Origin of the sequence: Barnesiella propionica, assembly GCF_025567045.1 — a bacterium.
Taxonomy (GTDB): Bacteria; Bacteroidota; Bacteroidia; order Bacteroidales; family Barnesiellaceae; genus Barnesiella_B; species Barnesiella_B propionica.
Genome location: NZ_JAOQJK010000003.1, coordinates 57,672 through 173,014, shown reverse-complemented (window position 1 = coordinate 173,014; position 115,343 = coordinate 57,672). Strand labels below are relative to the sequence as shown.

Here is a 115,343-nt window from a genome sequence, read left to right as displayed (position 1 = left end):
ATCATTTGCAAAGTGCTATGGAAAATGGTTATAATCCTATATCTGCTCAATGTCAGGTGATTATAGCCGATGGCCTGAAAGGGACGGAGTACAGGGAGGTAGAAATAAACGGAGAATATTGTAAAGCGCCGAAAATAGGTTCTGCGATTGCCGATGCCGATATCGTAATCTCCATGAATCATTTTAAGGGGCATGAACAGGCCGGTTTCGGCGGAGCTCTCAAAAATCTCGGGATGGGATCGGCCAGTGTCGGAGGAAAACTGGAATTGCATTGCGCTTCACAACCTCAGGTGATAGATACTCATTGTAAAGGATGCAACGTCTGTGTGAAACATTGTGCCCATGACGCCATACATTTAAACGAAAACCGTATCGCTACGATTGACTATGAGAAATGTGTAGGTTGCGGCCAGTGCGTGGCTTTATGTCAGTATGACGCGGCAGTTATGGGAGATTCCGATACTTCGGAGCGTCTTAATTATAAAATTGCCGAGTATACCCAGGCAGTGTTGAAAGACAAGCCTAATTTCCATATCAGTTTCATTATGAATGTTTCTCCGGAGTGTGATTGCTGGAATCATAATGATGCCGCCATTATTCCTGATCTTGGAATTCTGGCTTCTTTTGACCCGGTGGCGTTGGATCAGGCATGTGCCGATCTGGTTATGCAGGCTCCGGTAACAGGTGTAAATAAGTTATCGGAAATGCGTCCTCATGAACATTTGGAAGGAGAGGATAAATTCCATCTTATTCATCCCGATACGAATTGGAAAGCCGGGCTGGAACATGCCGAACGTATAGGGCTGGGAACTATGAGATATGAATTGATTAAGGTTTGAACTTGTTTGGCCGGTTAAAATTTATTTTCGGCCGTTTTTATATATAAACAAAGGATAATGGATAGACGGGATTTTTTGAAAGCCGCCGCCATAACAGGGGCGGCGCTTACATTGAGACTTCATGACGGCATGGATGTAATGGCACAGAGTACGGCTAAGTCCGGAAGTGCCTGTGATCTGGTCGCAGTAATGGGTGGAGAACCGGAAATTATGTTTCGCCGGGCTATTACAGAGTTGGGCGGAATGAAGAGATTTATCAGACCGGGGTATAAAGTAGTGGTCAAACCGAATATCGGCTGGGATAAAACACCTGAGCTGGCCGGTAATACCAATCCTAAACTTGTACAGGAAATTATTAAACAATGTTTTGAGGCTGGAGCTAAAGAAGTCGTCGTTTTTGACCACACGTGTGACGATTGGCGCAAATGTTATGAGAACAGCGGTATTGAATCGGCAGCGAAAGCTGCCGGTGCTAAGGTAATGCCTGCTCATGAAGAGTCTTATTATAAAGAAGTTGCGTTGCCTCGCGGGAAAAAATTAAAAACGGCTAAAGTTCATAAGGCCATATTGGATTGTGATGCGTGGATCAATGTTCCGATATTGAAAAACCACGGAGGAGCCAATCTTACGATGTCAATGAAAAACCATATGGGTATCGTTTGGGACAGGGGTGTTTTTCATAAAAACGACCTGCAACAGTGTATAGCTGATATATGTACATTAAGAAAAAAGGCTGTACTGAATGTCGTGGATGCGTACCGGGTAATGAAGACGAATGGCCCCCGGGGAAAATCCGCCGCCGATGTAGTGATGCCCAAAGGGCTGTTCATTTCGCCGGATATTGTTGCGGTAGATACAGCAGCTGCTAAATTTTTCAATCAGATACGAACGATGCCGCTCGAATCTGTTTCACATCTGAAGAATGCACAGGAGTTGAAAATAGGGACGATGGATTTGGATAGCATACGTATTAAAAGGATAAAAATATAAATGTCTCAACGATAAAAATAGAATTAATTATGCTGAGGAAAATCCGCATAGGGATATCGCTTTTGTTTTTTGTTCTGATAACTTTCTATTTTATAGATTTTGCAGGCTTGCTGCCTGATGGTATGCATGTGTTGGCTCATATGCAGTTCGTTCCTGCTTTGTTATCATTGCAAATTGGAATATTGGTCTTTTTATTTCTTCTTACCTTCGTTTTGGGACGTGTATATTGTTCTTCAATATGTCCTATGGGAGTATTTCAGGATATTATGAGCCGCATAGGGAAAAAGAAGAAATATACATATCACCCGGCTAAGACTCTGTTGAGATGGTCAGTCCTTGCCGCCGTATTGGCAGCCGCTTTGCTGGGTTTCCCCCTGTTATTGACTTTACTGGATCCTTATAGTGCATACGGCCGTGTAGCCGTACAAGTTTTCAAGCCTGTATATATGGCTGGAAATAATATGCTGGCATGGATATGTATGCATTTTGACAATTATAATTTTTATTACGTCGATATGGTCGTCCGTACTCTGGCTGCTTTGCTGATAGGAATATTCACGTTCCTTCTCATCGGTTTTTTAGGCTGGAAATATGGTCGTATCTGGTGTAATACTGTATGCCCGGTAGGAACGGTACTCGGTTTTATATCCCGGTATTCTTTGTTTAAGATAGATATAAACAAGCCGGCCTGTAACGGGTGTGGAAAATGCGGACGTAACTGTAAGGCCTCCTGTATCGATACGAAAAATCATGTTATAGATCACAGCCGTTGTGTGATGTGTTTTGACTGTATAGAGAATTGCAGTCAGCATGCTATCCGATTTGCCGGAAAGGCTAAGAAAGGGATGAATATAAAAAAAGGGACGGAGCCGGTTGATAAGTCGAAACGTCGTTTTTTGGCAACGACTGCGGTTGCTGTGATGGCAACCCCTTTGTCGATTACGGAGAAAGCCGAAGCTGAGGTTAACAAGAATAAGCCTTATACGCTGAAGTATCCTATAGCTCCTCCGGGCGCGAAGAGCATACAACATTTATCCCGACATTGTACAGGTTGCCAGTTATGTGTAACCCGTTGTCCTTCGCATGTGTTGAAACCGGCATTTCTGGAATACGGGTTAGGCGGAATGATGCAACCTTTGATGAGTTTTGAAAAAGGATTTTGCAATTTCGATTGTACAGTGTGTTCCGATGTGTGTCCTAACGGTGCAATAAAGCCTCTTACCATTGAAGAAAAACACGAAACGCAAGTAGGACGTGTCGTATTTATAAAAGATAATTGTATCGTATATACCAATGCGACGAGTTGCGGAGCCTGTTCGGAACATTGTCCCACTCAGGCAGTTTCTATGATTCCTTATAAAGATGGCCTTACCATTCCGTCTGTAAATCCTGATATATGTGTAGGTTGCGGTGGTTGTGAATATGTGTGTCCGGTGCGTCCTTTCAGGGCTATTCATGTGGAAGGAAATGAAATTCAGAAGAAGGCGGAACCTTTCAAAGAAACAGAAGGTCAGAATGTGGAGATCGATGATTTCGGCTTTTGAATATTTCCTGTGCTTTCAGGTCCGTTAATAATATGTTTGCATGTACTATTTATGTAATGCATTCGTTTTTTATTAGATAGAATCATTTTGTTACCGGAGCATATCCGGCATAGATAGAATTCAATTAATGCTTTTGCTTATGAAAAAGGGAAAAGTCAAATGTATTTGGCTATGTTTGTTTTTTTTGATATGTTATTGCGGGGCTTATGGTAAAGAATCTGCAGATACAGTTTATTTCCCGGTTCGTGACGGAATCGACAGTTTGAATGTCGTTATACAAGGAGACAAAGCACAAGCCAAAAGATTTCTGAGTATCGAACGGGACAGTCTCGGACGCCGTTCACTGACAACGCCTCGGAAAGTATTTTGGGATAAGGTAACGGAAAACCGGTGGTATCAGATGTGTTATATTCCGGTTCCGCTCATTGCTGCGGGATTCGCCTTAAAGGGAGAGGGCGAACATTTTAGAAATCTGCGGAATGAATATATTCCTAAATTCCGTTACCATTATGACGATTATACGCAATATGCTCCGGCTGTGGTTATGGTGGGTCTAAAAGCTGCCGGCGTCCCCAGCCGCAGTTCATGGGGGCGCATGCTTACGTCCGATGCATTCTCTACGGCTATTATGGCTCTTGCTGTAAATTCCTTGAAATATACGATGAAGGTGGAGCGCCCGGACGGTTCTAACCGACATTCGTTCCCGTCGGGACATACCGCTACAGCCTTTATGACGGCAACTATGTTGCATAAAGAGTATGGAGGATTAAGTCCCTGGTATAGTATAGGCGCTTATTCGGTAGCAACGCTTACCGGAGTATCCCGGCAATTGAATAATAAGCATTGGTTATCGGATGTGCTGGTAGGTGCAGGTATAGGAATACTTTCTACAGAACTGGGGTATTATCTGGCCGATTTGATTTTTAAGGATAAAGGGCTTGAACGTCAGGATAAATACTATGATCCCAGCCTGGCGTGGCGTAATCCCTCGTTTCTGGGAATTTATATGGGATTTTGCTTGCAGCAGGTCAATACGAGGTTATCGGATGAATATGTACTATCTGTAAAAACGGGTAGTCGTGTGGGAGCGGAGGGAGCCTGGTTCTTGAATCCGTATCTGGGAGTAGGCAGTCGTTTAACCGTATCCAGTATGCCGGTTGCTTTAGTTGGTTTTGAAGATACATATATGGAGCCTGTGGATGTTTTTTCTTTCTATCCGGGGATATATTTGTCCGTACCGGCGACGACAAGATGGCTGGTAGGAACGAAGCTTTTGGGTGGATACAACCTCTTCCCCCATCGTCGTTTATTGGGGACTCAAATAACTATGGGACACCGGGGTAGTGCAGGTCTGGCTACGGGCTTATCGGTGACATATGTGGCTAAGCGGAATTTCGGCGCCCGTATTTTCTGCGATTACGATATGACGCGTATGCGGTACGATTTTAAAGAAAATGCATTGCCGGATGCTGCGGTGACCTTTGTTTCGGACAGAAATTATCATGTATTCACTCTCGGGGCATCGGCTAGTATTTTGTTCTGATAATATATTATAGATAATAAAAAGGCTGAATTGAAGAATTCTTCAATTTCAGCCTTTTCGCATGATTCGGTATATCTGTATTTAAAATGCTTTATGATAAAGTGTTTCTATGTCGGCTACCGATGTGGGACGAGGATTCCCTCCGGTACACACATCGTTGAATGCGGCTACCGCAAGTGACGGAATATCTTCTTCTTTCACTCCTATTTCTGATAGTTTTTGCGGGATATGTATGCTTAAGGAAAGTTTTTTCACTGCATTTACAGCGGCTTTTACTCCTTCCGCTTCCGTCATTCCTTCTGTATTAACACCCATTGCTTTAGCGATGTTGATGTATTTTGAGGCGGCCGGAGAATCAGCGTTGTATTCCATTACATAGGGTAGCAGAAGAGCGTTTGCCACTCCGTGCGGGGTGTCGTAAAATGCCCCCAGGGGATGAGCCATGGAGTGTACGATACCCAAACCTACGTTCGAGAATCCCATACCTGCGATATATTGAGCTTGCGACATAGCTTCGCGGGCTGTCTTATCTTTTCCGTTATCTACGGCTGCTTTCAGATTTTGTGCAATCATTTCTATGGCTTTCAATTCGAACATGTCGCTCATGGCCCAGGCTCCCGGCGTTATATATCCTTCTATGGCATGTGTAAGAGCATCCATACCTGTCGCCGCGGTAAGTCCTTTGGGCATGGAATACATTAATTCGGGATCGACAATGGCTACCGCAGGTATATCGTTGGGATCTACACATACCATTTTTTTACGGGCATCCTCATCTATAATCACGTAGTTTATCGTGACTTCGGCGGCTGTGCCGGCAGTGGTCGGTAATGCGAATGTCGGTACTGCTTTATGTTTTGTATCGGCAGTTCCTTCCAAAGATTTTACATCGGAGAATTCGGGGTTATTAGCAATGATTCCTATCGCTTTTGCCGTGTCGATGGAAGAGCCTCCTCCGAGAGCGACAATAAAGTCTGCTCCGGAAGCTTTGAAAGCCTTTACGCCATTTTGTACATTTGTGATAGTCGGGTTCGCTTTGATATCGTTATATAGTTCGTACGATATATTGTTCTCATTGAATACTTTGGTGATTTCATCAGCAACACCAAATTTTATGAGGTCTTTATCTGTCACGAAAAAAGCTTTCTTAAATCCCCGGCGGCAAGCTTCGAGAGCAATAACACTCCGGCTTCCGGCTCCGAAATAAGATGTTTCGTTTAAAATAATTCTGTTCATATAGTTACGGTTTTATTGCGGTGTTAAAATCATTTCGGTAAGTTGAAAGCAACGGTCATCTCTTTCATTTGTTCGTCGGTCATGCCGTCGGGTTCAAATCCCATGGACTTGGCCGTAAGGTATATCTGTGCCGATTTGGATAAAGTATCTATCATATCGAAAGCTTCCATAACATTTTCGCTTACCGAACATACGCCATGTTTTTCCCACATGACTACGTCATATTCTTTAAGCTGCTCCAAAGTAGCATCTGCCAATTCGATAGAGCTGGGTAACTTATACGGGACAATTCCCAATCCTTTGGGACAGAATGCCTTTGTTTCGGGTATCATGCTCCAGAGTAAATGTGAGAGTACGTCTTTTTTCAGAAAGGCCGGATTATGGGTCATGGCTACCAAATCTATCGGATGTGTATGAATGGCTGCCTTATAACCTGAACCGTTACTTATGAGATAATCGTGCATGGATAAATGTGCAGGTAATTCTGATGTGGGCTTGACAGCCTGATCTGCAATTATTTCATAACTTGCGCAATCGTCGCAAATGCGGATTACGGAACCGTTTTCCATAGGCCGTCTTGCCAAGTCCCGCATACGTTTGTTTGTTCCTTTACAGTAAAAATAGCATCCTTTCAGATTTGGTAAAGTTTTTCCTATAGGCGTTTTTTTGCTGATAGCAGGCATTTGTCTTATTTCATCATCTATCATTCCGGTGATGTTCACCGTAATATTTCCTCCGTTGCGTTCTGCCCAGCCTTTTTGCCACAGATATCCGGCAACTTCGGCTATTTCGTCTACTTGCTTCGCCAGAGCCGGTCTGTTTTCCAATATTGATTTCATTTGATTCATGTTTCTATATAAATTGTCCGTTAAGCTTGTGCCGTCGCTACCACGATGATAGATGAAACGAGTACTATTAATCCGAGTACAAGTACCAGAATCGTACGGTTATTCACACCTTTCCATTCTTTGAGGATAATTCCCCATACGTTCGAGAACGTTACGTTCAGGGACATGAGTATGCTCCAGGAGAATGCCAGCAAAACGGGGCTGTCGGTGAGAAAACTTTTTCCCATTTCCAGTCCGAAGAACTGAGAATACCAGAGAACTCCGGCTAATGCACAAAATAAAAGGTTGTTTATTAATTTGCTACCGCTGACCGAAAAATATTCGTGTCCCGATTTGTTCTTTATATTTTGTTGGATGCAATACACTGCATTTGTCAGGAATCCCCCTAAAGTGACCAGGAAAATAACCGGTAGTCCGGCATAAAGACTTTCGACTCCCGCCGAGATAGCAGCTTCTTTTATAGGACTTCCGGCATTCAGCCCTAAAGCGAAACAGGCACTCATAACACCGGCCAGAAGTGCGACTAGCAGTCCTTTTGTCAGAGCGAAGTCTTTTACGGCTGCTTTTTTCTCTTCTTCGGTCATGTTTTTAGAACGCAGGCTTCCTGCATATCCTATAGTTGCTATACCGGCCAAAGTGATGCATACGCCTATCAAGAGGGTAAGTCCTGTTCCGTGGAATAAATCCGTACCTCCGAATATCGCCGGAAAGAGAGTACCGAAGGCGGCACAGGTTCCCAGAGCGATGCTCTGTCCTAAAGCCACGCCTAAAAAGCGCATGCTTAATCCGAAAGTCAGTCCGCCGACACCCCATAAAACACCGTAAATGACGGATGGCAGCGCACCCCCCGAACTCCACAATTCTAATAATCCTCTGTCGTCAGGAATAGCAAGTAGTGCTCCCAGAAATGGGAACACTAACCATGCGAAAATTCCTTGTACAAGCCAGAAGCTTTCCCAGCTCCAATCCTTTATCCGTTTAATAGGAACATAAGAACTGGATTGTCCGAAGCTGCCTATGGCTATAATGAGTAAGCCTATGAACGTATTCATAACATTTTTCTTTTAACGTTTTGAAGTGACTTCTTTTTCGTATTTCTGTATCTCTGTAATAAACTCTTCTCCTACAGGTACATTGTTTTTCAGGCAGAAATAATCCCATACGGCATTCCAAGGAAGACCTTTGCTCTCTTCGAGCAATGCGAGCCTTTCGAAGAATTGCCCGTTTTTCTCATATTCGCGTAAGGCAGAAAGGGGTTCGAGAAGTGCTTGTAAAAAACATTTTTGTGTGGCTCTTGAACCTATGACATATGCGCCGATCCGATTTATCGATGCGTCGAAATAGTCCAGTCCGATATTTACTCTGTCGAGTGCATCACAACGGATAATTTCTTTTGCCAGATCCAGGGTATCGTCATTCATGATGGTGACGTGGTCGGAATCCCAGCGTATAGGACGGCTTACGTGCAGCATGATTTCCGGAGTGAATAACAGGACTGCCGATATTTTGTCGGCAATGCTTTCTGTCAGATGGAAATGTCCGGTATCCAGAGTCACTATCTTGTTATTCTTTGCACCGTATCCCAAATAAAAGTCGTATGAACCTACGGTATAGCTTTCGGCACCGATGCCGAACAGTTTAGCTTCGATACAATCTTTCATGTTCTTATATTCGGTGGCAAAAATCGTGTCGAGCGATTCTTTAAGTAACTGACGATAATAGAGGCGGTTTACGGTAATGTCTTTACTTCCGTCATGTACCCATAAATTCATAATACAAGGTGAGCCCTGGCGTTTGCCCATTTCTTCGGCGATAGCCCGGCAACGAATGGTGTGTTCGATCCAGAATCCGCGTATATCTTTATCGGGGTTGGCTAAAGTAAGGCTGCCGCTTTTCGGGTGAGAGAAAGAGGTCGAGTTGAAATCCAGTTTAAAACCGTTTTCAGCAGCCCATTGCATCCAGCTTTCGAAATGTGCCGGTTCTACTTCATTACGATCGACTTTTTTGTTACCGAAATCTCCGTATGAAGCATGCAGGTTGATACGGTGATTACCGGGAATGAACGAAGCGGCTTCGATCAGGTCGGCTCTTACTTCGTCTATATTTCTGGCTTTGCCAGGGTAATTTCCGGTAGTTTGTATTCCTCCTGATAATTGTGCATTGGGATCCTCAAATCCTGTGACATCGTCGGTTTGCCAGCAATGTAAAGACAAGGAAATTTTTTGTAACGCCTGTAATGCTTTTTCAACGTCTACTCCTACTGCAGCATATCTTTCGATAGCGATTTGATACGCTTTTTCTACTAAAGATTCTTTGTTCATTGTGTTTCGTTTTTGAGGTTAATGACAGATAATTGTTTTAAATTTTTCGTATGCTTGTTCCCACATTTGCGAATCTTGCGGTTCGTAAGAATGGGTATCAACAGACCGGGAGATAAGCTCTCTCATTTCGAGTAATGAATTGACCAGTCCGACGGCTTTTGCTTGTACCATGATGTTTCCTATAGCGGTGGCTTCGGCCGGTCCTGCGATAACAGGCAAACCTGTAGCATTGGCAGTGAACTGATTCAGTAATTTGTTTTGTGCACCTCCTCCGATAATATGTAACCGGTCGATAGGGAACGGGGCGACTGATTTTAGCTGTTCTATGACCATGCGGTATTTTAATGCAAGGCTATCTAGTATGCAGCGGACAAGCTGTGCATGTGTTTGCGGTATAGGTTGGTCGGTCCGGTCGCAATAATCAGTAATAGCTTTAGCCATAGAGTGCGGATTGGCGAAATCCGGAGCATCGGGGTCTATGAGAGACAAGAAAGGTACGGCGGAATCGGCCATTTGGGATATTTGGTCGAAATCGTACGTATGTCCTTCTTTTTTCCATTCTTTCCGGCATTGTTCCAGTATCCACATTCCGGTAATATTTTTAAGGAAGCGTGTCGTGCCGTCTATTCCTCCTTCATTGGTGAAGTTCAGTTTGAACGATTCCAGGCTGATGATGGGTTGCCGAGTCTCAATACCCATGAGAGACCATGTTCCCGAACTGAGATAGGCGAAATTTTCGTCCGGGGCGGGTACGGCTGCCACTGCCGATCCGGTGTCATGTCCTGCTACTGCGATTACAGGAATGGAATAATTTATGCCCGTTTCCTGCAATATATTTTCAGATAGAGTTCCTATCACGGTTCCAGGCATGACTATCTTCGGAAAGAGAGAGGAGTCTATTCCGCAAGGTTTGAGTAATTCATTATCTATGCTTTTGTCTTTGGCATTGAGAAATTGCGATGTAGACAGTATCGTATATTCACATACTTTGTTTCCTGTGAGCAAATATGATAAGGCGTCAGGAATAAACAGAATGCTCCGTGCTTCTTTCAAGGCACTGTTGTTTTCCTGGGATGCGGCGAATATTTGAAAAAGCGAATTGAAGTTGAGGAATTGTATCCCGGTTTTGTTATAGACGGTTTCTTTAGGGATATGCGAGAAGTATTTATTTTGTATATCGGAAGTATAAGGGTCTCTGTAGGAGCGGGGTAGTCCCAGTAAAGTACCGTCTTCGGCTACATATACGAAATCGACCCCCCATGTGTCTATTCCTATAGAATCGATGTGCTTGCACTTTTTCCCGGTTTCCCGGATGGCTTTTATTATCTCTTCATATAATGAATATATGTTCCAATAAAATCGTCCTGATATTTCGAGGATTTTATTTGGGAAACGCGAAATTTCCTGCATATGCAGATCGTTTCCCGAAAGCCGGGCTAATATGGCTCTTCCGCTTGTCGCACCGAGGTCTATCGCCAGAATATTTGTCTCTTTCATGTCTTTTAAGGTGTAGTATAATGAATGATGAATTTCTTTGATGGTACAAATATATGGCATGCCCAATAGAAATACTTTCTATAAATGACATTTGTGTTATGAAAAATGACACTATATATGATTGAATATAATAATATATGACGTATGAAATGAATTTGATATATTTTATCTTATTTTTCAGGTAAATAATGGATTGTGCAATAAAATATATTTCTATCTTCGCTATTGCTTAATTATTTTATATATATGAATTGACACTATGAAAAATATTCAAGAAAATTTATTGAAATATTTAACTGTTAATACGACAGACGAGAACTGGGGGATAACTTGTACCACGGTCGGATGCCAGAGTGTAGTTCCGGGTAGCGCTTATCCGGTATTGCATCACCCTTCTACTTATCTTTTTTCTGAAAATATGGGTCGTATTTTGCAGGAGTACCAGTTGGTGTATATTGTAGATGGAAGCGGGGAGTTTATCTCGGAGTCTTGCCGTAAAACGGATATTCAGCCGGGGACCATGATCATGTTATTTCCGGGCGAATGGCATAGCTATCATCCGCATAAGGAAACGGGATGGAAAGAATATTGGGTAGGATTCAGGGGTGTAAATATTGATAAGAGGGTTGCCGCCGGTTTTTTTACTCCCGAATCTCCGTTATTTAAAATAGGTATAAGCGAATCGGTAGTGAACGCGTATAAGGAAATAATACGTTATACCGAGGAGGAAAAGAGCGGTTATCAGCAGTTGGTGTCCGGTATCGCCCTTCATATTCTGGGACTTGTGTATTATAAAAATATCAATAATCAGTATGCCGGGAATCCGGTCGTGGATAAAATCAATGAAGCACGTATTCTTATGAGGGAGAATGTAGGTCAGCCTTTAACGGCCGAGGATATTGCTTCTCGTTTGGGAATGGGATATACTTGGTTCAGACGTATGTTTAAAGAATATGTAGGAATATCTCCTGCCCAGTACCAGATGCAGTTGAAACTTATACGGGCTAAGGAATTACTGGTCACTACTTCTCTTTCGGTGAGTGAGGTCGCTTATGAACTGGGATTTGACAGTGTAAGCCGTTTTTCTGCTTTTTTCCGTTTGAAAGAAGGAATAGCTCCGTCGGAATTTAAAAACCGGTTGAGCCTGGCCAGGCAGTGATTTTTTGTAAAAGCGAAGGGCCGGAATTTCCGGCCCTTCGCTTTTAAGTATATTTAATAATAAATATCTTATGCGTGAACTTCGTCAGATACGCTTAATTTTGCCCTGCCTTTTGCACGACGGCTTGCCAGTACCCGGCGACCGTTAGCTGTAGACATTCTTAAACGAAAACCGTGTTTGTTAATTCTTTTCTTGTTTGAGGGTTGAAATGTTCTTTTCATTGCCGTATATTTTATCGTTATTATTCATTTTTCGGACTGCAAAAATAGAGACTTTTTTTTAATAAACAAAGAGTTGCCCGATTTTTCGGTGAAACTTTTTACAGTAGGACCTATAAGAAAAGATAAAAGTTTATGGTAAAAGAATCTGCGGAAACAGAACTTTTGTAATAATATTCGTTTTTGCCGTTATTTTTGTTTTTCCGGTTTTTAAACTATGTCATTTTTTATTACCTTTGCCGAGCCTTATTGTTAAGAATATAAACATCTCATTTTGGTGGGATTCAAACATTTGCATTTAAATAATAATCAAATAATAAAAAATATTTTATGGCAACTACTGCAGATTTCAAAAATGGTATGTGTCTTGATATTGACGGTACCTACTATTTTATTGTAGAATTTCTTCATGTAAAACCAGGGAAAGGTCCGGCTTTCGTACGTACGAAACTGAAAAATGTCGTAACGGGACGAATTCTCGATAAGACATGGAATTCCGGTGTTAAGGTGGAAGAAGTACGTATAGAACGTCGTCCTTACCAGTATTTATATAAAGACGATATGGGCTATAATTTTATGAATACCGAGACTTATGATCAGATATCTATTCCGGGTGAAAGTATCGAGGGCGTTCAATTCTTGAAAGAAGGCGATATATGTGAAGCGCAGGTACATGCTGCTACCGAAACTATTCTTACTTGTGAAATGCCTGTGAACGTTGTTCTCGAGGTTACTTATACCGAACCGGGTATGAAAGGGGATACGGCTACCAATACATTGAAACCTGCCACCGTAGAAACCGGTGCGGAGGTTCGTGTTCCTTTATTTATTGAAACGGGTGATAAAGTAAAGATCGACACCCGTGACGGTTCGTATGTTGAACGTGTAAAATAAACTCAATATAAGTTTACAGTCATAACTTTTGTATTAAAGGGATGTTCCGGAAAAGAACATCCCTTTAATATTTTTATCAGAAGTGTAAATATATAAATAAAGTAATGTAGATGATTCTTGAGTATTATGGAAAATATATAAATCACAGGACATAAGTACAGACTGAATGTTTTAATGATGAAAAGCAAAATGTTTTTATTCATCTAAAATAATATATTATGGCTGTAGATAATCTTAAAGAAGGAAAACTAACTGTCGTGATTGAGGAACAAACATCTAAAGTTCCTTCCGGTGTATATTTGACTGTAGCAGTGGCTTCGATGCTGGCTTCATTAACGTTGAAATGTTTTGGAAAGAAGCATGCTGCCTTGTTTGTAGGACAATGGGCTGCACCGCTTTTAATTATGGGGGTATATAACAAAATAGTGAAAACCCAGGGACATGATTAAAATCGTCACGAGTTCCGCTATCAGGAAAGAAAGAGCTTTTTTCCTGATAGCGGATTTTTATATTTTGTTCATTGATTAAGTTCTATCGTTTGTTTTATATGTTATTCTTCAAAGAAGTTTTCTTGAAATATATATCTTTGTAACCAGAAAGGGAAATCTTTCCGTGTGCTTGCTACCACGTAAAAAACAAGAAACGTTTGTCTGGCCCTGGAATATACTCCCTGTATATTAATTTAAATAATTCGGAAAATGGAGAGAGAAGAATCAGCCCTGGTGTGCTTTTCAGGCGGTCAGGACTCTACAACATGCCTGTACTGGGCCTTGAGTAAATTCAAGTCGGTTCAGGCCGTTAGTTTTTTTTATGGACAGAAACACAACAGGGAGGTAGAAGTCGCCCGTACAATAGCCGGTAAAGCCGGCGTGCCATGGGAGGCCCTGGATATGTCCTTGTTGGGTCAACTGGCGCATTGCTCTTTAACAGATGATGCGATAAAGATGGATGAGGACAAGCCTGCGAATAGTTTTCCGAATACGTTTGTCCCGGGCCGTAATATGATATTTCTTTCTTTTGCTGCTGTTATTGCCTATAACCGGGGTATCAAACATTTAGTGACCGGAGTTTCCGAAGCCGATTTCAGCGGTTATCCCGATTGCAGGGATACTTTTATCCGCTCTCTTAATGTTTCTTTGAATCTTGCTATGGATACTCAATTTGTCATCCATACACCTCTTATGTGGAGAGATAAAGAACAAGTATGGCAGTTGTCGGATGAACTGGGCGTTTTTGATCTGATACGCAATGAAACGCTAACGTGTTATAACGGTATACCGGGAGACGGATGCGGTCATTGTCCGGCCTGTAAACTACGCCGCAAGGGTCTTGAATCGTATCTGGACCGCAGAAAATAGGCTGTTTTTTCGGATGTTAAAATAGTATATATCTATTCTTTTGTTTCTGTGAAAATCCGTTATCTTTGTGTCATAACACATGAAGAGAGAAACTATGCCTTATTTTTCGGTTATCGTTCCTGTATACAATCGTCCCGACGAGGTACAGGATTTCTTGGAAAGTTTGAGTGGACAGACTTCCAAAGACTTTGAAGTCGTATTGGTAGAAGACGGTTCTACCGTTTTATGTGACAAGGCTGTGGAAAAATATAAGTCACAGATGGAAATCCAGTATTATTATAAAGAAAACGAGGGACGAAGTATTGCCCGGAATTACGGTATAGAGCGGGCGAGGGGTGAATATTTTATTTTTTTCGACTCCGATTGTGTGATTCCTCCCGTTTATTTTGAGACCGTTAAAAACGAACTGGATAAGTCTTATGTCGATTGTTTCGGCGGTCCGGATGCGGCACACGAATCCTTCACCGATGTTCAAAAGGCGATTAATTATTCCATGACTTCTTTTCTTACGACCGGAGGAATCCGCGGTGGGAAAATGCAGTTGGAAAAATTTACTCCCCGTACGTTCAATATGGGCTTCTCCCGGAAAGTATATGAGAAGGTAGGAGGTTTCAGAGAGATGTTCAGTGAGGATATTGATATGAGTACCCGGATAAAGCGGGCGCAGTTTTCAATTCGTTTGATTCGTCCGGCCTATGTATATCATAAACGCAGAACGAACCTGAAACTCTTTTGCCGACAGATATATGTATTCGGAATGTCCCGGATATCTTTGTATTTGTTATATCCGGATTCATTAAAAATCGTACATCTGTTACCGTCCGTATTTGTTGTGGGGTCTTTGGTTATGATCATAGGTGCGTTTTTCTGTCCGTATGCTTTGTTGCCTTTGCTTCTGTATCTGTTTGCTATTTTTTTCGTGTCCTGGATACTGAACAAGAATATAAAAATTGCCGCTTTGTCTGTTGTAACCAGTGTGATACAGTTGGGCGGATATGGTTTGGGTTTTTTGAAAGCTCTTTTTCTAAAAGTGATATTAGGCCGTGGACGTAACGAAGCGGAAGAGATACAAATACGGAAAGGAAAATGACGGTTTATGGATATGGAAAACAATAATATTAAATTGAGTATCACCGATTTGCCGTTGGAGGATCGTCCTCGCGAAAAAATGATGCTGAGGGGAATAAGTGCTTTGAGCTCGGCGGAACTTTTGGCAATTCTTATAGGATCGGGCAATAAGGATGAAACGGCAGTCGAACTTTCACAACGTATTTTGAATTCTGCGGGGAATAATCTGAGTAATCTGGGAAAATATAATCTGGACGATTTTGTAAATAATTTTAAAGGGATAGGGCCGGCAAAGGCTATTACTATTATGGCTGCTCTCGAGCTGGGAAGGCGAAGGAAAGAAGACGGGGTGCCGGATCGTCCCCGTATTACATGCAGTGAAGATGCATATAAACTTGTGCGAGGAGGGCTGATAGATTTGCCATATGAAGTGTTTAAGGTGATACTGCTGAACAGGGCCAACCGGATTATTGATATATTACATATCAGCCAAGGTGGAACGGCATCGACCATTGTGGATGTGAAACTGGTAATGAAACCGGCTATACAACAGTTGGCTACGGGTATGATACTGTGTCATAATCATCCTTCTAATAATTCGCGTCCCAGTTCTTCGGACGACCTCCTGACTACTCGTATCAAAGAAGCTGCTTCTTTGCTGGAAATGACACTTACCGACCACATTATCGTATGTGAGGATGATTATTACAGTTATGCGGACGAAGGTCGTTTGTGACGGTTGTTATTAAAAATACCATATATGTGGTATTTATCCGGAACAAAAAGCCTGTTATTTTTGTCCTATTCTTAACAAAAAGTTCAATTTAAAAAAGTATGGCTATGTCTAAAATCGCAAAAAAACTGACTGATCTGGTAGGTAATACCCCTCTCCTTGAATTTTCTAAATTTAATGCGGAGAACGGACTTAAAGCCCGTATATTGGGAAAACTGGAATATTTTAATCCTGCAGGAAGTGTAAAAGACCGTATTGCCCTGGCGATGATAGAAGATGCCGAAGCTGAGGGAATTCTGAAGTCCGGTTCGACCATCATAGAGCCTACGAGTGGAAATACCGGTGTTGGCCTGGCTTTTGTATCGGCCAGTAAAGGGTATAAACTGATTCTTACTATGCCGGAGACCATGAGTGTGGAACGCCGTAATTTGTTAAAAGCATTAGGTGCCCAGTTGATATTGACTCCGGGAGCCGATGGAATGAAAGGGGCTATTGCTAAAGCGGAAGAGTTGAGGGATAAGACTCCTGGATCGGTTATTTTACAGCAATTTGAAAATCCGGCTAATCCGGCTGTACATGTACGTACGACAGCCGAAGAGATATGGAGGGATACGGAAGGAAGCGTCGATATTTTTGTGGCCGGAGTAGGTACGGGAGGTACGGTGAGCGGTGTAGGAAAGGGTTTGAAATCGCATAATTCCCAGGTGAAGATCGTAGCCGTAGAACCTGCGGACTCGCCCGTATTGTCAGGGGGAAAAGCCGGTGCACATAAGATACAGGGAATAGGTGCCGGGTTCATTCCCAAGACGTATGATCCGAGTGTGGTAGATGAGATCATACGGGTGGAGAATGACGATGCCATACGTACAAGCCGGGAGTTGGCTTCAAGTGAAGGTTTATTGGTGGGAATTTCTTCGGGAGCGGCAGTATATGCAGCGTTGCAACTGGCTAAATTACCTGAGAATGCCGGTAAGACGATTGTCGTGCTTTTGCCTGATACGGGAGAGCGCTATCTTTCGACTGTATTATATGCTTTTGAAGAATATCCTTTGTAAATATATTGAAATAAATATACAGAGGGAGCATCCTGAATCAGGATGCTTCTTTTATATGTAATATTCTGCGGAATCTATCAGACCGGCTTTTAGACCGTATTTACTTCCAGTTTGCGGAATATGTTTTTTTTGTGGGTAATGATTGTGTGTACGCTTGAAATTCTTTGTGTTGCTATTTCTTTTGTAGAATAACCCCGGGCAATTAATTTTAATATTTCGGTCTCGGTATGTGTGAGGTTCTGCCTATTGTTTTGTTTATCCGGGTTGTATGATTGTATGAGATTGGATATCTGTCGGCAGATGTACTGTTCCGAACGTACCGATTGTAACAGGGCTCTTTTAATTTCGTCTGCCTGTATCTCTTTCAGCAGGATGCTAAATGCTTTGTTGTGATAAATGTGCCGGATGAAAGTTTCGGTGAGTTCTGAGGTAATGAGTATCCAATCGGTTCTATGAAAACGTTCATGAATGATAATCATATCTTCTATTCCGGCCAGATCAAAAAGAACGTAGTCGAGGATAATAACAGCGTCGGGGTGAGCTAATAACAGCCGTGTCAATTCTTTTTTATTCTTGGCTTCCAGTATATTACTTGCCAGACCCGGCATGTCGTTTATGAAAGACAACATGCCGATTCTGGTGATATCCTGATTGTCGGCGAGAATGAAAGTTCTCATGACAGGTAGAGATTATCGGGCAAGGGCTTGTTTTATGTCGTTGTACAGGTCATGTGCCGATTCGAGACCTACTGACAGGCGGATTGTTTTCTGGCTGATATCCATGCTTTTTCTCTGTTCTTCGGTAAATGTCCCGAAAATAGTGCTGGCCGGATGTATGGCGAGAGTTTTATTGTCAAACAGATTGGTTGCCCTGCGTATTAATTTCAGTTTGTTCATGAAAGAAAAACAGGCATCCCGGGAAGTAAGGTCGAATGTAAACATGGCGCCCGGCTTGGATCCGAATTGTTCAGTACTTAATTTATAATAGGGATTATCTTTTAATCCTGTATAATTAACACGTTCTATTCCGTCCAGTGATTTTATCCTTTCGGCTAAATCAAGACAAGTAGATGCCTGCCGGTTGAACCGTACTTCCATCGTTTCCAGTCCGAGAGTTTGCATGTAGGCTGCCTGGGGAGTCATATATGCACCTAAGTTCCTGTGGATCTCTTTCCGCAGTTTTGCCGTGAAAGTTTTGTTTCCGTATTGCTTGGACATGCCGGAAAGTTTTTTCGATTTATTCCAGTCGAATGTGCCATAATCGAGGACGAGTCCTCCGAGTGAGGTAGCGCCTCCTGAAATGTATTTTGTACTGGAGACGATTTCGATGTCCACCCCAAAGTCTTTTGCCTTGAAAATATGGAAGGGGAGTATAGTGGTGTCGGCAATTAATGGGATTCCCTTTTTGTGACAGATAGATGCAAGTGCTTTCAGATCGGCTACTTCCATTTGGGGATTTGTTATCACTTCAAGAAATATAGCACAGGTATTCTCATCTATGGCATTTTCTGTTTCTTTCAAATTTGTGAGATCGCAGAAACGTGTTTCCACATTAAAGTCGCCCAGCGTACTTTTCATCATGGAGTAGGTATTCCCGAACAGATGCGGTGATGTTATGATATTACATCCCGAAGAGGCTATGGTCATGAGCATATTGCTGATAGCTGCCATTCCTGAATTAAAAGCTGTCACACTTAGTGCTCCTGTTATGGCTTGTATGCGGTCTTCGAAGTATTGAACGGTAGGATTGGTGATACGTGAATATGCATGGTCTGTTGTACGTCCGCAAAATGCTTCTTCCATTGCTTCGGCTGTATCGAACTCATAAGCGGCTGTATAATAAACCGGCATGGATAATGAATTATAAGCGTCCTTTTTTTCGAACGGTGTATGCAGTATCTTTGATTCGAAACCTATTTCTTCCATATTATTTAATTTTATTTTACCGGGCAATCGGTATTATTCGTAGCAAAATTACTAAGAATAGATTTATAAATAAAACAATTTGTTCTGTTTTTATACTATTTGCAAGCTGTTCGAATAAAATACTGTATATGAGGAATATGAATAAAAAAACAGACTGCCGGATAAGGCAGTCTGTTTTTTTATTGTATGATATGTTTTTTATTTTTTTGCCGGATTATATCGCTTGTTAAGCATATCTACGACTTCGTCCGTAATATTGTAAGACTCGTCTATATAAATAGTAGCGGCTTTATAGAGTATTGCCTGGTATTTCTTTGTTTTATTATATTCTTTGATGAAGGAATTGATCGAATCACTTACAGCCATCAGTGTTTTTTGTTGTTCCAACATCAGTTCTTGTTCTTTCTGTTGTCCCAGTTTTTGCAGATCGGCTTCTTTGCGTGCTATGCGCTGAGCTTCTTGTTCTGCTCTTTCCTGGGAAAGAAAAGCATTGTTCTGCAGTTTCCGCTGGAAATCTATTTTATCGTTTTGTAATTGGCGTGCTTTTTCATTGAAGTTGGCGTTTTCGTTCTCCATTCGTCTCATCAATGATTCTGATAGATCTTTGGCATAGTTATATTTTGCAAGAAGCGAATCGTTATCTATGTATGCTATAGGCAATCTTTCGGAAGTAACCGAAGGGCTGTCCGTGCCGGTAGCGGCTTTATCGGTACTTTTTGTCTCTGATTTGCATTGAACAAATAACAATGCAATAGCGACAGTTGCTACAGCAAAGATAACATGGGTAATAGTTTTCATAACTTAGTGATTTTATCTTACTTAATTTTTATTTGTCAGTTATTAAATCGCTCAGGTGTTTTTCATGTCTTTCTTTCCGGTCGGTAGATATTGCGCAGGTGATTCCTTTATCGGTAAGTTTTTTATTTGCACCTATGTGTATATTGGGAAATTTACCTCCCCGGACAAAAAAAACTTTTATACCTAAAAGTAGTATTGCAATAGCAACAAACCCTATGGTAAAAAACAATGTTTCCCACATTTTTGACTATATTTGTACTGCAAATATAGGAAAGGAAACTGTTATATTTACCGAAGTGTCTGATTATTTTGGAAAGAATGTGTTATAACCGGATATATTTAACATAATTTTTTTCGTTTATATATTGTTTAGCAGTTAATTAATTCAATATAAAAGTAGAATTATGGAAGTAAAAGATTTAAAACCGGAACTTATCTGGAAATATTTCGATGCTATTACAAAAGTACCGCGGCCTTCTAAAAAGGAAGAAAAAATAAGGGAATTCCTGCTTGGTTTTGCGAAGGAGCATAAACTGGATGCAAAAGTGGACAAAACAGGAAATGTCGTGATTACCAAGGATGCTACCGAAGGATATGAATGCGCTCCTACTGTTGTCATGCAGTCGCATATGGATATGGTGTGTGAAAAGAACGGCGGTGTAGAACATGATTTTGATAAAGATCCTATCGATACGTACATAGACGGTGAATGGGTTAAAGCGCGTGGAACCACTTTGGGGGCTGATAACGGAATAGGGATGGCCGCTGAACTGGCTGTTCTTGCATCGGATAATTTGAAACACGGAAAATTACAGGCGTTATTTACTGTAGATGAGGAAACGGGTCTTACCGGTGCATTCGGAATGGAAGAGGGTTTCTTTGACGGAGATTATCTTTTAAATCTTGACTCGGAAGACGAGGCGGAAATCTTTATCGGGTGTGCCGGGGGTATAGATACTACGTCTACATTCACTTATCAACGTGCGATGACTCCTGAGAACTATTTTTATCTTCGTATTGATGTAAGTAATCTTTTGGGTGGTCACTCCGGAGGAGATATACATTTGGGCCGGGGAAATGCGAATAAGATACTGGCTCGTTTTTTATGGCAATGTATGAAAAAATACGATATGGTGTTATGCAGTATCGACGGAGGAAATCTGCGGAATGCAATTCCCCGCGAGGCTACTGCGGTCATAGGAGTGCATCAGGCTGCTAAAGAAGATGTGAGAGCTGATCTGAACCACTATATTCCGGTAATAGAAGACGAACTCAGAGGGATAGAGCCGAGTGTTAAGATTACTATGGAATCGGTGGACGAACCGGAGTTTTGTATCGATCATGAAACGGCCTGGAACCTTGTTAATGCCTTATATGCCATACCTCACGGGGTTATTGCTATGAGTCGTGATATTCCAGGGTTGGTGGAAACCTCTACTAACCTGGCTTCGGTAAAAATGAAGAATGAGAATGAGATCGTTGTTGCAACGAGCCAACGTAGCTCTGTCGAGTCGGAGAAATATAATATTGCTCATCAGATAGAAAGTATATTCCTTTTGGCAAAATCCAAACCTACGCATGGCGACGGTTATCCCGGATGGAAACCTAATATGCATTCTAAAATTATGGAGACAGCGGTAGCAGCTTATGAAGAACTTTATAAGGTAACTCCGGCTATTAAAGCGATCCATGCCGGTCTGGAATGCGGTTTGTTCCTGCAAAAATATCCACATCTGGATATGATTTCTTTTGGCCCTACTTTGCAGGGGGTACATTCTCCTGATGAAAAGATGCATATTCCGGCAGTAGAAAAATTCTGGAATCATCTGGTACGTATATTGGAAAAGGTGGCCGAAGAAAAGAAATAATATTCTTTTCTGCATTATTAATAAGAAAGGTCTCTGAGAATACTTATTAATCTCAGGGACCTTTTTGTATCTGATTGGAAAATTAAAAGGATATTTGCCTATTTATTTTTTAATATAGAACCTATGTCCAGAAAACTTTTATATGCGTTTTCTTTTTCTTCTTTATTGTCGGAGTTTAATTCGGGATAGCTTATTCGCGTGTGGTATATGGTTTTCAGTTTTTCGATAAAGGTTTGTTTTATTATTTCCACGTCACGAAAACTCAGAGGAGTCTGTTTGAGCAGCCCTTCTGAGACTTGTCCGTCAATGATGCTGTTTACCAGTTTTGAAATAGATTCTTCGGTATATTCTTTCAAGCTGCGTGAAGCTGCTTCTACTGAATCGGCCATCATTACTATTCCTGTTTCTTTGGTGTTAGGATTGGGGCCCGGGTACATGAATTTTTCTTCGTCTACCGGTTTATCGGGATATTTATTGCAATATGAATTATAGAAATATTTGGCTTTACCTCTACCGTGGTGCATGAGAATGAAATCGCGGATAGGTAATGGTAGCATTTGTTTGTCGGCCATTTTAGCACCGTCTTTTACATGGGAAATAATGATTTGGGCACTTTGTTCAAACGGTAATGTACTGTGCGGGTTCACTCCGGACTGGTTCTCGGTGAAAAATGCCGGATTCTTTAATTTCCCTATGTCGTGATAAAGTGCTCCCGTACGTGCCAGTTGGGAACGGGCTCCGATTTTATTTGCCGCTTCTGCAGCCAGATTGGAAACCTGCAGGGTGTGCTGGAAAGTTCCGGGACATTCTTCGGACAATTGTCTTAACAGGGGATTATTTACATCGGATAATTCGACTAAGGTAACGGTAGATACGAATCCGAATATTTTTTCAAAAAAGAAGATGATGAGGTATGCGAATAATATGCAGATACAATTTATTCCCAGATAAAGGAACATATCCAGATTGAGTTTATTCAGGTCTCCTTCGGTTAACATGGTATATCCGGTGTATGTAATACAGTATGAAATATATACCAATATGGCCGTACGTACCAGTTGGGAGCGTTTTACCATGTCGCTCAGGCTGTCGATTGCCGTCATTCCGGCGATTATCTGAAGAAAGATAAATTCCAGAGCAAAGGGTGCGCAGAATGAACAGATAAGTACTGTGATAATGTGTACGTATAATGCAACACGGGAATCCAGAAAAGTAACCGTAACGATAGGGATTATGGCAAAAGGAACCAGATACAGTCCCAGCAAACGGAATTTTGCCAGGAAGAATGCTGCCAGTGATATGCCAACGATCAACATCATCAGGAAACCAAGTTTACGCAGGTCGTTGAATATTCCGGGACGGAACAATGCGAGGAAAAGATAGAAAAAAAGGAGGAGACAGGTAAATACAATGACTTGTCCTATAACTGTTTTTTCTTGTAAGTTATTGTTCGTGTTCTTTTTTAAGGTGACTGTTTCCAGTGATTTAAGGATCAGGTAAGTTTGCGGAGTTATAATTTCTCCCCGGTCAACGATACGTTCTCCCGCCTGTACGACGCCGGAAGAGAGCGAAACCCTTTGTAAAAGGTCCTCTTTGAACTTATTGGTGGTGATACTGTCATATTTCATGTTTTCCGCAAGATAATCATTGAGGTTGCATGATTGCAGTATGTGCCGGGTATATACATCGGGAAATTCTTCCAGTACGGTTTCGTACGCTTTCCGTGCCGAACGGAACGACTGTACGGGATATTCTTTCGCAATGTTTTTATCGATTATCCGTACCGATTTTATTTTATTGTTTTGTATCTGGTCATATACTTCGGAAGAAACAATACCGTCGTCGTATATTTTTTTTACCGATTGTATGATTTTTTCATATAGGTAATAGGGAACCGGCATTTCCTGATAAGATTTCAACGTTTTTTCCAGTGCGCTTATGTTGCTTTTGGCTATTTCTTTTTCTGCGGAAAAGAACGGTTCGAAGTTTCGTAACAAGCTATCTTTTTCGTAAGCTATGCGTTCATCGCTTTTATATATGGGAAAATCGAAAGATGCGGTAAGTAGTCCGTATTTCCAAGGTTTTCCTTCCTGAAAATTATACCTGAATTTTCCTTCCCGGGGGAAAAAATAGGTAAGCACCGATACGGCCGCAATAAAGAATAGAGCCTGTAATATCCATATATGTTTATGAGATTGGTTTTTAGCTTTCATATATTAATATTTACTGTCGAAATCTTTTTATGTAATACCAACAGAACGGTCTTGTTTTCAGTTTATCTCGTTTCCGGCTACACCGTCTCCGTTCCAGTCGATGAATAATGCCAGATTGGGTAATTCTATAGGTATTCCCAGTGTACTATAATAACGTTTGGTCCATGTAGTTAGTTGGTTCAGATTTAATTTCTGGCAATTGGCCTCATATGCGGTAATCATGTATTTTGCCAGTTTTCCTTTTTTTGCAAATTCGGTGCAGATTTTATTCAGATAATCCTGGAAAGAAGAGGGCGTCTGATTCACCAGAAGCGCTGCAGATATAACGAGTAAGGCTCCGGCTTCTTCATTACCGGCAGTTATGGAGAAAGTATTTGCATTTTTTTCGGCATATCGTTGTAATCCGAAGTGTGACAGGAGCTCAAACTGTGCCTGTTTGTAAGCGCTTTCATAGGACATTCCTGTCTGAATAAGATTCAGTATCCTGTCTTTTGTGATAGTTGTTATCACATTCAGATTAATATTACTTCCTTCAGACAATTCGGCCAGTGCGTATAATGTTATTTTACCTGCCGACGTGTCGTCTTTATCTCCGTCAGTGGGTTCGGTAGTTTTACCTGTTATTTCATTGTAATAATATCCCATTGCTGTGACGGAAACGAAAGGTTCTTTCAGTTTTACATTAAATTCGTAGGCTCCTCCTTTGTTGGTTACGGTTCTGATGACATCTCCCGTAGTGGCGAATTTACTGTTGGTCTCCAGGACAAATATCATGGAGTTGTCTACTAAAGTGCCTTTTTCTGCGCGTCCGCTTAAATGATAATTCTTTCCGTCATCTTTACAGGAGATAAACAGGAGGCAGAATAAAATACAATGTAAAACTTTTTTCATTATGCTTGGTTTTTAATTATTCTTTGGCCCGGCTTGCCGCTTTTACACCTTTTATTTTTTTTAGTTTTCGACAAAGTGTTTCAACGGATTTTGCATCATGTACCAAAATATTGAGAGAACCGTGGAAAACGCCTTCTTGCGCTTCTATGGCAAGATTTCTTATATTGATATTGAGTTCGTTGGAAATGGTACGTGTTATTTCGTTCAGTATTCCTATACGGTCTATTCCTTCAATGAGGATAGTTGCCGGGAAAGATTGTGTTATGCCGGACTCCCATTGCGTCGATACCAACCGGGGACCGAAACTACTTTTGAGTCTCATGGCGACGGGACATTCTCTTTTATGTACTATAACCGTTTCATTTTCATCGACATATCCTAATACGTCATCGCCGGGGATAGGATTGCAACAAGTTGCAATGGCGTAATTTTTTATACCGTTGTGATCTTTTAGTATATAATTTTGTTTCCTGTCTATGACGGGACGCTCTTCCGCATCCGGCTGTTTATTATTGTTTCCGCCGCCGAAAGATATTTTCAGATATTTCATGAAAATATTCTGATTTTTCTCTTTTAGGAATTTACGAATACTTTCTCCTAATTCCAGATCATTATTCCCTATTTTGAAGAACAATTCTTCCCGCTGTGCAAGTCCGAAATGATTTAATAATTTAGTGATAAGTTTGTTGTCATTTTCTATATTATTACTGGACAGGAATTCTTTGAATATTTTTTCTCCTTTGGAGATATTCAGTCGTCTGTCTTTTCGTAAAGCTGCTGTTAGCCTTGTTCTCGCTTTTGCCGTGGTGACGAGTGACAGCCATTCTTCTTTGGGCGTTTGGGACTTTGAAGTTAATATTTCTACCTGGTCTCCGCTTTGTAGTTTCTGGCTTAAAGGAACCAGTTTGTGGTTTACTTTTGCGGCAATGCAATGGAAACCGAGATCGGAGTGCAGGGTGAATGCCAGATCCAGTGCGGTAGCGTCCGTTGGGAGTGTAATAAGATCGCCTTTGGGGGTGAAAACGAAAATCTCGGTACTGAATAAATTCAGTTTGATTGTATCGAGAAAATCGATAGCATTCGGTTCGGGATGTTCAAGTATATCTTTGATCGTTTTTAACCATACGTCCAATTCCGATTCCTCGTCGGAGTCTCCTACTTTATATTTCCAGTGTGCTGCAAAACCGCGTTCTGCGATCTCGTCCATTTTTTCGCTCCGTATCTGTACTTCTATCCAGTTTCCGTCAGGTCCCATAACCGTGAGGTGAAGGGCTTTGTAGCCGTTTGCTTTAGGACGACTCACCCAATCGCGTGTTCGTTCGGGGTGGAGTTTGTAAATGTCTGTTATTATAGAATATATATTCCAGCATTCTTTTTTCTCGTCTGCTTCGTTATTGCATTGAAAAATGATGCGGACGGCATACAGGTCATACACTTCTTCGAATGGAATGTGTTTGGTCTGCATTTTGTTCCATATAGAGTATACGGATTTTACCCGGGCTTTCATCTCGAATTTAAAGCCTAACTCCTTCATCCTTTTTTCGATGGGCTTTGCGAAATTTTCATAGATAGCTTGCCGGTCTTTTTCTGTATATTGTATTTTTTGTTGTATCTGTTTATATGCTTCGGGATGCTCATACTTGAAGCTCAGGTCTTCCAATTCTGTTTTAATAGCGAAAAGTCCGAGCCGGTGGGCCAGGGGAGCATATATGTATAAAGTTTCGCCTGCGATCTTATATTGCTTGCTGGGTAACATGGACCCGAGTGTGCGCATATTGTGCAGACGATCTGCCATTTTAATAAGAATGACACGAATATCCTCGGACATGGTAAGCAATAATTTCCTGAAATTTTCAGCTTGGGCCGAAGCCTGATCTCCGAATATTCCTCCCGATATTTTGGTCAGTCCAGATACAATGGAAGCTATCTTTTTTCCAAAGAGATTTTCGATATCTTCTACCGTATATTCGGTATCTTCCACAACATCGTGAAGTAAGGCTGCGCATATGGATGTGGAGCCCAAACCTATTTCCTGGCTTACTATGCGAGCTACTGCTATGGGGTGAAGTATGTATGGTTCTCCGGAGCGCCTTCTTATACCGCGGTGGGCTTCGTTGGCAAATTTAAACGCACGCTCGATGATTTCGACCTTTTTGCGATGGTTCGAATTGAGATATCCGTTCAGTAACTCCTGAAATTTTTCTTCAATGAGTTGCTCATCTGCTATTTGTTTTGCATCGGAACTTTCCATATATGGTTTCTTATACTTGTCAAAAAGACAAACTTATGAAAAAAAATTAAATATAGTAGTGGGTAATGAAGTAAATAATACATGTATAATGTGTTTTTTCAAAATTCTGTCGAGGAGAGGCGATAAAAAAACAGAAGTACTTCATATCATGAAATACTTCTGCCTGTATAGTTTTATAATCTTTTTCAGATAGAGAGTTTGCGCAGGGTATTCAGTAATTCCCTGTCAATAGGTTTGTCGTTTTTAATAGCTTTATTGAAAGGCACATATTCTATTTCATCGTTACGAATACCTATCATGACATTTCTTTGGTCTTCCATGAGAGCATCTATTGCCGCGGATCCCATACGGCTGGCAAGGATACGGTCGTGTGCCGTAGGAGATCCTCCCCTTTGTATATGTCCCAGAATGGTTACGCGTACGTCATATTCTGGATATTCATTCTTCACACGTTCGGCGTAATGCATCGCACCTCCGGTCACAGGGCTTTCTGCCACGAGCACGATACTGCTGTTTTTTGATTTTCGGAAACCGCTTTTGATCAATTCTTCCAACTGGTCCACTTCGGTGGATATTTCCGGGATGATAGCCGCTTCGCAACCTGTCGCGATAGCTCCGTTCAATGCGAGGAACCCGGCATCACGGCCCATAACTTCGATGAAGAATAACCGTTCGTGAGATGTAGCCGTATCCCTTATTTTATCTACAGCGTCCATAATTGTATTTAGCGCCGTGTCGTAACCAATGGTAGTATCGGTTCCGTACAAGTCGTTATCGATTGTTCCCGGAAGCCCCACTATGGGATAGTTGAACTCTGTAGCGAATATACGTGCTCCCGTTAACGTTCCGTCTCCTCCTATCACGACCAGTGCGTCAATATGTTCTTTTTGGAGAGTATCGTAAGCCAACTGGCGTCCTTCAGGGGTTTCGAATTCTTTACAGCGGGCTGTTTTTAGTATTGTGCCTCCAAGTTGAATAATATTACTTACGTTTTGTGTTCTGAACTGTTCGATATCGCCTGTGATCAATCCTTTATAACCTTTGTAAATTGCTTTTACCTCAAAACCGTTATAAATCGCGGCACGGGTTACGGCCCGTATTGCCGCATTCATTCCGGGAGCATCTCCTCCCGATGTCAAAATTCCAATACATTTAATAGCTGACATAGGAATATTGTTTTAATTTAAATTCTATGAAACTTTCCACAAAAGTAGTAACTATTTTTTAAAGCAATATGACAAAAAAAATAATCGTGTTTAATAAAGCATAAAAAAAGGTGAAGCCTTTTATTCGTCCTGTCCCAGCATCTGTTTTACATAATCGGCTACTTCGGACATCAGCCAACGTGGAGTGGATGTGGCTCCGCAAATACCTATGCTTTCTTTTTTTTCAAGCCATTCGGGTAATATTTCGCTTACATCGGAAACCATGCGTGATTCAGGGTTTACCTGGCAACATTCTTCAAAAAGGACTTTTCCGTTGGAACTTTTTTTTCCACATACAAAAAGTATGAGGTCATGTTGCTGTGCGAAATTCCTAATGTTAGGAATGCGGTTGGCTACTTGCCTACAGATGGTATCGAACGATTCAAAATCATTTCCTCCTTTTTTTTCTGCTATTTGGTGCGCCATATTACTGAATCCTTCTACCGATTTGGTCGTTTGCGAATAAAGCCGTATCGACTTGCTGAAATCAATGCGTTTTATGTCTTCGGCGTGTTCTATAACGACCGCTGTTCCATGAGTTTGCCCCACAAGTCCATTTACTTCGGCATGTCCCAGTTTTCCATAAATAACAATTTGGGTCTTATCCGGTTCGTTGTTGTCGAACGATTGTTTTATTTTCCTCTGTAGTTGTAATACGACAGGACATGTGGCATCGATTATTTCGATGTCGTTTTTTTCGGCTATGCGGTATGTTTCGGGAGGTTCTCCATGGGCGCGGAGCAATACTTTTACGTGGTGAAGTTTCTTAAATTGTTCATGGTCGATGGTGATGAGTCCTTTTGCTTTTAAGCGTTCTACTTCGTTGCTGTTGTGCACGATATCGCCCAGACAATATAATTGTCCGGTCTTGTCCAGTTCTTCTTCTGCTTTTTTGATGGCATTGACTACCCCGAAGCAGAATCCGGAGTTTTTATCGATTTCAACTTTTACCATTCGGAATAATCAGGTTTTTATTTTCTGTATAGCTTCTGTGTATCGCTCGAGGAGCCATTTATTTTGTTGTTCGATAGTGATATCCGAGTTATCGAGCAGCAAGGCGTCATCTGCTTTTCTCAACGGACTTTCGGCACGGTTCTGGTCTATGTGGTCCCGGCTTTTTATATTATCCAGGACTTCGTCATAGGCGACGGGAATGCCTTTAGCTTTTAATTCATCTACCCGGCGTTGTGCCCGTGTCTCGGCCGAAGCGGTGACAAATATCTTCAGTTCGGCGTCAGGAAAAACAGTTGTACCTATATCCCGTCCGTCCATTACTATCCCTTTGGATTTGCCCATTTCCTGCTGCAGCTTTACCATAGCGGTGCGTACGAACGGTATAGCACTGACCGGACTGACCTTCGACGATACTTTCATTGAGCGTATTTCATCTTCTACGTTTTTCCCGTTCAGGTATGTATCTGCTTTTCCTGTCTGGGAATTAAGCCGGAAGCTGATATGAATGTCGTTCATTAAAGACCGTAAAGTTTCTGTATCAACAATATCGCCCGAGATAAGGTTGTGTTCCAGGCAATATAAAGTAACGGCACGGTACATCGCTCCGCTATCAATGTAAATATAACCTATTTGTCGCGCCAAATCTTTTGCCATAGTACTTTTTCCACATGAGGAAAAGCCGTCTATGGCTATAGTGATTTTTGAATTTTCGTTCATATATGGGGGTAATTTATTTTTTAAATTCAAATAAATTGGTGGAAAGGTTGAACATAAAGGTAGTTCCACTGACATGTTGTTGCCCTAAAGCCACTCCTATGCCGAACATTTTTACTCTAATGCCTGCACCTATGCTGAATCCGGAAAGTATGTTCCGTGCGTAGGTTTTCATATCAGTTCTTGTTTTGTAATTATAACCTACTGCCAGATATATGTTGTCGGTCGGTAAAACGTCTATGCCGAAAACCAGGTGCCGGAATAAATCTGATGCGAAATTTCCTTTTTCGGATATTTCTTCGGAGTCGCTGCTTTGGCTTCCGCTGTTTACTGAAAGGTAAGGCAATTTCCAGCGTGTGAGATGATGAGCGGTAACCGATACCCGAACTGGGGCGTGTTCAAGGGATTGTGTATATCCCAGTTGTATATCCCAAGGCATACGCTCGAATGTTTCGTTATATTTCTTTATTTGTCCTCCCAGATTTTTTATAACCAGAGATAATGACAGGTCCGATTCGGACCGGTAGTAGTTGATCCCCAGGTCTACGGCCAGAGCTAAAGATGTATATTGTTCATAAGAGGAATAGAGAAATTTCGTATTGATACCTCCTCTTAACCGGTTTGTAATATTGTGTGAATACATTCCGTTGAATACAATGTCTTTGGGACTGAATTCCCCCATTATCATGCCGGTTTCGTCGGTTTGTTTCATTTTTCCGTATCCGTAATACTGAATTCCGGCCGCCCACGCTCCGTTCTCTCCTGCTGCTTTGGCAAAAGATGCACCGGCCAGATTTATTCCGCCGACATAATGCATGTAATTGAGTCCCAGTTGCAGATTCAATTCGGGCCCCAGTAGCGCGGGATTCTGGTTTATCAAGCTGATGTCGTCTTCTATGATCGAAATGTTGTTGCCTCCTAAAGCATAAACATGTGATGATGATGTAATATTCAAAAAATCGAATGAAGACTTTCCTTCTTGCCCATATGCTGTTATTGATACCCAGGCTAGTACTAAAAGTAAAAGGCGATATTTTAGTCGGTTCATTATATTCTTAGTTATGCGTTCAAAGATACATTTTTTTTTATTTTCTCGAAAACTGCTTTGTCAAAAGATGTGCTTCATTAAAGCGATGTGCTGTCTTTCAAATATGCCGAAAGATATTTCTTTCAACTAATTAACGAAAAAAAAGCCTATGAAGTATATCAAAGAGCATACTTATCTTTGAAAAAAAATAAAAAGCTGCTAATCCTTACCAAATGTCGGGGTTGAAAAGTCTGGTTTTTGGGATTGTATTGTATATTTGACATGAAAGGTGCTTGGTTTAAATAATTGTTAATGAATAGTTTTACGGTAAATAAGTTATGTCAAGTATAAGAAAGGTTGTTTTGCTGATTATTTTTTTATCAGGTTTGAATGCTGCGTTATGTTATGGCATTACGGCCGGACATTGCGTTATAAAACAAAACCAGGGAAAAAATATATCGCAAAGCTTCGATTATAAGAGTTATAAAACATCGGATGTTACAGATTATATTTACGATGTTGTAGATGAAGATGCCCGCTTTCCCGGAGGGGTGGTTGCTTTATTACAGTATATAAATCGGTCGTTGCGTTATCCTGCTCAGGCGTATGAGGATGGGGTACAAGGGCGTGTTTTGTGTTCTTTCGTTATTGAGAAAGATGGACGTGTATCGGACGTGAGGGTGCTGAGGGGAGTGGAGCCTTCTCTGGATGATGAGGCTGTACGGGTAATTTCAGAAATGCCTCATTGGTCTCCCGGTATTTTACAAGGGCAGGTTGTCCGTAGCAGATATATCATGCCGATAGTTTTTCGTATATAATGTATTTATGTAAATTTTTATATATATAATCGTATTGTATCTGTTGTTTTTTATAAATTTGTATATTATAAAAAGGAAGTTGAATGAAAAAATCGGTGTTGCTTTTATGGATATTGTTTTTTTTACCAGTCTGGGGGCAGGAAAGTAATCCGGGATTCCGTTTTGAAAGAGTGGAAAAGGTTCCTGCAAAAACTTTGCATATATCCAATAAAGGGAATACCGAAGCTCCGGTTTCCGGTCAGGAAACGGAATCTGTAAGGACAAAGCCAAGACGGGGACATTGGATTCTTGGCGGCTCTTTCGGCATGAATTTCGGAGATTATACCACTCTGAATGTATCTCCCCAGGTGGGATATAGCTGGAACAATTTTTTTACTACCGGAGGTGGTGTGAATTACAGTTATTATAGTACCGATTATTATAAATTGCATTATATGGGATTGAATATTTTTGCCAGGGCCCGTGTACTGCAATATATAACGTTCCAAGTACAACCCGAGCTCCAGAGGCGCTGGGGAACCTTGGACGGACAAACTATGAAAAGCGAAATGGTTCCTAGTCTTTTGTTAGGTGCTGGCGGAACTATTCCTGCAGGAAATAACGGAGGAGTTTCTATTATGTTTTATTATGATGTGCTTCAAAGTAAATACACTCCTTATGGCAGTAAGATATTTTATTCGATAGGATATTCGTTCGGATTTTAATTGTGTATTTAATTCAGGTGTCGGTGATTTGATAAAATGAGTTATATTAACTAAATTTGGAACTTGAAACCGTGCGGAATATTTTCGGACGGATATAAAATAGTACCGCAATGAATACAAATACAATACAAAAATATACGGATATTGTAAATAAAGCCTTAAATGAAATTGAATATCCCGCAGAACCTGATGAATTGTATGCTCCTATAAGATATGAATTATCTTTGGGAGGAAAGAGAATACGCCCGGTTATGACTCTTATGGCCTGTGAGATGTTCGGGGTTGATTTTCGCCAGGCGCTGGCTCCGGCTTTAGGTGTAGAGATATTTCATAATTTTACATTATTGCATGACGATGTAATGGATCATGCCGATGTGAGAAGGGGGAAACCGACAGTCCATAAGGTCTGGAATGAAAATGCGGCTATTTTATCGGGTGATGCCATGCAAACGATGGCATTCCGTTATATTTCCAAAGCTCCGGCTTTTTATGTGTCCGAGGTTATTGCTCTTTTCGAGAAAACAGCTATGGAGATATATGAAGGCCAACAGCTCGATATGAATTTCGAATGTCGTGAAGATGTTACGGAAGGGGAGTACTTGAATATGATACGTCTGAAAACAGCTGTTCTGCTCGGTTGTGCATTAAAAATAGGAGCTGTCGTAGCCGGTGCGACGTCTTTCAATTCTGAAAAGTTATACCAGTTCGGCATCCATATAGGGCTCGCTTTTCAGTTACAGGACGATTACCTTGATGTATACGGAGATCCTGCTGTTTTCGGAAAGAACATAGGGGGTGATATCTTGAATAATAAAAAGACTTATATGCTTATACATGCTATGAATCTGGCACAAAATGAGGATCGTACCGAACTTGATAAGTGGCTTTCGGCTGTTGATTATAAACCCGAAGAGAAGATTTCGGCCGTAATTGCTTTGTATAACCGGTTGGGTATAAAAAGACTGTGTGAAGAAAAAATAAATGATTATTATAAACAGGCTATGGATTATCTTTATCAAATAGAAGCGGATGAAAAAGATATGAAGCCGATGATGTCGCTTGCTGCTCAGTTACTGAAAAGAAATCATTAATAATAAGATGCCGTACCGAAGACTCCCCAATACTGATAAAGCACGTATCGCGGCTTTGGAAAAAGCTGTGGAAATGGAATATAAGTATTCGAAATTCGAATTAGCGGCTTCTTATAAGACTTTGAATGAGGCACGGAGTTTCCTTAATAAATTCAAAACGGCATATAGCCGCTATCATTACAGTTATGGCGAACAGATAAAGTATGCAGGTAAATATCAGTCTCTGGTACGTACGGCCCGGCTTTATGTTTCTCATTTTATACAGGTGCTGAATATGGCTATAATCCGTAATGAAATCAAAAAAGAACACAGGGTTTATTATGGCCTTGATATAAATTGTACCACTGTGCCCGATCTACTGAATGAAGCTGATTTGTTATCGTGGGGAGAAAAGATTATCGCCGGAGAAAACCGACGGGTCAGTCAGGGCGGTTCCCCTATTTATACGCCTACTATAGCTAAAGTCGCAGTACATTACGATATATTCAAGGAGGCATATCATTGTCAGCAAGGTTTTCGCCAGAATGCCAGTCGTTCTTTGGCTTTGCTTTCGGCTATGCGCGAGGAAGGAGATGGCATAATCCTCGATATATGGAACCAGGTAGAAACTTATTTCTCTTCTTTGCCTACGGAAATCCGTATGGATAAATGCCGGGAATATGGCATTATATATTATTATCGTACAGGAGAAAAAAAAGCATAATTTTATGATAGATACTCATACTCATATATATCTGGAAGAATTTGATGAAGATCGTTCCGGAGTAGTGCAGCGTGCCCGGGAGGCGGGTGTGACACATCTCGTACTTCCAAATGTAGATATGGAGACTATAGGTTCCATGCATAGAACAAAGTCGCTTTTTCCGACGTTTTGTAGTATGGCGATGGGGCTGCATCCCACTTCGGTAAATGAAGATTACCGTAAAGTGCTTTCATTGATTCGTCAATGGTTCGACAGAGAAAAATATTGTGCAATAGGAGAGATAGGGATGGATCTCTATTGGGATAAAACATTCGTGCGTGAACAGAAACTCGTTTTTGCCGAGCAATGTGAATGGGCGGCAGAGATGGGATTGCCTGTAATTATTCATTGCAGGGATGCTTTTGTCCCGATTATGGAGGTCTTGCGTTCTTTGAAACAAATACCTGCAGGTGTATTCCACAGTTTTACGGGGACGGCCGACCAGGTAAAAATAGTAAGGGAAACGGGCGATTTTTATTTTGGTATTAATGGTATCGTCACGTTTAAAAAAGCGGATTTGGATGATATGGTACGTGAAGTGGGGTTGGATCGTATTGTATTGGAAACAGATGCGCCGTATCTGGCTCCCGTACCATTTCGGGGAAAACGGAACGAACCGTCCTATTTGCCTTTTATGGCTAAAAAGCTGGCGGAGATTTTTGATATCGATATGGCTGAAATAGGACGTAGAACAACGATTAATGCCAGCATGTTGTTCGGTTTATGAAAAAACTTTGCGTAAAGTCGTAATTTTTTTTCGATATACCGAAGAATTATATTATATTTGCACCCGTTTTAGATGATAACCCAATTTTGGAGTGATGCTCGAGTGGTTGAAGAGGCACGCCTGGAAAGCGTGTAAACCCCTAAAGGGTTTCGGGGGTTCGAATCCCCCTCCCTCCGCAAGAATAATCTTTGATTCTAAGCCCGTATAAACTTTTATGCGGGCTTTTTTATTTTCACTTCTGTATAACGGAAAAATAAATTATTAAATATATGGCATATAAGATTGCGTTTTTTGGAACAAAACCTTACGATGAAAAATCATTCAATAAGGTTAATGAGGATTATGGGTTTGAGATAAAGTATTTTAAGGGTCACTTGAATATGAATAATATTGTCTTGACTCAGGGAGCGGATGTCGTGTGCGTATTTGTAAACGATACGGTAGATGCGGATGTGATAAAGGCAATGGCGGAGAATGGAGTGAAATTGTTGGCTTTGAGATGTGCCGGATATAACAATGTTGATCTGGAAGCGGCTAAGGGCAGGCTAACGGTCGTGCGTGTTCCTGCGTATTCTCCGTATGCGGTTGCTGAGTATACGGTAGCTCTTATGCTTTCGTTGAATCGTAAGATTCCTCGTGCGAGCTGGAGAACCCGGGACGGAAACTTTTCGTTGCACGGGCTGATGGGGTTCGATATGCATGGTAAAACAGTGGGGGTGATAGGAACCGGGAAGATCGCTAAAATATTGATAGGCATTCTTCGTGGTTTCGGTATGAAAATACTGGCGTATGATTTATATCCGGATTATAAATTTGCAGAAGAAGCAGGTATGACTTATACTACTTTGGATGAATTATATCATCGGTCGGATATCATTACCCTTCATTGTCCGTTAACGGCAGAGACAAAATATATGATCAATGAGGATTCCATATCCAAAATGAAGGATGGTGTAATGATCGTAAATACCGGTCGGGGGCAACTTATTCACACTAATGCCCTGATAGAAGGGCTGAAAAATAAGAAAGTAGGTTATGCGGGCCTGGATGTATATGAAGAAGAGAACGAATATTTCTATGAAGATAAATCGGACAAGATAATCGATGACGATACTTTGGCCCGTTTGTTATCCTTTAATAATGTAATCGTTACTTCCCACCAGGCTTTTTTTACAAAAGAGGCGTTGCGGAATATCGCGAATACGACACTGCAGAATATAAAAGATTTTGAGGAGGGCAAACCTCTGGTGAATGAGGTAAAGTAATAAATACGGATGAAGGATGAAAAATGGGAATCTGAGGGTTCCCGTTTTTTGTATTGTAAAATTTATGTAATTGTTTAATTACTGATAAATATTTAGTTAATAAATGTCTTGTTTTAATATTTATATGGTAATGTTGTGCAGCATTGTAATAAGAGATGACATCTTTTAATTTATAGGAATTACTAAACAAATAGAGTATATTTGTAGTTGTTCGTTGAGAAGGTATTGTTATAATAAAATTAATGGATATGAAAAAGATAGTATTTGTAATAGTCGGACTTGTGCTCTTTTTTGCCGGTTCGTTTGCAATTACCCAAATGGCTTCCCCGGGTATGAAAAAAATGACGACGGATAATGATGTCCGTAATACTATCCTGGAAAAGCCGGAAACATCTTTGAAGGCGGCCGATGCCGAATTGAAAACTGCTTTAGAAGAAAAAGATGCTCCGGTTGTAATTGACGCTTTAATTCGACGTACGGTATCGCAGATGTTGATATCGCGCGATAGTTTTCCTTCCTTGCTGAGCAGTATAGATAAAGTAGCCAGATCCAGTAAAAATCCGGTGGAGCGTAGTGTCTTGTTTTCTATGCTGAGCGAATTATATTCTGAATATTATAATGCTAATAAATTTACCATTGGGAATCGTCCTGGCGTGGTAGGTGAGGTATCTGGTGATATGAATGAATGGAGTGGCAATATATTTGCCGATACTATTTTGTATTATAATTCGCTTTCCTTACAACCTGTTCATGATCTGCAAAGTACTCCGGTGGAAGATTATAAAATGATATTGAGGCCTGTTTATGAATCATCTGTATTTTATCCTACTATGTACGATTTTATTGCGATGAGAGCTGTCGATATATATGAAGATATTTCTTCACTGGTAATGAAATATGAAAAGCAACAATCTGTTGAGGAGAAGTTTTTATGGCTGCCGGCCGATGAATTTGTCAAACAGGAATTTCCATCGGGAGAGGAACAAACAGAAGGCCGTATATTGAGAATTTATCAGGAACTGCTTCGTTTTCATGGTAACGATAAATTATCGGCTTCGTATATTATGAGCGATTTAAATCGTTTGTCATATGTTTCTTCTCTATCGTATGAGCCGAAAAATTATGAGAAAGCTCTGGAACAATTACTGGAGGTGACCTCCGATTCTCCTTATTCTTGTGAAATTGTAGCGGCTCTTGTAAAACAATACCGATATAATGAGGGAGAAAAGGAAATCCGTTTGAAGAAAGCTTTGGACTTATGTAACCGATATATTCTCCGTTTTCCTCATTATGAGAGAATTGATTGTCTGAAAGAAGAGAGGAAACAATTGTTATCCAGTTATGTAAGAGTATCAATACCAAATACCGTATATCCGGGTAAAAGTGCTACTTTTAAAATTTCATATAAAAATGTACCGGATGCTATGTTGAGTATATATCGTTATCCGGAATCTTTCCCTCGTCTTAATTATTCTTTGAAAGCAAAAAAATTAGGGGGAGTGAAACCATTGTTTGTTCAAAAGGTGAGCTGGGATAATGAACATCCGTTAATTGCTCAGGACACAAGTGTTTATTTGCCTCCATTGAATCCTGGAATATACGCGTTAAAGGTGCAATGCGGAGATTCGGTACAAATACGTCCAATAGTTGTGTCGCGTTTGATGGCTGTTTTCAGGAATATCGACGGAATAGGTAATTTATATGTAACCGACTCGAAAACCGGGTGTCCTCTTTCGGGTGTTAAAGTTCAGCTATATTCAAAAGTCAGCAACTCAGAGGATAATGTACCTGTGACAACACTCAGAACCGATAAAAACGGAATGGTGGCTATTACCAATAACAAGTGTGTGGCTTATCAGCTCTCTTTAAAAGAAGATTTCTTATCACCTATACAGCATATTTATCTTTATAAAGAAAAATATATTGATTCAAAGAATGTAACGGTGTCCTTATTTACGGATCGTTCTGTCTATCGTCCCGGACAAACCGTATATTATTCGGCGATAGTCTGGTCTGCTTCGGAAAAAGTTCGGAAAGTTTTTCCGGAAAAAAAATATAAAGTCAATTTTTATAATGCTTCCGGTTTATTAATTTCTTCTTCGGAAAAAGAAACTGATGAATTCGGTTCATTTTCCGGTTCATTTTTCGTACCGAAGGATGTTATGAATGGAGTATTCAGTATTGAAGTCGAAAATAAAGCTTCGAAAGGTATTCGCGTTGCACAATATAAACGTCCTCAATTTCAAATATCGTTCGATCCTGTGAAAGAATTATATGCATTTGGGAGGAAAGTCACTTTAAAAGGAAATGTTAAAAGCTATTCCGGAGCTGCGATTGCCAATTCTAAATTAACTTATACGATTACCCGCAAACCAAACTGGTGGTATCGTTTTTATATATATGACAGAACTGATGACCAGGTTGCCAATGGCACTTTGAATACTTCGGAAGATGGTGGCTTTTCCATTTCATTTGTACCGGAAAAAGGCAAAGCCAGTATTGTGAGTACGAACGTGGCTTATAATTATGAAGTGAATGTTTCGGTGACTTCGGCTTCCGGAGAGACACAGGATGCGGTCTATACAATACCGGTTGGCGATACGCCTTTAATTGTGAATGTAGGGATAAATGGCAATATAGATAAAGATATACCTGTTTTTTTCGATGTCAAATTATTGAATCTTTCGGGACAACCTGTGTACAGGAATTGTAAGTATGTTTTATATACATTGTATGATAAACCGTTTAAGACGGGTGAGGATTCCGGAGAACCGCTTGATAGCTTAAAGGTTAAAATGCAGATTGCAGAAGGAGACTTCGATATGCAAAATAAACCTGAGGTAATGAATTGGGAAAATTTGCCATCCGGTCCTTATAAACTGGTGGTGATGACAAAGGATGATAACGGACGTATCGTAACAGGTGAATCCCGTTTTGTGCTATATAGTAAAAAGGATAAAAAGCCTGCATTATTTTCATATTTGTGGGTTCCAGAAACGAATATGTCTGTAAAGGAAGGAGAGGAAGCTCAGGTCATTTTTGGATCGTCTTGTAAAGATGCTTATCTTATTTATGAGATATATGACGGTATGAGACTGGTGACGCGAAGGCTTGTCAATCTTAGTGATAAGAATCAGAAACTATCTATTCCATATAAGAGAGAATATGGTCCTGAGCTTTCTGTTTATGTGATGATGGTAAAAAATGGAAAGCTTTATGACCGAATGATGCGAATAAAACGAGAGACACCAAGCGATAAATTAATAATAAGTACTACAACTTTCCGCGATAAATTAATGCCGGGTGCTGTTGAAAAATGGTCGTTCAGTGTAAAAGATGGTGAAGGAAATCCTGTTTCAGCACAATTTATGGCTGAGATGTATGATGCTTCATTGAATGCGATTTCTCCCCATAATTGGAGTTTTATTCCTGTTCCCGTATCGAAGCAATTGTGGTTCTATCCCCGATACCCTTATAATAACATAAGCTGGCTGAATCTTTTTTATAATAACGATACGGCTGTTTATTCGTGTACGGCAATTAGACCGGTATGGTTAAATATGTATGATATATCATTGTTTCAAAATTATTATGAGGCTTTATCGGGTAGAGTAGCGGGCTTTTCATCACAGACTGTAAGGAAACAAAATGTAATGGAAAGTGCCGACATTGCTGACTTTAAAGAAGTCGCGTCGGATAATTCAGAAACCATGCAAAAGGTTATGGAACCTTCTGTTTATCGTCAAAATATGAATGAAACGGCTTTTTTCTATCCTCAATTGCGTACCGATTCGACAGGTATCGTATCTTTTGAATTTACGGTGCCTGAATCTAATACCGAATGGGATTTTATGGCGTTGGCATTTACAAAGGACCTGCAGTATGGGAATTATAAAAATACCGCGGTCTCCAGTAAGCCGCTAATGGTAGCTCCTAATATGCCGAGATTTGTTCGGCAGGGAGATGAAGTGAGCATCGGTAATTATGTGCAGAATATATCGGAGAATGTGATGGAAGGAAAGGTAACCTTCGAGTTATTCGATCCTTATTCCGAAAAAATACTTTTGACGACTTCGGAATCGTTTATATTGAAAGCGAATGAATCGAAAAATGTAAATTTCAATTTTTCCGCACCTGAAAATGTCGAATTGCTCGGATATCGGGTAAAAGCGGTTACTCCTCTTTATTCCGACGGAGAACAGCAATTATTGCCCGTATTACCTTCCCGTATCCTAATAACGGAATCCCAGCCTTTCTATATAGATGGAGGTGATAAAAATACAGTAATTACGGTGCCGGGTATGGTAGGGAAAATGAAATCGGCATCTTTACAAAATTATCGTCTGACATTAGAATATTGCGATAATCCGGTGTGGTATGTCGTTCAGGCATTACCTGCTCTTACCCAGCCGGAAAGCGATAATGCAATATCTGTTATGGCTTCTTATTTTACCAATACGGTAGCAGAGGGTATCGTACGGGCTAATCCACGTATCGAGACGGCTATTAAATCATGGAAAGCCTCTCCTGATAAGGGTACGCTTACTTCTATGCTTGACAAAAATGAAGAGCTTAAAAATATTTTGCTGAGCGAAACACCGTGGGTTCTGGATGCTACGACTGCAACCGCCCGCATGCAGCAGTTATCCACACTTCTTGACCGCAATCGTATCCGTGCTTTACAGAGCTCGGCTATACGGAAGTTGCGGATATTACAATCGCATGAAGGTGGTTGGAGTTGGTTTAAAGGGATGAATTCCAGTGTTTTTATTACACTAAATGTACTGGACGGATTCTCACGTTTGTCACGAATGAATATGGCTGAATATGGAAACGAGGTGAAGCAGATGCAGATCCAGGCTCTCAATTACGTAGATAATAAAATGGTAGAACAACAAAAAGGCCGCCGGGAGAAATTACCTCTTACTTACGATCAAATTTGTTACCTTTATGTCAGGAGTCAGTACCGGGATATACCTTTGGCCGGGGATATATTAGATGTACATAAACAGATGATGGATCGTTTGGTCCATGATTGGAAGAACTATTCATTGACAGAAAAGGCTTATACGGCCATGGCATTATATAATTACGGATTTAAGAACGATGCTCTTCAAGTGGTGAGTTCCTTACGTGAATATGCGACTACTACGACTAAGATGGGTATGTTTTGGCAAAATAACCGGTCGTCTTATTTTTATAAGAATGGAGCGGTGCAAATGAATTGTGCGATATATGATGCCTTTAACTATATTTCGCCGGTGAAGGAAGAGCTGGATAATATGCGCCGATGGTTGTTAATGCAGAAACAAACCCAGGAATGGGGGACTGTGCCTGCAACAATGGACGCTATATATTTTCTGTTGAAGAGCGGGACAGATTGGTTACAGTCCGATAAGGAGGCAACTACTATCAAGTGGGGTGGAAAACCATTGGATATGGAGGAACCGGAGATTCTTACGGGCTATGAAAAATATGTAAAAACTACTTCTCAGATAACGCCTGCAGATGCTACGGTAGAAATAAAGACCAGCCATAGCCAACCTTCCTGGGGTGCTATATATTGGCAATATTTTGACAATATAAAGAACATTACTAAGAGCGCAGGTTCTGACTTGGCGGTAACGAAGCGGTTGTTCGTTAATCGTATTACCGAGACGGGCAGTATTTCGGTTCCTATAAATCAGACAGGATTACACGTGGGTGACAGGGTAATCGTTCAGTTAACGGTAGTTTGCTCCCGGGATATGGATTATGTTTGTCTGAAAGACCAGAGAGCTGCCTGTTTGGAACCCGTCGAACAGCTATCTGCTTATCAATATGATCAAAGGGTAGGTTATTATAAGGAGGTAAAAGATGCTTCGGTCAATTATTTCTTTGATTTTTTGCCTAAGGGAACTTATGTATTCAGCTATATGACCGATGTAGAGCGAGCGGGTGAATATGAAAATGGAATATCTTCAATACAATGCCTTTACGCTCCGCAAATAAAGGCTAATACCCAGGGAGGAGAAATTATAGTAAAGTAAGAGTTTAATATTTTCAGGATTGCCCGAATTTATTGTATATCAATAAATTCGGGCAATTTGTCGTATATAATCTCTGTTTGGAATAATTATAATTGATATAATATATATTATATCAAAATATTTCAATGTAAAGTTTAATTTCTTAAAAAATATATATATCTTTGTTCAGGATAATTTAGAAATCTGGGAATACATTAAAAAACATAGAATATATGATCGATCGAAAGGTAGTACATCTGCTGGTAGGAGCTATGTGTGCAGGTGCAGTTCTGTTTTTATCTCAATCCTGTGATAATAACTACGATAAGGAAATATCAAAGGAAGTGACGGTAGGTAAAGGTTTGTCCATTCCTATAGGAAAAACCGACTCTATTAAATTAAGTCGTCTTTTGGAAACCGACGACGTGTTAACAACAATAGGGGATCAATATGCCATTTCGAAAAAAGATAAGGTAGAAGCGAATGTTCCTGCCATAGATGGGGTAGCTATAGATTATGAAAATCCTGATATCGAACCTATCGAGTTTGAATTTAAGGGAAATAAAGATATAGCTGATGTGAGGTTGGATGAACAGAGTTCTGTTATAGATATGGCTACCGAATTAGGTGAACTTACAGTTGCTCCGCAGCAAATTGATCAACGTGACAATATTGATGTGGGCAGTTCTACTATTCCTTCCGGGGTATTACCCTTGTTTGTATCGGGACAGGCTGACGTAGAGTTCAGTTTTAGTATTCCAAGTCAGGTAAAAAAACTTCAACAGGTAAATTTTGGAAAAGATGCCAAAGGAGATTTGATAACGTTTTCTTTTGAAGCTAATAAATTAGCTGATCTGGAGAATTACAATGCTTCCATCAGTAGTTTTACGGCAACATTTCCTACAGGAACAGTGCTGACTACAGCCGGAGAAGGTTCGGTTTCCGGTACAGTTTTCAGCGCTAATAATATTACGATAGATAAAGATGGGCAATTAAAGGTTTCGGTATATTTGAAATCCTTGAAAGGAAATTTTGAGAATGGAAAATATAATGATAAGATTTTATATACGGCCCATTTGAGTATATCAAGTAATGGCGGTTCTATAAGCGGAGGAAACGGTCCGGCTTTTCATACCAGTGCAAACCTTGTTTTCAGAAATGCAGATGTAATTATAAATGAGATTCATAGTGATCTGGCAGAAGCGAATATCAATATAAATGTTAATGTAGAGGGAATACCCCAAGATATTAAAACGATTAATGATGTTATGTTTAAAGAGAGCTATCTTACATTAAAAATGGAAGATCCTCAATTGGCAGCCAATTATAATGTCGATAATTTGGTAATTACTTTCCCCGATCGCTATACGTTTAGTCCTACTTTGCCGGGTAATCAGCTCAAAATAACTTTATCAGAATTGATAAATGGGCACAAATTGAAACTGGCGAAAGTCGATTTATCCAGAGAAACGATTAATGACAACCGTGTTATAGTTTTGAGAGACCAGGTAACGACGAGTCCCTCAACTATAGTATTTCATGCCGATCAGGTTGTAAACTCTACAGTATTAGATGATATAAGAAATAAAAATATAAAATTTCTTGTTCCCGCTACTATGTTTGAAGTAAGTGATGTCGATGTGATTTTTGGCACATTATCTGCGGATATTGAGAATACTACTAAAGCAAATGTACACCAATCCGTACCTAATGACTTGGTTCGTATTGACCGTGTACATCTGAAAAGACCGGTATTGGCCTGGTTAAAACTGGATATTCCTAACTGGCCTGCAGGCCTGCAGGACGTATTTTTCAGAAAAATGAAAATCTCGTTCCCTAAAGTGCTGGAATTTGAAGCGGATAAGGATATAGACAAAAATAATGTATTGACCATCGATAATCAAAGTTTCTCGAAAAATCGTCCTTTTGAAAAAGTCCTGACTATAAAGTCGCTGGTAAATGTTCCTTTGAAGAAAGAAGGTAATGAACAGTTTGTCGATATCAATGAAGATATTGTCGTAAAAGGGGAGCTTTATTCCAATGATGTTCAGGCAAGCAGCGGCATGGGAACGATAAATTTCAGGCCCGTATTTGATATAACCGATAAACTGGAGATCGCTTCTATCGATGGTGGTGTCGATCCTGAGATAAATATAGACCCGCAAGATATTGATCTGGGATCTATCCCCGATTTTTTGAAGAAACCGAATACCAATCTTGACGTGCAAAATATAGTGCTGGATTTGAACGTGGATAATCCTGTCGAAGTTCCTATTGCTACTAATATTACTTTACAGTCGATTGATGAATCTGGTAATCCTATGCTGACCAAACCTATTTCAATTCCTATAATTATCCAGCCAGCGGATGCCAGCGGAAATGTCATTACGAAGATTTTGGTCACGAATAAGAAACACGATGTGGTTTCCGACGGATATCAGGAAGTGGTAGTCGACAATCTTACCGACTTGCTTAATCGTGTACCTACATCCATTAAACTGGTCGCAGAGAATACGCATGCTGTACAAAAAGACGAAGCATCCCAAAATTATGTACATAAGATAGCTCTTGAGAAAGAGTACAAGATGAGTATCGATTATGATATCCGTGTACCGTTTGAATTCGGTGATAAGCTTCATATCGAATATACCGATTCTATATCCGATCTTCAGAGTGACCTGGAAGATATTATAGACGGCATACGTTCTCTTGAAGTTATAGGAGAAGCCGATAATAGTGTTCCTTTGAATCTTGAGTTGAATATTGTTCCTTGCGATACGGATGGCAAAGAACTGGAAGGAGTTCTGGTAAACGGCCCGTTCCATGTTGCAGCCGGAAATATGGATGGTTCCATTAAAACTTCTAATTTGGATATAAGGATTAAGGAAAGCAAGGAAGGTGCATTATCCAAATTGGATAAACTTATGTTGGTGATAAAGGGTAATTCGGGACATACCGAAGGTGCCGTAGCGCTGAAACCGGAGCAATTTGTTCAGGTAAGAATGAAAGCTCGTGTACCTGAAGGAGTTACGGTTACGATAGAATGAGACAAGAAAAACAAGAAGTAAAATAAAGATAGATACTAATATTATATGAAAAAAATAGCAAAGATCGGATGTATATCCGTATGCATGATTTGCGGAGCTTTAGCCGGTATGGCCCAGACACTGCATTCTTCTTATTTCCTTGAAAATATGCCTTATCGACATCAGCTTAATCCGGCGTTTATGAGTCCGTCGGGATATGTGGGATTTCCTGTATTAGGTAATTTTAATATTATGTTGAATTCGAATGTCGGTTTCGGAACGTTCTTATACCCTCGTGGAAATGAACTGGCTACATTCCTGCATAGTTCTGTAGGTACAAAGGAGTTTTTAGGAAAACTGAATACGAATAACAGTATAGAAGCTGCTTTTGATGTGGCTCTTATCAGTTTTGGTTTTAATGCCTGGGGCGGTTCGAATACATTTAGTATAAGTGCTAAAGGGTATTCTGCGACGAATGTTCCTTACGATTTGCTGGCTTTTTTGAAGCAAGGACAGGAGAATAATCCTAATCAGATATACAGTATAAAAAATTTACGGGAACAGATTTCAGCTTACGGCGAGATCGCATTAGGGCATGCCCGTCCTATTAATGACCGCCTGAATGTAGGAGCAAAAGTAAAAATCCTTTTGGGGCTTGGTTACGCCGATATGAATATAGACCGTATGGATATACGCATGTCGCAGGATCGCTGGATGATAACCAACCGGGGGTATTTCAATACATCGAAAGGTCTCAGATTCAATTATACCGAAAATAATGAGATAGATTTTGATAATGAACCGTTCGACGAATATAAAATAGGACTGGACGGTGCAGGGTTCGGTTTAGACTTGGGTGCTACTTATCGTTTACTGGATAATCTTACTTTATCGGCTTCGTTGCTGGATATAGGTTTTATTTCCTGGAGTAATGCTACCGAGATGAATGCTACCCCGGAACCTTTCGTCTTTGATGGTTTCCAGCATATAGGTGCCGAAGATAAAGACAATGGCGATAATGCATTTGATGATGAGAAAGATAGATTGGAAGATGATTTGAAAGCGTTATATAAATTCCGCAAAAAAGGAGAAGGAAGTCAGACTAAATCATTGAGGACTACTATGAACATAGCAGCCGAATACGGATTATTGAATAATAAAATATCTTTCGGTCTTTTGTCTTCTACCCGTTTTGGTGCGCCTAGCGTCTGGACCGAGGTTATGGCTTCAGCCAATTTCCGTCCGTCTAAATGGTTTCACGCGGCAGTGAACGGTTCGTTATCCAATAAGGGGCATTCTTTCGGCGTTTTGCTTAATTTGTGTCCTAAAGGATTCAATTTCTTTATAGGAAGCGATTATATTGTAACGAAATATGCTCCTTCCCGTTATTATTTTATTCCTATCAACCAGGCAAAATTTAATGTAAACTTTGGTATAAATTTTACATTCGGGCATAAATACCGTGATTGAATATCGGTATTATTTCTACAGAGATCCCCTGCAACAATTGTTTTCGGTTGCAGGGGATTTTTGTACATCCGTATTTTATATTCTGAATCATTAGTGCGCACTTTAAATTAAATATTGTTCTTTAAGATCTTTGATAATCGTATAGCTCTGTATCTTTTTTGAGTGTGATGGCTTGAATTGAAAAGTTGTTTTAGCTTTGTCCAAAAATTAAAACAATAATCAAGGAAAAGATATCTTCGCTTAACTTACAAATTTTCTTCCCTGTCGTATCTTTGATCGCTTGGTAGAGGCGTATCCGGAGAATAAGAAAATCAAAATGCTTGTTGGAATTGCAGTACATGATCTTGGGACAACTAACAGCCGGTGACAGTATACGTGATCTTAGGCTCAGTCTTGAAGTATACAAGAACAATTTCTATAACTTGGGACTTAGCTCAACAGTCACTCGTACCAATCTGGGGGAAGTAAACCGGAATAGAGATTATCGTATTTATGAAGGACTTGCCTATAACTTTATTGCGAAAGTTCGTATTAGCTACTATAAAAATTATTTAGATGTGAAAGCAGACGCTAATGTTTATGCCTTTGATTTTTCCACCATAGACTTTTGTCTGAATGTTTTTTTGTGGGAGGAATTTAGAAAACACAAAGAAGGTATTGAACTTCATACACTGTATGAGTAAAGGCTTTCATACCGGAATCGTATTGATAATCCATGTTAAAGTACATGACGTAAACATACTGGATGAGTTGAGCTATGAAAAAGGGAAGCTTCTATATCATGTATAAAGGATACGTTGACTTCTCTCGTTTGCATAAGCTTCATAGCAGCTTCGTTGCATGTGCAAAAATAAGATGAGATTCCGTAGAATGTATTCCCAATCAAGTCGATAAAACAACCGAGTGAAATGTGACCAGATTGGAATACTGGAAACGTATAAATCACTCAGGGCATATCCGGACAAGTTCCGGCGGATTGAAAGTTTTGTCCGGGTTGAATTGATACTTTCTATATATAAAAAAGTAAGCTGCCTATCAACCGCTTTCTCCAAGTTGATAGTTGTTTTCTTTGGGAAGAAGCGGTATGCCTGCAATTCCACTTAATAAGTTTACGACAAAGTTATAGGAAGCTCTGTGCCTTGAAGACTCAATTTGTGCAATATTCATTAGTTCATTATTAATGGTTTCAATGATAGCTCTTTTTATCAATAATACTCTGTCTGAAATACCCATTAATGCTTCTTTTATTTTACTTTTAAGCTTTGTGATTAATTGAATTCCATCGATGTATTAATGCTTCATACATCTGTAACCCGAAACATGGAACGTAATGTGTATTGTCACGACCTCTGTGGATATCTTTGGAGTACGATAATAACGACGTTTATTTGACGGACTAACTGTAGATAATGAGTATCCTTGTTTCAAGAAGTCAAAAAATTCAAAGAAATCATCTGCCAAACAATAAATTTCAGTAATTTTGTTATCGGTAAAAGGATTGTAAATGTTATAATTGGACACTACACTATAAATTTACTACTTTTATTGCTATTTATCAATGAACCGGATGTGTGAATTTTTTAAACTAATATTAAAATAGTAAGCTTGTAAGAGGAAAAATATATCTTTGCTTGACGATGTAAATAGCGATTTACTTCAATGTGAAATAGCAATTGGAAGCGTTGTGTTTTATTCTTGTTTCTGAAAACCTGAGAAATTTTGAGAACATACAAGAATGGCGCAGTGGTTTCTCACGTATATGCGTGGGGTCTACTGTCTGTTTTGTATGTTCGGGTTTTCTCAGGACCTTCGGAAACAAAATAGCATGTAGTTCCACGCTTTAATCGAAGTGCGATTTGTATCAATCTGATATGTAGTCATTATATATCTTCTCTTATAGATTTGATACCATATAGTTCCCATAAAAGATATAATATTCAAAAATAATCGTTCCTAATTTAGGGTAAAAATAGAGTTTATCATCCCCCTAAAGAGTAGATGTCATAAACTTGAGTGGCTAAAATTGATGTTTTAGTCACTTTTTTGTACTTTTTCCGCAATATATAACCTGTTAAATCAAATATATTCCTAAACAATTGCTATCTTTGTAGTCATATTGGATAGATATACGAATATGGAACGTAAATTACTGAACCGAATCAAAGTCGTTCTCGCAGAGAAAAATAAAAGCAATAAATGGCTCTCGGAACAATTGGATAAAGATCCTGCCATAATCTCCAAATGGGTTACCAATACAACACAGCCCAATGTTGAGACGCTAATTCAAATATCCAAAGTTTTGGGTGTAACTGTGGATGACTTATTGAGGACGGAATAATAGACTTTATGGGAGCAGCCAAATTATATAAATATCTTGATTTTACTGGTGGATTGATGATGCTACATTATAGTAATCTTCAATTTACCAATGCTACGCAGTTGAACGATCCATTTGATTGCCATCCATCGTTAATTGATTTCTCCAATGTTCCGAAAGAAGCGTGTGGAGGATGGACTCCGGAAATAATCGAAGAATTGAGAAGAGATCCATTTCGTAGAACCAGAGAAGAGGTGTGGATATATAGCCTTTCCAAAATATATGATTCAATCTTGATGTGGAGCTATTATAGCAAGCATAAAGGTATCTGCATCGGTTTGGATATGGAGAAAGTTAGAAAATATCTTTCTCGCATGTATGGCGGAATCATGATTGGTTGTTCTGAGGTGGAGGTGCAATACAAGGATATTGTAGAGAAGCCTGATTATTTCAAGGATGCAAAAGATTTTTTCCATTATCAGTTATCCACAAAGGCAAAGGCTTGGGAGCATGAACAAGAGGTCAGGTTATTTATTTTAGACCCTAGTCCCACATATATGGCATTATTACCGGGCCAGAATGATGATAAAGGTCCGATTGATTGGAAGGAAGTACGAGCTTTTTCTAAAATCGGAGGAGAATGTTTTGAGTCTGTCTATTTGGGAATCAATATGAGTACAGATGAGAAATCAAAAATAATAAGCGGTGCACGAAAGTTAAATCCTAACATTAAGATTTATCAAATGGGAATTGATGCAAATGCTTTTAAGTTGAATACTGAATTGATTAAATAGTAAAATGGCTAAGAAACAGAATAAACCGGTAAAGGAAGAGACCCTTGAAACGATACTTTTCAACTGTCGTAACAGTCTGCGTGGGCGTGCAGCCATGACAGATAAACGCGACTTGCTGTTGACCCTTGTATTCCTGAAATTCATAGGAGAACGGTTCAAACAGCAAAAGGAGAAAATCAGGCATGAAATAGTAGAAGTGCAGGGCATTAATGATACGGATTTCATTGAACTGCAACTTTCGCGCCCCAACCAATATATGCAGGACGGCGTGTTTTTCCTGACAGATGAAACATTTTGGGATAAGTTGATTCTTACCTCGCCAACTGGTATGGCTATCGCTTTCGATACGGCTATAAAGGCTTTGGACGACAACGAACCTAAATTGAAAAATGCTCTTCCGCAGCAGATTTTCACGAAAACAGCCCTTGAACCGGGAGTTTTGAAAAGCGTAGTGGATGAAATAAACAAGATAGATCCCCAAAAATTTAATGACCACGACCTCATAGGACGTGTATATGAGTATTTCTTACAGGCTTTTTCCATCAACGCAGACAAAGAGGAAGGAGAATTTTATACGCCACATTCTATCGTAGAGCTTATCGCCTCTCTTATTGAACCTTTTGATGGGACGGTCTATGACCCTTGCTGTGGTTCCGGAGGTATGTTTGTTCAGGCTGCAAAGTTCATAGAGGCTCACGGCGGAAACACGAAAGCTGTTAATGTGTATGGTCAGGAATCAGAACCGGCAACCTATCGCCTTGCAAAGATGAATCTGGCTATCCGAGGCATCTCTTACCATTTGGGTGATAGAGCCGTCTCCACTTTCTCCGATGACCAGCATAAGGAACTCAAGTTTGATTACATCATGGCTAATCCGCCGTTCAATTTAAAAAAATATGCCGAATACGGAGGTTTTGAGACTGATCCTCGTTGGAAAGGTTATGGAGTTCCTCCTACCAGCAATGCCAACTATGCGTGGATTCTGCATATCCTTAATAAGTTAAATGTCGGTCGTGGAGTAGCAGGATTCCTGCTTGCCAATGGCGCTTTGGATGATAGCGATACACAGGAAATACGTAAACAGCTAATTGAAAGCGACAAAGTAGAAGCCATTATCGTTTTGCCGCGAAACATGTTCTATTCTACCGATATATCCGTCACCCTTTGGATTTTGAACAATAACAAGAAAGGCGGTCCATGGCATGGCAGACAAATTCGCAACCGTACAGGTGAAATTCTTTTCATTGACTTGCGGACATGGAACAATAACATATACGAAAAGAAATACGTTCGCTTGTCGGAAACAGAAATAGACAGAGTGCGTCAAATATACCTCGATTGGCAAACCGAGAATTTTGCAGAGTATGCAGAGCCGGAATTATACTATGCTGCACATCGTAACGAAATTCAAGAAAAGGGATATTCTCTCGTGCCATCCAGATACATTGAATTTATAGACCGTGATACGGAAATAGACTATAAGTCTGCCCTTTCCGAAATGAGTTGTAAATTTGATGAATTGAAGAAAAGATGGGATGCAAACGAGACGGAACTTATAAACGCTTTCAAAGTTTTAGGTTATGGAAAAGAATAAGCTGCAACATGGTATGACAACTGATAAACTGGTTTCTGATATTCGGAGTATCATCGAGCAAGGCCGTCAACAGGCATATGCGGCAGCTAATCGGATTGCTGTACTTACCTATTGGCACATTGGGCGGCGAATAGTGGAAGAAGAACAGTATGGAGAAGTTCGTGCGCAGTATGGCACCCGGTTGATTAAAACATTGGCAGAACAGCTGATGCCTAAATACGGCAATACGTTCAGCAAGCGAAATCTGGATTACTTTCGCCAATTTTACCTGTGTTTTAATGATTTGGAGATTGTGAACACGCGTGTTCACAATCTGACATGGTCGCACTTCCGCTCGATTATACAGGTTGCAGACTCTAAGGCCAGAGAGTGGTATGTAAAAGAGGCATCGAAACAGATGTGGAGTGTAAGGACACTCAATCGAAACATCGGTACACAATACTATGGCCGCCGTATGGCTTGTGTAAGGGAAGGGCTGGCATTGCCATCCCCCGATATTGAAGCCAATGATCCATTGGAGTATATAAAGAGTCCGGTGGTTGCCGAGTTTTTAGGCTTCCGCAAGGAGAGCAAATATGACGAGAGCGAGTTGGAGCAAGCCTTAATAGATCATCTGCAACAATTTATCATGGAATTGGGGCGCGGTTTCGCTTTTGTCGACAGGCAGAAACATATATCAACAGACACAGGCGATTTTTACATTGACCTCGTGTTCTATAACATCAAGCTCAAACGTTATGTGCTGTTTGAATTGAAAACACATCCTCTGACGCACGCAGATGTGGGGCAATTGGATATGTATGTACGAATGTATGACGACCTTGTAAAAGATGAGAATGATGACCCGACAATAGGTATACTGCTCTGTACCGAGACCGACAAGGTAATGGCAAAATACTCTGTCCTTAACGGTGGCGAGCAACTTTTTGCAGCCAAATATATGGCCTATATGCCAACGGAAGAAGAGTTGAGCAGGGAGATAGAACAGCAAAAACGTTTCTTCTTGGAACAACACGGAATGGAGGAGTGATATGGGAGCGAGTAATGTAAAATGGGTTCGGCTGGGAGATTATATCGAACAGTGTGATGAGAGAAATACATCTCTGAAATATGGCACTTCAGATGTTATGGGAATGACTATAACAAAGGAGGTTATTTCAACTAAAGCTAATCTAGATGGAAATGATTTGTCAAAATTCAAAATAGTTGCTCCTGATGAGTTTATCTTTAATCCAAGGACTCATGGAAAACGAATAGGATTAGGGTTGAATAACACCAATAAAGCGTTTCTGATAAGTTGGAATAATATAGCGTTTAAGATTGTTCGAAAAGAAAAATTGTTACCAATTTATCTATATCTTTATTTTAATAGAGATGAATGGGATAGATATGCCTGCTTTAATTCATGGGGGTCTTCTACAGAAGTCTTTACATGGATTGAATTGTGTAGAATGATGATACCTCTACCGTCTCCTGACGAACAACAGAAAGTGGTGAATGTATGGAAAGCATTTAGAGAGATCAAAGAACAAAACGAGGCTAAGGCGGCTCCGCTTATGCAAGTCTGCCAAAGCTATATTCAAAAGGCGAAAAAGAATAATGCAGATAAATATCGCATTGGTAATGCCATAAAAGTTGTAGATGCGACAAACAAAGAAGGCTATCCCTATGATGTTTTGGGATTGAATAACAATAAAGTATTTATGCCGACAATCGCCTCAATGGATACTATAAATACAAACAAATATAAGGTTATAAAAAAAGGGGAGTTTGCATTTAGTGGTATGCAGACTGGTAGGGATAAATGTATTCGTATAGCATTATATGATAAAGATTTTCCTGCTCTAATATCGCCTGCATATACAACTTTTACTCTCGATGAAAATGAACCAATTCTTCCAGAGTATTTTATGATGATATTCAAAAATCCGGAAATGGATAGATTAGGCTGGTTTTACAGCGATTCAAGTGTAAGAGCAAATTTAGATTGGAATAGGTTTATTGACATTGAAATACCGAAACTTTCTATTGAACTGCAACGTGCAATCGTCAATATCTATAACTGCGCAAATGAATCGAAGCAGATAGCAGAGGAAGCAGACAGGTCTTCTCGTGAGGTGTGCCCAGCATTGCTTCAATATGTCATACATTCTTAAATAGCAGCGATTATGGCAAACAAAGGGAAATATTATGAAAGTCAATTCGAGGAAGCAACTATCGAGATTTTCCGCGAAGCACATTGGCAATATACATTTGGTGATGACATTCACAGGAAATATACCGACCCGCTTATCGAAGAGGATTTAAGGAATTTTCTCGCCGTTCAATACAAAGACAAGAATTTAACCACCTCAGAGGTAGACAGTATCGTTGCTAACCTGCGCAATACTGGCGGACAGAATGCCTATTACGCTCTCCGGAATGCCTTTTTGCTCTATCGTGACGGTTATGACTTTGCATATAGCGACGGTCGGGATAATCCGTTTCGTCTGGAATATATCGACTTCGAACATCCAGACCATAATATTTTCCGTTGTGTCAATCAGTTTGTTATGGAACAAGGTCGTGAGAACCGTCGCCCTGACATTATGCTTTTTGTAAACGGCATACCCGTCTGCATTATCGAATTGAAAAATCCGACCAAGCAGGATGCCACCATACGCGATGCCCATACACAGATTTGCACACGCTATATGCGGGATATTCCGGCATTGCTGAAATATTGCGCATTGGCAGTCATCAGTGATGGTGCAAAAAACGCTTTGGGTACGACATACACGCCATTTGAATTTTTCTACGAATGGAAAAAGATTGAAAATGAGGACAAAGCCGGAAAGGGACTTGACACACTTCGTACACTTATTCGCGGAGCACTTTCTCCAGAACGCATAATGGAGATATTACAGGATTATGTCTATTTTCCCGATCCTACAAAAGAAGACGACACGACTGAAATCGTATGCCGTTATCCGCAGTTCTTTGCTACACGCAAACTGCGGGACCATATCCTGAATCATTTGCGTTCTGTTGGAGGTGATGGTAAAGGCGGTACATATTTCGGAGCCACAGGGTGTGGAAAAACATATACCATGCTGTTCCTTGCCCGCCAATTGGCTTTGCGATGCAGAAAGCAACTGGGTAGCCCTACTATTCTCATCATAGTAGACAGGGAGGATTTGGAGACACAGACCGGGAAACTATTCTGCCGTTCGAAACAATATCTTGAAGACGAAGCTGTAAAAGTCTTTGAAACAAGAAAGGAACTTGCAGAAGAGATGAGTATGCGCAAGACTGGCGGGGTCTATATTACCACGATTCAGAAATTCGCAGAGACTACAGGATTGCTGACAGAACGTTCCAATGTCATTTGCCTAAGTGATGAAGCGCATCGCTCCCAAAACAATATAGGTTCTAAACTATCCATCCAAACCGAAGGAGAAGCCGACAAGATAGGAGCGAAAATCACATACGGCTTTGCCAAATATCTGCGGGATGCATTGCCGAACGCTACATATGTAGGTTTTACAGGAACACCCATTGACGAAACTGTACATGTATTTGGGAAGGTTGTAGATCAATATACGATGAAGGAGTCGGAGGATGACGGCATCACTGTCCCAATCAAATATGATCCTCGATTAGCTCGTGTATTCCTCAATAAAGAACAGGCAGAGAAAGTAGAAGAGTATTATCGCCTATGTGCAGACGAAGGGGCAACGCCGGAGGATATTGCCAAGAGCAAGGCCGCCATGTCAAGTATGGAGGTGATTATCGGTGATGAAGATGTCCTGCATCGTGTTGCCAAAGACATTATCGAAGATTATAAGCGTCGGACTGAGGCAACAGATCGTCTGCAAAAGGCTATGATAACTTGTGCCGACCGCAAAATAGCATTTAGGTTGTATAAAATCATGCGAGAGATGCAGACTGACTGGTTTGAGAAGAAAAAAGCATTGAATGAACTTATATTGACTGCAGACGAAAAGGAAAAACTCAGCGACATCGCTTTTGTCAATATGGTCATGACCAGAGATAAGGATGATGAAAAGGAACTTTACAATCTTCTTGGAGACAAGGAATATCGTAAATTCCTTGATACTGAGTTCAAATCGGAAAAATCAAATTTTCATATCTCCATCAATGTGGATATGTGGATTACTGGATTCGATGTGCCTTGCCTGACGATGCTCTACAACTACAAACCGTTATCGAAACATACGCTCATTCAGACCATTTCTCGTGTAAACCGTAAATTCGGCACAAAAGAGTATGGCTTTATCATCGACTACATCGGCATTCGCGAAGAGATGAAAAAAGCCATGAAAAAATATGGCGGTGAAGTCGGACCTCGGGAAGATTTGGAGGTTGCACATGAAGTGTTGCAGAACGAACTGCAACTTTTGCAAGAGCGATTGTTAGGATTGGTATTTGACCGTTTTTTCGAGAACAATGACCTTGCCCGACTTCAGTTTATTCAGGAAGCGGCGGAATATATCCTTGCCAACAGTGTTGAACGGAAAGGAGAGGTTTCCTTCCTCAAACTTTTCAAAGAACATGTCAAACGCCTGCGCTCTGCTTATAATATCTGTAACCCAGCCGGCATTCTGACAGATGAAGAAGTAACATGGAGCCAATGCTTCATGGGTATCAGCTCATACGTGAACAAAATGACCACCACAGAGCATGATACGGAAAGCATGAACAGGCACGTGGAACAGATGGTTCAGGAGGCAATTCTTGCAAGCGGTGTGGAACGAGTAATGAATGAAGGTGTTGAAGAAAATATTTTCAGCGACTCATTTGCTAAAGAGGTCGATGAAATAAAAATGCCGTTCACCAAGTTCCAGATTCTTTGTAAACTTGTCTCGAAAGCTATCAGAGCATACAGCAGGACAAACAAGATACAGGCCGAACACTTCCAGAAAATGCTTGAAGATACGATAGATGCCTATAATACACGCGATAAGTTGACATTTACCAACGAAGTGACACAGAATGTGGTGAATGATGTATGTGACATTGTTTCATACAAAATCAATGGACTGTCGAACAAGTTAATTAACATTCTGAAAGAGCTAAAAGCAGACAGCGAGAAATTCAAGGTTTTGGGTATCACTTTCGAAGAGAAAGCATTTTTTGATGTCCTTGTAGAAGTTCGTGACAAGCATAACTTTGAGTATGCGGATGATCGCTGTATAGAATTGGCTAAGAAAATCAAAACCCTGATAGATGATACAGCCATCTATGCCGATTGGCTAAACAATGACAATCTCAAAAGTAAACTCGCCAGTCAACTTACCTATCTTCTCTATAAAGAGGGTTATCCTCCTCAATGGGACGAAGAAGTGTTCCAGAAAGTATTGGAGCAGGTAGAGAATTATAAGAAACATGAATAAAAGAACATTTAAAGTATTTATATTCCTAAATGAAACTAGCATATGAGTTTACGTATCTTACATTTCTCTGACTTGCATCTAGTAAAAGATAATCCAACTATGGATACCTTATTGATGTATCTCAACTAAAGTATGGCTGAAATACAGAAGGAAGGTAATATAGATCTCGTTATTTTTACCGGAGATCTAATTGATAAAGGTGGAGCTAGCTTTGGTGATATTAATACAGCTTTAAAAAAGTTTGAAGAAGTAGTAATTTCTCCTATTCTTGAGAATCTTAAACTTCCCAAAGAACGATTTATTTTCATTCCGGGCAATCATGATACAGAAAATGGAATCGATAAACAATACATGAAAAGGGGATTTCTTGAAATTAATCCTCACGATGATTATGAAAAAATTATTAATATAAAAAATTCTCTTAAAGACCAAAATATTGTAAAAGCAAGAACAAAGGCTTTTAAGAATTTTGAAGATTCATATTATACTGACAATCTGAAGGGAAATTATCAATATGGAGATTTTGAATCCAACTTTAAATTTGAAATTAAAGGATACAAGATAGGCATTACAAGTCTTAATTCTGTTTGGCTTTGTGGTCTTGATGATGACAAAGAATTGTTTCTTGGAGCTGATCAGATTACAAATTCACAATTGTTCCTTTCTAAGTGTGATATAAAGATTGTTGCGTCGCACATCGGATATGACCTATTGACCGAAGCAGAGAGTAAGTACACGAAAAATTCTATAATCCATTGTTATGATTTAAATTTATCTGGCCATACTCACTCTTTAGATGATGGTTTTACTGCATCTCCGTCAGGAGATTTTTGTATGAATATCGCATCTGCAGGAACTTTATATAACAATATTCATAAAGTAGATGAAGAGTATAAAAACTCGTTTCAAGTAATTGATTTAATTTCTAATTCAGAATTTTACATTAGAAAGTACTATCAAAAACAAGGTATGGAGTTTCTTTTAGATAAGAACTTCGGAAATGATGGCATCTGGTATTTTAAGTACAATAGTCAAGAAGCTATAGATAGAGCGAAAGCGAATGAATTAAAAGAACAACTCGAACAACAACAGAAATTTCTTGAAAATATATTCCCTTTTTATCCTATAGATAAGGCTATTGAAAAAGACAAAGAAACTTTTACGAGTGGAGAGTTTATGCCATCTCAAAGGAATGAGAAGTGTATTGAGCTCCTTAGAAATCCAGAAATCAAAAATCTTAGATTATTATCTATTTCAGGTATTGGTAAAACAAGAATTGTCGGTGAGGCCTTTAGGACAATGTCAAATGTGTTCTATAGTAGAACCCCAGAAAACATTGATACTGGTATAATCTACATATTGACCAATTTTGAAGAAGGAGTGATTATAATAGACGACTGTCCCATTGATAAATATTACTATGTTGCTAGACTTATTAGTGAATTTCAAAAACCATTTAGACTAATCACTATCTATAATGTCCTTACTAAAAATGAAGAAAGGGAAACTAATGTGTTCTTCCTTGACGCAGCCGACAATAAAGAAGTAGTAGATACCATAATAGAAAGAGAGAGAATTATTGATATAGATGTAAAAATAGAATTAGAGAATACAGTGATGGCATTTCTTTAATGGCCATTGAACTGATAAAGGCCTATAAGCATATAGGAAAAGTCCAATTGCTCCCAGAGAAACAGTTATGGCTAGATTATTTGTTAAGTCCCAATGGGCAATTAGAGGAGTCAAAACGTGCTGTTCTTAATGCGATTGCCTTATTTAATCCATTAGGAATTGTGGAGAACAAAAAAGATGAATATGATTTTGTGATTAGTCATCCTGAAATTAATCATATTCACCTTGAAAAATCATCAGTAGAAGATTGTTTTTCTTGTACTATTCACGAATTTAATCAACGTCGTCTATTAGACATGAGGGCAAATTGTGTAAATGTGCGTTCACGACCTCTTGCAGAGTGGTTGGCAGAAGAATGGCTCCAAAAGATACCTCCAGAATCATGGAGAAAAATAATAGCAGAACTTGAATCCGCTGGTCAATTGGGTGAACGACTTGCCAATCAAATGAAGAACAGGTTTATATCACTTACTTCCAGTGAAGCTAAACAGCTTTTTGATGAACTGAATAGAATCCCTTTTCATGATGAGAAAATAGTACTTACTAAAACAGGCTCACAACTTATTTTCTCTATGTCTACTGTGAGTCATGTAGCTGTCGCTCATAATCTTTTTTCTTTGTTAGAGAATAAAACTACTGGTTATTTAAAAGAAAAAATAAATGGAGATATTCGTAGGTATATTGTATGGGCATTAGAGGAGGCATGTGTTGTTTAGGATGCTTTCGAGGAAGCGGGCAAGCTTTTAGGAATGCTATCAATTGCAGAAAATGAACAAATATCAAATAATGCAAGCGGTGTATTCTTAGAAAAATTTCATGTGGTACTTTCCGGAACACAAGCTGATTTGGGCAAAAAAAGAACTGTTATGCAATTTTTATTTGATAAAGGACCAGAGTATTACCCCTTATTAGTGAAAGCTATCGGTAGTGCTTTTAGTACTCGTTCTAATTATCATATGTTTACGCAGACAGAAAGGAAACATAACATAAAATCAGACGCATCGGTTAGCATATCAGAACTTAGGCAGTATTGGAGTTTCTGCAAAGACCTGCTTATAAAAGTAAGTGATGATGCGGTTTCGTTAAGAACCATATACAAACTAATACCAGACTATGTCTATGATTTTGCAAATAGCGGGTGTGAAAATATACTGTTCGAATTAATTAATCATTTTGCTCCCAAATACAATAATGATTGGGATGAAATGAGACGCTCCTTAAATTGGATAAAGAAGCATAATCCTATAATATATGAAAGGAATAAACAACATATTAATTTGCTAATTGATGAAGTGTTTGTGCCTAAAATATTTATTAAAAGAGTTTTAGCAGCAATGGAAAATATAGACCGAAGAGAATTTGGAAGTAATCAAATTTTTGAAGTTTATAAATCTGAGATGCGTCCATATGGAGAAGAATTTATCAATAATAAAATATACAATAGCAAAGAATTTGAAGAAATTGCAGACCATGAACATTTTCAAAGCATTTGGATGATTTTTACAGCCGTGGAAGTCATGGATCAAACTAGTTGTAGAGATGAAGTATATGAAGCATTCATGCAACATATAATATCAAAAAATAAAGATTATAGAAGCTGTTTTATTGAGAGCTACATGAGCCATGACCCAAATAAATCCTATTTAAACTCAATTGCGGAAAAACTTCTACATAATGGTTATTATGCTATGGCTTGTTGCATGTTAGGTATGGTGGAAGATGAGAATTACAGTCAGTTGAATAAGATTTTTGCAATGATACATGACGGAAAATTCCCATCAACCTACATAAATGATTATCTGCGATTTGTTCCATGTTATAATATTGATAATATATTCAAGGTTAGTGATTTGCTATTCAATAATGCTGATGTTGACAAAACAGAAGTAGCTTATCCGCACCTATTCCAGCATTTGTGGTCTATGAACCAGGAACAGATATCTTATCTTCCAACGATTGAAAAACGCCTCTTGGAATTTGATTTTGAGGGTGATAAATTTTATTTGGCTAAAGAAGTGGTGGATAAGATGGATAATATCTTAAAGACATTTGATAGACCTGATTTTGCAAGACAAGTAAACAGTTTGGTTATTAATTACTTAAAAATATATAAGCCTAATAATCCATTTAAAGATATATATTTTACCCTACTTCCTAAATATCAACATGCTATTATTGATGATATAATTAAGGCATTAGCATCTCCATTAGAACAAAACTTGTTTTACTTTAATATAAGATATGAAATAGGTTCTGGTTTTGGATATGGAGCAGGTCCTTTATTCCAATGCGATAATCACAAACTTAAAGAAGCATGTAGAATCTATCCTAATACATTACCGGAGCGTTTTGCTGAGATGTGTCCTGTATGCAATTTTAAGGAAAGTGGGAGCCAAATGGAGCTTAGTGATTTCTTTGTCTGGCTAGCAGATAATTATGGTGATAACGAAAGAGTACTACAATCTTTTAGCTCCAATTTCGGCACATATAGTTATATAGGTATTGGAAGTATGAAAGGGTATTATATGAATAGGCAAAATATGTTTAAGCCTCTTTTTTCGCACATGAATCCTACAGTTGCAGCATGGGCTAAAAATATGTATAAAATGGAAGAACAAGAGGTTTATTATCATCAACTGTTAGATGACTACAGAGATATGACTAAAGGGTAATTTATATTGTTTTTTTGATGGGTCAGAGGACTTTTGTAATAGTGGGTCAATAGACTTTATATTTTCCAGTAAGGTAATAATCGTTATAAAGAAAAAGGCTGAAACTGTTCTTATCTTTTTTAATGTGTTCATCTCTTTTGTGTTATTAGTTGGTAAAGTTTTGTTTCTACAGCCATGTAACCCGTCTGTCGCGAGAGTTGGTCACCTACCAGTTTGAAGAAGCCGGAATGATGATTGCTGGGGTTTTCTTCACTATGAGTTTTATTTTTTGTCTTTTTTGAATGTAAAGGTAAAGATAAGAGTATAGATGATAATTAAACGAATTACGGAAAATTGTATACAAATTACAGATTTTTGATGGCTTTTTCCCAGCAGATATAAATTACCGATTATGGTTGGAGTATATTTGAGGCGAAAAGATTTTGATTATCTTTGTCCGACAAATAAATATTAAACCGAAATAGCCTATATGGATGCCCGCGTATTAAGCGATAAAGTGCCGCCTTTGTTAAAGGAGGATAATAACTTTGACATCATCCGGTATTATCTGTCTTTGGCTGTGGTATTGGCTCATTTCTCGGAACTTAGCCAGACTCCCAAAATAAACTTCACTTCCAGTTATACGGCGGTAGGGGGCTTTTTTATACTGAGTGGTTTCCTCGTTTTTTATAGTTTTTTGCGTCAGCCGGATCTTAAAGCGTATATAGCAAGACGGGTGAAGCGTATTTTTCCTCCTTATATGTTTATTGTGGTGTTATGTGCGTTTGCGGGTGTCTTTGTCAGCGACTATAGCTTTAAGGAATATTTTACCTCTTCCCAGCTATATAAATATCTGGCGGCTAATTGCTGTTTCCTTAATTTCCTGGCACCCGACTTACCCGGAGTGTTTACAGGGAATCATGTTAAGGTAGTAAATGGTTCTTTGTGGACGATGAAAGTAGAACTCATGCTGTATGCCAGCGTTCCTCTCGTATACTGGTTTTTTAAAAGGTATAACAAACTGGCTGTTCTTATAGGCATTTATGTTTTATCCTTGGTTTACCGTATCGTATTGGGTTACATGTATAATAACAGTCATAACGAGATCTATATGATATTTCAGCGTCAGGTATTCGGGCAGTTTTTGTTTTTTTACTCCGGAGTGTTTGTGCTGTTCTATTTCGATTATTTTCAGCAGTATATACGTTACATATTTCCGGCTGCTCTTTTATTGGTAATTACGGGAGGATATAATCCGGTTTATACATATATACAACCCGCTTGCCTGGCTTGTGTGATTTTGGGTTTTGCTTATAATTGCCGTTGGTTCGTGTGGATGAGAAAATATGATAATATCGCTTATGATATTTATCTTTTCCACTTTCCCATCATTCAGCTCGTAGTTTCTCTGGGGCTTGTTCGGTACAATTACTGGCTGGCTCTCGCAGTTATTTTAATTCTTACCATCGGGCTTTCTTTGTTTTCCTGGAACCGGATAGAAAAACCTGTTCTGAAATCCCGCCATCACTAAGTTTTATTTCAGCAGCATATCGTGCAGTATAATGCCGGCCATAGTCCAGGTAAGAATTCCCAGAAGCCCATAAAGAAGTCTGGAAGCATTTCGTTTTAAAGTTCCGGTAAGCATACGGCAATTTTTACTATTGAAAAACCAGTCCCAGTTTGCTATAGATGCGGCAATAGCCATTCCCCCCGCAAATAAAAATATGCCTACTACAATATAAATACCTGTCTGTTCCACTCTCTTTTTATTGTCAGTTTCGGGGGTTCAGTGTTATTCTCCGTTTTCCGTCTTCTTCCTCTTCGATAATGACATTTATACAATCATAGGGAAGTATTTCATCTATTTTTTCGGGCCATTCTATAAAACAGAGAGCTCCGCTGTAAAAATAATCTTCGCTTCCCATATCGTAAGCCTCTTCAATTTTGTTGATACGGTAACAGTCGAAATGGTATATGAGTTCTCCCGTACCGGAACGGTATTCGTTGATGATAGAAAATGTAGGGCTGTTAATAACATCTTCTACTCCTAATTCTTCACAGATAGCTTTAATGAATGTCGTTTTACCGGCCCCCATTTTACCGTAAAATGCGAAAACTGTAGCATCGCCCATTTGGGAAATGAATTCCCGTGCTGCTTCGTGTATGGTGTCTAAACTGTCGATGTAAATAGTTGTCATGTGCGTTAATGTTTATTTTTTTGTTAGCGTAACAAGGGGGATCATCATTTCTTCCATGGAAATTCCTCCATGCTGGAATGTATCTTTGTAATAGCTTACGTAATAGTTGTAATTATTGGGATAGGCGAAGAAATCTCTGTTTGTTGCAAAAATGTAGGTAGAGCTTATATTAGGAGAAGGCAATCCATAACGTTCGGGATTTTTTATCTCGTATACTTGTTTGGGATTATAGCTCAGGTTTTTTCCCACTTTGTATCTCAGGTTCGTATTGGTATTTTTATCGCCTATTACTTTTATCGGATTGTCTACGTGTATAGTTCCGTGGTCGGTCGTCAGGATAATCTTGAAATCTTTTTCTGCGATTTTCTTAAACAGATCGAGAGCAGAAGAGTGTTTGAACCAGGATTCCGTAAGGGAACGGTAAGCAGCTCCGGTAGATGCCAGTTCACGTATCATTTTAGATTCTGTGCGGGCATGGGAAAGCATGTCTATAAAATTGAGCACGCATATGTTGAGTTGGTTGTTTTCTATTTGTGCGAAATTCTGTATGATCTTTTCCCCGAAAGAAGATTCGTTTATTTTGTTATACGAAAAGCTATATTTTTTCCGGAAGCGGTCGAGCTGCGTTTGTATCAACGGAGCCTCATTCAGGTTCTTTCCCTCTTCCTCGTCTTCGTCTACCCAGAGATCGGGAAACATAGAGGCTATTTTATCGGGCATCAGGCCCGAAAAAATAGAGTTGCGGGCATATTGTGTAGCTGTAGGTAATATGCTGAAATACAATTCTTCTTCAAATGTAAAATAATCGCTGAGGAGAGGTTTTATCATGCGCCACTGATCCAGCCGGAAATTATCGATAAGGATAAAGAAAACTTTTTCTCCATTATCGAGTAACGGAAATACTTTTGTTTTGAAAAGTTCGGGGCTCATCAGCGGATGGTTATCGCTGGTTAACCATTTTTCGTAATTCTTTTTAATGAATTTGACAAATGCCGAGTTCGCTTCTATCTTTTGCATTTTCAACAATTCGTCCATGCTACTGTCGGTTTGCGAAAGTTCCAGCTCCCAGAATATAAGTTTTTTATAAACTTCATACCAGTCTTCCCAAGAATAAGAGTCGTTGATCTGGGAACTTATTTGATTAAATTCCTGCTGGTAATTGGCGTTAGCGTTCTCTGTGATAATTTCTTTTTGGTATAGATTTTTTTTTATGGACAGGAGTATCTGGTTGGGATTTACCGGTTTAATAAGATAGTCCGCTATTTTATTTCCGATGGCTTGGTTCATGATATTTTCTTCTTCGCTTTTCGTGATCATGATTACGGGGACATCGGGAGAGCTTATTTTTATGCGGGATAACGTTTCCAAGCCGCTTAATCCAGGCATGTTTTCGTCCAGAATAATAAGATCGTAATGTTCGTTTTCTGCTTTTTCAAGAGCATCCCGCCCGTTAGAGACGGTTACGACTTCATATCCTTTTTGTTTGAGAAACAAAATGTGCGGTTTTAGTAAGTCTATTTCATCATCGGCCCAGAGTATAAGTTCTTTTTTCATAAGCTATTGGTTATTTTCCAAAAACATAAAATAATCCTCGAAGCTACGTCCCTGCAACAGCAATTTAAAATTATCCGTGCTTATCATGACCGGTCTTACTTCTTCGGGTAAGGTAAATTGTTTGTTCTCTTCCAGGATACGGCGGTATTGTTTCAACTCCTCAAGATTGTTGAACCCTTTTACTACCAGCATACTTATCGCATTGAAATTCATAATTTCCAGGTCGAAATCTTTGACCATGAAATTTGTAAAATTATGCCGAGCGACATTAAAGAGCAACTGGTTGGCCGATACACTGTCGGTAGCAAATACGAGAACAAAGAGATGAGGCGAATTGTTGTCGATTACGAACGGGGCGGCAGTTGTATCGTTTGCCAGTGCCGTACTGTCTCCCAGTTGTATCTTCCATATCATTCCTCTCAGATTACCGTTTCCTTCTGCGATTTTTCGTCCTTGCGCGAGACCTTTGAGCATATCTGTCGCCAGCGGTGATACATCGGCATTGGGATATTTTTCCAGTAGTGTTTTAAGCCCGGCCTTAAAATCATCATATCTTTTTTCACTGATGTAGGAAAGCGAGTTTAGAAATATGAATTTGGGCATAAGTTTGGATAACGGGTATTTCCGGTTCATGTAATCGTAGTTGGCATGTACCCGGCTGTTATTATTCTCCAGATAATTTTTATAGGTATCTTCATATATGGAATCCTGTACCATATCCATTCTGCGCAGATTGTCCAGATAGCGCGGATCGGCCATAGCCACGGCATAGTCGCTTTTTGGGAAAAGTTCCCGTATTTTTGCACGATATACTTCTGCCATAGGTTTGTTGTTCATGCGCATGTACATGAGATACATATTGTAATACATATCCAGTTTATACGGATTTTCTGGATATCTTTTATCCAGCGTATTGAATGATTCTATGGATGCTTCGAAGTCTTCCAGTTTATTGTTCAGGATAAGTCCCATATTGTATAATCCCTCGGCTATGATTTCATTGGCCGTCTTTATTTCGTCGGGGGTGAAGGGAATTTGTTTCAGGTAAAATTCTCTTTTTTTGGGGTCATTAGCTGCGGCCATTGCAGCCGAATCCAGAGGTGCTTCTTCCGGTTTGTTCCCGGTATCGTCGTTATTTTCTTGTTCGTCACCATATTTCTCTTCGTCGGTTTTTTCCGCAAAATCGCTCATGGAGAATCCCGACTTGTTACGTCTTCTCCAGTCATCTTCCAGTTTGCGGCTTCCCCATTTACGCTGGAAATCGGTTTTACCGGAAGATACCAGGGCCGGATTGTAAAAATACCAGGAGTTGTCTCCCGACATATTAATGTTAGTCGCAGTAGGTTGTTTTGCTCCTCCTGTCATTGCCGGCAAATTATTTCCTTGGTTGGCGGCCAGATATTCCTGCCGTTTTTGTTCTTCAGCTTCTTCTTTCTCTTTTTTGATAAGGTCGGCTATAATTTTGTCGATAACGGCAAGACGTTTGTCTTCACTCATGGAAGAAAGCGTAAGCAGGCTGTCCTGCAACTCTACATTCTGGGCATATACGACCAGTTCGTCCAATACCTCCGAGCGTCGTTTTAATAGGTCATAATCGGGATAAGTCTCTTTTAAGGAAGGGATAGCTTCCGCATAACAAGGTTGTGCCTTGACATAATCTCTTTTCGCAAAATATATATTCCCCAATGTAACCTGGCTTATTGCTTTTTCTATACCGTTACGGGTGCTTTTTTGGGCAGCGAGTATATAATTAGGAATAGCATTGGCGGTATCTTTCCGGGAAATATATAGGTTACCGATAGCATAATAGATCTGATCCAGATAGTCTTTATTCCGGTCTTTCCCTACCATGCGCTTCAGGGACTTTACCTCTTTGGCGATATTTTGTCCCGTATAGACTTCCGATTGTTTTATACGTGCGTTAAATTCGGTTCTGTAAGGCGGGCTCATTTTTTTAACTTTATTATAAGTCTGATAAGCCATGGCTTTATCGTCACTCTTTTCGTATAACTGTGCCAGAAGGAATGTCATTCTTATCTTCTGCCTTTTGCTGGGAGCATGTTTGATGGCTGTTTTCAGATAGGGAATGGCCTGTTTGTAATTACCCTTGCGGATCAGGTAATCTGCATTGACAGTAGAAAACCAGTCGCTTTGAGAAGGCGGTAAACCGTCGTTATTCAATTTGGTCAGTATATCTTCCGCTTCATATAACCATCCTTCCGCGATATAACAACGGGCTTGCCATATACGAGCTTCTGCTACCAGCTCCGGTTTCCATGTAAAATGCCGGCTGATATACAGGAACGTAGCAGCAGCACTTAAAAAATCCCCTTTATTGAATTGGGCTTTTCCCATGAGTAACCATGCATTATGGATAAATGGATTATATTCGTCACGCTTTATGTATTCCCTGTATTCAGGGTCGTTCATTTTCCCTTGGTTACGCTTTGGCTTTTTCTTTATGGAATGTAGCTGTATGGCTTTCTGACATTTTTCTATAGTACGGTCGAAACTGCCTGTGGGTTGTGGGGATTTGGGGTCGGCATAAGCTTGAGCAGGATGCATGTACAGTAAAGAAGTAAAATCATCTTCATAACTTTCTTCCATACTTTTTAATTGTTCCTTATAGTTTTCTATTCCGTTGAAATAAACGTTATAACGGGTCGTGAAAGCATGATAAAACCGTGTGGCTTTCGTATTCTTTTTTGTAGAACAGGAAAAAGAGCATAGCAAGCACACCGAAAACAAAATAATATGTAGGATTTTTCTTCTCAATATTGTTCGGATAATCTAATAGATAAACTTAAAAAACGCACTTTTATTGCCTTTTCTTGCCGCAACGAAGATAAAGTTTTTTTCCGTAAACCGTGCTATTCTTCATTTATAATCCTCAGGGCTTTTCGTGTCATCCGGTAATGTGTATAAGAGACGACGGTTTTTGCAACTGCGTATATGGCGGCTAAAGTGAATACGATTGTGGCACCGGCCGGAACATCGAGAAAAAAAGAGAGAATAAGCCCTCCCAGTCCGCACAATATACTGATGAATACCGACCAAAATATCATTTGTCTGAATTTGTTGCAAAAGAGTTCTGCGATCATTTGAGGCATAGTGAGAAGGGACAACAGGAGCATAATACCTACGAGCCTTATAGTAAGAACTATGCACACCGATATAAAGAGGGTCATGCAGTAATTGATAAGTTTGACGGGCATTCTGCGGGTATATGCAAAATCTGGATCGAAAGCAGTGTACAGAATATGCTTATAGAAAAAGGCAAAGAACAGTAGTAGCAATAGTGCAAAACCGGAAAATAAAGCGATATCGCCCCGTGTAATGGTAAGGATATTTCCGAACAGAAAATCGGTCAGTCCCGGTGTGTACCCCGGAGTAAGAAATATAAAAATGATACCTATAGCCATTCCCATTGCCCAGAATACGGCTATGGCGGAATCTTCCCGTACGGTTTTTCTTTTAGATAGCCATTCTACCCCTACGGCAGACAGGATCGCAAAAAATAAGGCAGCCAGGGTAGGACTTATTCCAAGGTAATATCCTACTCCTAATCCTCCGAACGACGCATGCGTTATACCTCCGGTAATGAAAACCATACGCCGGGTAACGATGTAGGTTCCTATAATAGCACCGGCAATACTGATAATGATTATGCCGAGTAATGCGTTTTGGAAAAATGTATATTGTAATATATCCATGATCTTTTACCTTTAAATGTTTCGTCTTTCCCCTACAATGAGCAACGCTTCGTCTCTCAACTCCTCTGGAAGTTCTATTTCGCGTAGTTGCAGGCTCCTTAGCCATCCGGCAACTTCCTCACTTTTCAGTGTGTAAAGTATCTCTCTGAAAAAAGTTATCTGGTCTTCGGTATAACCGTTTGCCGGTATGCTTTTCCATTCGTCTAATTCTTCGTCGTCATAATATTCTATTTGTTTGCTGACAGCCGATAATAAACTGTCGCGCTCACAAATTTCGTGTAGCCCGCAACATTCATCTGTTTTTGGGGGGAGTGCTTCTGTCTCCCGGGTATTTACCTGTCTGTCTCTGTTCCGTCGTTCGGTTAGAAATAATATAAGACCCAGAAATACAAGAGCCGCAATCAGATATATCATATTATTTTTCGGATTTTATGGTGAATCCGGCTTTTGACAGGTCTTTCCAGAAATGCGGATACGATTTTTCTACGACTTCGGGATTTTCTATGCCGAGTTCCGGAAAAAAATAGGCTGCCGGGGCGAAAGCCATAGCCATACGATGATCTTCGTATGTTCTTATTTTAGGGTTTGTTTCCGGGGTTATACGTTCTCCGTTCCATTCCAGTACCGAGTCATTCTCATCTTCGATAATATATCCTAGTTTTTTTAATTCATTTTGCAGAGCCGATATCCTGTCGGTTTCTTTAATACGGAGACTTTGCAGTCCGGTAAACCGAAACGGGATATTCATCATGGCACATGTTACGACAAGTGTTTGTGCCAGATCTGGCTGATCGGTCAGGTCATATTCTATTTTGTTTTTTTTCGCAACCGTTTTTGTCAGTATAACTCCGTTTTTACTGAAAGATGTCCTGACCCCCAGCGGTTCGAAATATTCCGAAATCCTGGAGTCTCCCTGCAAACTGTCTTTGGTTAATCCCGGTAAAACAATATGTGTAGCAGGAATGAATGTTGCGACCTCATACCAATATGAAGCTGCCGACCAGTCCGCCTCTACTGTGAAAGGTAAGGGTTCATAATTACCGGCCGGTACAGAAATACGATTCTCTTTCCATTGAGATACCGCACCGAATAATTTCATCAGTTGCAAAGTCATATTGATATAAGGGCGTGAAATGATCTCTCCCGTTAAAGTGAGTTCTATTCCGTTTTGTGTAAAAGGGGCTATCATGAGTAACGCTGATATATATTGGGAGCTTATGCTCCCTTTCAGGGACAATTTTCCGCCTGTTAATTTTTGTCCGGAAATATTGAGGGGAGGATAGCCTTCTTTTTCGGTGTAGGCGATGTGTGCGCCCAGATAGCGTAGAGCATCGACTAATACACTTATCGGACGGTTTTTCATACGTTCCGAACCGGTGAGCACATAGTTGCCCGGTGTTAATGAATAATATGCCGTTAGAAAACGCATAGCCGTTCCTGCTGCATTAATATCTATTGTGCGGTCACCTTTCCCGTTAAAGGCCCGGAGCATTACCCGGGTATCGTTGCAGTCTGAAATGTTTTCTATCGGATAGTTGCTATTGCATAATCCGTTGAGAACCAGTATTCGGTTACTGATACTTTTGGATGCCGGTAGTTTAATAGTGGTGTCACAGGTTGCCGGTGCAATAATCCTATAGCTCATAATCTGTTTATTTATAGATGCTCCGGCAAAAATAGCTAAAAAAAATATGAAATGCTGCATGTAAAGCAACGCTTATCCTGCAAATGAGTTAAATATGTTTATCTGTAGGTAAGGCAGGGAGGTGATATATGAAACAATGTTTAATAGGAACGAGCAAATAATAAAAAACCATTCCGGTTTACCGGAATGGTTTTTTATTATTATTCATTTTTTTATTTACAATCGCAGGCACATCTGGGCTTGATTTGTTTGAAAAAATCATTTCCTTTATCGTCCACCAGAATGAATGCCGGAAAATCTTCTACTTCTATTTTCCAGATAGCTTCCATTCCGAGTTCCGGATATTCGAGACATTCTACTTTTTTGATATTGTTCTGTGCCAGAATAGCGGCAGGACCGCCTATACTTCCCAAATAAAAACCTCCGTGATTTTTACAGGCGTCGGTTACTTGCTGGCTGCGGTTTCCTTTGGCTATCATAATCATAGAACCTCCGTTAGCCTGGAATTGGTCTACATAAGAGTCCATACGGCCGGCTGTTGTCGGTCCGAAAGAACCGGAGGCCATTCCTGTAGGAGTTTTAGCCGGTCCGGCATAATAAATAGGATGGTCTTTGAGATATTGAGGCATTTCTTCGCCGGCATCCAGACGTTCTTTGATTTTCGCATGGGCGATGTCACGGCCTACAATGATAGTACCGTTAAGCGATAAACGTGTCGATACGGGATATTTGCTTAATTCTGCCAATATTTCGTTCATCGGACGGTTGAGGTCGATTTTAACTACGTTGCCTTCTCCGGCCTGGCGCAATTCTTCGGGGATCAGTTCTCCCGGTTTATCATCCAGCTTTTCGATCCATAGTCCGTCTTTGTTGATTTTTGCTTTGATGTTGCGATCTGCCGAGCAGGACACTCCTAATCCTACGGGACAGGATGCTCCGTGACGGGGCAGACGGATGATACGTATATCGTGTGCGAAATATTTTCCGCCGAATTGAGCACCTATGCCGGAATCCTGAGCAGCTTTAAGCACTTCTTTTTCCAGTTCGATATCCCGGAATGCTTGTCCCCATTCGTTTCCTTCGGTAGGGAGATTGTCATAATATTTGGCTGAAGCTAATTTAACCGTTTTCAGGTTCATTTCAGCAGAAGTACCCCCTATAACAAAAGCGATGTGATAGGGAGGACATGCGGCTGTACCTAAAGTTTTCATTTTTTCAACCATGAATTTTACCAGAGACCCCGGATTAATAAGGGCTTTTGTTTCTTGGTAGAGATATGTTTTGTTGGCCGAACCGCCTCCTTTTGCCATGAAAAGGAATTTATATTCCATACCGTCAACTGCATAAAGGTCGATTTGTGCAGGAAGGTTGCAACCAGTATTGACTTCTTTATACATGTCGAGAGGTGCGTTTTGCGAGTATCGTAAGTTCTCTTCGGTGTATGTTTTATATACTCCCAATGAAATTGCTTCTTCGTCTCCGCCACCGGTCCAGACCTGCTGACCTTTCTTCCCCATAACAATAGAAGTACCGGTATCCTGACAGAAAGGTAACACGCCTTTGCTGGCAACTTCGGCATTGCGAAGCATGGTAAGGGCTACGTATTTGTCATTGTCGCTGGCTTCCGGGTCATGAAGAATCTTAGCTACCATTTCATTGTGTTCACGACGCAGGAGGAACGATACGTCGCGTGTTGCTGCGTTAGTTAAGCGGGTAAGAGCTTCCGGTTCAACGACCAGTATTTCTTTTCCGTTAAAATTCGATACCGATACGTGGTCTTTGGAAAGAAGATAGTATTCGGTCGTGTCTTTTCCCATCGGGAAAGGAGTCTGATACTTGAAAGGTTTTGTAGCCATATCGTTTTTTTTATAGTAAATATTAGTCTTAAAATAGTGACTACAAAAGTAATTAACTTTTCTGAAAAACGGAAAGTGACCGTCTTAAATAAAAAACAAGAAATGGACACTTTTTGTAAAATGCCAAACTATATTTTGTTTGCGGTGCGCCTGTACTGAGAAGATAAAGTACTTAAAGAAGAAGTGATTATTAATTTATCACACGAAAAAGGGCTATAACTGATCTTTCTTTGCCCTGCAAACCGGTTACAATGTCGTATCCGGTAAAAAATAAAAAGTATGTATAAAGAAAAAGAAAGCCGACGGAAACGGATTTCATCCCGCGAGGCTTTGACCGAAAAAATGGTCCGGAAATATCCGGACCGGACTTTTGAGACTGATGATGACTTTTTCGATGCGCTGCAAGAGTATGATTCTCATTTGTGTGAGCGGTATCAGAAACTTTCGGATGACCAGCAGAAACTCTGTTCTCTGTTTATGTCCAATCCTAAGATGGGGGCGTTTATTGCAGATGTCGTAAGTGGTGAAGATGCATTAGTGTCTTGTGTCCGGTATTTTGGTAAAGATTTGCTTGAAAGTGCGGGTGATGAGAGCCGGCTGGACAAGTTGAGGGAAGCGAATGAAGAATATTTGTCCCGTATTAACCGGTTCTCCCATATTGAAAAACAGATGAGGGATAATCTTAAGAATAGTCAGGGGGCTATTTCCAGATTTAAGGAATCGAAAGGTATGAGCGATAATGAATTTACTGATTTTATCGAACGTATATATCATCTTTGCGATCATGTCTTTATGGGTGATTTGAATGTAGATGTGCTGGACTTGCTTTATAAAGGGGTAAATTACGATTCTGATTTATCTTGTGCCGAAAAAGCGGCTGTCATACGGGGACGTAACGAACGTATCCAACTTGAGAAGAAGCATAGTCTGGGAGATACTTTGCCGAACTTACATAGTGCCCCTGCCGTATCGGATAGTGAGGATGATAATCTGACCCCGGCTTTCGGGCGTCGCCGACGTCGGAGTATCTGGGATATGTAATTCGGAAATAACAATTTTATTCACATATGACATCAGCAACAATTATCGAAATTCTTATTCTACATTTTTTTTAATACGATTATGAAATTATTATTGAATTATTTGAAATCACAGGATTTTTTATTCTTTGTACTAGCAGTGATAGGAACCGTAATAGGTTTAGGGGACAGCCATAGCTGTTTGGCGGCTGCCACTATTTCCGGGATATCGGGAGGAAAACTGGTAACGGGAGAACCGCTCACGACAGATATTACACGTAGGGAAAGCCCTGATTTACTGAAAAGCGAGATTGATAAACGAATTGTCAAAATACGTCCCATGTCGACTCCGGTAGATCAACTCTCCCGCTGGAAAGGCGCGCGAAAGTCCGGCTCTATGATTATCGATTATTATTCGGTAGATGTGAAACCGACTAAAACAACATTGGCTGCCGCTTATAGTGAACCCTCTTCTTCTGCTGTTTCTTCCAACCATCAGAAAGCAAAGTTGAATACGGCCAATAATGATATTTTTGAGGTGACAGAGACAATCCTCGTTCAAAATGTCAAAGGATATGAACCTGACGGTACTACGTTATCAAAGGCCGATCTGGTGTTGTACATTAGTAGCAAGGAAGAAAGCGGAGAGTTGAACGTATATGCTATCAACGGGAAAAAGATAGGTTCTGTGGAGAATTGTGTGCCCTCTATCCCTGCCGGTTCGACTTTTATCCGTATGGGGCGTGCCGCAACAGAACTTGACGTGCAAACGGCGCAGTTCGAATCCTTACCCGTAAAAGAGCAAAATCATTGTCAGATATTCAAGATGCAGATAGAGCAATCCACTTTTCAGAAAATTGCCAGCAAAGAGGTTGAATGGGAATTCTCCGATGAAGAGGAGGCTGCAATATACGATATGCGTCTGGGGATGGAAAAGACTTTTATGTTCGGAGTAAAGCGTTCTATTTACGATAGCCGTAAAAAAGAAACCGTTATGCTTACGGGGGGGATCTGGTGGCAGGCCGGGAAACAATATGAATTTGATCCTAATGCCGAGTTGACACAAAACGATCTGATAGATATCATGCAAAAGGCTTTTACAGGGAACGGAGGCAATAAACGTAAAGTCCTTATCGGTGGGTCTGCGTTCATCGGGCGAATTAATAAATTGGATGTGACAAAAGTCATTACAGCTAAAGACGATACTGTAAAGTGGGGCATCGATTTTTCAGAAATCAAATCGAAATTCGGTAAATTGTATGTTCTGTATTCCGAAGTGTTCGATGATTGCGGTATGAGTGACTACGGATTTATTTTCGATCCCGAATTTATACAAAAATGGTCGCATGTACCTTTCGGAACACAGGCTTTGGATCTGAAAAAAGCCGGCATCCGTAATACCGATGCACTGGTACTTACCGAAGCCAGTTGCCTTACGTTACGTTATCCGGCGGCTCATATGAGAATAGTACCGAAATTATAATATTATAGGAAAATTTGCTTGCCGGAATACCGGCAGGCTTTTTTATCCATTTAAAATAGAAGTGATATGATGAAAATATATTATACCAATTTGGGAAACCTCACGACTTTTGTTCAGGTAAAAGGAAAGAAAAGATATGTGGATTTTATTTCATCGGATAATAAGACCGGATATTTTTCTACCGATAACGAGCCCTTGCAACAAGCCCTGGAGCAAGATCCGGCTTTCGGGGGGCGGTATAAATTACATAAGGAAATCGGTGAAGCTGCAGAACCTAAAACTGTTTTGACTCCGGTTGAACATATTTTGAACTGGCAGCAGGCACGGGAATGGTTATCCGGCGAACCTTATAATATTCCATTGAAAAAGATGCCGAACTCAACCTCTATACGCAAAGAAGCGGAGGGTTTGGGATTATGTTTTCCGAAAATCAAACAATGATAAATATATGTGTATTATTGATACTCATGCACATAGCTTATATAAAATAGGTTATGTGGGTTTCTATCCTAATGTGGAAGCCGTGTGGGCGGCTTATCCCGAAGGCGGCTTTCCCGGACAATTTTTTATCAATGGAGAAACTCAATCGGTTTGGATGTGGAATATTTCGTGTAAAAACTGGTGTGATACGAATCATCCGTTCCAGGCTCCAGTGTCCGGTATAATAGGAGATCCGGCTACCTTTAAGCCCGATGTAAAGATAGATGTTCCGGCCTATTATTTGTATATATCAGGAGGTTCCGGTGTGTATGACTTTCCTTATTTTGTACCTGCGAATCCGGCTTTGCATGTAGAAACGAAAGGGCCGGCTATTATTCTGTTGTGGTGGAATGGACAAATGTGGCAAAGTTATGTCACGGAGTTGCGGCTTAATCCGTACATATCCCAGACCCATTGGATGTATAAGTTCGCATCTGTGGGAACTCACATAACAATTCCTATTATTGATACTTTATCTGTAAATCCGGGAAAGAACTGGCACGATGTCCCCCCTGCTTTGCCTTCGGGAGGGATTTTATGGATGACTTGTGCGATGTTTAACGGTAACGGTACATTTCATGATCCCGATACCGGTTGGTCTAAACCGGTAAAACTGACAGGACTTCCCGGGGAGCAGGGAGAGCCGGGCAAAATCACCCGTTTAATAGGGGAATGGGATCCTTTTAAAAAGTATGTATATTCTTCGAAATATGCCGATCTTGTAAGGTTTCACGGTTTTTATTATAAACTCCTGGATGTTCCCGGCGGAGCAGTGGTGGGAGTGGAGCCCAACGGAAATAATAATGCATGGGAATATGTGGATAACGTAAGTATATATGCCGAAAAAGTATATATGAAATCTCACAATGACGAGTTGTTCCCCGGAGACTTGTACTATGACGTTGATTTTACGGTTAAAATATATCCCTGGTCCGAAGAATAATGAGCCGGATAAGTTTAAGAGATCTGGTTTCCCAAGTAAAAATTAATATGGAGGAACTTACTCCACAATGGGAGGCTGTGTTTGAGCGGACCGACGGAGTCGATATCGAAGCATATATCAGGAATAAAATACCTGATGCTTTATCACGGATATTGCTAAATGTTTCATGTGATTTACTGACTCCCGTGGATATTGGTTATGGCTTAGTACCGGTAAAGAATCAGGATGGTAGCGGACAAGTTGTATTACCCGATGACGTGTTGCGGATAACCAGTTTCAAGATGAAAGGCTGGAATCGTCCGGTCACTCGTTTTATCGACCAGTTTCATCCGAGCTGTGAGTTACAGTATAATTTGTATACCCGGGGAGGAAGTTCTAAACCGGTGTGCGTGCTTGGAAAAAATGATAAAGGCCATGTGGTAATCGATTATTACTCTTTATCACCATCGGTTCCGGAGCATGAGATAGAATATATCCGTGGTGTTCTTGTTCCGGATAAATCCGCCGATAGTTTTGATATAAATCCTTTATTGGTGTCTCCGGTATGCTATTTGTGTGCGGCATTGGTCTATGAAATACTTGCACGTCCCGATATGGCGGCTATAATGATGCAGAGAAGTGTATATTAAAATCTTTCAGAGCCCGTGGTAACTGTTTTCCGGTTACTGCGGGTTTTTATCAGGAGGGATAATTCCCATTTTTTTCATCAGGAAGCATGCATTCATGTTTTGTGCTACCCCCGGTTGTATCCGGTATGAAAATGATAGTTCGTCTCCATGAATGGAGGCTTCGAAGCGGAAGTTTCTAACAGATGCCGGAAATTCTTCGGCCAGTTTGCCCAGGGCCAGATCGTGAGTTGCTATGATACCGGTCGCACCCAGTCCGGTCAGTTGACGTATCAGTGCCAGCGAACCGATTTGCTTGTCGGTAGAATTTGTCCCTTTTAATATTTCATCCAGAATAATGAACATTTTTTTCCCCGATTTGAGACTTCCTACTACTTGTTGTAATCTTTTCAGTTCGGCAAAGAAATATGACTCGTTATCACTAAGCGAATCGGTCGTTCTTAATCCTGTAAAAAGAGAGTGGGGCGTTATGTTCATTTCAGCAGCACATACGGGTGCTCCGATACAAGCCAGCAGATAATTAATTCCCACCGTTCTTAAATAAGTGCTTTTTCCTGCCATATTGGCTCCGGTAATGATGAGAAAAGACGAATGTCCTAACGGATAAAGATCATTTTTTACACATCTTTCGACCGGAATTAACGGATGCCCCATTTCCCGGGCTTCCATTACAACACTATGATCTTTGCAAATCTGAGGAATGATATAGGCGGGGTGGTTATATTTGAATGTCGCAAGAGAACAGAGCGCATCGAAGTCGGAAATGGCTGAAAACCATGCAGGAAGTTTTTCCGAATTTTCACGTAGCCATTTGTCTAATGCATTCAATTGCCTCATATCCCAAAGTAAGAACCCGTTAAGAACTACGTATCCAACGATGTTAAATCTCTGGTCCAGATTATTTAGAAGTTTGTTCAGTTTTCTGATGCGCACAGAAACAGGTTTTTCATTACATATTATTTTTTCTCGTATTTCATTTAATAGCCGGCTTTCGGGATGGCTGTTCTCAAGCATGTAGATAAGTTCCGTATAGACACTTAATGATTTTAATGCCTTATCTAATTTCGCTTGAACCGAAGAAACTTTTTTTGCGTTTAAAAAGGAAATGAATATCAATGTAAGGAATAAAAATAGAATAAAATTTCCGGTAATGTATCCGAGAACCCAGAAGATAAGGAGTATGCCATAAATATATGGCAGAGATGAAATGAATATACTTATGATCCGGTTGGTGGAAAAAGAAGGAATATCTGCCAGATTGTTTATGGTTTCGGGATCAGATTCTGTTTCCTGCGAAGTCATCCCATGAGCTAGGAAGTCATTTCTTGTTTCATTCATTTCCGATAGCTCCGTTATGGCTTCCTGACGGTCTTTTATTTCTTGTGAAGTGTTGAGAGGATTACATAACCAGGAAGCCAATCGGAGTCTTCCCATTTTGGACGCGCTTCGGTCTATATAGGCGAATAATGATTTTTCCCCGAATACATCCAAATCGTAAGTAAAAGGATGTGACGGGTCAATAAATTCATTGCCCGGATAAGTTCCCGAAAAATCATATTGTTGTAATTGTGATTCTTTTATATAAATACGTATTTTGGCTTCCAGAAAGTCTTTTAGTAGAAAAAGTCGGTTATGATACCGGATAAGGAGCATAAAAGGTATAAGACCTGCTATTAGGGTAGTGATATACCAGGCAATGCCGTTTCCCCATAAAAGATAGATGCCTGATAGGATAGCAAGTATATTGACCAGACGGAGTGTTCCTGTAAATTGTATTTTATGTTTTACCTTCTTTAGTTGCTGCCGGGTTAGATCCAGTTGCCGGATATAATAAGTTTCGGGAGATATGTTCATTTTTATATTTTGGGTTTTGATCGCCCGGCAAATGTAAGAAGAATTTCCGGTAATATGATGTGTACCGTGTTTCAAAACGACTGTGTATAAAAGTGGAGAAAATAAATATGTTGAGAAAAAAATATTATTTTTGCAATAATAAATCTGTAAACGAATATTGATTATGAAACGATTGGTTATAATGAGCATGATGTTGCTGATATCTGTATCTGTTCTTTGTGCTAAAACACCGGCTAAAATAAAATTTACCGAAAAAAAATATGATTTCGGTTTTATTGCTGAAAACAAAGGGCCCGTAACTCATCTGTTCGAGTTTACTAATATAGGAGAGTCTCCTTTGGTAATAGTGGATGCAAGGGCCTCCTGCGGCTGTACTAAACCTGAATTTCCTCAGGAACCTATTGCTCCCGGGAAAAAAGGAGCTATTAAAGTGATTTTTAATCCCGAAGGACGTCCCGGAGAATTTAAGAAAGGGATAACGGTGGTTAGTAATGCAAAACCTAGTAAAAATAATTTGGTTATTATTGGTGTCGTGAAACCTGAACAGAAATAGCGGAGTGTACTGTGTCTGTGATATTTAAAATAAAGATATGAAAAGAATAGCTCTATTATGTTTGTTGTTTTCGGTTGCCATGCTATCTATATTTGCCCAGCCGAAGATCAGTTTCGAATCAGTTGTACATGATTTCGGTACTTTTGATGAAGACGGCGGAAATGTTTCTGCAGAGTTCAGGTTTTCCAATACCGGAAATAAGCCGTTGGAAATTACATCGGTCAGAGCTACATGTGGTTGTACAGTACCGGAATACTCCAGGGAACCTATTGCTCCGGGAGAAAATGGAGTTATAAAGGTGACGTATAACCCTAAAGGACGTCCCGGAAAATTCGATAAATCGATTTTTGTTTACAGTAATAACGAACCGTCGCGAATGACCCTGAAGATAACAGGTAATGTTACACGGTCGGCTCATTCTACTTATGATTATGCTTATAATATAGGTGCTTTGTACCTTAAAAGCCTGCAGGTTCCTTTTTTCGATTTAATGAAAGGTGAAACAAAGGCTGGAAAAATACAGGTGATGAATAGTGGCAAAGAATCGGTCACACCGGTAATAAGAGATTTACCTAAGCACATTACTGCTGTTTTTGTTCCGGAAGTATTGCATCCCCTTGAGGAAGGAATATTGGTTGTTACTTACGATGCGGGATCGGTGAAAGACTGGGGATTCCGGAGAGATGAATTCCGGATTGATATGGCCGATGACACGTTAAAGTCGGCATTAAGCAAAATAACCGTAACAGCGAATATAAAAGAAGATCTTTCCCAATGGAAAGAAAATATGGATAATGCTCCTCTGATGAAACTATCGGAACGGACGGTTGATTTCGGTTTCGTTAAAGGTTCCGGAAAGGTAGAGAAAGAAGTGGAGATAACCAATGAAGGACATTCTCCGCTTATTATCCGTAAAATAGGGAACGAAACTCCGGTACTGAAAATAAAATTAGGAAAGAAAAAAATTAAACCGGGAAAATCTACCCGTTTGAAGATAGAAGTTGATCCGTCCAAGTCCCGTTCAAATCTTATTAATTACCGGTTAATTGTGATTACCAACGATCCTCATAATAGTTCTCAGGTAATACGGGTATTAGGACGTTTAGAATAATATACTTGATTATGGAACATATAGAAAATGACGATAATTATGCCGGCTTATCGGTAAATAAAGGTATATCCCAGCCTCCCACAGTTAATCCTTATTTGCAGAAAATGAGGAAAGCCCGGCGTAGGCTGTATACGGCAGGAGAATATGTAGAAGGTATATTGAAGGGGGATATGTCCATATTAAGCCAGGCTGTCACTTTGGTAGAGAGTAATCTTTATGAGCATCAGGTTTTGGCGCAGGAGGTAATAGAAAAGTGTTTACCTTATACTTGTGAATCGGTGCGTATAGGCATTACCGGGGTTCCCGGGGCAGGGAAGAGTACATCTATCGATGTATTCGGACTGCATGTTTTGAAAAAAGGAGGAAAACTGGCTGTACTGGCAATCGATCCGAGTAGCGAACGATCCAAAGGCAGTATACTGGGTGATAAGACGCGCATGGAAAAATTATCGGTGCATCCGGGAGCTTTTATTCGCCCTTCCCCTTCTGCCGGCTCGTTGGGAGGTGTTGCCCGTAAAACGCGTGAAACCATTGTCTTATGTGAGGCTGCCGGATTTGATAATATATTTGTGGAAACCGTAGGTGTAGGGCAATCGGAGACAGCGGTACATTCTATGGTCGATTTCTTTTTATTAATCCAGTTGGCCGGAACGGGTGATGAACTGCAGGGTATAAAACGAGGGATTATGGAGATGGCAGACGGAATAGTGATTAATAAGGCCGATGGTAATAATATAGAAAAAGCCCGCCTGGCCCAGGCACAATTCCGGAATGCATTGCATCTTTTCCCGCCTACACCTTCCGGATGGCAACCTCAGGTACTTACTTATTCGGGATATTATGAAATAGGTATTAAAGAGGTATGGGATATGATAGATGAATATATCCTGTTTGTAAAAAAGAACGGCTATTTTGATCATAAAAGACAGGAACAATCGAAATACTGGATGTTCGAGTCTATTAATGAGCAGTTGAAGGATCATTTCTATCGTAATCCGCAGATCGAAATTATGCTAAGGGAAAAGGAACGGAAAGTATTGTCTAATGAACAAAGTTCTTTTATGGCAGCTAAAGATGTTCTGGATTACTACTTTAATATAAAATGAAAAATTCGGAAATATGTTGAGAGACCCTGTTCTTGAAATAGGGTCTCTTTTTTTGTTTCGATGTTATTTGTTTTTGAATTGTTTAACACGGGTAAATTATATAATAAATGCCTGTATATATAAAAAATAAGTTTATTTTGTTTTTATTATTGTTGCAGATAATAAAATAAATTATCTTTGCCGGGATTTATGAAAGTTAAAAAAGTATGAATAAAAGGTCTAAGATATTATTATTCTTATCCTTTATGCTGTTAGGAATGAGTTCGTTACATGCTCAAAGAGTGGCACTCAAAACAAATGCAGTATATTGGGCTGCACTTTCTCCCAATTTAGGGGTGGAAGCTCGTTTGTCCCGACGATTTACATTGAATGCCGATATAGCGGGCAATCCGTTTTCTATAGGGACGATCTCTCCTAAGTTTATACAATTTCAGCCGGAACTCCGTTATTGGTTCAATCGTCCTATGGTGCGTCATTTTATGGGTGTTACCGCATTGATCTCAAATTATGATATGCGTATAAAATCTCACTATTATCAGGGCGATGCATATGCGGCTGGGGTCACTTATGGATATGCGTGGGTACTGGGCCGGCATTGGAACATGGAGGCCACTATCGGTGCGGGTATAATGCGGTATAGGAATTATAAATATGGGATTCATGACGGGAAACCATTGCAATTCAATAATGTGAAGACAACTCTGGCTCCTGTGAAACTGGGATTGTCTTTTTCTTATATTTTTAAATAAATACATCAATAAGCATGGTGCGCTTTTTTTCTGCTGGAATTTATAAAGTTATTATATTGTTTTTCCTAAGTACATTTTTTTTAGAAGGATATGCTCAGGATTTTATTCGGGTAAGGGGTTTTGTTACCGATATTAACGGTAATCCGTTGAACCGTGTAAGTATATATGATAAAGAGACGAATAAGACAGTAGGTACGTCGGATGAAGAGGGTAAATACGTTGCAACCATTTCCAGAAACGGTACATTGCTTTTTACTTATTTGGGTTATGAAGAACGTGAGGTAAAAGTTTTGGGACGTCTTAAGATAGATGTAAAACTGGAACAATCCAGCGTGAATTTGAACGAAGTTGTCGTGGCCGCCAAAAAGATCGTGGATAAGATAATTCCTGAACCTACCGATATAGAGGTTATCGGAAATTATTTTCATGTCAGGACCCGTGTTAAGATTCCGAAAGAGATGTTCGATTCGGATACCCGGCTTATCATACAGCCCGATATTTATAACGTAACGCGTAAAGAACTTCGTTATATGGCTCCTTTGGTCTTTGACGGGAAAGAATATAATATTACGCAGCAGCGGTTGTATGATTATGATATTACGATGGATCCTCTGCATGAATATATAACCGTAAAAAGCAGTAGCGGGCAGAAAGACGATCTAATTCCCTATAATGACTCTCTCTATGTCGAGAATCCGAAAGATGATTTCCGGTGTGATATGATAATGGCATTGGAAAATTATAATCGTATATTGTACCGCGATACATTTGTTATTGCACGGGGAATTGTAAATCCGTTACGTTTTCTGGAATATAAGTTCGGGGAAAATTATATAACCGATCCGGCTTATTTCCCGAAAGCAGAAATGCAGTTGAGAGACAGTAAAGGAGAGGTTAAGCTGACGTTCGAGATAGGAAAAACTTCCATTGATTATAAAAATGAGATGAATCGTTCCGAAATAGAGCGGCTGAATCAAGAGTTAAAATTGGTGGAGTCTAACCCCGATGCGTCTCTACAAACTTTTTCCATTACCGGTGCGTCTTCTCCCGATGGTTCTTATGAACGGAATCTTCAGTTAGCTAAGGGACGTATGAATGTTGCTACGGACGCTATCTTGGGACAGTTACAGGCTAATACGCGTTCTGTTTTGTCTATACAGTCCGAGGCCCGCGTGGAGACATGGGAAACTGTGGTGATGCAACTTCGTTCCGATTCATTGCAGAGCGAGGCTCAGGCGATCCAGGACATCGTAGATAAAAATCCGAAAAATATTACCCGGCAGTCCCTTTTAATTGCCCGTCTTCCATTCTTTAAAAAAATACTTGCTGCGGAATATTTGCCTCGTCTGAGAAAGGTTGAGTATGAATATACCTATTCTATATTCCGTTATCTTACCGATGAGGAAATAGAAACATTATATAAAACCGATTACAAGCAATTGACCCGGAATGAATTTTGGAGATTGTACAGCAAGGAAAATGATTTGATAAAGAAAGAAAAAATATGCCGTCAGGCACTGGAGGTTTATCCGCGTTTTATGGTGGCTGCGAATGACCTGGCTGCTACTTGCATTTCTTTAGGAAGGCCTGATTCGGAAATACTGAAAGATTATATGGGCGGAAATGTGCCGGATGCGGTGAGATGTAATCAAATGATCGCTTTATTGCATGAAGGGAAATATGAGAAAGCCGATTCTATAGCAGGTTTATTACCGGTTAATGAAATGACTGAAAAAATCGTTGCTGTGTCCCGGGCTTTGAATGGAAAATATGAGGAAGCCTATCCTGTCGTTGCGTCTATGAGTTCTTTGAACGAAGTACTGATGTTGCTGGCGTTGAAGATGAACGATGAAGCCTGGGATAAAGCAGAGAAATTGGGCGAATCGGCTAAAGAAGAATATATAAAGGCAATTGCGGCTAACCGTGTAGACAAGGTAATGCCGGCGTTAAGCCATTTGCGTAAAGCGATAGAATTAGATCCATCATTATTGGATATCGCTAAGATCGACGGGGATGTACTTGATTTGTTGCAGGAATAAATGTGCGTGAAAATGATGCGAAAAGAAAGAAATATATACAACCTTCCGCTTAGAGATATATTGTTTGCGGTGTTGACCGGATTGTTTATGATCCCGGCATGGGGGCAGAAGCCGGAAAGAGAAACAAATGCTCTGGATTATGTATTGCAAAAGCCTGCCATGAACGAGAAGTTTAAGAAAAAGAGATTCGGTGATCATCTTTTCATTGCACCGGAAGCCGGTGTCACCTTTATGAGAGGGAATTCTCCGTTCTGGTATCATTCTTATGGCGGACGCGTAGGTCTGACAGTCGGTGACTGGCTGACTCCTGTGCACGGATTGCGCCTCGGATTGAATGCCGGAGTACATAACGGTCCCGGTAACCTGAATCCGTATTTTGGCGGAGTCTCGCTGGATTATATGTTGAACTTTAGCGCATTGGGACTGAAGTATGAGCACAACCGCATATTCGAACTAGTGGGTACTGCCGGATTGGAATATATGTATGGTTATAAGTTTGCCCAGGGAAAACATGTGGGAGGAATAAGATTCGGGCTTCAGGGGAAAATAAATATTTCTCCGATGGCTGTGTTTTATATAGAACCTCGTTACGGATTTTACAGCGACGGTCTTGATTTCCGGACATCTTCATGGAAATATGATACGCAATTCTCTCTGATGGCAGGTTTAGGCTATCGTATCGTTCCTGCCTCCTATCGAAGAACGGAGCCTTTTATATATCACCTTTTCTTTTCGATAGCCGGAGGCGGAGCAGCCTTGCTAAGACCATCTTCAAAGCTTTTTTCGGATAAAGGGGCTGTAGCATCCTTTTCAATAGGAACATGGTTTACCCCTGCTTCTGGATTAAGATTTACCGCTAAAGGAACCTATTTATCTAAACCGAATGCACCGAAAACTAAGGATATAGGAGTAGAGGCCGATTATATGTTGAATATGCATGCATTGTTCGGAGGTTATCGACCGTCCCGCCGTTTTGAGATTTATCTTATGGCCGGAGTGAATTATGATTATGTGAAAGCCTGGAAAGAAAAAAATAAAACATGGGGATTCGGTATCGGAGGACAGGCCGTCTTACATCTCAACGATAATGTAGACCTTTTTGTAGAACCTCGCGTTACTGCTTATAAAGACAAGACTTGGGGAGATATTAATCTTGGGCATATGGATGCAGTGGGAACGCTCATGGCCGGGGTAACTTATAATTATGCGCCTTCTAAACGCTATAAGAACGGAGTATTTTCAAATAACGGATTTTCTGACCACATGTTTATGGGTGCAGGGGTAGGGGGAATGATACTTGTCAATGCATCGCAAATTAGGCATCCGAAAGGAAATATCATACCTTCGGTATATGCATATGTAGGGAAATGGTTCTCTTCCACTTCCGGTCTCCGCCTTTCGGTTGAAGCCGGAGGTTTTAAAGACGGCAGACCTGCCATACATAAAATAGGCATCCTGGGAGCTGACTATATGTGGAATATAACTTCTTGCCTGAATGGGTATAATCCATCCCGTGTTTTTGAACTTATTGGTGGAATAGGTGCCAATGTGGCTTTAACGACCGGGAATACCCGCAATATATTTCCCGGTGCTAATATAAGTTTACAGGGATTATGGCATGTGAGCGACTTTGTAGGATTATTTATAGAACCTCAGTTGCATATATATGGCAATAGTTTTGCAAATGGCACTATACCTGTTATTCATACTGACGGACTGTTAAGTGCCCGTGCCGGAATCAATCTCCGGTTCAACGGATATAATAAACAATATAGCCGTGAATTGTTTGATAAGGCCGATACCAAATCTTTTGTATCTATAGCCGGAGGCTTTAATACGACGGTAATAGGAGCGCGTTCTTCCGCTAATCACGGTTTGACCGGGCAGGTCGCATTGGGCCGGTGGTACACTCCAATTTCTGCATGGCGGTTGGGAGCTAATTCCGTAGTACGCCGGGATGGTTCTAAAGAATATCTGTATGCAGGTTTGTCCTTAGATTATATGATGAATCTCAGTAATCTTGCGCTGCAGTATAGCCCGCACCGCGTATTCGATGTAATCGCATTTGCCGGTGCCGGTCTCGGGCTGAATTATATGAAAGGAGATGAATGTTTTGTTCCCTCATTGGACTTTGGTATTCAAGGACGTTTCAATGTCTCTTCACATGTAGATATTTTTGTGGAACCTAAAATATTATTGCAGGGTAAGAACCGGACGAGCCCTACACGTAAATTGAATCCGGAGGCAATGTTATCCGTAGGCTTGAACTATAAGATAGGCGAAGCTTCGTCCCGAATGAACGGAACAAGTGCCAATTTAGGATTTACGCCTAATTCGTCCGTTTCAGTTTCTATAGGTCCGGGGGCATTTAGCGAAACAACTTTCCGTTCATCGAATTTCTCGAAAAATCTGGCAACCAGTATAGCTGTCGCCTACGGCTACCGTTTTACCAAAATTTCAGGGGTGCGTTTCTCTGTTGATTACAGTTTATTGCCCATTACTGAGAATAATCTCGGACTTATATCGTTGAATGCCGATTATATGTTCAGCCTCGCTACTTTATTATCCGGTTATGATTCTAAACGCCCCTTTGATATATGGGGTATGGCAGGTCCGTCATTAGGATTTGTTTTCGGAGGCGATATAAAGTCCGGAACGGGTTTGGGCGCTTCATTGGGTTTACAGGCCGCGTGGAGTGTTTCCGAGAATGTGGATATTTTCCTCGAACCTTCCATGCAATTATGGGATGGGGCTATCTATTCCTGTTCTGCAAGAAGTTATGCTATTAACGGAAATCTGAGATTAGGTGCATCATACAAATTTTAATGAGTTTCCGATAATACTCTTTTACCTGAAATATATATTTAAGGTTGTTCCCCGATTCCGGAACAACCTTTTTTATTCACACGCGGTGGTCTTGCCGTAATCCTGGTTTTTTCCCGTGCGATATTTATTCGGAAACATTGAATGTTTTTTGTGTGAACTATCTATATAAAGAAGCCATTCGTTTATATTACGAATGGCTTAAATTATAAAGAGAATATTTACAATCTGAAGTGAATTATTTTCTTTTTCCGGAATGTCCTTTTCTTGTTTGGTTCTTATCTCTGTATTTCAACATTTCCTGTGGGAATTTTAATTCTGCCTGTCGGTATTTGAATAACTTTTCTTTCGATAAGAACTGTTTGAATTTCAAGTAATATTCTTTTTCTATGGCTGCTTCCTGAACAGGAATATCTACCAAGGCATCCGCGGCTTTTTCGTATTCGGCGTCGGTCACTTTCTCATTTGACTTGAGTATGCTGCGTGTCAGTTGCCTGTTTTCCTTATGTAGTTTATGCTTTTTTGTCTCTTTCTCATTGTATAAGGGAAAGAAACGAGCAGCTTCTTCATCGGAAAGCCCTATTTCTTTTATAAGGAAATTACGTTTTATCGATCTGAATTCTTCGAGCCATGCTTTTCGCTTTTCCTGTTCTTTCTTTTTATCCGTATTCTGGGCAAAAAGCATAAAAGATGAAACAGAAAGAATAAATATGAGAGTAAGAGATAATATACGTTTCATTGTCTTGTATTTTATTGTAGATTAGAATCGGAATACATCATTTCCATGATAGTATATTCATCGATGTTTCCGTAATATATATAATCATCCAGTAGTTGTTCATCCTGTACCGAAGCGATTTTGCTCATGGCGGGATAGTTCCCTTCTGTTTTATTGTTGCCGTTTCCGGTAAATATCTTCATCATCAGGACGACCCCCATAAACATGGCAGCCATGTAGACGAGTGGCCGTATTCGTTCCCAAAGCGTAGACTGATGTAAATCGGGTATTTCTCTTTCCGGTAATTGTGTACGCATGCGTTCACTGAAATTCTTGAAATAATTTTCCGGCGTCGTGAATCCGCTTTTCCGGTCAATCTGGTTCAATATGTTATTCTTCTTTTCCATATATTTTATACTTTAGACTATAGTGAGATAAGAAGGTTTAATCCTGGTCGGATAAAAAATCTTCGATTTTTTTCGACGCAATGTGATAAGATGCTTTCAACGCCCCAACTGAAGTTCCTAATATCTCTGAAATATCTTCATATTTCATTTCATCGAAGTAACGCATATTAAATACCAGCCGTTGCTTTTCGGGTAGTTTCAGTATTGCTTTCTGAAGAAGTTTTTGCATTTTGTCTCCGTCGAACCATTCTTCCGACTCCAGTGCTTCTAAAAGATAACTGTCCGCGTCGTCTATGGATATGTGTCTGGTTTGCCGTTGCTTTGTCAGGAATGTAAGGCTTTCGTTTACCGCTATACGATAAAGCCAGGTAGATAATTTAGCATCTCCCCGGAAATATTCGATGCTTCCCCATGCTTTCATGAACGTATTTTGTAAAAGGTCGTCGGTATCTTCGTGGGAAATTACCATTTTACGTATCAGCCAATAAAGAGGTTCACTATAATGTGCCACCACCTGAGTAAAAGCATCACGACATGTAGCAGGTTTCTGTAGCCGCTCGATAACAGTCTCTTCGTTGTAGGTTTGCATATCTTGTTTTCATTCGGACAACCGTAAAAATTACGGTATGAATCCTGTAGCAGGACTCGTTTTTGTTTGTAAATTTACACAGTATTGCCGGTTTCGCAATAACATGTTATACACTTTTTTTGTTATTATAAAAATTATAAGATATTTAAGTCTAAGATATTAAAAAAATATAAGATGGATCATACAACTATATTAGTCGCATTCGGGCTTACTATGCTCGCGGGTTTGTCAACCGGAATCGGGAGTTTACTCGCTTTTTTCAGTAAACATACCAATACCCGTTTTCTGTCGGGAGCGTTGGGCCTTTCGGCAGGTGTAATGATATATATATCTTTTATGGAATTGATACCGGAATCTTTGGCGTTACTGGGTGAATCGCTTCCCGAACGTACCGCTACTCTGTATATGCTGGGCTCTTTTTTTGCCGGAATAGGTTTGATCGCTATAATAGATTTTCTTATTCCCGAAGATGAAAATCCTCATGAGGTTCATAATGTGGAAGATGTTGATAATAAGGGCGGACTTAAACGTACGGGAGCATTACTGGCTTTTGCTATTGCCATACATAATTTTCCGGAAGGGCTGGCTACTTTCGCTTCGGCTTTAGAGAATATGGATATAGCCATTCCTATTGTAGTGGCTATTGCTATACATAATATACCGGAAGGGATAGCGGTTTCCGTTCCCATTTATCATGCGACGGGTAACCGGAAAAAAGCTTTTTGGTATTCTTTGTTGTCCGGGATGAGCGAACCTTTAGGTGCACTGGTCGGTTTTTTATTCCTTTTTCCTTTCTGGACTCCGGTTATCAATGCATTGCTCTTGTCTTTTGTCTCCGGTATAATGGTATTTATTTCCTTTGATGAATTATTACCGGGTGCAGAGAAATACGGACATCATCATTGGGGTATCGGCGGAGTAGTCCTGGGGATGGCTTTGATGGCCGTTAGTCTTTTGATGTTTATGTAAAAGCGGAGTCAAAATCACTATATGTTGTGATTGTGTATGCTGTTCAGGTTGATTTATTTTGTATGACAATAATTGGGATAATTATCGTTATTCCTCCAAAGTTAGTTTTTTATGAGAAAAATACTACTCTCTTTATTCTTTCTCGGGTGGTTGTTACCGGTAAATGCTTTGCCTGTAAGTAAAAACAGTGATACTTTTCTGGAGACCGACAGTGCGGGATATCGTTCTTATAGGCTGGATGAAGTTACGGTTATCAGCAATCCGAAAGCTTATGCCAAACTTTTCGAGTTTCCGGGTTCTATCACTTATTTAAGTGAGCGCAACATAGAGGAATTGAATCTTCGTTCTGTCAAAGATATTTCGACGGTAGCTCCTAATTTGTTTATTCCCGATTACGGTTCGAAACTTATTTCGTCAGCTTATATCCGGGGCATCGGTTCCCGTATCAACTCCCCGGCCGTAGGACTGAACGTGAATAATATACCTTATCTCGATAAGAGCGCTTTTGATTTCGATTTTCTGGAAATAGACCGGATAGAAATATTGAGAGGGCCCCAGGGCACTCTTTACGGTCGTAATACGATGGCTGGGCTTATTAATATATATACGAAGTCCCCTTTTGATTATCAGGGTACGAAAATTATGCTTGGCGGAGGTAATTATTCGGCTATGGGGATATCTGCATTTACAAGCCGGAAAATAAACGGGAAAATGGCTTTCTCTCTTGGTGCCCGGTATCGCAGCAATGATGGTTATTTTACTAATAAATATAATGATAAATCTTCTGGTGATACGAAAGTGGGAGGAGCCCAATTCCAATTCCAGTGGCGGGCGAATAAGCGGTGTAAATTGGCGGTTAATTTTGACTTTGAATCCAGCGATCAGAAAGGATATCCTTATAATTTTTACGATAAAGAGACGGGAAAATGGGGGGATATAAATTATAATGACGAATCTTCTTACCGCAGAGATGTGATAACGGGGGGAGTATTGGCTCAATACATACACGACCGGTTTATGTTCAGCTCTACGACAAGTTATCAATTCCTGGACGATGACCTGCATTTTGACCAGGATTTTACTCCTTTGTCGATATTTACCCTGAGACAAAAACAACGTGCACACACCGTTACGCAGGAGTTGGTTATCAAGGCTACTCCTGAAAAACGCTGGCAGTGGTTGGCCGGAGTATTCGGCTCGTATCAAGGTCAAAAAACAGACGGCCCGGTGGATTTCAGGAATGACGGGATACGCCTGCTGATTGCCGATCAGACGAATAAGCAACTGGCTACCCTAAAGGATAAATTCCCCGCAATGCCTGTGATGAAAGTAGATGTGAATAATAGCGACTTGTATATCGACGGGATATATAGGACTCCTTCTTACGGTTTTGCCGCATTCGGACAGTTTACTGCAAACGATCTTTTTACTAAAGGGCTGTCTGTCACAGCAGGATTACGCCTGGACTATGAACATTTGGAAATTACTCACCATACTTATGCTACCGAAGATTTATCGGGCCATATTACCGGAACGAAGAATATTATGGGGAACGATATAGAATTGTTCAGAATACCGTTTGTTCTTCCTCTGGGGCTCGAAGGTGCAGAGTCGATGAACACAGTAGAACTTTTACCTAAATTCGAGATAAAATACACATTCGCTAAAAGCGCTTTTATTTATGCATCTGCCGCGCGGGGATATCGTTCCGGCGGGTATAATTTTCAGATGTTTTCTAATCTCATACAGGCTCAGATACGTACCGATATGATGAAAACTCTGATGGATAATATGCCCGGTATGGGAGGGAATATGCCGTCGATGGGAGGAAGTTCAGAGCCTTTGTCGGTAAATGACGTTATTTCTTATAAACCTGAGCATAGCTGGAATTATGAAATAGGAGGGAGAGCCCGGATGCTGGATAATAAGCTTACGGCAGATGCCGCATTGTTCTATATCGATTGCAGAGACCAGCAAATATCGGCTGTAAGCGGATATGGACGCGTCACACGTAATTCGGGACGTACAGCCAGTTACGGCCTGGAAGCTTCTTTGCAGGCTACTCCCGTAAAGAGCGTATTACTTACGGCCGGATATGGATATACTCACGCTACGTTTAAAAAATACCATGACGGCGCATCCGATTATACGGGTAATTACGTTCCGTTCGCTCCTATGCATACGTTATCTGTTACAGGAGCTTATACACTCAATATTAATCGGAATACCAGCCTTACTTTCGATGCGCAATATTTAGGACGAGGGAAAATATACTGGACTGAGAGAAATGATGTGTCGCAAGGATTTTACGGATTGTTAAATGCCGGAATTACCTTGGCTAACCGTAATGCGGAGATAAGACTCTGGTCTAAGAATTTGCTTGATACACGTTACCAGAGTTTCTATTTTGAGACCATGAATGCCGAGAATCTGGCTGTCGATAATAGTTTTATGCAGCGGGGACGTCCCTTGACATTCGGAATGGATGTAACCGTAAAATTCTGACGGCTGATTGTACATAAGTATTTGTGTATTTTGCACATATTAAAGTACTGCTTTTTATGGTCATTCTTTGGAACTTGTCCGATGGAATGACCGTTTTCTGTTTTTATATCGGATAGGTTGTTTAGATAATATTGTTTGTACTTTTTAAAGAAACATAATTATAACCTGTTCTCCGTATATAAACATTCAGAGGTGCTTTTCTGTTATTTCACAAAAGCCTGCTTGTACTGCTCTTCCGGTAGGTAAGTATTAATTCAAATAAGGAAAGTATGAAATGTAAAATGTTATGGGTAGCGATAATTGCGCTGCTTTTTCCCTTTGCGGGAATGTCTCAGAAAAGTTTTGATTGGGGACCGAAGGTAGGTATTAATTTCTCGACCATTACATCTACCGGAGCCTCTTCCTGGCGTACTGGAGTTAATGCCGGTTTTTTTGCACGGCAACGTTATAATTCATTTATTGGTGCGCAGGCCGAATTGATGTATTCCACTATGGGTGCTAATTATGACGGGGGCCACGATCGTTTGGGATATATTACCATACCTGTGGTTGCTAATGTTTTCTTGATCGATAAATTGGCGTTACAAGTGGGCCCTCAATTCGGGTTCAAGGTGTATGATAAAATTACTTATCCGGCCAATATCTCTATGACAGGAACGAAATCTTTTAATACTTTTGACCTGGAATTTCTGGTAGGCCTCGGCTATGAGTTTAATTTCGGGCTTATTGCCGATTTCAGGTATGGCATAGGGCTGACTAATGCTGTTAAAAGTTCCCATAACGGAGGAAAGAACAATAAAAATGAAATGTTCCAGCTTTCAGTCGGGTGGAAGTTCTAAGATTACCGTATTACGCGGCGGAGACGGGATATTTTACAATAATATCCCGTTTTCGTTTATATTGGAAAGTTTAATTTTTCCAGTAATTCGTAGTAGTGCAGGTCTATTGTTTTAGCGATTTGTTTCAGAACCGTTGGTTTTGTATATCCGGCTTTTTCCAATACGCGCATAGAAGCTGTGTTGAATTCGAATACATTTGTAAAAAGCCGGGTAATGGGGTTGTATCAAAAATATATTACGGGAAGAACTTCACGGCATCACTTACAATACCTTTGTTCCTGTAATCTTTACCTATTTAGTATCCTATTCCGCCGACAGCTTTGTCGTCAATAGTAAGACCCCGTTCCTCTGCCTGTTCTTTTTCGCTGTAAGGATGTGGAAAGTATCCCTCACATGTTTAGTAATGTCATCGGCTTGTCGTGCAAGCGATCTATAATCGCCAGACTGCCTTTTCGTATGGAACAGCCGTTGCGCATAATTTGCATAAGAATGTAATTGTGGTCAAAACAGACTGTTATGCCATCTCGAGTCCGAATGTATCCGCGAGGTCTTTGAGGGATGAATTTTTTTCCGCCATATGCTGGAACAGTTCTTTAGGACCGAATATTTTTTGGCTTTCGCCTTTTTCGTTGATCTTCGTTTGCATCGTGATCTGATTGTTACGTAGTTCCTGTTTCAGGAATTCCATCAATTCTGTTCCCCGGTTATTCAGGAGTTCTACCTGCATCTTGTTTTCTACGGCTACTTCAAATCTGGTTTGATCCAGCATATAGGGAAGCGAGCTTCGCATGGTATTTACCAGAGCCACTTCTGTAGAAATAGTCTCGGTAAAATGTAACCAGGACGTTTGTAGCTGTTCTTGTGTGAACGGAGTGTTCAGTATGACCTGTGGAGCCTGAGTTTGTTGTTCTTCTTCTTGTGCCTGTCCGCCTAATTTTATGGATATGCGTGGAGGAGTAGGTGCTTTATGTACCGGATTCTCTATTTTCTGGTTTATCTGGAGATTCGGAGCGTGTGGCGATTCTTTGGATGGGGACGGAGAAGCAATGCCCGATAAAACTGTATTAGGTTCAGGCGATACAGGCTTTGCTTGTGCTATCGTCGTCTGGGGAGGAGTAACGGCCGGCTGAATATTCGTTACCGGAGTAAGTTTTTGCAGAGGAGGATTTTTAGGGGATGGCGATTCCTCCGTTGCCGTAATCGTAATCTGGCAGATTTGTATCAGCATCAATTCTACGAGGAATTGTTTGTTACTGCTTATCCGGTAATCCAGATCGCACCGGTTACTTAATTCCATGGCTTTATACAGGAATTGCTGGCTGCAACGTGCGGCTTGTTCTCCGTAACGTTGGGCTACAGATGGTCCTACTTCGAGCAGAGGCAACGTTACGGGATCTTTACTTACCAGTAGGTCTCTGAAATGGTTACTTAATCCGCTTACGAAATATTGCGCTTCGAATCCGTTATCCCGTATTTTCTTGAAAACCATAAGAGCTTGCGATACATCGTTATTGAGAAATGAATCCACCAGCTTGAAATAATATTCGTAATCCAATACGTTGAGATTTTCGATAACGGCTTTATAAGTAATATTTCCTCCGGTAAAACTGACTACCTGGTCAAATATGGACAAAGCGTCACGCATTCCTCCGTCGGCTTTGTTGGCTATTATGTTCAATGCTTCCGTCTCGGTACTGATACCTTCCTGTGATGCAACATATTGTAAGTGTTCGGTAATGTCGGCAGTCGTTATACGCTGAAAGTCATATATCTGGCAGCGGGACAGTATCGTCGGTAGTAATTTATGCTTTTCGGTAGTTGCCAGTACAAAGATAGCGTGGTGAGGCGGTTCTTCCAATGTTTTCAGGAAAGCGTTGAAAGCGGCGGCCGAGAGCATGTGTACTTCATCAATAATGAATACTTTATATTTCCCGATCTGGGGTGGAATACGCACTTGGTCGATAAGAGTCCTGATATCCTCGACCGAGTTGTTGGATGCCGCATCAAGTTCCATAATGTTGTAAGAACGTTGCTCGTTAAAAGCTTTACACGATTCGCATTCGTTACAAGCTTCTCCGGTTTCTGTCGGATGCAGGCAGTTAATTGTTTTCGCGAAAATACGGGCACAAGATGTTTTCCCTACACCGCGAGGTCCGCAAAAGAGATAGGCGTGAGCTAGTTTATGCGAATCTATCGCATTTTTAAGGGTTTGGGTAAGTGCTTTTTGTCCTACTACCGATTTGAAAGTAGAAGGACGGTATTTCCGTGCCGATACAATATAATTATCCATTTTATTTTTTTCTCCTGTCGTTTTGCCGGGCAAATATAATCTTTTCACCGTATCTCTTAAAATCCGGATGATATAAATTTTTGTTATAGCTCCGTCATGTGTTCGTTCGCGCGGAGGCGTGTTATTTCCCCAGTTCGTCTTTACCGAAACATAGCGGTAATAAGTCTTTGATAGATTCTGTAATATAAATTTTGTCCTCACCGTATAACAAAATGCGTATAGGATGGTCGTAACGGTTTTCCGTTTCCAGTATCACCTGACGGCACGCACCACAGGGAGCTGTGGGTGTTCCGGTGAATTTTCCTCCGGTTTGTGCAGCGATGGCTAACAGTTGCACAGCCGATTCCGGATATTGTGAATTGGCGAAGAACAGGGTCACTCTTTCGGCACAGAGTCCCGAAGGATAAGCGGCATTTTCCTGGTTGCTTCCTTGTACGATCTCTCCGTTATCGAGCAGAGCCGCCGCCCCTACTTGGAACATCGAATAAGGTGCATAAGAATGGGTAGTCGCTTCTTTTGCCATATCTATAAGTTTTTTTTCAATCCGATTCAGTTCTTCGTATTTACAAACTGTTATCTTTGCAGTGATATTTAAATTTTCCATAGTCATATAATATGATGGGTATGACTACAAATATAGGAATAATTTTGAATTCCTTTTGTGAGATAGTTCCTTTTTAGAAAATTAAAATACTTGTTATTTATGAGCCGTTTTAAAATTTTCACCACATTGTTCCTGATTGTCTTACTGAGTGGTTCCTCCTTGTACGCACAACAAAAGAATAAATTATATCTTAATTATATTGAACAGTATAAGGATATTGCTGTCCGCCATCAAAAGGAACACGGCATTCCGGCAAGTATCACATTGGCCCAGGGATTATTGGAGTCGGGTGCTGGACGCAGTACTTTGGCTCTTAAATCCAACAATCATTTCGGGATCAAATGCCATAGCGGATGGAAAGGAGGCCGCACCTATCATGATGATGATGCGAAAGGCGAGTGCTTCAGAGCCTATAGAGATCCGAAAGATTCTTATGAAGATCATGCCCGGTTTCTGAAGAAAAAAAGATATGCTCCGCTATTCGAATTAAAGATTACCGATTACAGGGGATGGGCAAAGGGGCTTAAAGAGTGCGGTTATGCCACCGATAAAGCATATGCCAGTAAACTGATACAAACGATAGAATTATACGAGCTCTACGAATATGACCGCCCGCGGAAGAATAAACGTGAAAAAGAATCCTCCAAAAAGGAATTGCCTGTAGGTTATAAGCCCCATCAGGTTTATCGTTCCTGGGGGTTGCTGTATGTGGAAGCCAGGGAAGGAGATGAGATGGAAATGATAGCCAAAGAACTGGGCTTTAATGTGAAGAAATTGTATAAGTTTAATGAAATTCCAAAAGGTTTTCCCGTTTCGGCCGGAGATATAATTTACCTGGAAAAAAAGAACAAGAAAGCAGAAAAAGGATATGATACTTATACGGTACGTTGCGGGGACTCTATGCACAGTATATCACAGAAATTCGGAATGCAGATGAAGTCCTTATATAAATTAAATAAGAAAGACGGAGACTATGTTCCGTCTGAAGGTGATATACTGAAGTTGAGATAAAAGATCTCTCCTCCGTTTGAAATGATCATATATAGTTTTTTCTGTTCAGAAGTTCTCTATTTCCAGTACGGCAGGACAATGGTCGCTGTGGCAAACCTCCGGCAAGATTGCAGCGTCTCGTAGCAGCGGTTCTGTCTCCCGGGTTGCCATGCAATAGTCTATACGCCATCCTTTATTGTTGGATCTTGCATTGAAACGATAACTCCACCAGGTGTACCGTGATGTCGCTTCCGGATAGAAATATCTGAACGTATCTATATAACCGTCCTTCAGAAAACGGCTCATCCACTCCCTCTCTTCAGGAAGAAAGCCGCTGTTTGTGGCATTCCGTACAGGATCGTGAATGTCGATAGCTTCGTGGCATATGTTATAATCTCCGCAAAGGATCAGATACTTACGGGTCTTTTTCAGCTCTTTTACGTACGTCTGGAAATCTTCGAGCCATTGCATTTTGAAAGCTTGACGTTCGTCTCCGCTTGTTCCCGAAGGATGATAAATGCTGGCAACGGAAAGTTTTCCGAAATCGGCACGTAAGAAACGTCCCTCATTATCATATTCCGGTATTCCCATTCCATATTCTACATGGTCGGGTTTTTGCAGAGTAAATATGGCTACACCGCTATACCCTTTTTTCTGTGCGGAAAAAAAGTAACAATGATATCCCAGCTCTTCCAGCTCTCCGACCGGAACTTGTTCCGGTTGCGCTTTAGTTTCCTGCAGGCAAAGTATGTCGGGCTTTTCTTCCCTTATCCATTCAATAAGACCTTTGCCTAATGCGGCCCGTATGCCGTTTACGTTGTATGTGATGATTTTCATCTTTCTTCTTCCGGTATAGTGATTTCTCCTATCAGCGAGCAGTTCATGTTGTCTTTAACTTCTTGGGTCGAAAGTTTATGGCCGAACAGGAACATGAGCTTCGTTACGGCTGCTTCCGTAGTGCTGTCATATCCGCTTACCACTCCGGCTTCTAATAGCTTATTTCCTGTTCCGTATCGTTTCATCTGCACGCCTCCCCCCCTGCACTGAGTTACATTCACTATGACAATCCCTTTATTTACAGCTTCCTTCATGAGTCCAAGAAACCATTCTTTAGTCGGGGCGTTACCGGAACCGAATGTTTCCAGTACGACACCTTTAAGTCCCGGAATATTAAGAATAGAACGTACTGTCAGTTCCGATATGCCCGGGAACAGCTTCAGGATAACTACATTCGAATCCATGAGATAATGAGGCCGTAAAGGTTTATGAGAGGCATGACGGTATATGACATTATCGTAATATCTTATATGTACGCCGGCATGTGCTAAAGAAGGGTAATTGGTCGAACGGAATGCGCTAAAATTCTCCGCGCTTATTTTTGTCGTCCGGTTTCCTCTCATCAGGTGGTTCTCGAAAAAGATGCAGACTTCGGGGACCAGCGGTTGTCCGTTTTCTTTGGCGGCTGCTATTTCGATAGCCGTGATAAGATTCTCTTTTCCGTCCGTTCTTAACATGCCGATAGGTAGTTGTGAACCGGTGAGAATAACCGGTTTGCCCAGGTTTTCCAGCATGAAACTGAGTGCGGATGCAGTGTAAGCCATTGTGTCGGTACCGTGAAGTACGACAAAACCGTCGAACAAATTATAGTTATCTGCAATGATGTGTACAATCTTTATCCAGGAATCCGGCTCTACTTCCGAAGAATCTATGGGAGGTTCGAATTGGATCGTAGATATGGAGAAACCGAGTTGCCGTAATTCGGGTACGTTATCGAGCAGGTGGTGGAAGTTGAAAGGCTCCAGAATACCTGTTGTCTTATTTTCCGCCATACCTATAGTACCGCCTGTATATATGATGAGAACCGAAGTTAGATTGTTTTTCATTTTAAAATATTGGATTTTATGACAAATGTAATCAAAAAAGTGGTTTTTTAAATCTTTTGTCGATGAAAAAATGTTTGTTTAAAGAGTTACTGAGGATAGTTTAGTAGCAAAAAGTTCGTAGGAGATTATAAATGGAGTGAATATGACAATTATAAGAAAACTTTTTTTACGTTTGTAGTCCAAAAGCCTAATGGGATATGAATCGGGAAAAAATCAAAGGACATGCGGCCATGCTGGTCGCTTCAGTTATTTTCGGTCTCAACATACCTGTCAGTAAAAGTATTATGATAAACGGCTGGATAAGCAGCACGGGACTTACTTATTTACGTATGTTTGTCGCTACTATCGTTTTCTGGTTGATATCCCTGTTCTTTCCCCGGGAACCTGTCACGCGCCGGGATATGTTTATTCTTTTTTTCGGAGGAATTTTAGGGATTCTGTTGAATCAGGGCAGCTTTATCATCGGGCTCGGATATACGTCGCCTATAGATGCAGGACTTATCGTGACCGTATCGCCCGTACTGGTGATGTTGCTTTCGGCCATGGTGCTGAAAGAACCTGTTACATTAAAAAAAACGGGCGGAGTATTTTTGGGAGGTGCCGGTGCCATAATTATAATACTCTCGGGTGCGTCGGGTGTCCATAGTGCAGGTAGCAATCCGTTGCTGGGTAATCTGTTGTGTCTTTCCGGAGCTTTGTTTTATTCTGTTTATCTCATCATCACCAAACCTATAATGCAGCGATATACTCCTATTACGCTTATGAAATGGATGTTTTTGTATTCGGCTCTTTTGTCCATGCCTTTCGGGCTTCCCGAAATTCTTGGGGCACGTGCCTTTACCGCTGAAACACAAATCTCGGTGTTGCTGCGTTTGGGTTATATTACTTTGTTAGCTACGTTTTTCACATTTTTTCTTATTCCGGTAGCATTAAAACGTATACGCCCCACAACCGTAAGTATGTATAATTATGTGCAACCGCTGGTGGCTTCAATTGCTGCTATACTGGCAGGCCAGGATGCTCTTACGTGGGAGAAGCCGGTAGCTGCGGCCTGTATATTCGCCGGGGTGTATATGGTTACGCAAAGCAAGTCCAGGGCGGATGTATTGAGAGAAAAGACGGAAAGCAACCGGTAATTTAAAACCGCTATTGCTCTGGATGAATGTTATGTTCGGATAATAAAATATGAATATTTGAAATAAAAAATTAAATTTTTATGGATAAATGAAAAATATTGATTAATATTGCACTATTAAAAAAAGAGGATTAATAGTTAATCTATGGCTACGAGGTACATATATTGTTGCACTACATCCCATACATTGCAGACCACCCCTTAGGGGGTCAATTATTTATATCCGTCAATTTCGGTCAAATAACCTTTCTTGTGGCCGTTTCTTAGAAATAATTTTTTAAATTTGTTCGTGCGTTTTTTTTACATATGTGAAAAAGACAGCATTAGTTTACCGGTATCCCTGCTAATAGAGTTATACCGGTAAAGCAAAAAACTTGAATAACCAGGAATGAAAGTATTGAAATTCGGTGGAACATCAGTGGGTTCCGTAGAAAGTCTGTATAATGTTAAAAAGATAGTTGAAGGTTGCGAAGAGCCTGTGATCGTTGTAGTGTCTGCTTTAGGTGGAATTACCGACAGGCTTATTACCGCTGCGAAATTGGCGGGTAACGGAGATAAAACTTATCGGGATGAATTTGATTTTATTGTAAAGCGTCATGCCGATGTGATAGCCGGTATCGTCCCGGACGAATATAAGGACGAAGTGAGAACGGTTACAGGTTCTTTACTGGAAGAGCTGGGGAATATATATAAGGGAGTTTGTCTTATCAAAGACCTTTCGACAAAAACTCTGGATACTATAGTAAGTTACGGAGAACGTATTTCCTCCGTTATCGTCAGTCGTATCATATCAGGAGCCAGGCATTATGATTCCCGTAATTTTATTAAGACTGAAAAACAATTCGGAAAACATATCGTCGATTTTGAATTAACGAACCGGCTTGTCCGCGAAACATTCGTAGATTGTCCTCGTGTCGCTCTCGTACCGGGATTTATATCTTCGGACAGGGATAGTGGCGATGTTACGAATCTCGGACGCGGAGGTTCCGATTATACGGCAGCGATTCTTGCTGCTGCTTTATCTGCTTCGCGTCTGGAAATATGGACCGATGTCGACGGCTTTATGACGGCCGATCCCCGCGTGATAAATTCGGCTTATGTGATAGAGCATCTTTCGTTTACCGAAGCTATGGAGCTTTGTAATTTCGGAGCTAAAGTCATCTATCCGCCTACTATTTATCCCGTATTTCACAAGAATATTCCTATTGCCATTAAAAATACGTTCAATCCCGAAGCTCCCGGTACTTCTATTACCGAAGAGCAGTCTTCTGCTGAAGGCAAAGCAATTAAAGGAATATCGTCCATTAATGATACATGCCTTCTGACTCTTTCGGGATTGGGTATGGTAGGAGTAATAGGTATCAATTCCCGTATATTCAATGCTCTTGCCAAGTCGGGAGTGAGCGTATTTCTTGTATCTCAGGCATCGTCGGAGAACAATACTTCGTTTGCGGTACGTAATGCCGATGCCGAGCTTGCCGTAAAGGTTCTTAACGAAGAATTTGCTCTGGAAATAGAGACGGGAGAGATAAGCGGTGTGAGCGCCGAAAAGGATCTGGCTACCGTAGCAATCGTCGGAGAAAATATGAAACATACGCCCGGTATTGCAGGAAAGTTGTTCAATACTCTGGGACGTAACGGTATCAATGTGATTGCATGTGCCCAGGGAGCGTCTGAAACGAATATATCGTTTGTGATCGAGTTGAACAGCCTGCGTAAAGCATTGAATGTTATTCATGACTCTTTTTTTCTGTCCGATGCTCAAGTACTTAACCTGTTCGTTGTAGGAGTAGGAACCGTAGGTCGTGATTTATTACATCAGATAAAGAAACAGCAACAGAATCTACTGGAAAATAAAGCTTTGCGGTTACGTCTGGTCGGGGTGGCCAATTCGCGTAAATGTGTTTTTTCCCGGGACGGCATAGATATAGAACATTATAAGGAAGCTCTGGAAGCTTCCGATATAATTGCAACACCCGAGCGTATATGCCAGGAGGTGATTAAAATGAATATTTTCAATTCCGTATTCGTAGATTGTACGGCCAGTAGCGAAGTCGCTTCCATGTACGGAAAATTACTTAGTCATAATATATCGGTTGTTGCGGCCAACAAGATCGCTGCTTCTTCCAATTATAAGAATTATGCAGAGTTGAAGAAGACCGCCCGGAAACGGGATGTGAAGTATCTGTTCGAAACAAACGTAGGTGCCGGGCTGCCCATTATCAATACGATTAATAATCTGATAAACAGTGGAGACAGAATTCTTAAAATAGAAGCTGTCGTGTCTGGTACATTGAATTATATTTTTAATATCCTGAGCGAAGATGTACCACTGAGTGAAGCAATACGCAGGGCGCAGGAAGCGGGATACAGCGAACCTGACCCCAGAGTGGACTTGAGCGGTCAGGATGTAATACGTAAATTGGTTATTCTGGCCCGTGAAGCCGGATATGTGGTGGAGCAAAGCGATGTGAAGCGTAATCTGTTCATTCCGGAAGAATATTTTGAGGGAACCCAGGAAGAGTTTTGGAAAAAAATACCGGAATTGGATGCCGGTTTCGAAGAGAAACGTAAGGCGGTAGCAGCAGAGGGCAAGCAATTCCGTTTTGTCGCCCGCTTGGAAAACGGTGAGACTGAGGTGGGTTTGCAGGCTGTCGATAACCGACATCCGTTCTATTTACTGGAAGGAAGTAATAATGTGATTCTTATTACGACAGAACGGTATAAAGAATATCCGATGGTTATTAAAGGATATGGTGCGGGAGCTGTGGTAACGGCGGCAGGGGTATTTGCCGATATTATCAGTATTGCTAATATTCGTTGAAAAAAGAAAGAGAGGCGCCTATGAAATATATAATAGTATTGGGAGACGGGATGGCCGACGAGCCTATCGAAATGCTGGGAAACAAAACGCCGATACAGGCTGCGGAGACGCCGGCTATGGACTGGTTGGCAGCTCATGGCCGTTGCGGTCGTCTGACAACGGTTCCTGCAGGGTATGCTCCCGGTAGTGAAATAGCTAATATGGCTTTGCTCGGATATGATCTGGACAAGGTATTCGAAGGCCGGGGCTCTTTAGAAGCTGCCAGTATGGGGGTCGATATCGCTCCGGGAGAAATGGCGATGAGGTGTAATCTCATCTGCATCGAAGACGGAATTATAAAGAATCATTCGGCCGGGCATATTTCAAGTGAGGAATCGGCGGAACTAATCGGATATCTGCAAGAGGAACTGGGAGGAAAAGATGTGAATTTCTTTCATGGGGTTTCATACCGGCATTTGCTTAAAGTGAAAGGAGGTAATAAACAGTTGGACTGCACCCCTCCCCATGATGTCCCGGGTACGCCGGCGGATAAAGTAATGATAAAATCTTTGCTCCCGGAAGCTTTGGAAACCGCCGAACGTTTGAATATGCTCATACGTCGCTCGCAGGAAATATTGCCGTTACACCCGGTAAATTTGAAACGCAAAGCCGAAGGCAAGGATATGGCGAATAGCATATGGCCGTGGTCTCCGGGATATAAACCGAAAATGAAAACTTTGTCCGAGCATTACGGATTGAATAGCGGAGTGGTTATTTCGGCTGTAGACCTTATACGGGGTATCGGCGTATATGCCGGACTTACTCCTGTTCTTGTAGAAGGTGCTACCGGATTGTACGATACAAATTACGAAGGTAAGGTAGAAGCAGCCATTGAGGCACTCAGGTTCCATGATTTTGTTTACCTGCATATAGAAGCGAGTGACGAGGCCGGACATGAAGGAAATGTCCTGTTAAAGAAAAAGACGGTGGAGAATCTGGACCGTCGTGTCCTGAAAAGATTGATTGAGGCGACGCATGAGATGGATGAACCGGTAGCGATAGCTCTTTTACCAGACCATCCTACGCCTTGCCGTATGCGGACTCATACCAGTAGCCCTGTGCCTTTTATTATCTATAAACCCGGAGTAGAACCCGATGCCGTGCAGGTATATGATGAATATAGCGTGGAGGGAGGTTCGTATGGTTTATTAAAAGGAGATGAGTTTATCCGGGCGTTTTTGGGGAAAGAAAATGAAGGGTAGAGTATTCGCCGTATGCTTCTAAAAGAAAAGGGCGAAAGGAATATGGATGAAGAATTAAAGACAGATGACATGAAATATTACAGTACAAACAAAAATTCGGAAAGCGTATCGCTCCGTGATGCCGTGATTAAAGGACTGGCTCCTGATAAGGGATTGTATATGCCGGAAGTTATCAAACAGCTTCCTCCGGCCTTTTTTCATAATATGAAAGAAATGTCTTTGCGCGAGATATCTTTTATAGTGGCAGAAGCTTTTTTCGGAGAAGATGTGGATGCCGGTGACTTGAAAAAACTGGTGGATGAGACGCTTAATTTCGATATCCCTTTAGTTAAGGTGAGCGACCGTATCTACAGTCTCGAACTGTTTCATGGTCCTACATTGGCTTTTAAAGACGTAGGCGCCAGGTTTATGGCCCGGTTACTGGGGTATTTTATGAACCGGGAATCCCGGCAAACCGTGAATGTGCTGGTAGCTACTTCCGGAGATACGGGGAGTGCGGTGGCAAATGGTTTTCTGGATGTGCCCGGCATCAAAGTTTATGTTTTGTATCCAAAAGATAAAGTCAGCAAGATACAGGAAATGCAATTCGCTACTTTAGGTAAAAATATTACTGCGCTTGAAGTGGACGGAACTTTCGATGACTGCCAGTCACTGGTGAAAAAAGCGTTTTTGGATAAAGAATTGAACGAGGCTGTTAAACTTACTTCTGCGAATTCTATCAATGTCGCTCGTTTCCTGCCGCAGTCCTTTTATTATTTTTATGCATATGCACAACTGGCGAAAGAACAAAAAGATCCTGAAAACCTGGTATTCAGTGTACCTAGCGGGAATTTCGGAAATATTACGGCCGGTCTTTTTGCCAAACGTATGGGGTTGCCTGTAAAACGTTTTATCGCAGCTAATAACCGCAACGATATATTTTTGCAATATCTGCGTACGGGGAGATATGAGCCCCGCCCTTCCGTGACGACCATAGCCAACGCCATGGATGTGGGAGATCCCAGTAATTTTGCCCGGGTACTCGACCTGTATGGCTCGTACGAGGCCATCTGTAAAGATGTGAGTGGGGCAAGTTATACGGACGAACAGATAAGGGAAACACTGGCGCGTGTATTGAAAGTGGACGGGTATTTGTTGGATCCCCATGGTACTTGCGGATATCGGGCTTTGGAAGAAGGTTTACAGCCGGATGAGACCGGAATTTTCCTGGAGACAGCCCATCCTTCTAAATTTCTGGAAACCGTCGAATCCATTACCGGAGCGCAGGTCGTTATTCCGTTGCGCTTACAGGAATTTATGCTGGGCAGCAAACAAAGTCTGTCCATGCCTGTTGATTTCGGTGCGTTTAAACATTTTCTGATGAATCAGAATAAATAATACGGTAGGTAGAAAGGGATGTGTTTTGCATCCCTTTCCATTGTTTGTTTCACATAACATTAAGTTACGGCCGGTAAAGAGTTGTTTCTGTATTAAAATATGCCGTTCATGAAAAGGTTTATACTCTCTGTCCTTTATTTGTTGTCTTTGCATGTTTCGGGACTTGTCCTGCTGACGTTGTTCCGCCTGATTACTTTTATAGAAAATTATCATAGTATTATTCCGGAATTCAGGCATGACGGATGGCTGCAATCAATAGCTTTTGTTCGTGGAATATGGTTCGATAATGTGGTTGGGTGCTATATATTGCTGCTTCCGCTCGTTGTCGCGTGTGTAGCTTCCTTGTTTCAATATTACGGTAAAAGACTGTATGCCGGAATATCGGTCTATTTTATGGTAATGTATGCTGTAACTTTTGCGGTATCGGCTGCCAATATTCCTTATTTCGAATATTTTTTCAAAAATATAAATTCATCTATTTTTAATTGGATGGATTATGGAGGAACGACCTTCGGAATGATATTCGGTGAATCCTCCTTTTATCTTCCTATTCTTTATTTTTTAATAACATCCGTGGGGTTTGTGTTTATAGCATTGTGGGAGAAGAGGTTATATTTTAAACGTATAGATAGGATCACATCTGTCCCAAGAGTGCGGCCTGTCATTTTGGGAACCCAGTTTATTTGTTCCGTTTTCCTTATCGGTCTTTGTGTTTTCGGCATAAGGGGACGTACAGGTTATAATCCCATTAAAGTAAGTGCTGCATATTATTGCAACGATCCGTTCCTGAACCAACTGGGTATTAATCCTACATTCAATTTATTGAACAGTACATTGGATGACCGGAGGGCCGAGAATCGTTATTTGTCATTGATGCCCGAGAAAGAAGCGATAGAGAAGGTGTGTAAATACTTGGCCGTTAGCAGTTTTTATCCGGACTATCCGTTGATGCGTAAAATAGATGCTTCTGGAAAACCTTTGCAAGCGAACGTTGTGTTGATATTTATGGAATCCATGTCGGCTAATTTTATGGCAGCGTTTGGACAAACACAGGGACTGACTCCCAATCTGGACAGTCTGTACCGGCATTCATTGAGCTTTAACCGGTTTTATTCAGCCGGAATTCACACGAATCACGGTCTTTATGCCACGCTTTATTCATATCCAGCTATTATGAAGCGGAACGCGATGAAAGGTTCGGTCATACCTCTTTATTCGGGTTTACCTACCGTATTGAAGGATAACGGATATACCAACCTGTTCTTTATGACGCATGAGTCGCAGTATGATAATATGAATGCTTTTCTCCGTACCAACGGCTATGATGAAATATATTCACAGGAAAATTATCCGAAAGAAAAAGTCGTTAATAGTTTTGGAGTACAGGATGATTTTTTGTTTGAGTATGCTCTTCCGGTACTGAATGAAAAAGCTGACGGAAAGTCTCCTTTTTTCGCGACATTGCTTACTATAAGTAATCATCCTCCCTATGTGATCCCTTCTTATTTCCATCCGCACAGCAAAGACCCTGAAATGCAGATAGTGGAATATGCCGACTGGTCTATCGGTAAGTTTATGGAAGAAGCGGAGAAACAACCGTGGTTCGATAATACTATTTTTGTTTTTGTGGGCGATCATGGTAAAAAAGTGGGTGATCCCGATTGTGAAATGCCGCAATCTTATAATCATATACCGTTGATGATATACTCCCGTCTGCTTCCTAATGGACAGAAGGATTGTTTTGGAGGGCAAGTAGATATTGCTCCTACGTTGTTGGGGCTATTGAATATAAGTTATGTCCGGAATAATTTCGGAGTAGATTTGTTGAATGAAGAACGTCCGTGTATGTTCTTTACGGCCGATAATATGATAGGATGCAGGGATCGCGAACATTTCTATATTTATTCTCCCGAGAGCAAACAAGAATTTTATTATCTTGAAGATAATAATAAACTGGTGGCTGCGGGAGAACGGAAAAACGATGGGGAGTTCGCCTATTTGAGAGATTATTGCTTTTCGATGCTGCAAGCTGCCGAGAGTCTGGTAAGGGCCGGAAAAACGACCGATAAGATAGAATAAATAATTTATCGTTAGGTAAAAGCACCTTTATCTCTGCAGATGAAGGTGCTTTTGCTTTTTTAGAATCGGCCGCCGGGAGGAGGACCCGGATGGCCACCGCCGAATCCGCCTCTTCTGGGATTATCCATCGGGCCGCCGGGGCGGTTTCCGTTATTCCTGTTTCCTCCTTTCCCAAATGCATTGAAACGGTAGGCGAACGTTATTAATCCATAACTATTGATTGTATTGTATTCCACGTCTTGTATATAGTTACCCGTAACGGTTCGGCGTATATTGCTCCGTTGTTGTAATATATCATAGACTTTGAGAGAAACGGTTGCATTTTTGTTCTTCAGGAACATGTAGGATATTTGAGCGTTCCATATCCAGTAATTTTCATCATATCCGTTTGAGTATCCTTTAGTGCCCTGGTAATTGAGGTCGGTTCCGATGCTAAGTCCGAACGGTAAATATATATTGCCGTTAAATGTACCTCCGTATGAGTGTATTTCCTTATTGTTGTTTTTCTGAATGCTGCTGGATGTAAGCTGATAACCGTAATTAGCCCTGATACCGGCTTCTGCCCAGTCGTTGCGGTAGGTGATACCGAAATTCTCTCTCGGATTGAAAGATATGGCCCGGTTTCGTTCTCCGTTGTTATAACCTATATCGTTGGCATAACGGATGTGTGTGACTGAATTTAACTGCCATTTTTTATTTCGCAGGGGGGCACTGTACATAAATACTCCGAAAACATTCCATACGCCGTTCACATTTTTGTAGCTGGTCGTCTGGCCTCCCGTCGTTTGGTTGTATGTACTGTAATTGATGATGCTGTTAAAAGTATAGTTTCCGAACAGCATGGCCATAAGCGAACGTTGTTTTTCTTCGTTGTAATTATTGAACCTTAATCTCAGGTTATTGGTATACGAAGGTTTCAGGTCGGGGTTACCGATAGTCTGGTGCATGGCATCTGTTGCGGAAATAACCGGCTGCAATTGCGTCATGGATGGTTGTGCAGTACGTCCCCGGTAGTCGATGCGTATATTGGTTCGTTTATCCAGTTTATATCTGTAATAAAAAAACGGAGCCATATTAAATACCGTATATGACGGAATGGTTTTATCTTTATCGATGAGGTTTTCCGATTTGGAGGTCGAAGGGTCTGCCGTGATACCTATATTATAAGTGTAATTGGGACGAACCGTCTTGAAACCTATCTGGAAAGAATGGGTAGTAAAATCGTTCCGGAAACTGTTACTGTAGTCCCTGATAAGGAACAGATCTAAAGAATCAGCGTTATAAGCCAGCTTATCGGCATTGTTGAATGTTTGCTGGAAACGGTAAGAGAAGGTCAGGAAATGCCCTTTCCCTATGGGTTCGGTATAACTCAAACGGGCACTGTAACTGTTCTTCCAGATATGGTCTTCTATATCTTGGTTAAGCACCGAATCTTTGTTCAGGAGATACAGCCAGTTTTCGCTTTGGCTGTATCCCTCTTCCCGCGTATCGCTGTAACTATACTGGAAATCCAGGCTGAAAGACCTCCCTAATTTAGATTTGAATTTGTGGTTATAAGATAATCGTCCCGAGAGATTGTAACCGTGTCCTTTGTTATTTTCGTTGTTCAGACTTCGGTTTACGGGAGTCCTGTCGGCATCTCCGGCTCTTGTCAGCGATGTATCGTTCTGGTGAGACTGGGAATGGTTATATTGGAAGTTCGGGCGGAATTCGATTACGTTCATAGAATCGATCTCCCACTTCATTCTGAAATTTGCTGTGAGATTACGGCTTTTGTTATTACTGTAACTTTCAGAGTTTTTGTAAGAGGTGCTGTCTTTGAATAAGTCTTGGCGTTGGGTGCGCCTCCGGTCTATCTGGTTTGTCGCCGAAAACATAATATCTCCACCTATCCTGAATATCTCTTCTTTTCCCACATTGAAATTGGTTCCTATATTATGAGATGTGTTTACTCCGCTCATCCCCCAGTTACCCCGGCGTCCCTGCATACCTCCGCCATCGGTAAATCCCATATTGTTCGTGTTATTGGAACTTCCCAGTATGGTGATCTGATTGTCGCCGATGAAACGGTTGACCATAGCATTTACTACATACCGGTTGTCTGTTCCGTATCCGGCTTCTGCGTTCCCGAACCAGCCTTGTTTCATCCCTTTTTTGATAGACAGGTTGATGACGGTTTCGTCCTCTCCGTCATCCACTCCGGTGAGTCGTGCCAAATCGGATTTACGGTCTACTACCTGTAATTTGTCTATGATGTCTGCCGGCAGGTTTTTAGTTGCCACTTTCGTGTCATTGGCAAAAAATTCTTTACCATCCACAAGTATTTTCGTTACCTCTTTACCATTTGCTGTTATCTTTCCGTCGTTGTCTATCTCTATCCCGGGAAGTTTTTTCATCAAATCTTCTACAACGGCATTCGGCTGGGTCTTATATGAATCGGCATTGAATTCTACGGTATCTTCCTTGACTACGACTTCTGCTTTTTTACCTGTTACGATGGCTTCTTTTAACATTATGTCGCTGGGAGACATATATATGATCCCGATGTTTCTTTTAGTAGATTGTGAATTTGCGCTCACATTTTTGTAATAAGTATTATATCCGATATAGGTAAATGCGATGATATAGTTGCCCGGTTTTATCTGAGAGAGAGTAAAATATCCGTTTCTATTTGTCGTTGCACCTGCTATGAGAGTACTGTCCCTGACCGATAGCAGCCGTATGCCGACCTGTTCCAAAGGGGTGTTGTCGCTTTTATCTTTTACCATTCCGGAAATAGTGGTTTGTGCCAGTGATACCGGTATGCCGATGATACTCGTAATGAGCAGAAGTAATAGTATTCTTTTCATAATTAATAAATACGAAGAAATAATGCTGGTGCCTTCCTTCCCTTTCGAAGACGTATTATACGACTTGAATTCCCGGATAAGGTTTAAATGATTCTCAATAATTCACATATTTTAGGCAAAATAGAGTATTCTTACCCATTTTTTGTCATTTATTATTTTCGGTTGCTCAGGAACCCTTCACTTTTTTGAGGGAATCTCTTATTAAGTTGGTAAATGTGTTTATATTTGCAGCCATATATAATCCCGTTTTGCCGGACGGCCGGGTAACATATCATCAACAAGAGTAATATATGAAAGAATTTATCAAGATACTACGTCGTTTTGTCCCTCCGTATAAACATTATTTGATTCTTAATATCCTGTTCAATATACTGGCAGCGGTGCTGACCTTGTTCTCGTTCGCCCTGCTTATACCGATACTGGAAATTCTATTTAAGATAAAGACGGCCGATTATTATTTTATGCCCTGGGATTCCGGTTCTCTGGTCGATATATGTAAAAATAATTTCTATTATTATATAACCCAGATTATTAATGAATCGGGACCTTCGTATGCCCTGTTCCTTTTGGGGTTATTTCTTGTAGTTATGACATTTTTCAAGACCGGTGCATCTTATTTGAGTTCTTATTTTATGATACCCATGCGTTCGGGAGTAGTCCGGGATATACGTAATTATGTATATGAAAAGGTCGTAAGTCTTCCTATCGGTTTCTTTACTTCGGAACGAAAAGGAGACGTAATGGCGAGAATGTCCGGAGATGTGGGCGAAATAGAGAATTCGATTATGGCTTCGCTGGATATGATGTTCAAAAATCCTATTATGATAATCGTATGTCTGGGCACTATGTTTGTCGTAAGCTGGCAGCTCACATTATTTGTTCTGGTTTTATTGCCGGTAGCGGGTTATATTATGGGACAGATTGGTAAAAAGCTGAAACGTACCTCGTTGGAAGGACAACAAAGGTGGGGAATACTTATGTCAATGATAGAGGAAACTTTGAGCGGACTCAGGATTATAAAGGCATTTAATGCAGAGAACCGGATGATCCGCCGTTTCCATGACGATAATAATTTGTTCTATAAAATATCCAACCGTATCAATCGCAGGCAGGCTCTTGCGCATCCCATGAGTGAATTCCTGGGCACATTTACTATCGCTATCGTATTATGGTATGGCGGTTCGCTTATCCTGTCCGGAACCAGTTCTATTGATGCAGCCTCTTTTATATATTATTTGGTTATCTTTTACAGTATCATTAATCCTGCCAAAGATTTTTCAAAAGCGGCTTATGCCATACAAAAAGGTTTGGCTTCAATGGAACGTGTCGATAAGATTCTTTCTGCAGTGAACCCGATACAAAGCCCTTCCAGTCCTATTGCTATCCATGAACTGAAAGAGTGTATAGAGTATAAGAACGTTTCGTTCCGCTATAATGCCGAGATGGTAGTTAAAGATGTGAATCTTACTATTAAAAAAGGTCAGACGATCGCTCTGGTCGGGCAGTCGGGTTCCGGGAAATCTACGATGGCCGATTTGCTTCCCCGTTTTTATGATGTGACCGAAGGCGGTATCTACATCGACGGGGTGAACGTAAAAGATGTGAAGGTCTACGATTTGCGTTCATTAATGGGGAATGTGAATCAGGAAGCTATTCTTTTCAACGATACGTTCTATAATAATATAACTTTTGGAGTGGAATCTGCCACGATGGAACAGGTGCAGGAAGCCGCCCGTATAGCGAATGCCCATGATTTTATCATGGCTACCGAAGATGGCTATAATACGAATATAGGTGACAGAGGATGCCGCCTGTCGGGAGGACAGCGCCAAAGGGTAAGCATAGCCCGGGCTATTTTAAAAAATCCGCCTATTCTTATTTTGGATGAAGCAACTTCGGCTCTCGATACGGAGAGTGAACGGCTTGTACAGGAAGCTCTTGAAAACTTAATGAGGAATCGTACGACACTGGTTATTGCCCACCGTTTATCAACGATTAAAGATGCCGATCTTATTTGTGTCATGAGCGAGGGACGAATTGTAGAGCGTGGTACACATGAGGAATTGTTAAAACTGGATCGCCACTATAAACGTCTGGTAGATATGCAAAAATTCTGATAAAATAACAGATGAAATTTGTTATTTTGGGAAAAAAGTATATAACTTTGTAATACATATGAGGAATATTATTAAATTCATATTATTAATTTTCCTGAGTGTGTTTGTGAGTTTAAACCTTTTCGTAAACACAGCGGGGGTGTTTATGCCTGAAACAGAATCCGTAGGGAGGGAAGTCGCAGGTACATTATCGTGTACTGATGATGAAAAAGGACAATCTCAGTTTTCAATTATCGCTTTAGATGTTAATGGCTTATGCCATACGGTTGAGCAATCTGGCAACGGTCCGTTTTTCAGGATTTTATCTCGTATAACTCCTTCATTACCCGATGTTAGTCAATTCAAATCTTTTGTTTTCGGGCTTAAATTAAAAAGCTCTTCTATTGAAAGCGCATTATATCAATCTCTTTTGAGAGGTAACGGACATTATTTGTATGCCCTTTGCCGTATGCGGATTTAGTTTTTTCTGTATTTTAATATTTCGATAGGTTGTTATGATTATGTGATTTATAATCATGACGATGACGGTATATATTTATACCTGAACTGAGGAATGAATAACATTCCGGATTATTTAAATTTAATACAGAAATTTTTAAATCAAGCATATAAAAATGGAAACTCAAGAACGTGTAGCGCAGGTATTTCCTGCAAATAAAGATATATCGGTTAAAAAAAGTTTGTCAGTTAAAGGATTGGTTTCGGTAATTATCGCCGTAGCAGCATTTGCATTATCAAGTGTGGTAACCGATCCTCAGTCGTCTTTAAAGCTCGCTCTCCTTGTAGCAGGGGTAGCTATGATTGTCTATGGTGTCATAAAACTGGCACTCGGGAAAAAGACTGTTATTTATAAAGCGACAGGAGATGTTTTGTCCCAAACAGATATTTTATTTGATTCCCAGGAAGTGGTTAGGTTAAAACGAATGGTCGAAGACCGTCAGTTCGATAACATCGCAACTTTGAAATTGATAACCGGAAATAAAGCCGGAGTGAAATTATCGATGGGTGTTACTGCTGATCGTAAGTTCGCATGTATCCAGGTTTTTGAATTCATCCCTTTTTCTTACGAACCTGTTATGCCTCAGATCAGCTTATATGGTGATGAAGCTGCGAAATTGGCCGAAGCCGTGGATAAAGTAAAATCCAAAGCTTTATGAAGTTACGAGAGAAATATTTCACCGGTGGGAATCGGCGGGATATTCTCTTTTCATCCTATATTAAATAACAAAAAAAGCGATGAAAAATGTATAATCAATTTATATGATTTAATATGAGACGTATTATAAAGATATCTTTATATATTATAATCTGCGTATATCTTTTCAATATATTCGGATGTCCGGCTTTAAAAGCAGATAATCTATGGAAGAATCTGTTGCATAACGACAGAGTGACTATCGTCCTTTCTCAAAGATTGCCTTCAATATCTTCGAAACCTTTAAGTTTTTCTTTATTAATAGATAAGTTAATAAAGGTACCTTCAGAACAATATAAAGGATTATCTGTTAAATTCTCTGACCTTAACCGGGCCAGAAACTATATTATGAGTATTCCTTCTGAAATTAGAGTTTCGGAAGATTCTCGTGAAATAGTTATGGGAAATCTTGTAGGGGACACGTTTTCAGTGGCAATGGGAATAGCCTTTTTTATTCCTTTGAATTTGTGTTTGTATGCGGTATATCAGCGTCGGTTGATTTTGAGGCAGAATTCTCTTTTTCATCATATTTCGATGAATGAGGATGTTTGTTCTGAATTGTATCAGACTCAGGGCGAATTACTTGGCAGTCATTATTTTGAATTATGTGATAACGAGTTGATGAGAGATTTGCGGAATCTTATGAGAACGGAAGTATTATATACCGATCCCGGGCTCTTGTGCAGTGATGTAGCCCGTCGTTTGGCTGTGACGGAATCGGATATCAGATATGCAGTGAATAACGGAAGTAGCATTTATTCTTTTGAAGATTATATCGACTGGCTGAGATTGAATCATGTGCGTAACCTGATTCCTTATTCCATATATACCCCTTTGACAACCATAGTTGCCAGTGCAGGTTTTTCTTCTTATAAAAGATTTCATGCACTCTTCTTAAGGGAGTACGGTATGTCTCCAAAAACTTTCTATAAGATGGCACGTATTAATTAGTAAGTATAAGTTCGTCATGTTTTTTTGTAGACCGTTCCGGAATGTCTTTTCCGGAACGGTTTTTTATTTTTTTCTGTAATTTAATATTCTTAAAAAATAGATAATGCCAAACAAAAAAAGATACATAGTGTTTAAGAGATATGCAATGCAGACGTAAATATTTTGGCGTAAAAAATATGATTTAAAAATGTGCCTGCATTTAATTGGAACGGATTGTAAAACATTTTAAAACATGACTTTTGCATGGAAAGCATTTGTAGAAAAAAAAGCCGGAAAGTATGGCTGCTCCTGCTGATAGGAGTATGTATGGCTTTTACAGGCATGGCGCAGGAGATAACGGTTCAGGGCCGGGTCATCGACTCACAAGGAGAGCCTATCATCGGAGCAAATATTATTCCGAAAGGTATAACAGGTGGAACAATGACCGATATTGACGGCAAGTTTAAAATTAATGTACCCGGAAGTGCAGTATTGGTAGTTTCGTATATAGGATATAATTCACAGGAAATACCTGTAGAGAACCGTACGCAGATAACAGTAGTATTGCAGGAAAATGCGATAGCCCTTAATGAAGTAGTTGCTATCGGTTATGGTATGGTAAAAAAGAGTGATGCTACAGGTTCATTGACCGTGGTAAAACCTGAT

Annotated in this window: 91 protein-coding genes, 1 tRNA gene and 1 pseudogene (2 of these 93 cut by a window edge); 58 read left to right on the top strand and 35 right to left on the bottom strand. The window is 40.5% G+C overall.

Going from position 1 to position 115,343, the window contains the following annotated elements:
- The 4 genes from OCV73_RS05425 to OCV73_RS05410 all read left to right on the top strand — a co-directional run.
- Window positions 1–839, top strand: partial view of a DUF362 domain-containing protein gene (locus OCV73_RS05425; RefSeq protein ID WP_147550056.1) — the 3' portion only. Its footprint begins 280 nt before the window's first position; the window shows 839 of its 1,119 coding nt (coding positions 281–1,119); the start codon falls outside the window, past its left edge; its stop codon occupies window positions 837–839.
- A 57-nt stretch (window positions 840–896) separates the two neighbouring features.
- Entirely contained in the window at window positions 897–1,829 is a 933-nt protein-coding gene (locus OCV73_RS05420) for a DUF362 domain-containing protein (protein WP_147550054.1), read from the top strand.
- Window positions 1,830–1,858: 29 nt separating this feature from the next.
- Window positions 1,859–3,373: a 4Fe-4S binding protein gene (locus OCV73_RS05415; protein WP_147550051.1), complete on the top strand. Its 1,515-nt coding sequence runs from the start codon at window positions 1,859–1,861 to the stop codon at window positions 3,371–3,373.
- 139 nt (window positions 3,374–3,512) lie between these two features.
- Window positions 3,513–4,916, top strand: coding sequence for a phosphatase PAP2 family protein (locus OCV73_RS05410; RefSeq protein WP_167551213.1), 1,404 nt, complete (start codon window positions 3,513–3,515; stop codon window positions 4,914–4,916).
- Between the two features lie 81 nt (window positions 4,917–4,997).
- On the opposite strand, the gene fucO is transcribed toward OCV73_RS05410, so the two are convergent.
- From fucO to OCV73_RS05385, 5 genes are read right to left on the bottom strand one after another with little or no spacing between them, the layout of a single operon-like run.
- Window positions 4,998–6,152: a lactaldehyde reductase gene (gene fucO / locus OCV73_RS05405; RefSeq protein WP_147550045.1), complete on the bottom strand. Its 1,155-nt coding sequence runs from the start codon at window positions 6,150–6,152 to the stop codon at window positions 4,998–5,000.
- Between the two features lie 29 nt (window positions 6,153–6,181).
- Window positions 6,182–6,991 carry a rhamnulose-1-phosphate aldolase gene (rhaD, locus tag OCV73_RS05400; protein ID WP_147550042.1) on the bottom strand — a complete coding sequence of 270 codons (810 nt, stop codon included), beginning with the start codon at window positions 6,989–6,991 and terminating at the stop codon, window positions 6,182–6,184.
- Window positions 6,992–7,020: 29 nt separating this feature from the next.
- Entirely contained in the window at window positions 7,021–8,052 is a 1,032-nt protein-coding gene (gene rhaT, locus OCV73_RS05395; RefSeq protein ID WP_147550039.1) for an L-rhamnose/proton symporter RhaT, read from the bottom strand.
- Between the two features lie 12 nt (window positions 8,053–8,064).
- The gene (locus tag OCV73_RS05390; protein WP_147550036.1) at window positions 8,065–9,321 is read right to left on the bottom strand and encodes an L-rhamnose isomerase; all 1,257 of its coding nucleotides are present in this window, start codon (window positions 9,319–9,321) and stop codon (window positions 8,065–8,067) included.
- Between the two features lie 18 nt (window positions 9,322–9,339).
- Window positions 9,340–10,818 carry a rhamnulokinase gene (locus tag OCV73_RS05385; RefSeq protein WP_147550033.1) on the bottom strand — a complete coding sequence of 493 codons (1,479 nt, stop codon included), beginning with the start codon at window positions 10,816–10,818 and terminating at the stop codon, window positions 9,340–9,342.
- A gap of 259 nt (window positions 10,819–11,077) precedes the next feature.
- Here OCV73_RS05385 and OCV73_RS05380 point away from each other — a divergent pair, with 259 nt between their 5' ends.
- Complete coding sequence (locus OCV73_RS05380) at window positions 11,078–11,977, top strand: AraC family transcriptional regulator (RefSeq protein WP_147550031.1); 900 nt, start codon at window positions 11,078–11,080, stop codon at window positions 11,975–11,977.
- Between the two features lie 68 nt (window positions 11,978–12,045).
- Here OCV73_RS05380 and rpmH read toward each other — a convergent pair whose 3' ends face one another.
- Window positions 12,046–12,198: a 50S ribosomal protein L34 gene (gene rpmH, locus OCV73_RS05375; RefSeq protein WP_147550028.1), complete on the bottom strand. Its 153-nt coding sequence runs from the start codon at window positions 12,196–12,198 to the stop codon at window positions 12,046–12,048.
- A gap of 327 nt (window positions 12,199–12,525) precedes the next feature.
- Between rpmH and efp the strand changes: the two genes are divergently transcribed.
- The 6 genes from efp (at window position 12,526) to cysK (ending at window position 17,303) form a co-directional block, all read left to right on the top strand.
- Complete coding sequence (gene efp, locus OCV73_RS05370; protein ID WP_147550025.1) at window positions 12,526–13,089, top strand: elongation factor P; 564 nt, start codon at window positions 12,526–12,528, stop codon at window positions 13,087–13,089.
- A 218-nt stretch (window positions 13,090–13,307) separates the two neighbouring features.
- Window positions 13,308–13,538, top strand: a complete 231-nt coding sequence (locus OCV73_RS05365) for a hypothetical protein (RefSeq protein WP_147550022.1) — start codon at window positions 13,308–13,310, stop codon at window positions 13,536–13,538.
- Window positions 13,539–13,787: 249 nt separating this feature from the next.
- Window positions 13,788–14,447 carry a 7-cyano-7-deazaguanine synthase QueC gene (queC, locus tag OCV73_RS05360; RefSeq protein WP_147550019.1) on the top strand — a complete coding sequence of 220 codons (660 nt, stop codon included), beginning with the start codon at window positions 13,788–13,790 and terminating at the stop codon, window positions 14,445–14,447.
- Between the two features lie 94 nt (window positions 14,448–14,541).
- Window positions 14,542–15,537: a glycosyltransferase gene (locus tag OCV73_RS05355; protein ID WP_147550502.1), complete on the top strand. Its 996-nt coding sequence runs from the start codon at window positions 14,542–14,544 to the stop codon at window positions 15,535–15,537.
- Between the two features lie 12 nt (window positions 15,538–15,549).
- The gene (radC, locus tag OCV73_RS05350; protein ID WP_147550500.1) at window positions 15,550–16,251 is read left to right on the top strand and encodes a RadC family protein; all 702 of its coding nucleotides are present in this window, start codon (window positions 15,550–15,552) and stop codon (window positions 16,249–16,251) included.
- 104 nt (window positions 16,252–16,355) lie between these two features.
- Window positions 16,356–17,303, top strand: coding sequence for a cysteine synthase A (cysK, locus tag OCV73_RS05345; protein WP_147550016.1), 948 nt, complete (start codon window positions 16,356–16,358; stop codon window positions 17,301–17,303).
- An 89-nt stretch (window positions 17,304–17,392) separates the two neighbouring features.
- Here cysK and OCV73_RS05340 read toward each other — a convergent pair whose 3' ends face one another.
- From OCV73_RS05340 to OCV73_RS05325, 4 genes are all read right to left on the bottom strand, one after another.
- On the bottom strand, window positions 17,393–17,980 hold the full coding sequence (locus OCV73_RS05340) for a response regulator transcription factor (protein WP_262512881.1): 588 nt from the start codon (window positions 17,978–17,980) through the stop codon (window positions 17,393–17,395).
- 12 nt (window positions 17,981–17,992) lie between these two features.
- Window positions 17,993–19,228, bottom strand: a complete 1,236-nt coding sequence (locus OCV73_RS05335) for a PLP-dependent transferase (protein ID WP_147550013.1) — start codon at window positions 19,226–19,228, stop codon at window positions 17,993–17,995.
- Between the two features lie 198 nt (window positions 19,229–19,426).
- The gene (locus OCV73_RS05330; protein ID WP_147550010.1) at window positions 19,427–20,026 is read right to left on the bottom strand and encodes an OmpH family outer membrane protein; all 600 of its coding nucleotides are present in this window, start codon (window positions 20,024–20,026) and stop codon (window positions 19,427–19,429) included.
- 28 nt (window positions 20,027–20,054) lie between these two features.
- Complete coding sequence (locus OCV73_RS05325) at window positions 20,055–20,267, bottom strand: hypothetical protein (protein WP_147550007.1); 213 nt, start codon at window positions 20,265–20,267, stop codon at window positions 20,055–20,057.
- Window positions 20,268–20,430: 163 nt separating this feature from the next.
- Between OCV73_RS05325 and OCV73_RS05320 the strand changes: the two genes are divergently transcribed.
- Window positions 20,431–21,894 (top strand): aminoacyl-histidine dipeptidase, encoded by a 1,464-nt coding sequence (locus OCV73_RS05320; protein ID WP_147550004.1) that lies wholly within the window; start codon window positions 20,431–20,433, stop codon window positions 21,892–21,894.
- 98 nt (window positions 21,895–21,992) lie between these two features.
- On the opposite strand, the gene OCV73_RS05315 is transcribed toward OCV73_RS05320, so the two are convergent.
- The 7 genes from OCV73_RS05315 to porQ form a co-directional block, all read right to left on the bottom strand.
- On the bottom strand, window positions 21,993–24,107 hold the full coding sequence (locus OCV73_RS05315; protein WP_147550002.1) for an HD family phosphohydrolase: 2,115 nt from the start codon (window positions 24,105–24,107) through the stop codon (window positions 21,993–21,995).
- A gap of 57 nt (window positions 24,108–24,164) precedes the next feature.
- Window positions 24,165–24,998 (bottom strand): hypothetical protein, encoded by an 834-nt coding sequence (locus OCV73_RS05310; RefSeq protein WP_147549999.1) that lies wholly within the window; start codon window positions 24,996–24,998, stop codon window positions 24,165–24,167.
- Window positions 24,999–25,014: 16 nt separating this feature from the next.
- On the bottom strand, window positions 25,015–27,249 hold the full coding sequence (locus tag OCV73_RS05305) for a RelA/SpoT family protein (RefSeq protein WP_147549996.1): 2,235 nt from the start codon (window positions 27,247–27,249) through the stop codon (window positions 25,015–25,017).
- A 185-nt stretch (window positions 27,250–27,434) separates the two neighbouring features.
- Window positions 27,435–28,415 carry a 6-phosphofructokinase gene (gene pfkA, locus OCV73_RS05300; RefSeq protein ID WP_147549993.1) on the bottom strand — a complete coding sequence of 327 codons (981 nt, stop codon included), beginning with the start codon at window positions 28,413–28,415 and terminating at the stop codon, window positions 27,435–27,437.
- Window positions 28,416–28,535: 120 nt separating this feature from the next.
- Window positions 28,536–29,408 carry a 4-hydroxy-3-methylbut-2-enyl diphosphate reductase gene (locus OCV73_RS05295; protein WP_147549990.1) on the bottom strand — a complete coding sequence of 291 codons (873 nt, stop codon included), beginning with the start codon at window positions 29,406–29,408 and terminating at the stop codon, window positions 28,536–28,538.
- Window positions 29,409–29,417: 9 nt separating this feature from the next.
- Complete coding sequence (gene cmk, locus OCV73_RS05290; protein ID WP_262512880.1) at window positions 29,418–30,125, bottom strand: (d)CMP kinase; 708 nt, start codon at window positions 30,123–30,125, stop codon at window positions 29,418–29,420.
- Window positions 30,126–30,138: 13 nt separating this feature from the next.
- Complete coding sequence (porQ, locus tag OCV73_RS05285; protein ID WP_147549984.1) at window positions 30,139–31,170, bottom strand: type IX secretion system protein PorQ; 1,032 nt, start codon at window positions 31,168–31,170, stop codon at window positions 30,139–30,141.
- A 317-nt stretch (window positions 31,171–31,487) separates the two neighbouring features.
- Here porQ and OCV73_RS05280 point away from each other — a divergent pair, with 317 nt between their 5' ends.
- From OCV73_RS05280 to OCV73_RS05230, 11 genes are all read left to right on the top strand, one after another.
- Window positions 31,488–31,967, top strand: a complete 480-nt coding sequence (locus OCV73_RS05280; protein ID WP_147549981.1) for an energy transducer TonB — start codon at window positions 31,488–31,490, stop codon at window positions 31,965–31,967.
- An 83-nt stretch (window positions 31,968–32,050) separates the two neighbouring features.
- On the top strand, window positions 32,051–32,671 hold the full coding sequence (locus OCV73_RS05275; RefSeq protein WP_147549978.1) for a hypothetical protein: 621 nt from the start codon (window positions 32,051–32,053) through the stop codon (window positions 32,669–32,671).
- A gap of 110 nt (window positions 32,672–32,781) precedes the next feature.
- Window positions 32,782–33,762, top strand: a complete 981-nt coding sequence (locus tag OCV73_RS05270; protein WP_147549975.1) for a polyprenyl synthetase family protein — start codon at window positions 32,782–32,784, stop codon at window positions 33,760–33,762.
- A 7-nt stretch (window positions 33,763–33,769) separates the two neighbouring features.
- Window positions 33,770–34,465: a hypothetical protein gene (locus OCV73_RS05265; RefSeq protein WP_147549972.1), complete on the top strand. Its 696-nt coding sequence runs from the start codon at window positions 33,770–33,772 to the stop codon at window positions 34,463–34,465.
- The gene (locus tag OCV73_RS05260) at window positions 34,422–35,231 is read left to right on the top strand and encodes a TatD family hydrolase (protein ID WP_262512879.1); all 810 of its coding nucleotides are present in this window, start codon (window positions 34,422–34,424) and stop codon (window positions 35,229–35,231) included. The genes OCV73_RS05265 and OCV73_RS05260 overlap by 44 nt, the downstream gene beginning before the upstream one ends.
- A gap of 88 nt (window positions 35,232–35,319) precedes the next feature.
- A tRNA-Ser gene (locus OCV73_RS05255) sits at window positions 35,320–35,407 on the top strand.
- A gap of 93 nt (window positions 35,408–35,500) precedes the next feature.
- On the top strand, window positions 35,501–36,496 hold the full coding sequence (locus tag OCV73_RS05250; RefSeq protein WP_147549969.1) for a 2-hydroxyacid dehydrogenase: 996 nt from the start codon (window positions 35,501–35,503) through the stop codon (window positions 36,494–36,496).
- 248 nt (window positions 36,497–36,744) lie between these two features.
- A complete protein-coding gene (locus OCV73_RS05245; protein WP_167551212.1) occupies window positions 36,745–42,525 on the top strand; it encodes an alpha-2-macroglobulin family protein in 5,781 nt (1,926 codons plus the stop codon).
- A 212-nt stretch (window positions 42,526–42,737) separates the two neighbouring features.
- Entirely contained in the window at window positions 42,738–45,551 is a 2,814-nt protein-coding gene (locus tag OCV73_RS05240) for a hypothetical protein (RefSeq protein ID WP_147549963.1), read from the top strand.
- A gap of 45 nt (window positions 45,552–45,596) precedes the next feature.
- On the top strand, window positions 45,597–47,000 hold the full coding sequence (locus OCV73_RS05235) for a DUF5723 family protein (protein WP_147549960.1): 1,404 nt from the start codon (window positions 45,597–45,599) through the stop codon (window positions 46,998–47,000).
- 338 nt (window positions 47,001–47,338) lie between these two features.
- Complete coding sequence (locus OCV73_RS05230; RefSeq protein ID WP_262512878.1) at window positions 47,339–47,683, top strand: hypothetical protein; 345 nt, start codon at window positions 47,339–47,341, stop codon at window positions 47,681–47,683.
- 339 nt (window positions 47,684–48,022) lie between these two features.
- On the opposite strand, the pseudogene OCV73_RS14535 reads toward OCV73_RS05230, so the two are convergent.
- Window positions 48,023–48,290, bottom strand: a pseudogene (locus tag OCV73_RS14535) (transposase); the annotation flags it as partial.
- 844 nt (window positions 48,291–49,134) lie between these two features.
- On the opposite strand from OCV73_RS14535, the gene OCV73_RS05220 reads away from it, so the two are divergent.
- The 10 genes from OCV73_RS05220 to OCV73_RS05175 all read left to right on the top strand — a co-directional run bounded on the left by OCV73_RS05220 (window position 49,135) and on the right by OCV73_RS05175 (window position 62,915).
- Window positions 49,135–49,338: a helix-turn-helix transcriptional regulator gene (locus OCV73_RS05220; protein ID WP_117710914.1), complete on the top strand. Its 204-nt coding sequence runs from the start codon at window positions 49,135–49,137 to the stop codon at window positions 49,336–49,338.
- Between the two features lie 8 nt (window positions 49,339–49,346).
- On the top strand, window positions 49,347–50,111 hold the full coding sequence (locus tag OCV73_RS05215) for a DUF2971 domain-containing protein (RefSeq protein WP_262512877.1): 765 nt from the start codon (window positions 49,347–49,349) through the stop codon (window positions 50,109–50,111).
- 4 nt (window positions 50,112–50,115) lie between these two features.
- On the top strand, window positions 50,116–51,705 hold the full coding sequence (locus OCV73_RS05210) for a class I SAM-dependent DNA methyltransferase (protein WP_147549954.1): 1,590 nt from the start codon (window positions 50,116–50,118) through the stop codon (window positions 51,703–51,705).
- On the top strand, window positions 51,692–52,735 hold the full coding sequence (locus tag OCV73_RS05205; protein ID WP_147549951.1) for a PDDEXK nuclease domain-containing protein: 1,044 nt from the start codon (window positions 51,692–51,694) through the stop codon (window positions 52,733–52,735). The genes OCV73_RS05210 and OCV73_RS05205 overlap by 14 nt, the downstream gene beginning before the upstream one ends.
- 1 nt (window position 52,736) lies before the next feature.
- Complete coding sequence (locus tag OCV73_RS05200) at window positions 52,737–53,861, top strand: restriction endonuclease subunit S domain-containing protein (RefSeq protein ID WP_262512876.1); 1,125 nt, start codon at window positions 52,737–52,739, stop codon at window positions 53,859–53,861.
- A gap of 12 nt (window positions 53,862–53,873) precedes the next feature.
- The gene (locus OCV73_RS05195) at window positions 53,874–57,101 is read left to right on the top strand and encodes a type I restriction endonuclease subunit R (protein ID WP_147549948.1); all 3,228 of its coding nucleotides are present in this window, start codon (window positions 53,874–53,876) and stop codon (window positions 57,099–57,101) included.
- A 132-nt stretch (window positions 57,102–57,233) separates the two neighbouring features.
- A complete protein-coding gene (locus OCV73_RS05190) occupies window positions 57,234–58,733 on the top strand; it encodes a metallophosphoesterase (RefSeq protein WP_147549945.1) in 1,500 nt (499 codons plus the stop codon).
- Complete coding sequence (locus tag OCV73_RS05185; RefSeq protein ID WP_147549942.1) at window positions 58,733–59,449, top strand: hypothetical protein; 717 nt, start codon at window positions 58,733–58,735, stop codon at window positions 59,447–59,449. Before OCV73_RS05190 ends, OCV73_RS05185 begins: the two co-directional genes overlap by 1 nt.
- Before the next feature lie 33 nt (window positions 59,450–59,482).
- Complete coding sequence (locus OCV73_RS05180) at window positions 59,483–61,405, top strand: hypothetical protein (protein ID WP_147549939.1); 1,923 nt, start codon at window positions 59,483–59,485, stop codon at window positions 61,403–61,405.
- Window positions 61,406–61,874: 469 nt separating this feature from the next.
- The gene (locus OCV73_RS05175; RefSeq protein ID WP_147549936.1) at window positions 61,875–62,915 is read left to right on the top strand and encodes an acyltransferase family protein; all 1,041 of its coding nucleotides are present in this window, start codon (window positions 61,875–61,877) and stop codon (window positions 62,913–62,915) included.
- 3 nt (window positions 62,916–62,918) lie between these two features.
- On the opposite strand, the gene OCV73_RS05170 is transcribed toward OCV73_RS05175, so the two are convergent.
- The 8 genes from OCV73_RS05170 to OCV73_RS05135 all read right to left on the bottom strand — a co-directional run bounded on the left by OCV73_RS05170 (window position 62,919) and on the right by OCV73_RS05135 (window position 72,350).
- Entirely contained in the window at window positions 62,919–63,143 is a 225-nt protein-coding gene (locus OCV73_RS05170) for an immunity 17 family protein (RefSeq protein WP_262512875.1), read from the bottom strand.
- 13 nt (window positions 63,144–63,156) lie between these two features.
- On the bottom strand, window positions 63,157–63,582 hold the full coding sequence (tsaE, locus tag OCV73_RS05165; RefSeq protein ID WP_147549933.1) for a tRNA (adenosine(37)-N6)-threonylcarbamoyltransferase complex ATPase subunit type 1 TsaE: 426 nt from the start codon (window positions 63,580–63,582) through the stop codon (window positions 63,157–63,159).
- A gap of 12 nt (window positions 63,583–63,594) precedes the next feature.
- Complete coding sequence (gene porX / locus OCV73_RS05160) at window positions 63,595–65,136, bottom strand: T9SS response regulator signal transducer PorX (RefSeq protein ID WP_147549930.1); 1,542 nt, start codon at window positions 65,134–65,136, stop codon at window positions 63,595–63,597.
- A gap of 3 nt (window positions 65,137–65,139) precedes the next feature.
- The gene (gene porW, locus OCV73_RS05155; protein ID WP_449500941.1) at window positions 65,140–67,875 is read right to left on the bottom strand and encodes a type IX secretion system periplasmic lipoprotein PorW/SprE; all 2,736 of its coding nucleotides are present in this window, start codon (window positions 67,873–67,875) and stop codon (window positions 65,140–65,142) included.
- Window positions 67,876–68,006: 131 nt separating this feature from the next.
- On the bottom strand, window positions 68,007–68,849 hold the full coding sequence (locus OCV73_RS05150) for a metal ABC transporter permease (RefSeq protein ID WP_147549924.1): 843 nt from the start codon (window positions 68,847–68,849) through the stop codon (window positions 68,007–68,009).
- Window positions 68,850–68,861: 12 nt separating this feature from the next.
- A complete protein-coding gene (locus OCV73_RS05145) occupies window positions 68,862–69,263 on the bottom strand; it encodes a phospholipase (RefSeq protein WP_147549921.1) in 402 nt (133 codons plus the stop codon).
- A gap of 1 nt (window position 69,264) precedes the next feature.
- Window positions 69,265–70,494, bottom strand: coding sequence for a 3-phosphoshikimate 1-carboxyvinyltransferase (locus OCV73_RS05140; RefSeq protein ID WP_147549918.1), 1,230 nt, complete (start codon window positions 70,492–70,494; stop codon window positions 69,265–69,267).
- Between the two features lie 212 nt (window positions 70,495–70,706).
- On the bottom strand, window positions 70,707–72,350 hold the full coding sequence (locus OCV73_RS05135) for a fumarate hydratase (protein ID WP_147549916.1): 1,644 nt from the start codon (window positions 72,348–72,350) through the stop codon (window positions 70,707–70,709).
- 279 nt (window positions 72,351–72,629) lie between these two features.
- Between OCV73_RS05135 and OCV73_RS05130 the strand changes: the two genes are divergently transcribed.
- From OCV73_RS05130 to OCV73_RS05110, 5 genes are all read left to right on the top strand, one after another.
- Window positions 72,630–73,391 (top strand): hypothetical protein, encoded by a 762-nt coding sequence (locus OCV73_RS05130; RefSeq protein ID WP_147549913.1) that lies wholly within the window; start codon window positions 72,630–72,632, stop codon window positions 73,389–73,391.
- 81 nt (window positions 73,392–73,472) lie between these two features.
- Complete coding sequence (locus OCV73_RS05125; protein ID WP_147549910.1) at window positions 73,473–74,852, top strand: SU10 major capsid protein; 1,380 nt, start codon at window positions 73,473–73,475, stop codon at window positions 74,850–74,852.
- 66 nt (window positions 74,853–74,918) lie between these two features.
- Window positions 74,919–75,293, top strand: coding sequence for a hypothetical protein (locus OCV73_RS05120; protein ID WP_147549907.1), 375 nt, complete (start codon window positions 74,919–74,921; stop codon window positions 75,291–75,293).
- 7 nt (window positions 75,294–75,300) lie between these two features.
- Window positions 75,301–76,275: a hypothetical protein gene (locus tag OCV73_RS05115; protein ID WP_147549904.1), complete on the top strand. Its 975-nt coding sequence runs from the start codon at window positions 75,301–75,303 to the stop codon at window positions 76,273–76,275.
- Window positions 76,275–76,904, top strand: coding sequence for a hypothetical protein (locus OCV73_RS05110; RefSeq protein ID WP_147549901.1), 630 nt, complete (start codon window positions 76,275–76,277; stop codon window positions 76,902–76,904). The genes OCV73_RS05115 and OCV73_RS05110 overlap by 1 nt, the downstream gene beginning before the upstream one ends.
- A gap of 33 nt (window positions 76,905–76,937) precedes the next feature.
- Here the strand turns inward: OCV73_RS05110 and OCV73_RS05105 are convergent, their stop codons facing one another.
- Window positions 76,938–78,755 (bottom strand): MutS-related protein, encoded by a 1,818-nt coding sequence (locus tag OCV73_RS05105; protein WP_147549899.1) that lies wholly within the window; start codon window positions 78,753–78,755, stop codon window positions 76,938–76,940.
- A 163-nt stretch (window positions 78,756–78,918) separates the two neighbouring features.
- On the opposite strand from OCV73_RS05105, the gene OCV73_RS05100 reads away from it, so the two are divergent.
- The 6 genes from OCV73_RS05100 to OCV73_RS05075 all read left to right on the top strand — a co-directional run bounded on the left by OCV73_RS05100 (window position 78,919) and on the right by OCV73_RS05075 (window position 87,139).
- Window positions 78,919–79,308, top strand: a complete 390-nt coding sequence (locus OCV73_RS05100; protein WP_147549897.1) for a DUF1573 domain-containing protein — start codon at window positions 78,919–78,921, stop codon at window positions 79,306–79,308.
- A gap of 37 nt (window positions 79,309–79,345) precedes the next feature.
- Entirely contained in the window at window positions 79,346–80,419 is a 1,074-nt protein-coding gene (locus OCV73_RS05095) for a DUF1573 domain-containing protein (protein WP_147549894.1), read from the top strand.
- A gap of 11 nt (window positions 80,420–80,430) precedes the next feature.
- A complete protein-coding gene (gene meaB, locus OCV73_RS05090) occupies window positions 80,431–81,525 on the top strand; it encodes a methylmalonyl Co-A mutase-associated GTPase MeaB (RefSeq protein WP_147549891.1) in 1,095 nt (364 codons plus the stop codon).
- 206 nt (window positions 81,526–81,731) lie between these two features.
- Window positions 81,732–82,274: a DUF3575 domain-containing protein gene (locus tag OCV73_RS05085; protein ID WP_147549888.1), complete on the top strand. Its 543-nt coding sequence runs from the start codon at window positions 81,732–81,734 to the stop codon at window positions 82,272–82,274.
- 56 nt (window positions 82,275–82,330) lie between these two features.
- Entirely contained in the window at window positions 82,331–84,313 is a 1,983-nt protein-coding gene (locus OCV73_RS05080) for a carboxypeptidase-like regulatory domain-containing protein (protein ID WP_167551211.1), read from the top strand.
- Between the two features lie 12 nt (window positions 84,314–84,325).
- Window positions 84,326–87,139 (top strand): porin family protein, encoded by a 2,814-nt coding sequence (locus tag OCV73_RS05075; RefSeq protein ID WP_147549882.1) that lies wholly within the window; start codon window positions 84,326–84,328, stop codon window positions 87,137–87,139.
- A 235-nt stretch (window positions 87,140–87,374) separates the two neighbouring features.
- Here OCV73_RS05075 and OCV73_RS05070 read toward each other — a convergent pair whose 3' ends face one another.
- From OCV73_RS05070 to OCV73_RS05060, 3 genes are read right to left on the bottom strand one after another with little or no spacing between them, the layout of a single operon-like run.
- Window positions 87,375–87,875, bottom strand: coding sequence for a hypothetical protein (locus tag OCV73_RS05070; protein ID WP_147549879.1), 501 nt, complete (start codon window positions 87,873–87,875; stop codon window positions 87,375–87,377).
- Between the two features lie 11 nt (window positions 87,876–87,886).
- On the bottom strand, window positions 87,887–88,261 hold the full coding sequence (locus OCV73_RS05065) for a hypothetical protein (RefSeq protein ID WP_147549877.1): 375 nt from the start codon (window positions 88,259–88,261) through the stop codon (window positions 87,887–87,889).
- Window positions 88,262–88,298: 37 nt separating this feature from the next.
- Window positions 88,299–88,850: an RNA polymerase sigma factor gene (locus tag OCV73_RS05060; RefSeq protein WP_147549874.1), complete on the bottom strand. Its 552-nt coding sequence runs from the start codon at window positions 88,848–88,850 to the stop codon at window positions 88,299–88,301.
- Between the two features lie 174 nt (window positions 88,851–89,024).
- On the opposite strand from OCV73_RS05060, the gene zupT reads away from it, so the two are divergent.
- The 3 genes from zupT (at window position 89,025) to OCV73_RS05045 (ending at window position 93,163) form a co-directional block, all read left to right on the top strand.
- Window positions 89,025–89,819, top strand: a complete 795-nt coding sequence (gene zupT, locus OCV73_RS05055; protein ID WP_147549871.1) for a zinc transporter ZupT — start codon at window positions 89,025–89,027, stop codon at window positions 89,817–89,819.
- 111 nt (window positions 89,820–89,930) lie between these two features.
- The gene (locus tag OCV73_RS05050; protein ID WP_147549868.1) at window positions 89,931–92,324 is read left to right on the top strand and encodes a TonB-dependent receptor; all 2,394 of its coding nucleotides are present in this window, start codon (window positions 89,931–89,933) and stop codon (window positions 92,322–92,324) included.
- 269 nt (window positions 92,325–92,593) lie between these two features.
- Window positions 92,594–93,163: a porin family protein gene (locus OCV73_RS05045; RefSeq protein WP_147549865.1), complete on the top strand. Its 570-nt coding sequence runs from the start codon at window positions 92,594–92,596 to the stop codon at window positions 93,161–93,163.
- A 514-nt stretch (window positions 93,164–93,677) separates the two neighbouring features.
- On the opposite strand, the gene OCV73_RS05040 is transcribed toward OCV73_RS05045, so the two are convergent.
- Both OCV73_RS05040 and OCV73_RS05035 read right to left on the bottom strand, forming a co-directional pair.
- On the bottom strand, window positions 93,678–95,453 hold the full coding sequence (locus OCV73_RS05040) for a DNA polymerase III subunit gamma/tau (RefSeq protein ID WP_147549862.1): 1,776 nt from the start codon (window positions 95,451–95,453) through the stop codon (window positions 93,678–93,680).
- 121 nt (window positions 95,454–95,574) lie between these two features.
- Window positions 95,575–96,057: a cytidine deaminase gene (locus OCV73_RS05035; protein WP_147549859.1), complete on the bottom strand. Its 483-nt coding sequence runs from the start codon at window positions 96,055–96,057 to the stop codon at window positions 95,575–95,577.
- Window positions 96,058–96,156: 99 nt separating this feature from the next.
- Between OCV73_RS05035 and OCV73_RS05030 the strand changes: the two genes are divergently transcribed.
- Window positions 96,157–97,068 carry a glucosaminidase domain-containing protein gene (locus OCV73_RS05030; protein ID WP_147549856.1) on the top strand — a complete coding sequence of 304 codons (912 nt, stop codon included), beginning with the start codon at window positions 96,157–96,159 and terminating at the stop codon, window positions 97,066–97,068.
- Window positions 97,069–97,113: 45 nt separating this feature from the next.
- Here OCV73_RS05030 and OCV73_RS05025 read toward each other — a convergent pair whose 3' ends face one another.
- Both OCV73_RS05025 and OCV73_RS05020 read right to left on the bottom strand, forming a co-directional pair.
- Window positions 97,114–97,884, bottom strand: a complete 771-nt coding sequence (locus tag OCV73_RS05025) for an exodeoxyribonuclease III (protein WP_147549853.1) — start codon at window positions 97,882–97,884, stop codon at window positions 97,114–97,116.
- Window positions 97,881–98,930, bottom strand: a complete 1,050-nt coding sequence (locus OCV73_RS05020; RefSeq protein ID WP_147549850.1) for an asparaginase — start codon at window positions 98,928–98,930, stop codon at window positions 97,881–97,883. The genes OCV73_RS05025 and OCV73_RS05020 overlap by 4 nt, the downstream gene beginning before the upstream one ends.
- 197 nt (window positions 98,931–99,127) lie before the next feature.
- On the opposite strand from OCV73_RS05020, the gene OCV73_RS05015 reads away from it, so the two are divergent.
- The 5 genes from OCV73_RS05015 (at window position 99,128) to OCV73_RS04995 (ending at window position 107,586) form a co-directional block, all read left to right on the top strand.
- Complete coding sequence (locus OCV73_RS05015) at window positions 99,128–100,066, top strand: DMT family transporter (protein ID WP_262512874.1); 939 nt, start codon at window positions 99,128–99,130, stop codon at window positions 100,064–100,066.
- A gap of 387 nt (window positions 100,067–100,453) precedes the next feature.
- The gene (thrA, locus tag OCV73_RS05010; RefSeq protein WP_147549847.1) at window positions 100,454–102,889 is read left to right on the top strand and encodes a bifunctional aspartate kinase/homoserine dehydrogenase I; all 2,436 of its coding nucleotides are present in this window, start codon (window positions 100,454–100,456) and stop codon (window positions 102,887–102,889) included.
- Between the two features lie 20 nt (window positions 102,890–102,909).
- Window positions 102,910–104,130, top strand: coding sequence for a cofactor-independent phosphoglycerate mutase (locus OCV73_RS05005; protein WP_147549844.1), 1,221 nt, complete (start codon window positions 102,910–102,912; stop codon window positions 104,128–104,130).
- Window positions 104,131–104,199: 69 nt separating this feature from the next.
- On the top strand, window positions 104,200–105,507 hold the full coding sequence (thrC, locus tag OCV73_RS05000; RefSeq protein ID WP_147550488.1) for a threonine synthase: 1,308 nt from the start codon (window positions 104,200–104,202) through the stop codon (window positions 105,505–105,507).
- A gap of 108 nt (window positions 105,508–105,615) precedes the next feature.
- Entirely contained in the window at window positions 105,616–107,586 is a 1,971-nt protein-coding gene (locus tag OCV73_RS04995) for an LTA synthase family protein (RefSeq protein WP_147549841.1), read from the top strand.
- A gap of 59 nt (window positions 107,587–107,645) precedes the next feature.
- On the opposite strand, the gene OCV73_RS04990 is transcribed toward OCV73_RS04995, so the two are convergent.
- Window positions 107,646–110,435: a TonB-dependent receptor gene (locus OCV73_RS04990; RefSeq protein WP_147549838.1), complete on the bottom strand. Its 2,790-nt coding sequence runs from the start codon at window positions 110,433–110,435 to the stop codon at window positions 107,646–107,648.
- 290 nt (window positions 110,436–110,725) lie between these two features.
- Here OCV73_RS04990 and OCV73_RS04985 point away from each other — a divergent pair, with 290 nt between their 5' ends.
- The 5 genes from OCV73_RS04985 to OCV73_RS04965 form a co-directional block, all read left to right on the top strand.
- Window positions 110,726–112,552 (top strand): ABC transporter ATP-binding protein, encoded by a 1,827-nt coding sequence (locus OCV73_RS04985; RefSeq protein WP_147549835.1) that lies wholly within the window; start codon window positions 110,726–110,728, stop codon window positions 112,550–112,552.
- Between the two features lie 145 nt (window positions 112,553–112,697).
- The gene (locus OCV73_RS04980; RefSeq protein ID WP_147549832.1) at window positions 112,698–113,012 is read left to right on the top strand and encodes a hypothetical protein; all 315 of its coding nucleotides are present in this window, start codon (window positions 112,698–112,700) and stop codon (window positions 113,010–113,012) included.
- 154 nt (window positions 113,013–113,166) lie between these two features.
- Window positions 113,167–113,709 carry a hypothetical protein gene (locus OCV73_RS04975; RefSeq protein WP_147549829.1) on the top strand — a complete coding sequence of 181 codons (543 nt, stop codon included), beginning with the start codon at window positions 113,167–113,169 and terminating at the stop codon, window positions 113,707–113,709.
- Window positions 113,710–113,822: 113 nt separating this feature from the next.
- On the top strand, window positions 113,823–114,698 hold the full coding sequence (locus tag OCV73_RS04970) for a helix-turn-helix domain-containing protein (protein ID WP_147549826.1): 876 nt from the start codon (window positions 113,823–113,825) through the stop codon (window positions 114,696–114,698).
- 243 nt (window positions 114,699–114,941) lie between these two features.
- A protein-coding gene (locus tag OCV73_RS04965) for a SusC/RagA family TonB-linked outer membrane protein (RefSeq protein ID WP_147549824.1) crosses the window boundary here: on the top strand, window positions 114,942–115,343 show its 5' portion. 2,574 nt of this gene lie beyond the right edge of the window; only the first 402 of its 2,976 coding nucleotides appear in the window; its start codon is at window positions 114,942–114,944; its stop codon lies off the right edge, out of view.

Coding starts and splice junctions, on each gene's coding strand:
- OCV73_RS05205 (WP_147549951.1), top strand. CDS start 51,692: ATGGAAAAGAATAAGCTGCAACATGGTATGACAACTGATAAACTGGTT.
- OCV73_RS05415 (WP_147550051.1), top strand. CDS start 1,859: ATGCTGAGGAAAATCCGCATAGGGATATCGCTTTTGTTTTTTGTTCTG.
- OCV73_RS05130 (WP_147549913.1), top strand. CDS start 72,630: ATGTATAAAGAAAAAGAAAGCCGACGGAAACGGATTTCATCCCGCGAG.
- OCV73_RS05220 (WP_117710914.1), top strand. CDS start 49,135: ATGGAACGTAAATTACTGAACCGAATCAAAGTCGTTCTCGCAGAGAAA.
- OCV73_RS05045 (WP_147549865.1), top strand. CDS start 92,594: ATGAAATGTAAAATGTTATGGGTAGCGATAATTGCGCTGCTTTTTCCC.
- OCV73_RS05060 (WP_147549874.1), bottom strand. CDS start 88,850: ATGCAAACCTACAACGAAGAGACTGTTATCGAGCGGCTACAGAAACCT.
- OCV73_RS05340 (WP_262512881.1), bottom strand. CDS start 17,980: ATGAGAACTTTCATTCTCGCCGACAATCAGGATATCACCAGAATCGGC.
- fucO (WP_147550045.1), bottom strand. CDS start 6,152: ATGAACAGAATTATTTTAAACGAAACATCTTATTTCGGAGCCGGAAGC.
- OCV73_RS05135 (WP_147549916.1), bottom strand. CDS start 72,350: ATGGCTACAAAACCTTTCAAGTATCAGACTCCTTTCCCGATGGGAAAA.
- OCV73_RS05110 (WP_147549901.1), top strand. CDS start 76,275: ATGAGCCGGATAAGTTTAAGAGATCTGGTTTCCCAAGTAAAAATTAAT.
- OCV73_RS05335 (WP_147550013.1), bottom strand. CDS start 19,228: ATGGAAGAAATAGGTTTCGAATCAAAGATACTGCATACACCGTTCGAA.
- OCV73_RS05385 (WP_147550033.1), bottom strand. CDS start 10,818: ATGAAAGAGACAAATATTCTGGCGATAGACCTCGGTGCGACAAGCGGA.
- porX (WP_147549930.1), bottom strand. CDS start 65,136: ATGAAAAAAGAACTTATACTCTGGGCCGATGATGAAATAGACTTACTA.
- OCV73_RS05230 (WP_262512878.1), top strand. CDS start 47,339: ATGATCTTGGGACAACTAACAGCCGGTGACAGTATACGTGATCTTAGG.
- pfkA (WP_147549993.1), bottom strand. CDS start 28,415: ATGTCAGCTATTAAATGTATTGGAATTTTGACATCGGGAGGAGATGCT.
- OCV73_RS05195 (WP_147549948.1), top strand. CDS start 53,874: ATGGCAAACAAAGGGAAATATTATGAAAGTCAATTCGAGGAAGCAACT.
- OCV73_RS05265 (WP_147549972.1), top strand. CDS start 33,770: ATGCCGTACCGAAGACTCCCCAATACTGATAAAGCACGTATCGCGGCT.
- thrA (WP_147549847.1), top strand. CDS start 100,454: ATGAAAGTATTGAAATTCGGTGGAACATCAGTGGGTTCCGTAGAAAGT.
- OCV73_RS05025 (WP_147549853.1), bottom strand. CDS start 97,884: ATGAAAATCATCACATACAACGTAAACGGCATACGGGCCGCATTAGGC.
- thrC (WP_147550488.1), top strand. CDS start 104,200: ATGAAATATTACAGTACAAACAAAAATTCGGAAAGCGTATCGCTCCGT.
- radC (WP_147550500.1), top strand. CDS start 15,550: ATGGAAAACAATAATATTAAATTGAGTATCACCGATTTGCCGTTGGAG.
- OCV73_RS04980 (WP_147549832.1), top strand. CDS start 112,698: ATGCCTGAAACAGAATCCGTAGGGAGGGAAGTCGCAGGTACATTATCG.
- OCV73_RS05330 (WP_147550010.1), bottom strand. CDS start 20,026: ATGAAAACTATTACCCATGTTATCTTTGCTGTAGCAACTGTCGCTATT.
- OCV73_RS05150 (WP_147549924.1), bottom strand. CDS start 68,849: ATGGATATATTACAATATACATTTTTCCAAAACGCATTACTCGGCATA.
- OCV73_RS05125 (WP_147549910.1), top strand. CDS start 73,473: ATGAAATTATTATTGAATTATTTGAAATCACAGGATTTTTTATTCTTT.
- OCV73_RS05185 (WP_147549942.1), top strand. CDS start 58,733: ATGGCCATTGAACTGATAAAGGCCTATAAGCATATAGGAAAAGTCCAA.
- OCV73_RS05070 (WP_147549879.1), bottom strand. CDS start 87,875: ATGAAACGTATATTATCTCTTACTCTCATATTTATTCTTTCTGTTTCA.
- OCV73_RS05270 (WP_147549975.1), top strand. CDS start 32,782: ATGAATACAAATACAATACAAAAATATACGGATATTGTAAATAAAGCC.
- rhaD (WP_147550042.1), bottom strand. CDS start 6,991: ATGAAATCAATATTGGAAAACAGACCGGCTCTGGCGAAGCAAGTAGAC.
- OCV73_RS05275 (WP_147549978.1), top strand. CDS start 32,051: ATGAAAAAATCGGTGTTGCTTTTATGGATATTGTTTTTTTTACCAGTC.
- OCV73_RS04990 (WP_147549838.1), bottom strand. CDS start 110,435: ATGAAAAGAATACTATTACTTCTGCTCATTACGAGTATCATCGGCATA.
- OCV73_RS05215 (WP_262512877.1), top strand. CDS start 49,347: ATGGGAGCAGCCAAATTATATAAATATCTTGATTTTACTGGTGGATTG.
- OCV73_RS05260 (WP_262512879.1), top strand. CDS start 34,422: ATGGCATTATATATTATTATCGTACAGGAGAAAAAAAAGCATAATTTT.
- OCV73_RS05390 (WP_147550036.1), bottom strand. CDS start 9,321: ATGAACAAAGAATCTTTAGTAGAAAAAGCGTATCAAATCGCTATCGAA.
- OCV73_RS05175 (WP_147549936.1), top strand. CDS start 61,875: ATGGATGCCCGCGTATTAAGCGATAAAGTGCCGCCTTTGTTAAAGGAG.
- OCV73_RS05190 (WP_147549945.1), top strand. CDS start 57,234: ATGGCTGAAATACAGAAGGAAGGTAATATAGATCTCGTTATTTTTACC.
- zupT (WP_147549871.1), top strand. CDS start 89,025: ATGGATCATACAACTATATTAGTCGCATTCGGGCTTACTATGCTCGCG.
- OCV73_RS05065 (WP_147549877.1), bottom strand. CDS start 88,261: ATGGAAAAGAAGAATAACATATTGAACCAGATTGACCGGAAAAGCGGA.
- OCV73_RS05120 (WP_147549907.1), top strand. CDS start 74,919: ATGATGAAAATATATTATACCAATTTGGGAAACCTCACGACTTTTGTT.
- OCV73_RS05310 (WP_147549999.1), bottom strand. CDS start 24,998: ATGAAAAAAGTTTTACATTGTATTTTATTCTGCCTCCTGTTTATCTCC.
- efp (WP_147550025.1), top strand. CDS start 12,526: ATGGCAACTACTGCAGATTTCAAAAATGGTATGTGTCTTGATATTGAC.
- rpmH (WP_147550028.1), bottom strand. CDS start 12,198: ATGAAAAGAACATTTCAACCCTCAAACAAGAAAAGAATTAACAAACAC.
- OCV73_RS05140 (WP_147549918.1), bottom strand. CDS start 70,494: ATGAGCTATAGGATTATTGCACCGGCAACCTGTGACACCACTATTAAA.
- OCV73_RS05210 (WP_147549954.1), top strand. CDS start 50,116: ATGGCTAAGAAACAGAATAAACCGGTAAAGGAAGAGACCCTTGAAACG.
- tsaE (WP_147549933.1), bottom strand. CDS start 63,582: ATGACAACTATTTACATCGACAGTTTAGACACCATACACGAAGCAGCA.
- OCV73_RS05365 (WP_147550022.1), top strand. CDS start 13,308: ATGGCTGTAGATAATCTTAAAGAAGGAAAACTAACTGTCGTGATTGAG.
- OCV73_RS04995 (WP_147549841.1), top strand. CDS start 105,616: ATGAAAAGGTTTATACTCTCTGTCCTTTATTTGTTGTCTTTGCATGTT.
- OCV73_RS05145 (WP_147549921.1), bottom strand. CDS start 69,263: ATGATATATCTGATTGCGGCTCTTGTATTTCTGGGTCTTATATTATTT.
- OCV73_RS05020 (WP_147549850.1), bottom strand. CDS start 98,930: ATGAAAAACAATCTAACTTCGGTTCTCATCATATATACAGGCGGTACT.
- meaB (WP_147549891.1), top strand. CDS start 80,431: ATGGAACATATAGAAAATGACGATAATTATGCCGGCTTATCGGTAAAT.
- OCV73_RS05005 (WP_147549844.1), top strand. CDS start 102,910: ATGAAATATATAATAGTATTGGGAGACGGGATGGCCGACGAGCCTATC.
- OCV73_RS05180 (WP_147549939.1), top strand. CDS start 59,483: ATGCTATCAATTGCAGAAAATGAACAAATATCAAATAATGCAAGCGGT.
- OCV73_RS05245 (WP_167551212.1), top strand. CDS start 36,745: ATGAAAAAGATAGTATTTGTAATAGTCGGACTTGTGCTCTTTTTTGCC.
- OCV73_RS05115 (WP_147549904.1), top strand. CDS start 75,301: ATGTGTATTATTGATACTCATGCACATAGCTTATATAAAATAGGTTAT.
- OCV73_RS05200 (WP_262512876.1), top strand. CDS start 52,737: ATGGGAGCGAGTAATGTAAAATGGGTTCGGCTGGGAGATTATATCGAA.
- cysK (WP_147550016.1), top strand. CDS start 16,356: ATGTCTAAAATCGCAAAAAAACTGACTGATCTGGTAGGTAATACCCCT.
- OCV73_RS05095 (WP_147549894.1), top strand. CDS start 79,346: ATGAAAAGAATAGCTCTATTATGTTTGTTGTTTTCGGTTGCCATGCTA.
- OCV73_RS05050 (WP_147549868.1), top strand. CDS start 89,931: ATGAGAAAAATACTACTCTCTTTATTCTTTCTCGGGTGGTTGTTACCG.
- OCV73_RS05320 (WP_147550004.1), top strand. CDS start 20,431: ATGGAAGTAAAAGATTTAAAACCGGAACTTATCTGGAAATATTTCGAT.
- OCV73_RS05325 (WP_147550007.1), bottom strand. CDS start 20,267: ATGTGGGAAACATTGTTTTTTACCATAGGGTTTGTTGCTATTGCAATA.
- OCV73_RS05240 (WP_147549963.1), top strand. CDS start 42,738: ATGATCGATCGAAAGGTAGTACATCTGCTGGTAGGAGCTATGTGTGCA.
- OCV73_RS05355 (WP_147550502.1), top strand. CDS start 14,542: ATGCCTTATTTTTCGGTTATCGTTCCTGTATACAATCGTCCCGACGAG.
- OCV73_RS05100 (WP_147549897.1), top strand. CDS start 78,919: ATGAAACGATTGGTTATAATGAGCATGATGTTGCTGATATCTGTATCT.
- porQ (WP_147549984.1), bottom strand. CDS start 31,170: ATGAACCGACTAAAATATCGCCTTTTACTTTTAGTACTAGCCTGGGTA.
- OCV73_RS05075 (WP_147549882.1), top strand. CDS start 84,326: ATGATGCGAAAAGAAAGAAATATATACAACCTTCCGCTTAGAGATATA.
- OCV73_RS05410 (WP_167551213.1), top strand. CDS start 3,513: ATGAAAAAGGGAAAAGTCAAATGTATTTGGCTATGTTTGTTTTTTTTG.
- OCV73_RS05015 (WP_262512874.1), top strand. CDS start 99,128: ATGAATCGGGAAAAAATCAAAGGACATGCGGCCATGCTGGTCGCTTCA.
- rhaT (WP_147550039.1), bottom strand. CDS start 8,052: ATGAATACGTTCATAGGCTTACTCATTATAGCCATAGGCAGCTTCGGA.
- OCV73_RS04970 (WP_147549826.1), top strand. CDS start 113,823: ATGAGACGTATTATAAAGATATCTTTATATATTATAATCTGCGTATAT.
- OCV73_RS05085 (WP_147549888.1), top strand. CDS start 81,732: ATGAATAAAAGGTCTAAGATATTATTATTCTTATCCTTTATGCTGTTA.
- OCV73_RS05030 (WP_147549856.1), top strand. CDS start 96,157: ATGAGCCGTTTTAAAATTTTCACCACATTGTTCCTGATTGTCTTACTG.
- queC (WP_147550019.1), top strand. CDS start 13,788: ATGGAGAGAGAAGAATCAGCCCTGGTGTGCTTTTCAGGCGGTCAGGAC.
- OCV73_RS05235 (WP_147549960.1), top strand. CDS start 45,597: ATGAAAAAAATAGCAAAGATCGGATGTATATCCGTATGCATGATTTGC.
- OCV73_RS05315 (WP_147550002.1), bottom strand. CDS start 24,107: ATGAAAGCTAAAAACCAATCTCATAAACATATATGGATATTACAGGCT.
- cmk (WP_262512880.1), bottom strand. CDS start 30,125: ATGAACGAAAATTCAAAAATCACTATAGCCATAGACGGCTTTTCCTCA.
- OCV73_RS05250 (WP_147549969.1), top strand. CDS start 35,501: ATGGCATATAAGATTGCGTTTTTTGGAACAAAACCTTACGATGAAAAA.
- OCV73_RS04975 (WP_147549829.1), top strand. CDS start 113,167: ATGGAAACTCAAGAACGTGTAGCGCAGGTATTTCCTGCAAATAAAGAT.
- OCV73_RS04985 (WP_147549835.1), top strand. CDS start 110,726: ATGAAAGAATTTATCAAGATACTACGTCGTTTTGTCCCTCCGTATAAA.
- OCV73_RS05420 (WP_147550054.1), top strand. CDS start 897: ATGGATAGACGGGATTTTTTGAAAGCCGCCGCCATAACAGGGGCGGCG.
- OCV73_RS05305 (WP_147549996.1), bottom strand. CDS start 27,249: ATGGAAAGTTCCGATGCAAAACAAATAGCAGATGAGCAACTCATTGAA.
- OCV73_RS05295 (WP_147549990.1), bottom strand. CDS start 29,408: ATGGTAAAAGTTGAAATCGATAAAAACTCCGGATTCTGCTTCGGGGTA.
- OCV73_RS05280 (WP_147549981.1), top strand. CDS start 31,488: ATGTCAAGTATAAGAAAGGTTGTTTTGCTGATTATTTTTTTATCAGGT.
- OCV73_RS05035 (WP_147549859.1), bottom strand. CDS start 96,057: ATGGAAAATTTAAATATCACTGCAAAGATAACAGTTTGTAAATACGAA.
- OCV73_RS05105 (WP_147549899.1), bottom strand. CDS start 78,755: ATGAACATATCTCCCGAAACTTATTATATCCGGCAACTGGATCTAACC.
- OCV73_RS05040 (WP_147549862.1), bottom strand. CDS start 95,453: ATGGATAATTATATTGTATCGGCACGGAAATACCGTCCTTCTACTTTC.
- OCV73_RS05380 (WP_147550031.1), top strand. CDS start 11,078: ATGAAAAATATTCAAGAAAATTTATTGAAATATTTAACTGTTAATACG.